This is a genomic window from Winogradskyella echinorum (assembly GCF_014297365.1).
GTDB classification, from domain to species: domain Bacteria; phylum Bacteroidota; class Bacteroidia; order Flavobacteriales; family Flavobacteriaceae; genus Winogradskyella; species Winogradskyella echinorum.
On record NZ_JACOQD010000002.1, the window covers coordinates 807,397 to 922,739 of the forward strand.

At 31.5% G+C, this 115,343-nt stretch carries 120 protein-coding genes and 1 tRNA gene (2 of these 121 only partly in view); 63 read left to right on the top strand and 58 right to left on the bottom strand.

Going from position 1 to position 115,343, the window contains the following annotated elements; translation table 11 throughout:
• From H8K90_RS10740 to H8K90_RS10760, 5 genes are all read left to right on the top strand, one after another.
• A protein-coding gene (locus H8K90_RS10740) for a DUF4129 domain-containing protein (protein WP_186845958.1) crosses the window boundary here: on the top strand, window positions 1–351 show its end. The gene continues 378 nt to the left of window position 1, outside the view; only the last 351 of its 729 coding nucleotides appear in the window; the start codon falls outside the window, past its left edge; its stop codon occupies window positions 349–351.
• A complete protein-coding gene (locus H8K90_RS10745; protein ID WP_186845959.1) occupies window positions 344–1,555 on the top strand; it encodes a DUF4350 domain-containing protein in 1,212 nt (403 codons plus the stop codon). Before H8K90_RS10740 ends, H8K90_RS10745 begins: the two co-directional genes overlap by 8 nt.
• The gene (locus H8K90_RS10750; protein ID WP_186845960.1) at window positions 1,555–2,619 is read left to right on the top strand and encodes an AAA family ATPase; all 1,065 of its coding nucleotides are present in this window, start codon (window positions 1,555–1,557) and stop codon (window positions 2,617–2,619) included. The genes H8K90_RS10745 and H8K90_RS10750 overlap by 1 nt, the downstream gene beginning before the upstream one ends.
• A gap of 53 nt (window positions 2,620–2,672) precedes the next feature.
• On the top strand, window positions 2,673–3,950 hold the full coding sequence (locus H8K90_RS10755; protein ID WP_186845961.1) for a DUF58 domain-containing protein: 1,278 nt from the start codon (window positions 2,673–2,675) through the stop codon (window positions 3,948–3,950).
• A 192-nt stretch (window positions 3,951–4,142) separates the two neighbouring features.
• Complete coding sequence (locus tag H8K90_RS10760) at window positions 4,143–4,565, top strand: DUF2141 domain-containing protein (protein WP_186845962.1); 423 nt, start codon at window positions 4,143–4,145, stop codon at window positions 4,563–4,565.
• A gap of 66 nt (window positions 4,566–4,631) precedes the next feature.
• Here H8K90_RS10760 and H8K90_RS10765 read toward each other — a convergent pair whose 3' ends face one another.
• From H8K90_RS10765 to H8K90_RS10775, 3 genes are all read right to left on the bottom strand, one after another.
• The gene (locus tag H8K90_RS10765; protein ID WP_186845963.1) at window positions 4,632–6,932 is read right to left on the bottom strand and encodes a FecR domain-containing protein; all 2,301 of its coding nucleotides are present in this window, start codon (window positions 6,930–6,932) and stop codon (window positions 4,632–4,634) included.
• A 2-nt stretch (window positions 6,933–6,934) separates the two neighbouring features.
• Window positions 6,935–7,855 (bottom strand): FecR family protein, encoded by a 921-nt coding sequence (locus H8K90_RS10770; protein WP_186845964.1) that lies wholly within the window; start codon window positions 7,853–7,855, stop codon window positions 6,935–6,937.
• 63 nt (window positions 7,856–7,918) lie between these two features.
• The gene (locus H8K90_RS10775) at window positions 7,919–8,431 is read right to left on the bottom strand and encodes an RNA polymerase sigma factor (RefSeq protein ID WP_186845965.1); all 513 of its coding nucleotides are present in this window, start codon (window positions 8,429–8,431) and stop codon (window positions 7,919–7,921) included.
• A 132-nt stretch (window positions 8,432–8,563) separates the two neighbouring features.
• Here H8K90_RS10775 and H8K90_RS10780 point away from each other — a divergent pair, with 132 nt between their 5' ends.
• A complete protein-coding gene (locus H8K90_RS10780; RefSeq protein ID WP_186845966.1) occupies window positions 8,564–9,907 on the top strand; it encodes a hypothetical protein in 1,344 nt (447 codons plus the stop codon).
• Between the two features lie 73 nt (window positions 9,908–9,980).
• Here H8K90_RS10780 and H8K90_RS10785 read toward each other — a convergent pair whose 3' ends face one another.
• Window positions 9,981–10,460, bottom strand: coding sequence for a Dps family protein (locus H8K90_RS10785; protein WP_186845967.1), 480 nt, complete (start codon window positions 10,458–10,460; stop codon window positions 9,981–9,983).
• Between the two features lie 105 nt (window positions 10,461–10,565).
• On the opposite strand from H8K90_RS10785, the gene H8K90_RS10790 reads away from it, so the two are divergent.
• The gene (locus H8K90_RS10790; RefSeq protein ID WP_186845968.1) at window positions 10,566–11,504 is read left to right on the top strand and encodes a LysR substrate-binding domain-containing protein; all 939 of its coding nucleotides are present in this window, start codon (window positions 10,566–10,568) and stop codon (window positions 11,502–11,504) included.
• Window positions 11,505–11,568: 64 nt separating this feature from the next.
• Here H8K90_RS10790 and H8K90_RS10795 read toward each other — a convergent pair whose 3' ends face one another.
• The 4 genes from H8K90_RS10795 to H8K90_RS10810 form a co-directional block, all read right to left on the bottom strand.
• Window positions 11,569–12,600, bottom strand: a complete 1,032-nt coding sequence (locus H8K90_RS10795; protein ID WP_186845969.1) for a transporter — start codon at window positions 12,598–12,600, stop codon at window positions 11,569–11,571.
• 592 nt (window positions 12,601–13,192) lie between these two features.
• Window positions 13,193–13,390 carry a hypothetical protein gene (locus H8K90_RS10800; RefSeq protein ID WP_186845970.1) on the bottom strand — a complete coding sequence of 66 codons (198 nt, stop codon included), beginning with the start codon at window positions 13,388–13,390 and terminating at the stop codon, window positions 13,193–13,195.
• Window positions 13,391–13,620: 230 nt separating this feature from the next.
• Window positions 13,621–14,445, bottom strand: a complete 825-nt coding sequence (locus H8K90_RS10805) for a TIGR00266 family protein (RefSeq protein ID WP_186845971.1) — start codon at window positions 14,443–14,445, stop codon at window positions 13,621–13,623.
• A 207-nt stretch (window positions 14,446–14,652) separates the two neighbouring features.
• The gene (locus H8K90_RS10810) at window positions 14,653–15,108 is read right to left on the bottom strand and encodes a DUF4442 domain-containing protein (protein ID WP_186845972.1); all 456 of its coding nucleotides are present in this window, start codon (window positions 15,106–15,108) and stop codon (window positions 14,653–14,655) included.
• 145 nt (window positions 15,109–15,253) lie between these two features.
• Between H8K90_RS10810 and H8K90_RS10815 the strand changes: the two genes are divergently transcribed.
• From H8K90_RS10815 to H8K90_RS10840, 6 genes are all read left to right on the top strand, one after another.
• The gene (locus H8K90_RS10815) at window positions 15,254–15,700 is read left to right on the top strand and encodes a DUF4870 domain-containing protein (protein WP_186845973.1); all 447 of its coding nucleotides are present in this window, start codon (window positions 15,254–15,256) and stop codon (window positions 15,698–15,700) included.
• Between the two features lie 101 nt (window positions 15,701–15,801).
• Window positions 15,802–16,143, top strand: a complete 342-nt coding sequence (locus H8K90_RS10820; protein ID WP_008270985.1) for a PadR family transcriptional regulator — start codon at window positions 15,802–15,804, stop codon at window positions 16,141–16,143.
• The gene (locus H8K90_RS10825) at window positions 16,140–17,924 is read left to right on the top strand and encodes a PspC domain-containing protein (RefSeq protein WP_186845974.1); all 1,785 of its coding nucleotides are present in this window, start codon (window positions 16,140–16,142) and stop codon (window positions 17,922–17,924) included. Before H8K90_RS10820 ends, H8K90_RS10825 begins: the two co-directional genes overlap by 4 nt.
• A 114-nt stretch (window positions 17,925–18,038) precedes the next feature.
• Window positions 18,039–18,575, top strand: a complete 537-nt coding sequence (locus H8K90_RS10830; protein ID WP_186845975.1) for a DUF4440 domain-containing protein — start codon at window positions 18,039–18,041, stop codon at window positions 18,573–18,575.
• Window positions 18,576–18,638: 63 nt separating this feature from the next.
• Window positions 18,639–19,367: a head GIN domain-containing protein gene (locus H8K90_RS10835; protein WP_186845976.1), complete on the top strand. Its 729-nt coding sequence runs from the start codon at window positions 18,639–18,641 to the stop codon at window positions 19,365–19,367.
• A gap of 183 nt (window positions 19,368–19,550) precedes the next feature.
• Window positions 19,551–20,381: a GIN domain-containing protein gene (locus H8K90_RS10840; protein ID WP_246457647.1), complete on the top strand. Its 831-nt coding sequence runs from the start codon at window positions 19,551–19,553 to the stop codon at window positions 20,379–20,381.
• Between the two features lie 68 nt (window positions 20,382–20,449).
• On the opposite strand, the gene trxB is transcribed toward H8K90_RS10840, so the two are convergent.
• Window positions 20,450–21,433: a thioredoxin-disulfide reductase gene (gene trxB, locus H8K90_RS10845; RefSeq protein ID WP_186845977.1), complete on the bottom strand. Its 984-nt coding sequence runs from the start codon at window positions 21,431–21,433 to the stop codon at window positions 20,450–20,452.
• A 159-nt stretch (window positions 21,434–21,592) separates the two neighbouring features.
• On the opposite strand from trxB, the gene H8K90_RS10850 reads away from it, so the two are divergent.
• Window positions 21,593–22,069, top strand: coding sequence for a hypothetical protein (locus H8K90_RS10850; protein WP_186845978.1), 477 nt, complete (start codon window positions 21,593–21,595; stop codon window positions 22,067–22,069).
• A 144-nt stretch (window positions 22,070–22,213) separates the two neighbouring features.
• Here the strand turns inward: H8K90_RS10850 and H8K90_RS10855 are convergent, their stop codons facing one another.
• The 3 genes from H8K90_RS10855 to H8K90_RS10865 form a co-directional block, all read right to left on the bottom strand.
• Complete coding sequence (locus tag H8K90_RS10855; protein ID WP_186845979.1) at window positions 22,214–22,375, bottom strand: DUF1328 family protein; 162 nt, start codon at window positions 22,373–22,375, stop codon at window positions 22,214–22,216.
• Between the two features lie 189 nt (window positions 22,376–22,564).
• The gene (locus tag H8K90_RS10860; protein WP_186845980.1) at window positions 22,565–23,014 is read right to left on the bottom strand and encodes a ferritin-like domain-containing protein; all 450 of its coding nucleotides are present in this window, start codon (window positions 23,012–23,014) and stop codon (window positions 22,565–22,567) included.
• A gap of 183 nt (window positions 23,015–23,197) precedes the next feature.
• Entirely contained in the window at window positions 23,198–23,632 is a 435-nt protein-coding gene (locus H8K90_RS10865) for a hemerythrin domain-containing protein (protein ID WP_186845981.1), read from the bottom strand.
• Window positions 23,633–23,819: 187 nt separating this feature from the next.
• On the opposite strand from H8K90_RS10865, the gene H8K90_RS10870 reads away from it, so the two are divergent.
• Window positions 23,820–24,848, top strand: coding sequence for a helix-turn-helix domain-containing protein (locus tag H8K90_RS10870; RefSeq protein ID WP_186845982.1), 1,029 nt, complete (start codon window positions 23,820–23,822; stop codon window positions 24,846–24,848).
• A gap of 8 nt (window positions 24,849–24,856) precedes the next feature.
• Here the strand turns inward: H8K90_RS10870 and H8K90_RS10875 are convergent, their stop codons facing one another.
• Genes H8K90_RS10875 through H8K90_RS10885 form a run of 3 tightly spaced genes read right to left on the bottom strand, consistent with a single transcriptional unit; the run spans window position 24,857 to window position 25,748 of the window.
• Complete coding sequence (locus H8K90_RS10875; protein WP_186845983.1) at window positions 24,857–25,063, bottom strand: DUF6327 family protein; 207 nt, start codon at window positions 25,061–25,063, stop codon at window positions 24,857–24,859.
• A 1-nt stretch (window position 25,064) separates the two neighbouring features.
• Entirely contained in the window at window positions 25,065–25,412 is a 348-nt protein-coding gene (locus H8K90_RS10880) for a hypothetical protein (protein ID WP_186845984.1), read from the bottom strand.
• A gap of 3 nt (window positions 25,413–25,415) precedes the next feature.
• Window positions 25,416–25,748: a YtxH domain-containing protein gene (locus H8K90_RS10885; RefSeq protein ID WP_186845985.1), complete on the bottom strand. Its 333-nt coding sequence runs from the start codon at window positions 25,746–25,748 to the stop codon at window positions 25,416–25,418.
• Window positions 25,749–25,947: 199 nt separating this feature from the next.
• Here H8K90_RS10885 and H8K90_RS10890 point away from each other — a divergent pair, with 199 nt between their 5' ends.
• Both H8K90_RS10890 and H8K90_RS10895 read left to right on the top strand, forming a co-directional pair.
• The gene (locus H8K90_RS10890; RefSeq protein WP_186845986.1) at window positions 25,948–27,312 is read left to right on the top strand and encodes an NAD-dependent succinate-semialdehyde dehydrogenase; all 1,365 of its coding nucleotides are present in this window, start codon (window positions 25,948–25,950) and stop codon (window positions 27,310–27,312) included.
• A 12-nt stretch (window positions 27,313–27,324) separates the two neighbouring features.
• Complete coding sequence (locus H8K90_RS10895) at window positions 27,325–27,477, top strand: hypothetical protein (protein WP_186845987.1); 153 nt, start codon at window positions 27,325–27,327, stop codon at window positions 27,475–27,477.
• A gap of 54 nt (window positions 27,478–27,531) precedes the next feature.
• Here the strand turns inward: H8K90_RS10895 and H8K90_RS10900 are convergent.
• Window positions 27,532–27,606: transfer RNA gene (locus H8K90_RS10900), tRNA-Pro, on the bottom strand.
• A 215-nt stretch (window positions 27,607–27,821) separates the two neighbouring features.
• Between H8K90_RS10900 and H8K90_RS10905 the strand changes: the two genes are divergently transcribed.
• The 8 genes from H8K90_RS10905 to scpA are packed head-to-tail and all read left to right on the top strand — an operon-like array spanning window position 27,822 to window position 36,634.
• Window positions 27,822–30,113, top strand: a complete 2,292-nt coding sequence (locus H8K90_RS10905; protein ID WP_186845988.1) for a TonB-dependent receptor family protein — start codon at window positions 27,822–27,824, stop codon at window positions 30,111–30,113.
• A gap of 23 nt (window positions 30,114–30,136) precedes the next feature.
• The gene (locus H8K90_RS10910; protein WP_186845989.1) at window positions 30,137–31,246 is read left to right on the top strand and encodes a PQQ-dependent sugar dehydrogenase; all 1,110 of its coding nucleotides are present in this window, start codon (window positions 30,137–30,139) and stop codon (window positions 31,244–31,246) included.
• Window positions 31,243–31,689, top strand: a complete 447-nt coding sequence (locus tag H8K90_RS10915) for a c-type cytochrome (protein ID WP_186845990.1) — start codon at window positions 31,243–31,245, stop codon at window positions 31,687–31,689. Before H8K90_RS10910 ends, H8K90_RS10915 begins: the two co-directional genes overlap by 4 nt.
• A gap of 57 nt (window positions 31,690–31,746) precedes the next feature.
• Entirely contained in the window at window positions 31,747–32,352 is a 606-nt protein-coding gene (gene udk / locus H8K90_RS10920) for a uridine kinase (protein WP_186845991.1), read from the top strand.
• On the top strand, window positions 32,352–32,678 hold the full coding sequence (locus H8K90_RS10925; protein ID WP_186845992.1) for an FtsB family cell division protein: 327 nt from the start codon (window positions 32,352–32,354) through the stop codon (window positions 32,676–32,678). Before udk ends, H8K90_RS10925 begins: the two co-directional genes overlap by 1 nt.
• Window positions 32,671–34,050 (top strand): methylmalonyl-CoA mutase subunit beta, encoded by a 1,380-nt coding sequence (locus H8K90_RS10930; RefSeq protein ID WP_186845993.1) that lies wholly within the window; start codon window positions 32,671–32,673, stop codon window positions 34,048–34,050. The genes H8K90_RS10925 and H8K90_RS10930 overlap by 8 nt, the downstream gene beginning before the upstream one ends.
• Window positions 34,051–34,059: 9 nt before the next feature.
• The gene (locus H8K90_RS10935; protein ID WP_186845994.1) at window positions 34,060–34,521 is read left to right on the top strand and encodes a hypothetical protein; all 462 of its coding nucleotides are present in this window, start codon (window positions 34,060–34,062) and stop codon (window positions 34,519–34,521) included.
• Window positions 34,514–36,634, top strand: a complete 2,121-nt coding sequence (gene scpA, locus H8K90_RS10940; RefSeq protein WP_186845995.1) for a methylmalonyl-CoA mutase — start codon at window positions 34,514–34,516, stop codon at window positions 36,632–36,634. Before H8K90_RS10935 ends, scpA begins: the two co-directional genes overlap by 8 nt.
• A 27-nt stretch (window positions 36,635–36,661) precedes the next feature.
• Here the strand turns inward: scpA and H8K90_RS10945 are convergent, their stop codons facing one another.
• Entirely contained in the window at window positions 36,662–37,075 is a 414-nt protein-coding gene (locus tag H8K90_RS10945) for a hypothetical protein (RefSeq protein ID WP_186845996.1), read from the bottom strand.
• 329 nt (window positions 37,076–37,404) lie between these two features.
• Here H8K90_RS10945 and H8K90_RS10950 point away from each other — a divergent pair, with 329 nt between their 5' ends.
• The 9 genes from H8K90_RS10950 to H8K90_RS10990 all read left to right on the top strand — a co-directional run bounded on the left by H8K90_RS10950 (window position 37,405) and on the right by H8K90_RS10990 (window position 47,095).
• The gene (locus H8K90_RS10950) at window positions 37,405–38,286 is read left to right on the top strand and encodes an SDR family oxidoreductase (protein WP_186845997.1); all 882 of its coding nucleotides are present in this window, start codon (window positions 37,405–37,407) and stop codon (window positions 38,284–38,286) included.
• Between the two features lie 151 nt (window positions 38,287–38,437).
• On the top strand, window positions 38,438–41,293 hold the full coding sequence (locus H8K90_RS10955) for a M16 family metallopeptidase (RefSeq protein ID WP_186845998.1): 2,856 nt from the start codon (window positions 38,438–38,440) through the stop codon (window positions 41,291–41,293).
• Between the two features lie 211 nt (window positions 41,294–41,504).
• Window positions 41,505–42,272 (top strand): ParA family protein, encoded by a 768-nt coding sequence (locus H8K90_RS10960; protein ID WP_186845999.1) that lies wholly within the window; start codon window positions 41,505–41,507, stop codon window positions 42,270–42,272.
• Window positions 42,272–43,174 (top strand): ParB/RepB/Spo0J family partition protein, encoded by a 903-nt coding sequence (locus H8K90_RS10965; protein ID WP_186846000.1) that lies wholly within the window; start codon window positions 42,272–42,274, stop codon window positions 43,172–43,174. The genes H8K90_RS10960 and H8K90_RS10965 overlap by 1 nt, the downstream gene beginning before the upstream one ends.
• The gene (locus H8K90_RS10970; RefSeq protein ID WP_186846001.1) at window positions 43,164–43,754 is read left to right on the top strand and encodes a DUF5683 domain-containing protein; all 591 of its coding nucleotides are present in this window, start codon (window positions 43,164–43,166) and stop codon (window positions 43,752–43,754) included. Before H8K90_RS10965 ends, H8K90_RS10970 begins: the two co-directional genes overlap by 11 nt.
• Window position 43,755: 1 nt before the next feature.
• On the top strand, window positions 43,756–44,457 hold the full coding sequence (gene dapB, locus H8K90_RS10975; protein ID WP_186846002.1) for a 4-hydroxy-tetrahydrodipicolinate reductase: 702 nt from the start codon (window positions 43,756–43,758) through the stop codon (window positions 44,455–44,457).
• A gap of 62 nt (window positions 44,458–44,519) precedes the next feature.
• Window positions 44,520–46,142: a signal peptidase I gene (gene lepB / locus H8K90_RS10980; RefSeq protein ID WP_186846003.1), complete on the top strand. Its 1,623-nt coding sequence runs from the start codon at window positions 44,520–44,522 to the stop codon at window positions 46,140–46,142.
• Window positions 46,143–46,167: 25 nt separating this feature from the next.
• A complete protein-coding gene (locus H8K90_RS10985; protein WP_186846004.1) occupies window positions 46,168–46,779 on the top strand; it encodes a WbqC family protein in 612 nt (203 codons plus the stop codon).
• Between the two features lies 1 nt (window position 46,780).
• Window positions 46,781–47,095, top strand: a complete 315-nt coding sequence (locus H8K90_RS10990) for a DUF6122 family protein (protein ID WP_186846005.1) — start codon at window positions 46,781–46,783, stop codon at window positions 47,093–47,095.
• On the opposite strand, the gene H8K90_RS10995 is transcribed toward H8K90_RS10990, so the two are convergent.
• From H8K90_RS10995 to H8K90_RS11025, 7 genes are all read right to left on the bottom strand, one after another.
• Complete coding sequence (locus H8K90_RS10995; RefSeq protein ID WP_186846006.1) at window positions 47,092–48,111, bottom strand: endonuclease/exonuclease/phosphatase family protein; 1,020 nt, start codon at window positions 48,109–48,111, stop codon at window positions 47,092–47,094. The genes H8K90_RS10990 and H8K90_RS10995 overlap by 4 nt on opposite strands.
• 9 nt (window positions 48,112–48,120) lie before the next feature.
• Window positions 48,121–48,987: a rhomboid family intramembrane serine protease gene (locus H8K90_RS11000; protein WP_186846007.1), complete on the bottom strand. Its 867-nt coding sequence runs from the start codon at window positions 48,985–48,987 to the stop codon at window positions 48,121–48,123.
• Window positions 48,988–48,989: 2 nt separating this feature from the next.
• Complete coding sequence (locus H8K90_RS11005) at window positions 48,990–49,745, bottom strand: rhomboid family intramembrane serine protease (protein ID WP_186846008.1); 756 nt, start codon at window positions 49,743–49,745, stop codon at window positions 48,990–48,992.
• Window positions 49,746–49,748: 3 nt separating this feature from the next.
• On the bottom strand, window positions 49,749–51,608 hold the full coding sequence (gene mutL, locus H8K90_RS11010; protein ID WP_186846009.1) for a DNA mismatch repair endonuclease MutL: 1,860 nt from the start codon (window positions 51,606–51,608) through the stop codon (window positions 49,749–49,751).
• Window positions 51,608–51,892 carry a riboflavin synthase subunit beta gene (locus tag H8K90_RS11015; RefSeq protein WP_186846010.1) on the bottom strand — a complete coding sequence of 95 codons (285 nt, stop codon included), beginning with the start codon at window positions 51,890–51,892 and terminating at the stop codon, window positions 51,608–51,610. Before H8K90_RS11015 ends, mutL begins: the two co-directional genes overlap by 1 nt.
• A gap of 444 nt (window positions 51,893–52,336) precedes the next feature.
• Complete coding sequence (gene ribH / locus H8K90_RS11020; protein ID WP_186846011.1) at window positions 52,337–52,843, bottom strand: 6,7-dimethyl-8-ribityllumazine synthase; 507 nt, start codon at window positions 52,841–52,843, stop codon at window positions 52,337–52,339.
• A 3-nt stretch (window positions 52,844–52,846) separates the two neighbouring features.
• Window positions 52,847–53,611 (bottom strand): tetratricopeptide repeat protein, encoded by a 765-nt coding sequence (locus H8K90_RS11025; RefSeq protein WP_186846012.1) that lies wholly within the window; start codon window positions 53,609–53,611, stop codon window positions 52,847–52,849.
• 139 nt (window positions 53,612–53,750) lie between these two features.
• On the opposite strand from H8K90_RS11025, the gene recF reads away from it, so the two are divergent.
• The 5 genes from recF (at window position 53,751) to H8K90_RS11050 (ending at window position 58,429) form a co-directional block, all read left to right on the top strand.
• Window positions 53,751–54,830: a DNA replication/repair protein RecF gene (gene recF, locus H8K90_RS11030; RefSeq protein WP_186846013.1), complete on the top strand. Its 1,080-nt coding sequence runs from the start codon at window positions 53,751–53,753 to the stop codon at window positions 54,828–54,830.
• Entirely contained in the window at window positions 54,827–55,246 is a 420-nt protein-coding gene (locus H8K90_RS11035) for a lipocalin family protein (protein WP_186846014.1), read from the top strand. The genes recF and H8K90_RS11035 overlap by 4 nt, the downstream gene beginning before the upstream one ends.
• 32 nt (window positions 55,247–55,278) lie before the next feature.
• Window positions 55,279–55,575 carry a DUF721 domain-containing protein gene (locus tag H8K90_RS11040; protein WP_186846015.1) on the top strand — a complete coding sequence of 99 codons (297 nt, stop codon included), beginning with the start codon at window positions 55,279–55,281 and terminating at the stop codon, window positions 55,573–55,575.
• Window positions 55,576–55,664: 89 nt separating this feature from the next.
• Window positions 55,665–58,076, top strand: coding sequence for a penicillin acylase family protein (locus H8K90_RS11045; RefSeq protein ID WP_186846016.1), 2,412 nt, complete (start codon window positions 55,665–55,667; stop codon window positions 58,074–58,076).
• Window positions 58,076–58,429 carry a hypothetical protein gene (locus H8K90_RS11050; RefSeq protein ID WP_186846017.1) on the top strand — a complete coding sequence of 118 codons (354 nt, stop codon included), beginning with the start codon at window positions 58,076–58,078 and terminating at the stop codon, window positions 58,427–58,429. Before H8K90_RS11045 ends, H8K90_RS11050 begins: the two co-directional genes overlap by 1 nt.
• Window positions 58,430–58,438: 9 nt before the next feature.
• Here H8K90_RS11050 and H8K90_RS11055 read toward each other — a convergent pair whose 3' ends face one another.
• From H8K90_RS11055 to H8K90_RS11065, 3 genes are all read right to left on the bottom strand, one after another.
• The gene (locus tag H8K90_RS11055) at window positions 58,439–58,867 is read right to left on the bottom strand and encodes a hypothetical protein (RefSeq protein WP_186846018.1); all 429 of its coding nucleotides are present in this window, start codon (window positions 58,865–58,867) and stop codon (window positions 58,439–58,441) included.
• Between the two features lie 103 nt (window positions 58,868–58,970).
• The gene (locus H8K90_RS11060) at window positions 58,971–59,666 is read right to left on the bottom strand and encodes a tetratricopeptide repeat protein (RefSeq protein WP_186846019.1); all 696 of its coding nucleotides are present in this window, start codon (window positions 59,664–59,666) and stop codon (window positions 58,971–58,973) included.
• 171 nt (window positions 59,667–59,837) lie between these two features.
• Window positions 59,838–60,770 carry a peptidylprolyl isomerase gene (locus tag H8K90_RS11065; RefSeq protein ID WP_186846020.1) on the bottom strand — a complete coding sequence of 311 codons (933 nt, stop codon included), beginning with the start codon at window positions 60,768–60,770 and terminating at the stop codon, window positions 59,838–59,840.
• Between the two features lie 360 nt (window positions 60,771–61,130).
• Here H8K90_RS11065 and H8K90_RS11070 point away from each other — a divergent pair, with 360 nt between their 5' ends.
• On the top strand, window positions 61,131–61,571 hold the full coding sequence (locus H8K90_RS11070) for a hypothetical protein (protein WP_186846021.1): 441 nt from the start codon (window positions 61,131–61,133) through the stop codon (window positions 61,569–61,571).
• A 14-nt stretch (window positions 61,572–61,585) separates the two neighbouring features.
• On the opposite strand, the gene H8K90_RS11075 is transcribed toward H8K90_RS11070, so the two are convergent.
• On the bottom strand, window positions 61,586–62,086 hold the full coding sequence (locus tag H8K90_RS11075; protein ID WP_186846022.1) for a hypothetical protein: 501 nt from the start codon (window positions 62,084–62,086) through the stop codon (window positions 61,586–61,588).
• A gap of 25 nt (window positions 62,087–62,111) precedes the next feature.
• Window positions 62,112–64,313, bottom strand: coding sequence for a DNA helicase RecQ (gene recQ, locus H8K90_RS11080; protein ID WP_186846023.1), 2,202 nt, complete (start codon window positions 64,311–64,313; stop codon window positions 62,112–62,114).
• An 88-nt stretch (window positions 64,314–64,401) separates the two neighbouring features.
• Here recQ and H8K90_RS11085 point away from each other — a divergent pair, with 88 nt between their 5' ends.
• The 4 genes from H8K90_RS11085 (at window position 64,402) to lptB (ending at window position 67,345) form a co-directional block, all read left to right on the top strand.
• Window positions 64,402–65,367: a KpsF/GutQ family sugar-phosphate isomerase gene (locus H8K90_RS11085; RefSeq protein ID WP_186846024.1), complete on the top strand. Its 966-nt coding sequence runs from the start codon at window positions 64,402–64,404 to the stop codon at window positions 65,365–65,367.
• Window positions 65,367–66,191 (top strand): twin-arginine translocase subunit TatC, encoded by an 825-nt coding sequence (gene tatC / locus H8K90_RS11090; protein ID WP_186846025.1) that lies wholly within the window; start codon window positions 65,367–65,369, stop codon window positions 66,189–66,191. The genes H8K90_RS11085 and tatC overlap by 1 nt, the downstream gene beginning before the upstream one ends.
• Window positions 66,184–66,531: a carboxymuconolactone decarboxylase family protein gene (locus tag H8K90_RS11095; protein WP_186846026.1), complete on the top strand. Its 348-nt coding sequence runs from the start codon at window positions 66,184–66,186 to the stop codon at window positions 66,529–66,531. Before tatC ends, H8K90_RS11095 begins: the two co-directional genes overlap by 8 nt.
• A gap of 73 nt (window positions 66,532–66,604) precedes the next feature.
• Entirely contained in the window at window positions 66,605–67,345 is a 741-nt protein-coding gene (gene lptB / locus H8K90_RS11100) for an LPS export ABC transporter ATP-binding protein (protein ID WP_186846027.1), read from the top strand.
• Window positions 67,346–67,410: 65 nt separating this feature from the next.
• Here lptB and H8K90_RS11105 read toward each other — a convergent pair whose 3' ends face one another.
• Genes H8K90_RS11105 through H8K90_RS11115 form a run of 3 tightly spaced genes read right to left on the bottom strand, consistent with a single transcriptional unit; the run spans window position 67,411 to window position 69,332 of the window.
• The gene (locus tag H8K90_RS11105) at window positions 67,411–67,710 is read right to left on the bottom strand and encodes a hypothetical protein (RefSeq protein ID WP_186846028.1); all 300 of its coding nucleotides are present in this window, start codon (window positions 67,708–67,710) and stop codon (window positions 67,411–67,413) included.
• Window positions 67,707–68,531, bottom strand: a complete 825-nt coding sequence (locus H8K90_RS11110; RefSeq protein WP_186846029.1) for a TerC family protein — start codon at window positions 68,529–68,531, stop codon at window positions 67,707–67,709. Before H8K90_RS11110 ends, H8K90_RS11105 begins: the two co-directional genes overlap by 4 nt.
• A gap of 42 nt (window positions 68,532–68,573) precedes the next feature.
• The gene (locus tag H8K90_RS11115; RefSeq protein ID WP_186846030.1) at window positions 68,574–69,332 is read right to left on the bottom strand and encodes a CDP-alcohol phosphatidyltransferase family protein; all 759 of its coding nucleotides are present in this window, start codon (window positions 69,330–69,332) and stop codon (window positions 68,574–68,576) included.
• A gap of 164 nt (window positions 69,333–69,496) precedes the next feature.
• Here H8K90_RS11115 and H8K90_RS11120 point away from each other — a divergent pair, with 164 nt between their 5' ends.
• Together H8K90_RS11120 and H8K90_RS11125 are read left to right on the top strand one after the other, a co-directional pair.
• Window positions 69,497–70,567, top strand: a complete 1,071-nt coding sequence (locus tag H8K90_RS11120) for a putative type IX sorting system protein PorV2 (RefSeq protein ID WP_186846031.1) — start codon at window positions 69,497–69,499, stop codon at window positions 70,565–70,567.
• An 11-nt stretch (window positions 70,568–70,578) separates the two neighbouring features.
• A complete protein-coding gene (locus H8K90_RS11125) occupies window positions 70,579–71,748 on the top strand; it encodes a lipoprotein N-acyltransferase Lnb domain-containing protein (RefSeq protein ID WP_186846032.1) in 1,170 nt (389 codons plus the stop codon).
• A gap of 3 nt (window positions 71,749–71,751) precedes the next feature.
• On the opposite strand, the gene H8K90_RS11130 is transcribed toward H8K90_RS11125, so the two are convergent.
• The 26 genes from H8K90_RS11130 to H8K90_RS11255 all read right to left on the bottom strand — a co-directional run bounded on the left by H8K90_RS11130 (window position 71,752) and on the right by H8K90_RS11255 (window position 99,006).
• Entirely contained in the window at window positions 71,752–73,146 is a 1,395-nt protein-coding gene (locus H8K90_RS11130) for an exopolysaccharide biosynthesis polyprenyl glycosylphosphotransferase (protein WP_186846033.1), read from the bottom strand.
• Window positions 73,147–73,202: 56 nt separating this feature from the next.
• On the bottom strand, window positions 73,203–74,210 hold the full coding sequence (locus H8K90_RS11135) for a glycosyltransferase family 4 protein (protein ID WP_186846034.1): 1,008 nt from the start codon (window positions 74,208–74,210) through the stop codon (window positions 73,203–73,205).
• Window positions 74,170–75,519, bottom strand: coding sequence for an O-antigen ligase family protein (locus H8K90_RS17055; RefSeq protein WP_186846035.1), 1,350 nt, complete (start codon window positions 75,517–75,519; stop codon window positions 74,170–74,172). The genes H8K90_RS11135 and H8K90_RS17055 overlap by 41 nt, the downstream gene beginning before the upstream one ends.
• A 39-nt stretch (window positions 75,520–75,558) precedes the next feature.
• Window positions 75,559–76,635, bottom strand: coding sequence for a glycosyltransferase (locus H8K90_RS17060; protein ID WP_186846036.1), 1,077 nt, complete (start codon window positions 76,633–76,635; stop codon window positions 75,559–75,561).
• Window positions 76,632–77,765, bottom strand: coding sequence for a glycosyltransferase (locus tag H8K90_RS11150; RefSeq protein ID WP_186846037.1), 1,134 nt, complete (start codon window positions 77,763–77,765; stop codon window positions 76,632–76,634). Before H8K90_RS11150 ends, H8K90_RS17060 begins: the two co-directional genes overlap by 4 nt.
• Complete coding sequence (locus H8K90_RS11155) at window positions 77,766–78,317, bottom strand: serine O-acetyltransferase (RefSeq protein ID WP_186846038.1); 552 nt, start codon at window positions 78,315–78,317, stop codon at window positions 77,766–77,768.
• Window positions 78,318–79,478 carry a glycosyltransferase family 4 protein gene (locus H8K90_RS11160; RefSeq protein ID WP_186846039.1) on the bottom strand — a complete coding sequence of 387 codons (1,161 nt, stop codon included), beginning with the start codon at window positions 79,476–79,478 and terminating at the stop codon, window positions 78,318–78,320.
• On the bottom strand, window positions 79,478–80,866 hold the full coding sequence (locus H8K90_RS11165) for a hypothetical protein (protein ID WP_186846040.1): 1,389 nt from the start codon (window positions 80,864–80,866) through the stop codon (window positions 79,478–79,480). Before H8K90_RS11165 ends, H8K90_RS11160 begins: the two co-directional genes overlap by 1 nt.
• Complete coding sequence (gene neuC, locus H8K90_RS11170; protein WP_186846041.1) at window positions 80,859–81,977, bottom strand: UDP-N-acetylglucosamine 2-epimerase; 1,119 nt, start codon at window positions 81,975–81,977, stop codon at window positions 80,859–80,861. The genes H8K90_RS11165 and neuC overlap by 8 nt, the downstream gene beginning before the upstream one ends.
• A gap of 2 nt (window positions 81,978–81,979) precedes the next feature.
• Window positions 81,980–82,411, bottom strand: coding sequence for a class I SAM-dependent methyltransferase (locus H8K90_RS11175; RefSeq protein ID WP_222611345.1), 432 nt, complete (start codon window positions 82,409–82,411; stop codon window positions 81,980–81,982).
• Window positions 82,411–83,457 (bottom strand): N-acetylneuraminate synthase, encoded by a 1,047-nt coding sequence (neuB, locus tag H8K90_RS11180; protein ID WP_186846042.1) that lies wholly within the window; start codon window positions 83,455–83,457, stop codon window positions 82,411–82,413. The genes H8K90_RS11175 and neuB overlap by 1 nt, the downstream gene beginning before the upstream one ends.
• Window positions 83,447–84,115: an acylneuraminate cytidylyltransferase family protein gene (locus tag H8K90_RS11185; RefSeq protein ID WP_186846043.1), complete on the bottom strand. Its 669-nt coding sequence runs from the start codon at window positions 84,113–84,115 to the stop codon at window positions 83,447–83,449. Before H8K90_RS11185 ends, neuB begins: the two co-directional genes overlap by 11 nt.
• Entirely contained in the window at window positions 84,116–85,111 is a 996-nt protein-coding gene (locus tag H8K90_RS11190) for a glycosyltransferase family A protein (protein ID WP_186846044.1), read from the bottom strand.
• 8 nt (window positions 85,112–85,119) lie between these two features.
• Complete coding sequence (locus tag H8K90_RS17065; protein ID WP_186846045.1) at window positions 85,120–86,292, bottom strand: glycosyltransferase family 4 protein; 1,173 nt, start codon at window positions 86,290–86,292, stop codon at window positions 85,120–85,122.
• Window positions 86,289–87,134, bottom strand: a complete 846-nt coding sequence (locus H8K90_RS11200) for a glycosyltransferase family 2 protein (RefSeq protein ID WP_186846046.1) — start codon at window positions 87,132–87,134, stop codon at window positions 86,289–86,291. The genes H8K90_RS17065 and H8K90_RS11200 overlap by 4 nt, the downstream gene beginning before the upstream one ends.
• A gap of 1 nt (window position 87,135) precedes the next feature.
• Window positions 87,136–87,765 carry a CatB-related O-acetyltransferase gene (locus H8K90_RS17070; RefSeq protein WP_281393460.1) on the bottom strand — a complete coding sequence of 210 codons (630 nt, stop codon included), beginning with the start codon at window positions 87,763–87,765 and terminating at the stop codon, window positions 87,136–87,138.
• Window positions 87,766–87,801: 36 nt separating this feature from the next.
• Window positions 87,802–88,713: a sulfotransferase domain-containing protein gene (locus tag H8K90_RS11210; RefSeq protein WP_186846047.1), complete on the bottom strand. Its 912-nt coding sequence runs from the start codon at window positions 88,711–88,713 to the stop codon at window positions 87,802–87,804.
• Between the two features lie 29 nt (window positions 88,714–88,742).
• Window positions 88,743–89,537 carry a hypothetical protein gene (locus H8K90_RS11215; protein WP_186846048.1) on the bottom strand — a complete coding sequence of 265 codons (795 nt, stop codon included), beginning with the start codon at window positions 89,535–89,537 and terminating at the stop codon, window positions 88,743–88,745.
• A gap of 15 nt (window positions 89,538–89,552) precedes the next feature.
• Window positions 89,553–90,836 carry an ABC transporter ATP-binding protein gene (locus tag H8K90_RS11220; RefSeq protein ID WP_186846049.1) on the bottom strand — a complete coding sequence of 428 codons (1,284 nt, stop codon included), beginning with the start codon at window positions 90,834–90,836 and terminating at the stop codon, window positions 89,553–89,555.
• Window positions 90,836–91,708, bottom strand: a complete 873-nt coding sequence (locus H8K90_RS11225; protein WP_186846050.1) for an ABC transporter permease — start codon at window positions 91,706–91,708, stop codon at window positions 90,836–90,838. The genes H8K90_RS11220 and H8K90_RS11225 overlap by 1 nt, the downstream gene beginning before the upstream one ends.
• 59 nt (window positions 91,709–91,767) lie before the next feature.
• Entirely contained in the window at window positions 91,768–92,709 is a 942-nt protein-coding gene (locus tag H8K90_RS11230; protein WP_186846051.1) for an NAD-dependent epimerase/dehydratase family protein, read from the bottom strand.
• A gap of 111 nt (window positions 92,710–92,820) precedes the next feature.
• On the bottom strand, window positions 92,821–93,798 hold the full coding sequence (locus H8K90_RS11235; RefSeq protein ID WP_186846052.1) for an SDR family oxidoreductase: 978 nt from the start codon (window positions 93,796–93,798) through the stop codon (window positions 92,821–92,823).
• 24 nt (window positions 93,799–93,822) lie between these two features.
• Window positions 93,823–95,118 carry a nucleotide sugar dehydrogenase gene (locus tag H8K90_RS11240; protein ID WP_186846053.1) on the bottom strand — a complete coding sequence of 432 codons (1,296 nt, stop codon included), beginning with the start codon at window positions 95,116–95,118 and terminating at the stop codon, window positions 93,823–93,825.
• Window positions 95,115–95,705 carry a sugar transferase gene (locus H8K90_RS11245; protein ID WP_222611346.1) on the bottom strand — a complete coding sequence of 197 codons (591 nt, stop codon included), beginning with the start codon at window positions 95,703–95,705 and terminating at the stop codon, window positions 95,115–95,117. The genes H8K90_RS11240 and H8K90_RS11245 overlap by 4 nt, the downstream gene beginning before the upstream one ends.
• A 19-nt stretch (window positions 95,706–95,724) precedes the next feature.
• Window positions 95,725–98,202 (bottom strand): polysaccharide biosynthesis tyrosine autokinase, encoded by a 2,478-nt coding sequence (locus tag H8K90_RS11250; protein WP_186846054.1) that lies wholly within the window; start codon window positions 98,200–98,202, stop codon window positions 95,725–95,727.
• A gap of 3 nt (window positions 98,203–98,205) precedes the next feature.
• Window positions 98,206–99,006, bottom strand: coding sequence for a polysaccharide biosynthesis/export family protein (locus tag H8K90_RS11255; RefSeq protein WP_186846055.1), 801 nt, complete (start codon window positions 99,004–99,006; stop codon window positions 98,206–98,208).
• Between the two features lie 101 nt (window positions 99,007–99,107).
• On the opposite strand from H8K90_RS11255, the gene H8K90_RS11260 reads away from it, so the two are divergent.
• The 17 genes from H8K90_RS11260 to H8K90_RS11340 all read left to right on the top strand — a co-directional run.
• Window positions 99,108–100,970, top strand: a complete 1,863-nt coding sequence (locus tag H8K90_RS11260; protein ID WP_186846056.1) for an ABC-F family ATP-binding cassette domain-containing protein — start codon at window positions 99,108–99,110, stop codon at window positions 100,968–100,970.
• A gap of 1 nt (window position 100,971) precedes the next feature.
• Window positions 100,972–101,742, top strand: a complete 771-nt coding sequence (locus H8K90_RS11265; protein WP_186846057.1) for an O-methyltransferase — start codon at window positions 100,972–100,974, stop codon at window positions 101,740–101,742.
• Between the two features lie 81 nt (window positions 101,743–101,823).
• Complete coding sequence (locus H8K90_RS11270; protein ID WP_186846058.1) at window positions 101,824–102,513, top strand: ABC transporter ATP-binding protein; 690 nt, start codon at window positions 101,824–101,826, stop codon at window positions 102,511–102,513.
• A gap of 96 nt (window positions 102,514–102,609) precedes the next feature.
• Complete coding sequence (locus H8K90_RS11275; protein ID WP_186846059.1) at window positions 102,610–103,095, top strand: hypothetical protein; 486 nt, start codon at window positions 102,610–102,612, stop codon at window positions 103,093–103,095.
• 202 nt (window positions 103,096–103,297) lie between these two features.
• Window positions 103,298–103,873 (top strand): cob(I)yrinic acid a,c-diamide adenosyltransferase, encoded by a 576-nt coding sequence (locus H8K90_RS11280; RefSeq protein ID WP_186846060.1) that lies wholly within the window; start codon window positions 103,298–103,300, stop codon window positions 103,871–103,873.
• A gap of 253 nt (window positions 103,874–104,126) precedes the next feature.
• The gene (locus H8K90_RS11285; protein WP_008272287.1) at window positions 104,127–104,348 is read left to right on the top strand and encodes a DUF2795 domain-containing protein; all 222 of its coding nucleotides are present in this window, start codon (window positions 104,127–104,129) and stop codon (window positions 104,346–104,348) included.
• Between the two features lie 191 nt (window positions 104,349–104,539).
• On the top strand, window positions 104,540–107,896 hold the full coding sequence (gene secA, locus H8K90_RS11290; protein WP_186846061.1) for a preprotein translocase subunit SecA: 3,357 nt from the start codon (window positions 104,540–104,542) through the stop codon (window positions 107,894–107,896).
• Window positions 107,897–108,176: 280 nt separating this feature from the next.
• Window positions 108,177–108,848, top strand: a complete 672-nt coding sequence (locus tag H8K90_RS11295; RefSeq protein ID WP_186846062.1) for a hypothetical protein — start codon at window positions 108,177–108,179, stop codon at window positions 108,846–108,848.
• Between the two features lie 181 nt (window positions 108,849–109,029).
• Window positions 109,030–109,767, top strand: a complete 738-nt coding sequence (locus H8K90_RS11300; protein ID WP_186846063.1) for a hypothetical protein — start codon at window positions 109,030–109,032, stop codon at window positions 109,765–109,767.
• Window positions 109,768–109,951: 184 nt separating this feature from the next.
• Window positions 109,952–110,392, top strand: coding sequence for a hypothetical protein (locus tag H8K90_RS11305; RefSeq protein WP_186846064.1), 441 nt, complete (start codon window positions 109,952–109,954; stop codon window positions 110,390–110,392).
• Between the two features lie 149 nt (window positions 110,393–110,541).
• Window positions 110,542–111,570: an HNH endonuclease signature motif containing protein gene (locus H8K90_RS11310; RefSeq protein ID WP_186846065.1), complete on the top strand. Its 1,029-nt coding sequence runs from the start codon at window positions 110,542–110,544 to the stop codon at window positions 111,568–111,570.
• A gap of 377 nt (window positions 111,571–111,947) precedes the next feature.
• Complete coding sequence (locus H8K90_RS11315) at window positions 111,948–112,298, top strand: hypothetical protein (protein WP_186846066.1); 351 nt, start codon at window positions 111,948–111,950, stop codon at window positions 112,296–112,298.
• A 161-nt stretch (window positions 112,299–112,459) separates the two neighbouring features.
• Window positions 112,460–112,870, top strand: coding sequence for a lipocalin family protein (locus H8K90_RS11320; protein ID WP_186846067.1), 411 nt, complete (start codon window positions 112,460–112,462; stop codon window positions 112,868–112,870).
• A 153-nt stretch (window positions 112,871–113,023) separates the two neighbouring features.
• Window positions 113,024–113,551: a hypothetical protein gene (locus tag H8K90_RS11325; protein ID WP_186846068.1), complete on the top strand. Its 528-nt coding sequence runs from the start codon at window positions 113,024–113,026 to the stop codon at window positions 113,549–113,551.
• A 178-nt stretch (window positions 113,552–113,729) separates the two neighbouring features.
• Window positions 113,730–114,209, top strand: coding sequence for a DUF695 domain-containing protein (locus H8K90_RS11330; RefSeq protein WP_186846069.1), 480 nt, complete (start codon window positions 113,730–113,732; stop codon window positions 114,207–114,209).
• 148 nt (window positions 114,210–114,357) lie between these two features.
• On the top strand, window positions 114,358–114,948 hold the full coding sequence (locus tag H8K90_RS11335) for a hypothetical protein (protein ID WP_186846070.1): 591 nt from the start codon (window positions 114,358–114,360) through the stop codon (window positions 114,946–114,948).
• 214 nt (window positions 114,949–115,162) lie between these two features.
• A protein-coding gene (locus tag H8K90_RS11340) for a DUF3089 domain-containing protein (RefSeq protein ID WP_186846071.1) crosses the window boundary here: on the top strand, window positions 115,163–115,343 show its 5' portion. Its footprint extends 1,034 nt past the window's final position; the window shows 181 of its 1,215 coding nt (coding positions 1–181); its start codon is at window positions 115,163–115,165; the stop codon falls past the right edge of the window.

Below are 115,343 nucleotides of genomic sequence, written 5' to 3' on the forward strand. Positions count from 1 at the left end.
ACTAAAGAAATTGAAGGATTTAGCTACGTTGAAGAAAATATAGAACAAATCGATTTCGATAAACTCATTAAAAAAGCCTTAAAAGACAAGAACTATAGATTAGCCACGCGTTTTCTGTATTTAAAATCTTTAAAGTCTTTAGCCAATAAAAAAATTATTGAATGGCATTACGATAAAACCAATTCGGATTATCTCAACGAAATAAAAGATGGTAAATTAAAAGATTTGTTTAGGCACGTCTCTTACATCTATGATTATGTTTGGTATGGAGAATTTCCTATTGACGAAACCAGTTTTAACAAAAACAAAGACGATTTTAATCAACTTATAAATTCAACACAGCATGGATAAGCGTTCTAAAATAGCGCTCTATATTATTGGTGCAGTCATTGTTTTTATAATGATTGCAGAAATCGTGAAGCCACAACCTTTAAACTGGCGCGATTCATTTTCTGCAGCAGACAAAATTCCATTAGGCTGTTATGTGCTTTTTAATGAGCTTGAAACTTTTACTGATGAAGAAGTTATTGCTTCAGAAGAATCTATATATCAATATCTCAAAAAAGTAGACCATACATCTCCAAAAACTTTAATGTTTATTAATAATCGAATTTATTTCGATTCTGAAGAATCTAATGCCCTAATAGACTTTGTAGAACAAGGCAATACAGTTTTTATTAGCAGTATTTATCATTATGGTAATGTTTTAGACTCACTAAATGTGAGTGTAGAACGACAGTATGCCAATATTTATAGAAAAGAGGCTGAAAATAAATTTACAAGTCCAAGTCTAAAAGCTAATAATCGCATATTTAAAGATGTCGTAGAAAACAGTCATTTCGTTTCCGTAGATAGCCTAAACACCACCATATTAGGCACAATAACAACTAAAACTGAAGATGATAATGATAACTTTGAGACCAATCCCAACCTTATTAAAATAGACTATGGAGATAATGATGGGCAATTTATACTACACACCAATCCCTTTGCATTTACCAACTATCACCTATTAAATGATAAGGAAGATTATGCAGCAACCGTTTTATCTTATCTGCCAAAACAGCAAATAATCTGGGACAACAATTATAAAAGTGGACGAAAAGTTATAACAAGTCCACTGCGCTATATTCTAGAAAACCAAGCTTTGAAATGGGCGTTTTACATTAGTATGTTTGGTTTAATTCTGTTTGTAATATTTAGAGGTAAACGTACACAACGTATTATTCCTGTGATTAATAAGCTAGATAATGCTACAGTAGATTTTACCAGAACCATTGGCGAGTTGTATTATCAACATGGAGATTTTACAAACATTATTGAAAAGAAAATTCAATACTTCTTAGAATTTGTGAGAACCAAATATTATTTAGACACCAATCAATTAAATCCAAGTTTTATTGAAAAACTAGCTGTAAAATCTAGTAACACAAAGGAAGACGCTAAGACTTTAGTCGATTACCTTGTCTTTTTAAAATCGAAAAAACAGCATACAGAGCAAGAGCTCATAGAACTGAATAAAAAAATAGAACACTTTACAAAACATAAGTTATAATGGAAGAAGATCAGAACATACCATCATCAGACAACTTAGATGAAACAAATCATAGTGAAGAAAACACAGCGAATGAAGTAACTGAAAACACTACAGAGGATTTTAAAAATAGAATTGACCTAAAACCACTTCAGGATAGTGTTGAACAGATAAAACAAGAAATTGCCAAATTTATAGTTGGGCAAAACGAAATGATTGAACTTTTAATCATTTCTATCCTTACTAACGGTCATTCTTTAATTGAAGGTGTGCCTGGTGTTGCAAAAACTGTGACTGCAAAATTATTGGCTAAAACTTTAGATGTAGATTTCAACCGAATACAGTTTACACCAGATTTAATGCCAAGTGATATTTTAGGAACTTCAATTTTTAACGTAAAAACCAGTGAGTTTGAATATAAAAAAGGTCCTATCTTTTCTAATATTGTCCTAATTGATGAAATTAACAGAGCACCAGCAAAAACGCAAGCTGCCTTATTTGAGGTAATGGCAGAACGCCAAATTACTATGGATGGCACACGCTACGATATGGAATTACCGTTCTTAGTTTTTGCAACTCAAAACCCGATAGAGCAAGAAGGTACGTATCGTTTGCCAGAAGCACAATTAGATCGTTTCTTGTTTAAGATTGAAGTAGATTATCCATCTTTAGAAGATGAAGTACAGATCTTGGTAGACAATCATCATCGTCAAGACACAATGGATTTTAATACTATTTCTTCTGTCTTATCCGCTGATGCCATAAAGACGTATCAAAACTTAATTAAGCAAATAATAGTAGAAGATAATCTTTTAAATTATATCGCTTCAATCGTCAATAACACTAGAGCTAATGCCAACTTATATTTAGGCGCTTCTCCAAGAGCTTCGATTGCTATTTTAAATGCAGCCAAAGCAAACGCGGCCATTAATGGACGAGATTTTGTAACGCCAGATGACATTAAACGTTGTACAAAAGCAGTATTAAAACATAGGTTAGTTTTAACACCAGAACGTGAAATGGAAGCTTTTACAGTAGATAAAGTTGTTGACCAAATCCTTGAAACCATAGAGATTCCGAGATAGTGAAACGCTTTTTTAAACATACCTATTTAACCTTTCGGTTTTTCCTTATAGCAATGGCATTTGTGGCATTGTTTATTTTGGCATATATCTACACAGGTTTGTTAAGTATTGTTTCCGCCTTGTTCTTTGTAGCAATAGGATTAGTCGTAGTCGACCTTATCTTACTATTTAAACAAAAGGGAATTACAGCATCTCGAATACTGCCTGAAAAACTAAGTAATGGAGACGATAATCCTATTGAGTTAACCATACAGAATCACTATAATTTCACAACCGATTTACAATTAATTGACGAGTTACCTTTTCAATATCAAAAACGTGATTTTGAAATCAACACAAAACTCGAAAAGCATCAAGAAAAAAAGATAACTTATACGCTTAGACCATTAGAACGTGGCGAATATTATTTTGGTAATTTAAATATCTATGTTAACTCACCTTTTGGGTTAGTAACTAGACGATTTCAGTTTGCTAAGGATGCTATGGTGCCAAATTACCCATCATTTTTACAACTGCGTAAATACATGCTTTTAGCCTTTTCTAATAAACTGTTTGAATATGGTTTAAAGAAAATAAGACGTATTGGCCATACCATGGAGTTTGAGCAAATAAAGGATTACGTTAATGGAGACGATATAAGAAATATTAACTGGAAAGCGACTGCAAAACGCAATCAGCTTATGGTTAATCAATTTCAAGACGAACGCTCTCAACCTATTTACAGTGTCATCGATAAGGGCAGAGCCATGAAAATGCCGTTTGAAGGCTTAAGTCTTTTAGATTATGCAATTAATGCAACCTTAGTGATTAGTAATGTAGCTCTAAAAAAACAAGACAAAGCTGGTATGTTTACTTTCTCTCGTAAAGTTGAAAATAAAGTTGTTGCAGAGCGAAGACCATCTCAGATGAACAAAATTCTGGAAACATTATATAATGTAAATACAGATTTTTCGGAATCAGATTTTTCTAGACTATATATTGATGTTAAACGCAGTATTACTCAAAGAGCTCTACTTCTACTCTACACCAATTTTGAAACCTTAGATGCTCTACATCGTCAGTTACCATATCTTCAAGCTATGGCCAAAAATCATTTGCTAGTAGTTATCTTTTTTGAAAATACAGAATTAGAAAAGTTGACTAAAGTTGAAGCTACAAGTACATTTGAAATTGTTCAGAAAACAGTAGCCGAAAAATTTATGTATGAGAAAAAGCTGATAGTAAACGAACTTCAAAAGCATGGTATTCAATCTATATTAACTACACCAGAGCATTTAACTATTAACACCATTAATAAGTATTTAGAGATTAAGGCTAGAGGGCTGATATAGTGTGAAACAAATAATCCATTAACAAATAAACGGTTCAACTTCTCAACACCTAACACCTAACACCTAACACCTAACACCTAAAATACAACTCATCCTATTAAAAATACAATTCAGTAACTGCAATTATTTTTACGCAAAGGTTTGTTGGATATTTGAATCATCAAACAAAAACAAACCATTAAATTCTATATTATGAAAAATCTATTTTTAAGTATCGCAATAGTTTTAACTTCAATATTTAGCTACGCTCAAGAAGAAGAAAAAGGAATCACAATTACAGTGACCATAGATAATGTAAAAAGTGACAACGGAAAAGTTTCAATGGCTTTACATACATCTGAAACCTTTATGAAAGGTGCAGGAGTAATGAATGCTGAAACCAAAATAAAAGATGGAAAAATAAGTATCACATTTGAAAATGTTAAGCCTGGTGAGTATGCTATTATGGCCTTACACGATGAAAATGAAAACAATCGTATGGATTTTAGAGAAAACGGAATGCCTTTAGAATCTTATGGTACATCTAACAATGTGATGGCTTTTGGTCCACCACAATATGATGACGCAAAATTTAAAGTGGAAGACAAAGATTTAGAACTTAATATTCGCTTTTAGACATAACTCTTATCAATCAATCAATCAATCAAAAAAAGCCAGCAAATTAGCTGGCTTTTTTTTGTACTACCAATAAAGTCTAAACATAAGATTAGGTGTTATACCAATAGAATATTTTTCTATGAGCTCAATAGGGTCGTCTAAACTATTGTTACCTCTATACTCTCTACTTATTAAGTTTTTTCTGTTGTAAATGTTTCTAATTGACAAGCCTACTTTTCCTTTTAACTTATGACGCCTAGACATTTTAAAATTATAGGTTGATGAAAAATCTAACCGATGATAAATAGGTAATTCGCCTGTATTAATACCATCGTTAAATTCTAAACCATCATCGCCTTGCTCTGCTAAGGTATAAGGCTTCCCAGTTTGCCATTTCCAGCCTATTGCAAACTGCAAATTATCTACCTTATAACTTAAAGCAGTCGAAACAGCATGTGTAACATTAGACTTAGAGTTAAAGGACTTACTATCATTAAGACTATTAAAATGACTTTTAGAGCGATTAAATGAATAACTAAACCATGTATTAAAACCATTAAATCGCTTTTTTACAAAAGCATCTAGTCCTACAACATTTTGTTGTCCAATATTAAATGTGCTATTTTCTGGATTTAAAAAACCAAGAGATAAAGCGGTTATATTTTTTAATTTTTTATAATAGGTATCTACATCAATACTCAATCCTTGTTTTGTATAGATAAAACCAGTAGACACTTGTTGACTATTACTTATAGGAAACTGATTTCCATCTGCTAATCTCCATACTCTATTTTCTAGAGACAAATCACTAATAATAGTTTCATCAATTTCACTAATGATTTGGTTCTTAATTTCACCTGTAGCTTGCCATTTCAAATTATCGGAAATAGATTTGTATAAAACAATTCTTGGCTCTAATCTTACGGCATCTAATTCATTGAAATAAGTGCTTCTTAATCCGAATGAGATATCAAAAAGATTAGAGTTTTTATAATCGTATTGTCCATAGATACTATGAGTTTGTACAATGCGTTCTTCAGAATCTAATATAAATGATAGGTCAGTTGTATTTAAAAAAGCATAGGCTACATCTTTTAGTGCATATTGATATCCAAAAGTATAGTTGTTTTTTTTAGAGGCATTAATTTTAATTTCGGTTGCAACTCCAGAATCATAGATAGTATTTCTTTTTTCAAAATCTGATGTTTGCTCACCATCTTCAGTTGTAATAAAATTATAGTTGAATTTATAATCAGAAAAATAGGCTGTTGTGGTTTGATTTATTTTAGTATTCCAATCTAAGCTCCAACCTATGCCATAGCCAAGGTTTTTAGTGTTAATTCTATCATTAAAATCTTTATTTGTATCAGTTTCGTTAGATGTATAATCTAATTGATTATCAATTGAAATAAAGCTAGTATAAAGACGATTATTGTTGTTAGGTTTATAGTTAATTTTAATATTATAATCTAAAAATGAAAAATCATTATTACCATTCTCAGAGTTATTAATCTTAGTGCTTTCAAATACTTTATACGCCAATTGATTGTAAGTAAACGTTTCTAACACATCCACATAACTTCTTCTTAATGAAGCCTGAATATTCAACTTTTCTTTAATAATTGGTAACTCAATAAGTGCATCTCCATTAATGCCATTTAAGCCCAATTCAGTTCTTAACTTATTGGATATTTTAGAACTAGAAGAGATATCTATGACACTCGATAAACGTTCTCCATACCTTGCATGCGACCCTTTATTTATAAATTTGATATTTGAAGTGACATTTGGGTTTAACGGTGAAATCATTCCGAAAAGATGGCCTTTATGATAAATGTTTATACCATTCCAAATGACTCTGTTTTGGTCTGAGGCTCCACCTCTAACAAAAAAACCTGTAGCCGTTTCATTAGGACTTAATACACCTGGAAGTAATTGTATACTTTCTAAAACATCTGGCTCTGTAAGACCTGGTAATATTCCTAATTTAGAAGGTAATAGCTTATAAGACCCTTCACTATTTTTTTCTATACCTTTTGTTAAGTAACTACTAATTACAACTAAATCTAACGTGTTTAAATTTATAGTTTCGCTTATAAATTGATTGATAACAATATAGCGATTGTTTAATATTTTATAATTGAGATTCGTAGTCGCTTTTATAGCATCTAAAACTTCTAAAAGCGTTCTTTTCTTCCTAATTAATGAAATTCGTTTTTTGTTGATATCATCATTTTTAAAAGAAAATAACGCGTTATAGGTCTCTTCTACTTTGGTAAATGCATCAGAGAGGTTTTCATCATTAAATTCAATGTAAAAAGCCTCTTCTTGAGAAAAGGCTAAAAATGGGAGTAACATTAAGACAAAGACATAGATTAACCTCATCTTTAATATCTAAGTTTAATGTTACGTTTTTCTTTTTCATCGTAGGTTATATCTAAAGCATCAAAGACTGTTTGTAAAGCCACATTGAGGTTATTATGTGGAAAACTGCCCGAGAATATTGTTGAATCGTCTATAGCATCAGTAATAAATTTAATATTGTATTGATCTTCTAACGCCCTAATTACATATTTAATTGGTACACTTTTAAATGTGCTTTCGCCATCAATCCAAGTTGGTTTAATAAACGTGGTAACAGAAGTTTCTGTTGGGTTACCATTAATTTTTCTAACACCATTGTTTGGAAGTAATATATGGTCGGACTCTAATGTCTTAACTCCCACTTTACCTTCGTAGCAAACCACATCAAAAAAATCGTTAGTAGCATTTACATTAAACTGAGTTCCTAAAACTACAACAGAACCATTATCAGTACTTACCGTAAACTTTTCGCCTTTCTTAACTTTAAAATAAGCTTCACCATCTAATGTTAATGTTCTATTATTTTCCCAATTATCTTCGTTGTACGTGATTTTAGATTTAGCATTTAAAACAACTTCAGAGCCATCTAAAAGCGCAATTGTTTTTGTTTCACCAAAACCTGTTTCGAATATTACTTCATCATTTCCTAAAAAAGTAAACAGGCCAAATAGTAATATTATGGAAGCTGCAATACCAATCGACCAATATGTATAGAGTGATTTTACCTTTGGCTTTTTATTATTAATACGTTCTTGTATTTTAGAATAAGACATATCAATAGGTGCTTCTAGTCCTTCATAGACCTCAACACCTTTTCTAATTTTAGAAAAGGCGTTAAAATCATCATTACTAACTAATTCTTTTAACTGCTGGTCAGAGATTTCGCCTGCTAACCATTGTGCTAAAAAAACATCTTTATTACTATCTGTATTCTTTTCTTTCATTGCGTTCTATAGTTAAAACAACTCACAAAATAAAAACCCTACTTACTAAGGCATTTTTTTAGCTTAAACATTTCCTATTTCTTTTCGCATTACTACCAATGCTAAATGCATACGCTTTTCTACAGCTTTTACAGAAATATTGAGCATTTCAGAAATTTCTTTGTATTTCTTTTTTTCAATTCTATTTAATAAAAAGACTTCTTTTTGTTTTTCTGGTAAACTAGCAATAGTTCTTTCTAACTTTTCTATAAATTCTTTTTCGAGCAAGATAAACTCAGGAGATTCATTGGTATCGCTTTTCTTATTCTGCTTTTCAAAGTTCTTAACTACTTTTTCATGCTTCTTTTCATTTATAAATTTATTGTTCGCGATTTTATAGAGATAACTTTTTACCTTATCAGGATCTACGCTTTTGCAGTTTTCCCAAAGTTTTACAAAAGTATCTTGCAGAATATCCTCTGCAATTGCTATATCCTGTGTTTTAAAAAAGAGAAAGCGTCTTATATCTTTGGCGTAAGTATTATAGACAAACTCAAAGGTTTTAGAATTACATATGTTGCGTTTATCTTTAACCATTTAGCTTTTAAATTATTGGTTCAAAACTATGAAAAAAATAATTTGAGAAAAAAGTAGGGTTTTTATTTGGTGAGTTGTATTACTACTGATTAACCTCAACAAAATAGTTTAACAAAAAAATTCTAAACAAAAATGAAAAATTTTAAACTTCTGATTTTTAGTATGGTAATGACACTTCTTGTCTTTACATCTTGTACTAATAATGAGCCTGTTGTTGATAATCAGCAAAACACTGAAGATAGTGAATCAATCACTACGACATTAAACCAATTGAGCCGCCAATTTGACGAATTTGGTAATCTAAATCTAAATAACAATCCAGCAGGTAATGTTGTATTTGATTTTTGTTTTGATTTTGCTTACCCATTAACCCTTTCTTATAATAATGGTACCGTAGTTACAGTAAATAGCTTAGATAATTTAGTAGATATTATGCTAACTTCTACGGAACAACTATATATAAATGGTATTGCTTTTCCTTTTGATGTAGAAGTCTATAACGACAGTACAAACGCTATTGAAGTTGAAACAATTAACAATGAAGAAGAATTTATTAACCTAATAGAAACTTGTAATTTTGAAACTAACCAACCTTGTGAGTGCTTTGAAAATTATACTCCTGTTTGTGTAGAAATTACAGATCCTTCAGGAAACACATTTGTTGTAACTTACCCAAATGCATGTTATGCAGCTTGCGATGGATTTACAGAAGATGATTTTGTAGATGATTGCGAAGGAGACTATAATTCTAATGGTAACGATTGTTATACTTTAGTTTTCCCTTTATCAATTATTACAGACGAAAACACAACAGTAACAGTAAATTCTCAACAAGAATTAGATGCTGCTACTTACAATTCATATTATTTTGACTTTGTATATCCTATAGATATTTCGCAAAACGATGGTAATATAATAACCATTAATACGAGAGAAGAAATTGAAGCTGTTTTAAATGATTGCTATGATGACAATAACCCTAATGAATGTGAAGAATGTGCTAATGAACCAATGGATATTGTATGTGTAAATATTGTACAGCAAGATGGTTCTATTTATACTTATGCTTATGATAATGCCTGTTATGCAATTTGCGATGGTTATACAGAAGCAGACTTTGTATTTTGTAATTCTGGTAACGATCTTTGCCTACCGAGTGCTATCTCTACGGCATTAACAGATCAATCTGGTTGGACTGTTAGTTCTTTCAATAATTCTAATGAATTAAGTGTACATGAAATAACATTTAATACAGATGGAAATTTACAATGGGAATCTGGTGGAACAACGTTTTCCGGAACTTGGTCTGCAGAAGAAAACCCAACATCTGGTAACATGCTTTCATTAAGTTTCTCTGGACCAGATTTACAGCAAGCAAGTGGCCAGTGGAGAATTGTAGAATGTAATCTACCCTGTTCAATAACCCTTCAATCTAATAGTGGAGACGAAATGACTCTTAGCCGCGAATGTGATTAATAGTTTTATATGTTAAAAAGAAATCCCTTCAGTTAATGATACTGAAGGGATTTTGCTTTTTTATTATTTCTGCTTAAACAGTTTCACCTAACCATGCCTTCATCATCCAAACAGTCTTCTCTTGCTCGGTTATAAAATCGCTCATCATAGAATTAGTTCCTTCATCATTGGCGTCGCCTGCACTTTCTAAAATAGAACGTTCCATTTTCAACAATTCACTCAAAGAATCAACGATAAGTTGTACAGCTTTTCCATCATTAGAGATATTCTTGCCAACTGGTACTTTAGCTGCTTTTGTGTAATCTTCAAATGTGTGCAACGGTGTTGCACCAAGCGTTAATATACGTTCAGCAATTTCATCTACTTTTACATTGGCATCAGTATATAATTCTTCAAATTTTTCATGTAAATTAAAAAATGCCTTACCTTTAATATTCCAATGAATCCCTCTTAAGTTTTGGTAATACAATTGAAAATTAGCCAATAAATGATTTAAGTCATTAGCTAAACTTTCTGTTTTTTTGGTATCTAAACCTATGCTATTTAGTGTCATAATTTGTTGTTTTTATTTGTTAATACAAATTTACGCGACATTTAACTCAATTAACTATAGTTTTTATAAATAGTTTTTATATTTTTATAGTCTAAATGAATACTTATGACAATCACACAATTAAAATACGCATTAGCTATAGCAGAACATAAAAACTTTACCAAAGCAGCAGAAAAATGTTTCGTTACACAACCAACACTCAGCACACAAATACAAAAGCTTGAAGACGAGCTAGATATCATTATTTTTGACAGAGGTAAAAAACCCATAGAAGTTACTGACGTGGGTCGTAAAATCATATTTCAGGCACGTAATATAGTTAACGAGGCAGATAGAATACAAGATATAGTAGATCAACAGAAAGGGTTTATTGGTGGCGAATTTAGATTAGGGATAATCCCAACTGTGATGCCTACTCTTTTACCTATGTTTTTAAATAATTTTATTAAAAAATATCCGAAAGTAAAATTAAAAATTGAAGAGTTAACTACAGAAGAAATAATAACCCGTATAAATGAAGGACATTTAGATGCTGCCATAGCTGCAACACCTCTAGAAAGCGATCATATAAAAGAGCGTCCATTATATTACGAACCATTTGTAGCATACGTGCCAACTAATCACAGATTAAGAGATAAAAAAACATTAGAGGTCTCTGATTTAGAGATTGAAGATATGTTATTGCTAGAAGATGGCCATTGCTTTAGAGATGGTGTTATTAATTTATGTAAAGTATTTAAAGGTCAAGAGGATGAACATTTTCAGCTTGAAAGTGGAAGTATAGAAACGTTGATAAAGCTTTCTAACGAAGGTATGGGAATGACGCTTCTACCTTATTTACATACTTTAGATATAAAAGAAAACTTAAATCCAAATCTTAAGCATTTCGCAGAACCTTCACCTGCAAGAGAAGTCAGTATTATTTACCATAAAAGTGAATTAAAAATGCAAATCATAGATGCCATGCACGATGTAATTTCTGGAGTTATACGAGGAGCTATTGCATTTAGTAATGTAGAGATTATAAGCCCTTTGGCTAAATAAGAAAAAACAAGCACTGACCTTTTCAAAGAACAATCAGTGCTTGTTTTAAAATACCTATAATCATTTAAAACGCATACTGTAAACCAACAGTTATTGTCTCTTTAGTTTTTAATTGCACTCCATTAACATCTTGTAATATTGGTGTAGCAAACTCAAAACCAAGTCTTAAATCTCTTAAGGCTCCGTTAGGTGCATAAAGGTTAAATCCTAAGCCTGAGTTTAAATAAGTTCCGCCAGAATTTTGTGTATCTGCAGTTATAACCATGTTTGGGTTTAAATCTGAATTAACACCTTCAATATCACCAACGATTAATCCTTCGAGTCTAGCTGAAAAACTTAACCAGGTTAACGCCTTTACCGCGAACCAACTATTTAACGCATAACGATTACCTAATCGGTAATCATTACTATTATCTCCAAGTCTTAAAAGACCTTTTAGTTGTGTGCCAAATGATAGGTTATTACATTGATATAAATAAGTTAATGCTATTTCTGGATCTAAAGTACCACTACCTATTTGCATTGGATAAGGTAAAATAACATCATTACCACTTGAGGCAGGCGTTACATCTTTATTTTCAATAGTACCAGTAGGAATCGAAACACCTATTTGCCCGTGCATTTGCTGTTTGTTCTTATTAAAAAATCGATAAAGCATAGACACTTTTGTATCCCCAAATCCTTTAGATTCTGTTGTAAATGTGCCTCCCATTCCTGTAAGATGATCCATTTCCATGCGAATATAATTAACCATTGCCATAAGTGTAATTTTATCGCTTGTTGCATACATTGCGCCTAACATATGCATATTCATTGGCATACTTGTAGGAGTTACCATATAATCACCACCATTAGACATTAATACGTTGGCAAACTCTTCATCATCTTTGCCTCTTTTTAAATCTTCCATATTCATATACATATAACGATAGGAAAACATCCAACCTCCTTTCTGATGCATATGATCACCCATTACAGAAATTGGAGCATGTCCATCTGGCCTACTACTTATCCATTTTTCTGTATTTTCTTTAATTTGTTGCGCATAAAGCGCCATTGATACCATAAAAAATATGGTAGATATATAATATTTCATTTCTAAAATTTATTGAATACTCCGTTAGAGTATAGACATAGCAATATGATAACCTATTTGGTTATAAACTGCTCATTTATTAGTATTAATATTTCTTGAATTTTTTAAAATGTAATTTAAACCGTTTGGTTTAACTAAAAACTTAGGATAGTTTTTCTGGTGGTTGAAAACAATTGTATGTGTAGGTACTTTTAAAATTTATTTCCTTTATCCAATCTTTCCTAGAATCAGTAAAACAAATTTTGTTAAACGCCTGATGGAAATCTAATTGAAAAAATAAAGGATAGAATGCTTCATAAACTAAATTGAAACTCTGCTTCTCTTCATTAGAGCTATTATCTACCATTTGAAGCTGTTTTGTTAAATGGCATTTGCCATTACATTTCAGCTCTGGTTTGTCTTTATTAATACAATAAGTCTCAATAATATAATCTATATTCAACTGATAATAAAGTACATTACCTACAAAATATATTGGTCTAAAAGCAAAGACAAAAAGCAATATGCAAACTACTAATTTTTTCAGTGTAATACTTTTTCTACAAAGATAATATTAGGCAATAAAAAAGCGACAGTTAAGTCGCTTTTTTATTTATGTTTTTAAATAAATTAAACATTGATTTAATTCTGGGTTTTGATTGATAAGGGACTGAATAAAAATTCTTAATTCTTCTAGTTCGTGAGGCAGTAAACGCTTTACTGCTTTTTGTACTTCCTTACAGAATAATGTCGCATCAAAACTAACTTTGCTAAGTACAGTTTTGGTGTACTCATACATTGCTCGCGCCATAGGTTATTTTTGGTTTTAGGTTTAACAAAATGTAGATTTTCTCTATAGGCTATTGTTTCAATTCAGTCTCTAAGTTAGAAAAAAAACACGTCAAAATTAAAAATCAGATAAAGTTTAACAGCATATTATGTTAAAAGATAAAATTAATTCGATGAGACCTATAAAATTTCAATGACAATTCCTACACTTCAACCAATTGATTGTCTTGTTGTTACCAATAAAATGTAGTTTTAAAAACGATTATCACCATCCAGAAAATCACCAAGACCTCCAAGAATACTGCCTTCACCTTTAGATTTTCCTCCTCTTGGTACAGATGCCAAAACACGACCTGCCAATCGGCTAAATGGTAAAGATTGTATATAGACTTTTCCAGGTCCTCTTAACTTTGCAAAAAATAATCCTTCTCCTCCAAAAATAGAATTCTTAATACCACCTACAAATTCAATATCGTAGTCTATGCTTTGGGTAAAACCTACAATACAACCAGTGTCTACACGTAAGGTTTCACCTGCCGCCAACGTTTTTACAGCTGTGGTTCCACCAGCATGCACAAACGCCATTCCATCTCCTTCTAATTTTTGCATAATAAAACCTTCTCCACCAAAAAGTCCTCTTCCTAGTTTTTTAGAAAACTCAATACCAACACTTACTCCTTTTGCTGCGCAAAGAAAAGCATCTTTTTGGCAAATAAATTTTCCACCATATTCCATTAGATCTATTGGCATTATTTTTCCAGGATAAGGTGATGCAAAAGATACATTACGTTTGCCTGTGAGGTCATTGTAAAAGGCCGTCATAAACAAACTCTCACCTGTTAAAATACGTTTTCCTGCACCTAATATTTTCCCTAAAAAGCCTTTATCTTTTTCTGAACCATCACCAAAAATGGTATCCATTTTTATACCATCGTCCATCATCATAAAACTTCCAGATTCTGCTATTACTGCTTCTTGTGGATCTAATTCAATTTCTACGTATTGCATTTCTTCTCCATAAATGCGGTAATCTATTTCGTGAGCATTTCTATCGTTATGATCTGGTAATTTTTCCATGATTTTCGTTTTAAGTTGATTTGTTTATATGTTGAGTAAAAGAGAAATTTGTTACAACACCCTATTCTTTTAATTAATGAGATAGGCACGATTTTACTTCGATACTTCAACTGTGCTTACGCTAAAGCTTCAGCGACACGCGTGCGCTCAGTACAGGCAAGCTTGGTCTAATAGCGTGTAATGACATTGGCTTTTTATTTTTCACTTCTAACTTTTCACTTTTAAAGTCCATTCAAAATTAAAAGTAGATACTTCTACTCCATCTTTATTTATGCCAGTAGACTTTAACCAAACGGTTTGGCCTTCACCTGTTTCAATGGCTTTATTAATAGCTTCATCAATTTTTAAACCTTCATCACAACTAAAAGTAATTCTGCCTGTTGCCTTCTTTGTAAATGAAGCCTTATTGCTAGCGACTAACATAGATATTTTTTTTCCACTTTTTCTAATTTTTTGCATCACTAAAGCTCCAGTAGTTAACTCAGCTGCCATACCTTGCACTGCCCAAAACATAGATTTAAATGGATTTTGATTGGCCCAACGATGCTTTACTGATACGATACAAGAGTTTTCATTTAACTCTTTAGTTCTTACTCCTGTAAAGTATGCTGCAGGTAGCTTAAACATTAAGAACTTATTGAGTTTAGAAGGAGAAATATTCATATATATTATTAAAATTTCCACTAAAATAAATGAAAATACTCAACTCTACTAATGTTAAAGAAATGTTAATTTTTAGTACTATGCGTAACATAATACCTTTTTAAAGACATATATTTGTATAAGAAACTATTATATACTTTTAAAAATGTTAGATAATCACCATAAAAATTTAGCCACATTTATACATCTTTCGACCTTTTCGAGATTTATAATTCCGTTCGGAAATTTCATAGGCCCTATTGTATTGTGGGCCGCTAATAAAGAAAAGTCAGAGTTTATTGATCAACACGGTAAACAAGCCATTAATTTTCAGATTAGTGTTTTACTATATGCTATTATTATAGGAACCATTAGTGTTCCGTTTTTCATCTTTAAATTATTTAATGGAATGGATGTTATTAATTTTCATGGGTTTAATAATTTTCATATTAATGTTGGTGAGCCTTCACCTCTATTATATATAGGAGGTGGTTTAGGAGCCTTAGCTATTATAGCTTTTATTGTAGAGTTAGCACTTATAGTTAGAGCTAGCTTATCTGCAAGAGATGGACAAGTTTACAAATATCCATTAACTATAAATTTTTTAAAGTAAATCAAAATATTCATCAATACTCCTACGCTAAGGCATTGGAGCATAACAATCAAAATCAATCAAAAAATGAACAGTTTAATTGAATTAAAGACTCTTATAATATGAAGATAGAAAACACCAAAGCACAAATGCGTAAAGGAGTGTTGGAATATTGCATCTTATCCATCTTAAAAGATGAGGATGCCTATGTTGCAGAGATTCTGGGCACACTAAAAGACGCGAAAATGCTTGTTGTAGAAGGAACCATATATCCACTATTAACAAGGCTAAAAAACGCCGGATTACTGAGCTATCGCTGGGAAGAATCCACATCTGGACCACCAAGAAAATATTATGGTCTTACCGAAACAGGAAAACTGTTTCTAAAGGAATTAAACTCCACATGGAGCGATTTACAAAATGCAGTTAACCTAGTAACACGTACAAAAACAACAAAGAAATGAATAAAACAGTCAATATAAATTTAGCAGGTATATTCTTCCATATAGATGAAGATGCATACCTTAAATTACAACGCTATCTTGAGGCTATAAAACGTTCATTTACAGACTCTCAAGGTCGTTCGGAAATTATTTCGGATATAGAAGCGCGTATCGCAGAATTATTCGCGGAGCGCATACAAAACGAAAAACAAGTCGTTGGTGTAAAATTAGTGGATGAAGTTATTACTATAATGGGTCAACCAGAAGACTATTTAGTAGATGACGAAATCTTTGAAGACGATCCTCAGCCAAGACAAAAACACAGCTCTAAACCGTCTAAAAAATTATATAGAGATACAGACAACTCTTATATAGGTGGTGTTGCTGCTGGTTTAAGTCATTATTTTGGTATAGAATCTATATGGACACGATTAATTTGGTTACTATTAGCCATTGGATCTGGAGGTACATTTATTTTTATCTATTTAATCTTTTGGGCTTTAGTACCAGAAGCAAAAACTACAGCAGAAAAATTGACCATGTCTGGCGATCCAGTAAACATCAGTAACATCGAAAAAAAAATTAAAGATGGTATTGATTCGGTTTCAGAAACTGTAAAAAATGTAGATTTTAAAAAACACGGAGATAAGCTAAAAGAGGGTTTTGATAATGTCTCAGACAACATTTCAGAGACGGTAAAAAACGTTGATTTTCAAAAGCAAGGAAACAAATTAAAATCGAGCTCTCAAACTTTTTTTGATACAATAGGAAGCATTTTAATGTTCTTCTTAAAGGTAATGGCTAAGTTTATTGGTATCATTTTAATTATTGTAGGCATTAGTACGTTAATATCATTATTGGTAGCACTATTTACAGTAGGCTTTACAGATATAATTCATTTTCCATTTATGGATTTGTTATATGTAGCCAATGCAGCTAATATTCCGATTTGGTTAGTATCATTATTGTTGTTTTTTGCTTTTGGTATTCCATTCTTTTTTGTCTTTTATCTAGGACTTAAAATATTAGTAAATAACTTAAAATCTATTGGTAATGTTGCTAAATTCACTTTATTAGGTTTATGGATAATGGCAATTATAGGATTATTTATCACAGGTATAAAACAAGCAACTGAACATGCCATTGATGCTAAAGTTACAACTACAGAGGAATTGAATATTAAATCTGGTGATACCATAAACATTAGTACTAAATATTTAAATCAATACAATAGTGATTACTATTATAGTCATAACCGCAGTTTTAAAATTGTACGAGATGATAGTGGTAAAAGTATAGTGTCTTCAGAAATAAAATATATAGTAAAATCGACTACAGATTCTATTGCGTCTATTTCAATAGAAAGGGAAGCTACAGGTAGTAATTATGATACCGCTAGAGAAAGAGCAGAAAATATAAATTATAACTATGCGCTAAAAGGAAAGAACTTAAATTTAAATGATTTCCTTACAACACATGTCGATAATAAATTTAGCGAGCAAGAGGTATTAGTAATTATACATTTACCAGAAGGAACCATTGTAAATACAGATAGGAATTTCCGTAAATATTATAACCATTTAAGTTATAACAATGATCTTTTACACAAGATTAAAAAAGGCAATCTCTACAAAATATTAAAAGATGATGTAGAATGTTTAGACTGCATTGAGGAAGTTGAAGAAGAAAAAAACGAAATTATTGAAACCAAAATGGAAGAAACGTCGTCTAATGAAGAAAAGCCAGAGGTTAGTCTTAAGGTCGACGAAGATGGTGTAGATTTAAAAGTTAATGACAATTGAAGCATAAAATATAACAGTTCAGAACTATTCAATTTTAATCAATTAAAAAGCTACAGATATTTGTAGTGTAATACACCTACGCATGTAGCTTCGGTGTACAAAGTCAATCAAAAAATGAATCAATCAAAAATAAACCAATCAATCAAATCACTTCTGCTATGCATTACTGGGTTCCTTATGGCATCTGGTATTGCATCAGCGCAAGTGGACAAAAATTCTGAACTTTTTAAAACACTTAAAGCAAAAGATAGCATCTTATTTAAAATAGGCTTTAATAAATGTGAAGTTGAAAAAAGCGCTGCATTAATGTATGACGATTTAGAATTTTATCACGACAAAGGTGGTGTTACCAATTCTAAAGACGAATTTGTAAAAAACATGAAAAATGGATTATGTAGAGAAAATAATCCTGAAAAAGTTTACCGTTTTTTAGTAGAAGAAAGTTTAGATGTTTTTCCGATGTTTAAAAATGGAAAGTTGTATGGAGCACTTCAAAATGGAAAACATTTCTTTTCAACAGACCAATCTATGACCTATAAAAAGAGTGACAATTATGCTCTATTTTCTCATCTGTGGATTATTGAAAATAACGAATGGAAACTTAAACGTGTTATAAGCTACAATCACACAGCCAAAGAAGCTGGCAAATAATTAAATCATCAATCAATTCACCATTGCTAAAGCTATGGCGAACAATTTAAATCAAAAAAAATCATGAGTACATTAGTAAGAATAATTATAACGAGTATCATTAGCATTTTAATGCTATCCTGTAACTTTTCAGTAAATTTAGGAAGAGGTGTAGAAGGCAACAGAAATATTGTATCTGAAGACAGAACAATATCTAACGACTTTGAATCTATTAAAGTTAGCCAAGGCCTAGACCTTTATATTACTCAAAGTAATGATGTATCATTAAGTGTAGAAGCAGACAAAAACCTACACGAGCTTATAATGACGGAAGTAGAAAATGGTGTTTTAAGAATCTATACTAAAGAGAACATTAGAAGAGCAGCATCTAAAAAAATTATGCTAAATATTAATGATGTTTCGGCAATTAAGGCCACAAGTGGTAGTGATGTATACTCAACAAATACAATTGTAGCTGAAACATTAGAATTAAATACTACTAGCGGAGCAGACATGGAAATCGATGTAAAAACACAAACTCTAAATTGTCGTTCTACTAGTGGAAGTGATCTAAAACTAAGCGGAACAACCAACATGTTAATTGCAGAAGCTACTAGTGGTAGCGACATTAAAGCTGCAAACTTAGTAACTGAAAACTCAAAAGTTAAAGCTTCAAGTGGAGCAGATATATCTGTTAACACCTCAAAAGAATTAACTGCAAGAGCAACTAGTGGTGGAGATGTAAGATATTCTGGTAATCCAGTAAAAGTTAATAAATCTGATAGTTCTTCAGGTAGTGTAAGACAACAATAACCCTATAAAAGCACAATAGATCGATATTTTTAATCAATCTATTCACCTAAAAACCAATCAATTATAAGCCGTTTCAAATTCTTTATGGAGTTTGGGACGGTTTTTGTATATCTTTGTTTAACAGCTATAAAAGTGACATTATTATTGAATTGTGTCATATATATAGTGAAATAAACATAATACATGAAAAAAATATTACTCATTCTTGCTTTAATGATAGTTGGTTTACCGACAGTTACAGCACAGGAAAAAATTAAAGGTGATAGAAATGTAACTATTAAGCAGACGTACATAGATGACTTTCATTCTATTGTTGTTGCGGGTGATTTCTCTATAGAAATTGTCTACAACAGTAAACCATCTGTAGAAGTAGAAGCAGATGATAATTTACACGAGGTTATACAGTTTGAAGTAGTAGATGGTGTGCTAACTTTTGTTGAAACTACTAGAATTACTTCTAAAAAGAAATTGAGCATTAAAGTAAATTATGGTGATGCATTGCAGAATATAGAGACCAGAGGTGATGGTGAGATAAGATCATTAACATCTATGGAACTTAATGATGTTACCTTAGTTACATCAGATAATTCTAGAGCTTATTTAAATATTAAAGCTAATTTTTTTGATTACAAAAGTTCAGGAAAATCTAAAACAAGATTAAACCTTACTGCAGACTCAACTAAGATAGAACTTAGTGATAATAGCAAATTAGATGCCTTAATAAATAGTAAATCTGCTCATTTTGATTTGTACCAACGTTCAGATGTATCCATTGAAGGATCAGCTAATAATTCTGTTATTAGACTAATTAACTCTTCAAATTTTAATGGAAGTAAATTTGATGTTAAAACTACAGACGTTAGCTTAGAGGATAGTAGTGACCTAACAATTTCTGTTACAGAAAGTATTACACTTGCGTCTTCTGGTAATAGCGAAACCTATCTTTATGGGAGTCCGGCAATAACCATAACAAAGTTTGAAGACACTTCTAAACTTCAAAAGAAAAAACGCTAATAAAAAACTTATTATAAAAAGAAAGCCGAAGTTAAAACTTCGGCTTTCTTTTTATGTGATCTTTATAATTAATTATAAGTTGACGTAGCGACTTCAAAATCTGCATCTTTTGCAGCTAAATAACGTTCTGCATCTAAAGCAGCCATACAACCTGTACCTGCAGCAGTAATTGCCTGTCTATACACATGATCTGCAGCATCACCACTAACAAATACACCATCTATATTAGTTTTACTTGTACCAGGTTGAGCATTAATAATGTAACCTGTTTCGTCTAAATCTAAAAAGCCTTTAAAAATATCTGTATTAGGCTTATGACCTATAGCAACAAAGAAACCTGTTGCTGGGATTTCGTGCTTTTCTTTGGTTTGGTTATTAAATACTCTAACACCAGTTACCACTTGTCCATCACCTAAAACTTCATCAGTTTCTGTATTAAACAAAATTTCAATATTCTCAGTATTCTGAACTCTGCTAGCCATAATTTTTGAAGCTCTAAACTCATCACGTCTAACTAACATTGTTACTTTCTTACAAAGTTTAGATAAATAGTGTGCTTCTTCACAAGCAGAATCACCCGCACCTACAATAACGACTTCTTGGTTTCTATAAAAGAAACCATCACAAACTGCACATGCAGATACACCTCCTCCAAGCTGTAAATATTTTTGCTCAGATGGCAATCCTAAATATTTGGCGGATGCACCAGTCGATATAATAACGGTTGAAGCATGAATTTCTTTTTCGTCATTAACCCAAACCTTATGCACATCTCCAGAAAAATCAACTTTAGTAATCCAACCGTGTCTTACATCAGTTCCAAATCGTTCAGCTTGCTTTTGCAACTGAATCATCATTTCTGGCCCTGTTATACCATCTGGATAACCAGGAAAGTTTTCAACATCATTTGTAGTGGTTAATTGCCCACCAGGTTGCGCACCTTGATATAACACAGGAAACATATTGGCTCTAGACGCATATATTGCTGCCGTATAGCCAGCAGGACCAGAACCTATTATTAAGCATTTTACTTTTTCAATTGTATCAGACATATCTTGTATTTTATTACACAACAAAAGTAGGATTTTTGCATAAATCCTAACATAGAAGTTATCAACACTTGTTATAGCATCATAAATATTATAAATAGTTGCCTTTTCTAAGTATAATTTCGTAATTTATAGGTGTTTAATAGTTAAATCTAACTCGTCATGAAATCAAAAGTTTTAATTTTAAGTATGGTTTTCTTGTTTGTATTTTCATGCAAAGACAAACCTAAAAGTGATATTGAAGTAACAGACTCAGAAACTGAACTAGAAGTTAATAATGGTCTTAAAGGGACTTGGGAACTCACAGGATTTTATAACTATAAAGATAACGTTGTTGTAGATTCTTTTTCTAACAATACAATCTCTAGGCAAATTAAAATGTATACAGATACTAAAGTAATGTGGTGCAAGCTGCTAAAAACGGATTCAATTGAGTTTTTTGGTTATGGAACTTATAAATATGCAGATGGTAATCTTGCAGAAATTTTAGAGTTTGGTTCTGCTTTTATGAATGAGGTTATAAAGGAAAAACAACAGTTTAATTTTCAACTTAATTTAACCGCAGATAGATTTGAACAAATTGAATTAGATGACGATGGCAATAAAGTATATTCAGAAAATTATAAACGAATAGAATGATACATTAGTTATAGATTAAACAATTCCTATTAATACCTTGTAGAAAACATTATAAACTTTAATCTTAACGCATACAAACTGATAATAAAATAGCCTTGAGAATATTATTTTCTCAAGGCTATTTGTTTCAGCTATTAGTTCTAATTATTTCTTTACCAGCCCTTTTAATAATGATAACACAAATAGTGCTATAAAAACAAAGAAGATGATTTTTGCGATTCCGGCTGCTGCTCCTGCAATGCCTCCAAATCCGAGTACAGCTGCTATGATTGCTATTATAATAAATGTGATTGTCCAACGTAACATATTTAATGGTTTTTAGTTAATATTATGAAATTAGCGCTTCTAATTCCTTGATATAAAGATAACTACAACAACCTTAGTTCTTTAGCCCAATCCCTAGGAAAAATAACCCATATACAATAAGCTTATATAAAAAAAAGTGTCATATTTTCATATGACACTTTTTCAATCTAACCTAACTATAACTCACTATTAATGTAAGTCTTCTAAAGAATTAATTCTGGCTAACCCGTTATTAATTGTGGATTTCTGCGATTGCAATATTGATTTTGTACTCATCGGCAAACTCGTTTCGTTTAAAACTTCCTCATACTCTTCAATAGCTGCTTTTTCACCTCTTATTGCTTCATTTAGCATAGATTCTTCAGCATCTGACGATAATAAACTCTTAACATCCATCCAAGCTCTATGAGCTGAACCAGTTAAACTTCCACCTTTGTCGACGTCTTGATTAAAACTTCTAATTTCTTGCTTTAATTCGTGCCCAAAGTTATAACGCTCTTGTGCTTTATTCTTAAAATATGATTTTAAAGGTGCATGATCTATATTTTCTGCTGCCTTCTTAAAGCCTTTTTCGGCATCATATGTTTTTTCTAATAAATTGTTTAATTTTTTTCCTACTTCTTCAGTGTATGTACTCATATTTTTAATTTTTAAATTTATGGTACTTTATTTTTGAGATGTGTACCAATTGACATCTTAGTTTTATATCTTTTTATAAGCTGTTACAAAGTTAATTGTACCCCAACGTATTTATTAATGCAAAAGATTTCTGTTTTAACTCAAATAAAAATTTGTTCTTTTATAATGATATAACAATAGCGCTTACCTGTGTGTTTCCATATAATCATTGTATTTAACACCCAATTCATTCTTTTGTTTTTCGGTTAATACCTTTCCCGATAATTGAAAAAAGGTACGCTCTTCATCTTCTAGATGATGCTCAACTTTTTCTTTTAAATTTTTCGCAATTTTTAACCAAGCAGAAGAATCCATTTCAGTTTTTTCAAGTTGTTCAATAAGCTCATCTATCTCATGATGTTCGGCAATTCCATGACGAGCATGTTCTTGCATCATATCAGTCGGTATTAAGGGTTTGTAAAAATGTCTTTCTTCTGCATTAGCATGTAAATCGAGCTCTTTTTTTAATTTGTAAAATATTTCATTTCTTTTGTCTGAATCACCAGATGTTTCAACTAGTTTTTTTAATAAATCTCTTTGAATATCATGGTCGTTTCTAATGGCTTCGTATATTTTCATGTTTTAAATTTTATTGATTACTCAAAAATAACCTCATATAATGCATCAGCTTTGCTCAATAGATTTAAAAATTAACTGTAAAGCGTAAAAAAAGTATTAATCCTATTGTATTTAGATTTATCTTTACTTCAAAACGAATTGCGCTATTAAAACAATTAATTCAACATTATTGTTAAACGAGTAAATTATGATTGAAATAGAAATAAGTGCTGAGAATACAAAAGATATTATAGAACAACTTCAAAATAATATTGGCGGTGAAATTTTAGAACGTTGGGGAGAATCTACATTGGTAGTAGATAATGACAAGGCGAAAGGGACCGTTAAAGTTATTCCGTTTGATTGGGGCGTAAATCTTATGATTTATAATATTGAATTTTTAAGTGAAGTTGTAATGAAGATTGAAGCTACCGATTTTAATCCTATTCGTTTTATTTACAATCTTCAAGGTGAGTTTTTACATCGATTTGGTATTCAAAGTAAAGAAGTACTAATTGAACAATTTCAAACTCTCATTTTCACAAATAAAACGGATGGTATCAATTGTTTGCATTTTAAGGAAGGTATTAAAATTGAAACTAATATCATTCAAATTGTTCGAAAAGATTTTTTAAAGAAAAGAACAACCAAAGTGTCCACTTTAAATAAGAAATTGCAAGAAGTATTTGTTGATACTGATCACGATAATCGATTCTCACACCATGGTACATTAAATTTAAAAATGGCCGATCATGTAAAAAAATTACACAACATCAAAACCAAAGGCATGTTGCGAATTTTAAAAATGGAAGCTAAAGTTTACGAAATTCTATCATTACATATTCAGCAATATAATATACAATCGCAAGGTGTTGAATTACCAACTTCATTGGTTAAAAGTGAATTAAAACGTGTTAGAAAAATAGGTCAGCAGATATTAAAAAACCCTTCTAAACAATATAATTTAGAGGATTTATCCATAGAATCTGGTTTATCGCAAGCCAAGCTACAGGACGGTTTTAAGTTTTTATATACAAGAACTGTCACCGAATTTATTAGACATGTAAGATTAGAGTTGGCTCGAGACTTGTTAAAAACTAGTGACTTAAATATTTCTCAAGTAGTTTATTCTATAGGCTTTACAAGCAGAAGCTACTTTTCAAAAATATTTAAAGATAAATATGGTGTTTCGCCGAATGAATTTAGCAAACAAATACCTTCTAAGGTATTAGTTTAAAAAATTAATTATTTTTTAAAAAACAATTTTCTAATAATAGCAATAAAACTATACTTGCCAGTTAATTTTAATGCTGTACTTACCCAATTTAGAGGTTGTAAGTCTTCTTTATATTTGCTTTTAATGAGTTTTAATTCTTCCCATGCAATATCGCGCTCTAAGCTATAACGCTTTAGATCATTTTGTATATCTTTAAATGACGTATATCTTTCCATATTAATTGAAATAATTTTGTCCAACTTTCTTAATTATAATAGTATTGAATTTGGCGCGTAGTTTATAAATTATAACCGAAATTATAACATAAAAGAGCCCAACTAACAAAAATCCTAGTGAGTGACTATCTAACAACCTACTCATTTCCATCGCTGCAGCTACTGATAAAAAAGCCAAACCAACTAATAAAAGACTGCCAACGGCCAAAACTTTAGCCACTAAACTTAGTGATAAGGTTAGCTGTTGAAAAATCTTTAGTTTAAAATATTGATGAGACGATTTTATATATCGCTCACCAATATTAGAAGCCTTCTCTGTAGTATCGTTTATGTCTTCAAATACACTCATTAATTAAGCTTTTTTCTGTAAGTTCTTATTCCTAGCTTTTAAATCTTTTAGTTTTGCCTCTAGTGTTGTAATAACATCTTCTGCCTTGTAACTCGCGTTAGAAACAATTGATTCTACCTGATGATCTAAATTTTCTTTTTGAGAAGATATAGAATCACCTAATGTATCTCTTATCTCTGAGGCTTTAGTTGCTATTATATCTCTTTTAGCAGCTGCTTCATCCGCAATTTTTTGTCTGGTCACGCTTCCTTTATCTGGCGCAAATAAAATTCCTAAAACTGCTCCAACTGCTGTTCCTGCTAATATTCCTAATACTGTATTTCCGTTATTACTCATGTTAATTTTATTTTTTAGATTCATATTAATATTCAGCTCTTTGCCGTTATACAAAGATATGAGCATGCTAGAGCCTAACTTAACTCTTTAGATAGCAATATTAGCTCTAATGCTATTTAGTGTTAGCGTCAATTATTTTAGCAAAAGCATTAATACAACTTATCTAAGTCATTTAGTTTTGTATAAGAATTTAAATATTATGAAAAAAGAAATAAAAACATACAATCCTTATAATGGAGAGCATCTTAGAACTTATGAAATTGATTCTAAAAAAGCTTTAAATAAAAAGTTGCAACTAGCAGAAAGCACTTTTAATAATTGGAAGCATCTATCAATAGCTCAAAGAATAGAGCTTTTACAAAATTTAGCTAATGAAGTTGACAGTAATATAGATGAACTTAGTGAGCTCATCTCATTAGAAATGGGTAAACCAATTTTAGAAAGTAAATCCGAAATTGAAAAATGCATTCTATTAATTAACTTTTACATTATAAATGCAGATCAATTTCTGCAAGATGATTTAATAGATACCGAAGCACATGAAAGTTTTATCAGTTACGACCCATTGGGATGTATTTTAGCTATTATGCCATGGAATTACCCGTTTTGGCAAGTGTTTCGTTTTGCAATTCCAACACTAACTGCGGGAAATGTAGCATTATTAAAGCATGCTTCTAACGTTACAGGTTGTGCTATTGCAATTGAAAAATTATTTTTAGATGCAGGCTTTCCTATTGGCTGTTTTCAAACCCTTCTTACCGACCATGACGGTATAGAGGAATTACTAGAAGACGATATCATAAAAGCCGTTTCCTTAACTGGAAGTGAAAAAGCTGGGAAGAAAATCGCCGAAATTGCTGGAAAAAATCTAAAACCATCATTACTAGAGTTAGGTGGTAACAACGCTTGTATTATTTTAAAAGATGCTGATTTAGACAAATACCTTGACACTATCGTTAAAGCAAGAATGCAAAACTCTGGACAAAGTTGTATTGCCGCCAAACGGTTTATAGTCGTAGAAGAGATTTATGATGAATTCTTAGATAGGTTTAAGGCAAAGGTTGAAAACTTAAAGTATGGTAACCCACTTAAAGAAGATACTACAATATCTTGCCTTGCTCGAAAGGATTTAGCTAAGATTTTAAAGGATCAAATAAAAGCATCGATTGATTTGGGCGCAGAAGTTTTAACAGGAAATAAAAGTAATGGCGCATACTACCAACCCACTATATTAACTAATGTGTCATCAAAAATGCCGGTTTTTAAAGAAGAAACCTTTGGACCTGTAGCTGCTATCATTAAAGCCAAATCTGAAGAAGACGCATATGAAATTGCTTCAAACTCTAAGTATGGATTAGGTACAATGGTATTTACATCTAATTATGACGCAGCTGCCAAGCGTATTTCAAATGTTGAAGATGGAGCATTCTTTATTAATGAAATGGTAAAATCAGACCCACGATTACCTTTTGGTGGTACAAAAAATTCAGGTTATGGAAGAGAGTTGTCTAAAGAGGGAATGCTCGCCTTTGTAAATAAAAAGACAATATATATTAACAAATAAAAACTTAAAATTATGAAATTTATAAAAGAAGAAGACGAAAAAAGAAGAGACTATATTTTTAAAAAAGATAATAAAACAATATTTGGAGCACGTTTTATAATTATTGTTCTTGTTATACTCGTAGGAGCAGTTGTCGCTTCAGGTATTCACTTTGAATGGTTCTAATAAGACATAAAACAAAAAAAACTCAGCAAAGGCTGAGTTTTTTTTGTTTAAAAGTCGGGGTGGCAGGATTCGAACCTGCGGCCTCCACGTCCCAAACGTGGCGCGATAACCGGGCTACGCTACACCCCGAATTTATTGTTCTAAACATTTTAAAATTATGTGACTTTTAAAAACTAGCGCAATTCAACTAAAATGTTCTAAAAACGGATGCAAATATAATTGAATTCTTTATCGTACAAGGTTTAATCCTTAAAAATTTTTACTTTTTTTTAGATACCAATATAGTTCTAGGAAAAGATTAATTTCGCCTCATCTAAATTGATTTTACTACATCTTTATTTTTGATGCTTAAAACTGTACAACTCATATTGTTTTTACTATTATTACCTCTATTAGTAGGTGCACAAAATTTTAATGGTAAAATTATAAACAGCAATAATGGGCTTCCGATTCATAATGCTATAATAGTTAATCTTAAATCTAATGATACCGTTTTTTCTAATGATAGTGGTTTTTTTAAAATCAATAGAACTGGTGAGTATAAAATAACAAAGACTGGTTATTTAAACGAAATCATCAGCATAGATATATCGAAATTTACTGTAGTTAAATTAATTACTAATTCGTCTCAGTTAGATGAAGTTATAATAAACTCTAATCACCTTCCAAAATCTTTAAAAAAAGCCACTTCTTCTATTGATATAATTAGTCAATCACAAATACAACGCTTCAACAACACCGATTTCTCACCTATTTTAAACAATACACCTGGTGTTTTTATGCAAAGTGGTGCACTAAACACAAATCGTATTACAATTAGAGGTATTGGATCTAGAAATCTTTTTGGTACATCAAAAATTAGAGCCTATTTCAAAAATATTCCTTTAACAAATGGAAGTGGTGAAACCACAATTGAAGATTTTGAACTAGGAAGTATATCTAAAATGGAAATCATTAAAGGGGCAACATCTAGCAGCTATGGTGCTGGTCTTGGTGGAACTATTATACTACATCCAAAAAACAGCAAAAATAATAACACTCAAGTCTCTAATGAATTTTCTATGGGTTCTTTTGGACTCATAAAAAACATTTCAACACTCAATCTCAATTTAAAAAACAGCTCAATAAACACTGTATTTAGCACCACAAATTACGATGGCTATAGAGATAACAACAATTACAATAGGCAAACATTTACTATTACTGGTAACCACTTTATAAACAGCAACAATGATATTTCTATTTTAGCCAGCTTTGTAAATTTAAAAGCTTTTATTCCTAGTTCATTAAATGAAACTGATTTTATAAATAACCCAGAACAAGCCGCCTTTACATGGCAACAAGCAAGAGGTTTCGAAGATGCTATTCGTGGAATAATTGGTTTATCTTGGAATCATAATTATAGTGATAATCTAAAACAAAGCACAAGCATATTTACATCGTTTAGAGATGCGTATGAACCTCGACCTTTTAATATTTTGAGCGAAAACAGCTTCGCCTTTGGTGTACGTTCAAGACTAATTGGAAATCTTATGGTCTTCCAAAAAAATATGAAGTTCACAATAGGAGGAGAACTATTTAGAGATCGTTATAATTCAGAAACTTTTGAAAATCTATATGAAGACTTCCCAGAAGAAACAGGAAGTGTTAAAGGTGATAAACTATCTAATTTTGAAGAAAACAGAACATATTATAACCTGTTTTTTGAAAGTGATTTTGAACTTTCTAACCTAACAACACTAACATTTGGACTAAATTTAAACAAAACAGCATACAAGCTTAAAGATAGATTTGAAGCATCAGAAAGTAATCCTGATCAGTCTGGAGATTTTAAGTTTGAGCCAATTATTTCTCCTAAACTCGGAGTTTCTCATCTTATTTCTAATAACATCAGTTTATTCTCAAGCATAAGTCAAGGCTTCTCTCCTATTTCTCTAAATGAAACACTCTTGCCAGACGGACAAATAAACACAAATTTAAAACCAGAAACTGGCTGGAATTTTGAAATTGGTAGTAGAGGATCATTTTCTAAAGGCAAACTACAATATACCATTTCCATTTATAGGTTAAATATTAAAAACCTTGTTGTTTCACGTCGAACGGCACAAGATGCGTTTATTGGCATAAATGCGGGTAAAACAAGACATGATGGACTAGAACTAAAATTAAATTATCAGGCTTTAAAAACCAAGATAGTAAGATTAAATCCTTTTATAAATTATACACTCAACAAATTTAAGTTTAAAGAATTTATAGATGTTGATTCTAATTTTTCAGGAAATGATCTTACAGGTGTGCCAAGCCAAGTGCTCAACTTAGGAGCAGATTATCATTTTAATTTTGGTTTATATGGTAATATTTTTCACCAGTACGTAGGAGAAATACCAATAACAGATAGTAACACACTTTACAGTGATTCTTATAACTTAACCCACCTTAAAATTGGTTACAGAACTAACCCTAATAAAAAGTTTGGTATAAATATCTTCTTAGGTATTAACAACCTCTTTAACAAACACTATGCTTCACAAATTCTAATCAACGCAAGCGGTTTTGGTGGAACACCACCAAGATATTACTACCCAGGTAATCCTATAAATTATTATTCGGGAGTTCGATTAAATTATGTTTTTTAAGTATCTTGTCCTAAAACAAAACTATGAACAATTTTTATACAAAAAGCTTTGCGATTGTAATCGCTTTTTTGAGCTTAACGGCATGTGCCCAAGATAAAAATCCTGTAAACAAACAGAACAGTCACGAGGTTGTTGTGCCAAAACTTAATATTCCATGGGGATTTACATTTTTACCCGATGGCGCGATGCTAATTACTGAAAAATCTGGGGAGCTTATTCACTATAAAGATGAAAAGAAAACTACTATTTCTGGATTGCCAGAAATTTACGTTCGTGGTCAAGGTGGCTTAATGGATGTAGTACTTCACCCTAATTTTAAAGAGAATAATTACATCTATTTTTCGTACGCTTCGTCAGAAGGCGAAGGTGACGGAGGAAATACAGCTATTGCACGAGCAAAACTCAATAACTACAATTTAACTGACGTAGAAGTACTATATAAAGCAGGTCCTAATACAAAAAGAGGGCAACACTTTGGCTCTAGAATTGTTTTTGATGAAAACGGGTATTTATTTTTTACCATTGGCGAACGTGGTGATAGAGATACCAACCCACAAGATTTAACAAGAGATTGTGGTAAGGTTTATCGTCTCAATGATGATGGTTCTATTCCTATTGATAATCCGTTTGTAGATATACCAAATGCAAAAAAGGCTATTTATTCTTATGGACATAGAAACCCTCAAGGTATGATAATGCATCCTAAAACAAAGGAAATTTGGACGCACGAGCATGGTCCAAGAGGTGGAGACGAGATTAACATTATTAAACCTGGTAAAAACTATGGCTGGCCAGTAATTAGTTACGGTATTAACTATAGTGGCACATCCTTTACTGATATAACAGAAAAAGAAGGTATGGAACAACCATTACATTATTGGGATCCATCTATTGCACCTAGCGGAATGGCATTTATAGATAGCGACAAATATGGTGATTGGAATGGCAATCTTTTAGTTGGCTCGCTAAAATTTCAATATTTAGATTTATGCACTATAACAGATAATAAAGTGATTAAAGAAGAACGTTTATTAGACGGTTTAGGTAGAGTAAGGTGCGTAGAGCAAGGGCCTGATGGTTACATATACGTAGGTATCGAAAATTTAGGAATTGTAAAACTGATAAGAAAATGATAAAACTAACTAGAATACTATTTGCTTTAATAATTCTGACAGCTTGTAATTCAAAAGAAAAGAAAAAAAATACGGTTGATTATCCAGACAAAACATCTTTAGCACAAGTTAAACCAGGATTAAAAGAGAGTATAGCTCGTGGAAAACTGGTATATAATGACATGTGTACAACTTGCCATTTAACAGACGGAAAAGGTGTCCCTAGAGCATTTCCTCCATTAGTAAATTCTGACTATTTAAGAGAAAACCAAGACAAAAGCATAAAAGGAATTAAAAATGGAATGTCGGGAGAAATAATAGTAAACGGTATAACCTATAATGGTGTCATGGCACCTTTAGGGCTTTCGGACGAAGAAGTTGCTGATGTTATGAATTACATAAATAATAGTTGGGGAAATAAAATTGATAACTTTATAACTCCAGAAAAAGTTTCTAAATTATAAGAATTCCATAGGCTTAAATAACTAAATTTGTAGACGCAACTAAATCAAAAATTGAACATGCTTATTATAGGAATTGCAGGTGGAACAGGATGTGGTAAAACTACCGTGGTTAATACCATTTTAAATGAATTGCCAGAAGGAGAAGTTGGTGTTATTTCACAAGATTCTTACTACAAGGATACATCACATTTAAGCTATGATGAGCGTATAAAAATTAATTTCGATCATCCTCGTTCAATTGATTTCGAATTATTAGAAACGCACCTCAAGGAACTCAAAAAAGGAAATGCAATAGATCAGCCAGTGTATTCCTTTGTTAAGCATAATAGAACTGGAGATACCATTTCAACCAAACCTAGAAAGGTAATGATCGTAGAAGGTATTTTAATTCTGTCGCATGCAGAAATTAGAGATCTTTTTGATATTAAAATATTTGTCCATGCAGATTCTGACGAACGTTTAATTCGTCGTCTTAAACGTGATATATCGGAGCGAGGAAGAGACATTGATGAGGTATTAACTCGATACCAAACTACTCTAAAACCAATGCATCAACAATTCATTGAACCAATGAAAGAGTATGCTGATATTATAATTCCAAATAATAAATACAACACAGTTGCTGTTGACATCGTTAAAACTATAATTAACGAACGTTTATAATGGCACTATTTAATAATAAATATTTAAAGCCTTTTAAGAACATTTATCTACTTGTTCTCATAGTCTTTGTAGTATGGATGTTGTTTTTTGATGCACATTCTTGGTTATTTCACCATGAGTTAAATGGAGATATAAAAGAACTCGAATATCAAAAAAAGCACTACAAAAGTGAAATGGCTAAAGACGATAAAGCCATAAAAGAATTAAGTACAGATGAAGGTTTAGAGCGCACGGCTCGCGAAACCTACTACATGAAAAAACCAGACGAAGATATTTTTATTATTGAATACCAAGACAGCACAGACAAACAGAAAAAAGATGAGTAAACCATTATTTAATGAGTTTGAAAGCGTTTCTTCAAAAGCTTGGAAACAAAAAATACAGGTCGATCTAAAAGGTGCAGATTACAACGAGGCATTAATATGGAAAACCAATGAAGGCATTGATGTAAAACCTTTTTATCATGCCGATGAATTTGAATCGCTTCCTAATACATCTAACAGCAAAGCTACTGAATGGAAAATATGCCAGCTAATTAATGTTACTGATGATGCTAAAGAAGCTAACTTAAAAGCTATAGACGCTATAAACAGAGGTGCAGAAAGCCTTTTGTTTCATATGCAGTCGGAGAATATTTCAATTTACGATTTATTTCAAGATATTGATTTAACTAAAATACCAATTGAAATAAAATGCGATTTCCTTTCGGAAAGCATAATAAAAAAGGTAAATACTGTTGCATCAAGCATAAGTAAAAAGCCTCAAATTAACATACAGACTGATATCATAGGCCACTTAGCGAAAACAGGAAACTGGTACAACAATATTAAAGAGGATCATCTTAAGTTTGAAACTATTGTTAAAAACACCAACCAAATAAGTATAGACTTAGGATTATACCAAAATGCTGGAGCAACTATAATACAGCAACTAGCATATGGCTTAGCACACGTCAATGAATACCTAAACCATTTTGAAAATAAAGGCTTATCACTGAGCGAAATCGAAGTGACATTTAATACAACCGTAGGTTCAAACTACTTTTTCGAAATTTCCAAATTAAGAGCTATTAGACAAATATGGGCGGCACTAGCCTCTGAATATAATATAAATACAAATTGTAAAATTATAGCAACACCAAGCAAACGCAACAAAACGATTTACGATTATAATGTAAACATGCTTCGTACAACAACAGAATGTATGAGCGCAATTCTTGGAGGTGCAAACACAATTTGCAATTTAGCTTATGATGCATTGTATCATAAATCTAATGAATTTGGTGACCGAATTTCTAGAAATCAACTTTTAGTTTTAAAACACGAAAGCTATTTTGATAAGGTAAATAATCCAGCGGATGGAGCCTATTATATTGAAAGTTTAACCGAACAATTAGCCGAAAAAGCATTAAATCTTTTTAAAAATATTGAATTAAACGGAGGGTTTTTAAAGCAACTAAAAGAAGGTACAATTCAAAGAAAAATTAAAGAAAGTGCAGCGAAAGAACAGGCAGATTTTAATGCTGAAAAACTTGTACTTTTAGGTACAAATAAACATCCAAATCTTGCTGATAAAATGAAAAATGAGCTTGAAATCAGTCCATTTTTAAAAATTGAAAAAAGAAAAACGTTAATTGAACCAATACTAGAGAAAAGATTATCTGAAAAATTGGAAATCAATAGATTAAATAAAGAGTAAAATATGGTATTGAGAAAATCTATAGTAGCTTTTTTATGTCTTTTTTGCTCCAATTTACTGCTTTCAAATGTTTATGCTCAAAAGCAATACCTAGAAATAACAAATCTAAAAAATAACAGAACCAAAAAGATAAAAGAGAAAAAGAAAATTACGGTTTATACTAATGACTTAAAAAAAGTATATGGCCCACTAAAAATTTTAGACAACGAAACTATTTTAATAAAAGAAACAGAAATAAAATTGAGTGATGTTTTAATGATTAAAAACAAATCAATCTTAGTTAAAATATTTTCATATGTCGTTCTTCCAGTAACTATGATGCTAACTATTGGAATATTAGCTGTTTCTGGAGCAGGAGATTCTGTTACCGCCAATATTGGTGTTATTGGCATATCTGCAATATTAGCGACTTCGCAAATAAAAAAGAAATACAAAACGGAACGCTATAAATTCAAAATAGCTTATGACTAGAAAAAGCATTCAACATATTGAATTAAAATCGTCATCAAACAAAACGTCTGAAGATATTAAGGTTTTTAAAACTGCTGAGGATATTGATGTAAAGTCAACATACTCAAAAGAAGACATTAAAAATGCTGAACACTTAAACTTCGTAGCTGGTATTGCACCCAATCTTCGCGGTCCTTACTCAACCATGTATGTTCGTAGACCTTGGACGATTAGACAATACGCAGGCTTTTCAACTGCCGAAGAAAGCAATGCTTTCTACAGACGAAATCTTGCAGCGGGACAAAAAGGATTGTCCGTTGCTTTCGATTTAGCAACACACAGAGGTTACGATTCAGACCACGAGCGCGTGGTTGGTGATGTTGGTAAAGCTGGAGTTGCCATTGATTCTGTTGAGGATATGAAAATTCTCTTCGACCAAATTCCACTTGATAAAATGTCGGTTTCTATGACCATGAACGGAGCCGTTTTACCAATTATGGCATTTTATATTGTTGCGGCTGAAGAACAAGGCGTAGCACCAGAACTATTGGCAGGCACGATTCAAAATGATATTCTAAAAGAGTTTATGGTGCGTAATACATACATCTATCCACCTACTCCGTCTATGAAAATTATTTCAGATATTTTTCAATATACAAGTAAAAACATGCCAAAATTCAATAGCATTAGTATTTCTGGTTATCATATGCAAGAAGCTGGTGCTACTTGCGATATCGAACTCGCTTATACCTTAGCAGATGGATTAGAATATATAAGAAAAGGATTAGAAGCTGGTATGGACATAGACACCTTTGCTCCTCGCCTATCTTTCTTTTGGGCCATTGGCATGAATCACTTTATGGAAATCGCCAAAATGCGTGCAGCACGTATGTTGTGGGCAAAATTAGTAAAGCAATTCAATCCAAAAAACCAAAAATCATTAGCATTAAGAACACATTGCCAAACCTCTGGTTGGAGTTTAACGGAGCAAGATCCTTTTAATAACGTAGCCAGAACGTGCATTGAAGCATCTGCAGCTGCTTTTGGTGGCACTCAAAGTTTACACACTAATGCATTAGATGAAGCTATTGCATTACCAACAGATTTTTCTGCTCGTATAGCAAGAAATACTCAAATATATTTACAACAAGAAACGCATATTACTAAAACCGTCGACCCTTGGGCTGGCAGTTATTATGTTGAAAAACTAACAGATGATATTGCTCATAAAGCATGGCAACTAATTGAAGAGGTTGAAGCATTAGGAGGCATGACAAAAGCCATTGAAGCCGGAATTCCTAAATTACGTATTGAAGAAGCTGCTGCTCGAAAGCAAGCACGAATCGATTCTAGCCAAGACATAATTGTTGGTGTAAATAAATATCGCTTAGACGAAGAAGATCCAATTGCAACGCTCGAAGTAGATAACCAAACCGTTAGAAATCAACAAATAGAGCGTTTAAACCATATAAAAGCAATTCGAGATACTAATGCCGTTAACCAAGCATTATCTAAATTAACCGAAGCCGCAAAGACAAGTGAAGATAATTTATTAGCTTTAGCAGTAGATGCAGCTAGAAAACGTGCAACGCTAGGAGAAATAAGTGATGCTTTAGAAGCTGAATTTGGACGACATAAAGCACAAATAAAATCATTTTCAGGAGTGTATAGTAAAGAAATAAAAGACGATAAGAGTTTTGAGAAAGCAAGAGCACTTGCCGATAAGTTTGCTGAGCAAGATGGTCGCAGGCCTCGTATTATGATTGCCAAAATGGGACAAGATGGTCACGATAGAGGTGCAAAAGTTGTTGCAACAGGTTATGCAGATGTTGGCTTTGATGTAGATATTGGACCATTATTTCAAACACCTAAAGAAGCTGCTAAACAAGCTGTAGAAAACGATGTGCATATACTTGGAGTATCCTCTTTAGCTGCAGGACACAAAACTTTAGTACCTCAAGTTATCAAAGAACTTAAAGCCTATGGCAGAGACGATATTATGGTGATTGTTGGTGGAGTTATCCCTAAACAGGATTACCAATACTTGTTTGATGCTGGTGCAGTAGCCGTTTTTGGACCAGGTACCAAGATTAGTGATGCTGCTATTCAGATTTTAGAAATATTGATTGATTAGTTAATTAACAACCAATTCTAAAATAATCTAAAAGGAGAACACAAAAGAAACACCAGAAAAACTAAATTTATTACCCAAACCAACAGCACCATTTTCTAATTGAATTTTGGCCTTTTTATTATGTTTTCCACTCGCTATAAATAATGGGACACTAACCAACGTAACAGCACCACCTAGATACGACAGCCATAGTCCCTTTTTATTATTTGTTGAGTCATTATCAATTATTCCTCCACTCATGTTAATCCCATACCCTCCAACAATCATGGCTACTCCACCACTTAAAACTATCCATGCTGAAGTATTGTTTGCTTTCTTTTTAATTATATGAAATTCATATAAATCTTGAGCATTCTGATTCTTTTTATCTGCTAATACTTGTCCAAAAGCATCATTTATAAACCCAAAACAAAGTAACAGAACAATTAATTTTACTTTCATTTTTAGTTGCATTTATATTTAACAAATCTTTGATTTAATCAATTATACTTATATGAGTGAATAATTGGCAAATACCAATTATAATTTTCACCAAAACCAATGAAATTTACAAAAAAAATTTAAAAAATACTTACCTATATGGCTAAATATCAAGTTTTTAATAAAATTAAAAGTCTCAATAAGAATATAAAACGATAATAAATACACATGACAAATTGAAAAATTAATTATAATATCAAATAATCATCAATAAATAATGCAGATTTAATTCTTAATCGTTTTCTTTTACTAATTTTAATTAATAAATAACGATACAAATCACTAAACCTATGAATCACACAAATAAAATGCTAAGAGACGATGCACTTAAAGGAAAAACAATAGTAGTAACAGGTGGAGGAAGCGGTTTAGGTAAAGCCATGACGAGATACTTCTTAGAACTTGGCGCTAATGTTGCAATTTCGTCTCGTGATTTAGATAAACTCAAAAATACAGCTAAGGAATTAGAAGATGAGACTGGCGGCACGTGTTTACCTTTGCAATGCGATGTACGAGAATATCACCAAGTTGAAGCTATGCGTAAAGCAGTTGTTGAAAAATTTGGTAAAGTAGACATTTTACTAAATAATGCAGCTGGGAATTTTATCTCACCAACAGAACGCTTGTCTCCAAGAGCTTTTGATGTCATTATAGATATCGTATTAAAAGGCACAAAAAACTGTATGCTCGCTTTTGGCAAACATTGGATAGACACTAAACAAACCAATACCAATGTTCTAAGTATTGTAACAACATATGCCTGGACAGGTTCTGGTTATGTAGTGCCTAGCGCAGCAGCTAAAGCAGGCGTATTAGCTATGACCCGAAGTTTAGCTGTAGAATGGGCAAAATATGGTATGCGCTTCAATGCTATTGCTCCAGGCCCTTTTCCAACAAAAGGTGCTTGGGATCGTTTAATGCCAGGTAATCTTCAGGAAAAGTTTGATATGGCTAAAAAAGTACCCTTAAAACGCGTAGGAGAACATCAAGAATTGGCAAATTTAGCAGCTTATTTAGTGTCCGATTTCTCAGCTTATGTAAATGGTGAAGTAATAACTATCGATGGTGGCGAATGGTTAATGGGAGCAGGAGAATTTAATATGTTATCAGAAATTAGTGAAAATCAATGGGATGACTTAGAAAAAATGATAAGAGCCAAAAAGAATAAGTAAGTTCGTTTTAGCCGTAAAAAAAGACACTTATGCACGCAATATTTCAACTAATTAATTAGTTAAAAAAATGTTATTCCTTTTTATACCAACATTTTATCTTTAAATTAGAGGAATTTTCTTATACATTTTTAATCTAAAAAACCATCAATCTATGACTACAAAGCTTTCCCAAGTGTTTAGAACACTATTTCTATGCTGTATACTTGTAACTTTTACAATTAATGCACAGACTAAAACACCAGAAAAAAAAGTTAACGGTTCTGTACCCTCAGAAGTATTACCAATTACACCAGATGTAAAAATTGGTAAACTTTCAAACGGGCTCACCTATTATATTCAGAATAATGGTAAGCCAGAGGACAAAGTAGAATTACGATTAGCATTAAAAGCAGGTTCTATTGTAGAAACTGAAGACCAAGTAGGTTTAGCTCATTTTATGGAGCACATGAATTTTAATGGCACAAAACATTTTAAGAAAAATGAATTGGTCGATTATCTTCAAAGTATTGGTGTAGAATTTGGTGCAGATCTAAATGCTTACACAGGCTTCGACCAAACAGTTTACATCCTTCCAATTCCAAGTGACGATCCAGAAAAACTAGACAAAGGGTTTCAAATTTTACAAGATTGGGCTGGTAACGCTTTATTAACAGACCAAGATATTGACGATGAACGTGGTGTTGTAATTGAAGAATATAGAACTCGACTTGGCGCTGCAACAAGAATGCAGTCTAAGTACTTAGATAAAATTGCATACAAATCTAAATATGCAGATCGACTACCTATTGGCACAAAAGAAAATTTAGAAACTTTTGATTACGAAAGTGTAAGAAATTTTCAAAAAGATTGGTATCGTCCAAACTTAATGGCAGTAATTGCTGTAGGTGATTTAGATGTAGAAACGCTAGAAAAGAAAATAAAAGAAAACTTCAGTGGGCTTAAAAATCCTGAAAATCCTAAACCAAGAGAAGAATATGGTTCAGAAAACCATGAAGGTACTTTTGTTGCTATTGAGTGGGACGAAGAAGCAACAAGCTCCCAAGTTCAAATTTATTACAAAGATAAAGGCAAGCCTAAAAAGACAAAAACAGTTAGTGATTATAGAGATAACATGGTTGAAGGGCTTTTTGACCAAATGATTAACAACAGACTTGCCGAATATAGCAATAAACCTAACCCACCTTTTATATTCGGATTCTCTTATAAAGGAGGAATTATTGGTAATAAAGATGCCTATCAGTCTTTTGCACAAACCAATGAAACTGGGCAATTAGATGCTTTAAAAACACTTTTAGAAGAGAACGAACGCGTAAAACGTTATGGCTTTAAATCTTCAGAATTAGAACGTGCTAAGAAAGATTATTTATCAAGATTAGAACGAGCTTATAAGAATAAAGGCAAAGAAGAATCTAATAGAATTGTTAATAGCTACATTCAGAATTTCTTACAAGAAAGCCCAATTCCAGGCATAGAATGGAGTTATAACTTTGCAAAATCAGAGTTTCCTAATATAAAATTAGAAGAAGTCAATGCTTTAATTTCTCAATTCTTACATGATGATAACAGATTAGTGATTTTAACAGGACCTAAAAAAGAGGGGCTTAAAAAAGTCACAGAGCAAGAGGTTATTGATTTACTAGATAGTGTAAAGAAATCTGACATTAAAGACTATGAAGATGAAGCTGTACGCGAAGAACTTATGCCTATTAAACCTGCAAAAGGAAGTATAGCTAATAAAGAATTAGTAAACGAGGGCAAAATCAATGAAACTACAATACTTACATTAAGTAATGGTGCAAAGATCGTCTATAAGAAAACTGATTTTAAAAATGATGAAATCTTATTTGAAGCCTACAGTTATGGAGGTACATCATTATACTCTGATGATGTTTTAAAAGAAACGGCTAGTGCTAATCGTGGCTTATTTGAAGCTGGTATTGATGGACTTACTAAAAATGATATGACCAAATTAATGTCTGGAAAAATTGCAAGAGTAAGTCCTTTTATTGGAAGTTTAAGTGAAGGGCTTAGAGGATCTGCCTCTCCGAAAGACCTCGAAACTATGTTTCAAATGATTCATTTATACTTTACTAAATTAGATAAAGACCCAGAGGCTTTTGCTTCATATATCAGTAAACAGAAAGCCTTTTTAGGAAATATTCTATCTAATCCAAACATATCTTTCTCAATTGCTTTAGGTAAGTTTTCAAATGAAGGTAACCCAAGATATACTGGCTTACCTACTGAAGAGGATTTAGATAAAGCTAATTACGATTTAGCTTACGAAAAATACAAAGAACGTTTTGCCAATGCAGGAGATTTTAATTTTTATTTCGTTGGAAATGTCGATGCAGATAAAATAGCAGAATATGCTGAAACTTACATTGCATCGCTTCCAGGTAATTCTGAAAGAGAAATGTACAAAGTAACTTCTTTTAGACCCAAATCTGGAGCTCATGAATTCATATATCGCAAAGGAACTGAGCCAAAAAGTCAGGTTAATCTTCTCTACAGAGGCGAAGCGAAATATGATGCTAAAGAAGCAAGAGCTATGAATGCTTTGGGCGAAATTCTTAGTATTAAATTAATAGAAAAATTAAGAGAAGAAGAAGGTGGTGTTTATGGTGCTGGTGCAAGAGGTTCTATTCGCAAAATACCATATGGCAGTTTTAACTTTAGCATTTCATTTCCTTGTGCACCAGAAAATGCCGAAAAACTATCTGATGCTGCCATTGCAGAACTTAAAAAAATTATAAAAGATGGACCTACAGAAGTTGATTTAGAAAAAGTAAAGAAAGCATTATTATTAACAAGAAAAGACCAGCTAGAACAAAATAGTTTTTGGTTATCTACTATAAAAAATGCAGATTACAATCAAAGCGATATTGATAATGTTTTAAACTATGAAGCTAATGTCAATGCATTAACAACAAAAGATGTTCATAATGTAGCTAAGAAATATTTAAGTGGTGGCTTCATAAAAGCAGTATTATTGCCAGAAGAATAAGAACACGCTGCTATAAAGGTAGGATTAAATAGGCTATCTAAAAAGATAAAATTGTCATTCTGAACTTGTTTCAGAATCTAATCTAGATTCAGAATGACAAAAAACAACCTTTAGATAGCCTATTTTTTTTATGAAACAACTGTTAACAACTTCGATTTTCAAAACCCATAATAAATCGTATTTTTAAACCCTTAATAAACCAAATCATTTAATGGGTAAAATCATTGCTATTGCTAATCAAAAAGGAGGTGTTGGTAAAACGACAACCTCTGTAAATCTAGCTGCATCTTTAGGTGCACTAGAGAAGAAAGTCCTACTTATAGATGCCGATCCTCAAGCTAATGCTAGCTCAGGTTTAGGTATTGATGTTGATGCTGTTGAACTTGGCTCTTACCAAGTATTAGAACACACCAAATCTGCAAAAGAAGCTATTGTCGCTTCTAATGCGCCAAATGTAGATGTTATTCCTGCACATATAGACCTTGTTGCTATCGAAATTGAACTCGTGGACAAGGACGAACGAGAATACATGCTCAAAAAAGCCATTGTAGATTTAAAATCGGAATACGACTATATATTAATTGACTGTGCACCTTCATTAGGTTTACTTACTTTAAACGCATTAACAGCTTCAGATTCAGTAATTATTCCAATACAATGCGAATATTTTGCACTCGAAGGACTAGGCAAACTGTTAAATACTATTAAAAGTGTACAGAAAATACATAATGAAGCGTTAGATATTGAGGGCTTACTTTTAACTATGTTCGATTCGCGTTTACGCTTATCAAATCAAGTTGTAGAAGAAGTTCAGAAACACTTTACAGATATGGTTTTTGATACTATTATTCAGCGTAATGTACGTTTAGGTGAAGCACCAAGTTATGGTGAAAGTATTATTAACTATGATGTAAGCAGTAAAGGTGCGGCTAATTATTTGAGCTTAGCGAAAGAACTGATTAAGAAAAATGAATTATAATGGCGAAGGCAACAAAAAAACAAGCATTAGGACGCGGACTTTCGGCTTTACTGAAAGATCCTGAAAATGATATTAAATCTGCTGAAGATAAAAATGCAGATAAGGTTGTTGGTAATATTGTTGAGCTCGATATTGAAAGTATTGAGGTTAACCCTTTTCAGCCAAGAACAAACTTTAATGAAGAATCGTTAAGAGAATTAGCATCTTCAATCCGAGAACTTGGTGTTATTCAACCTATAACGGTTAGAAAATTAGCCTTCAATAAATACCAATTAGTTTCGGGTGAACGTCGTTTTAGAGCTTCAAAATTAATTGGCCTAGAGGCTATACCTGCTTATATAAGAATTGCTAACGACCAAGAATCGTTAGAAATGGCATTAGTTGAAAACATTCAACGCCAAGATTTAGATCCTATAGAAATTGCATTATCCTACCAACGTTTAATTGATGAAATAAATCTTACGCAAGAACAAATGAGTGAGCGTGTTGGTAAAAAGCGTTCTACTATCGCTAATTATTTGCGATTGCTAAAATTAGATCCGATTATTCAAACCGGAATGCGAGACGGATTTATTAGTATGGGTCATGGAAGAGCTATGGTTAATATAGACAGCCAAATTGACCAACTAGAGGTTTACGAAAAGATTATTACTAACAAACTATCTGTTAGAGCAACAGAACAACTGGTTAAGAATTTAAATTCTGAAGCACCTACTCCAACGGAGACAGTTTCTAATGAAGTTCCAAAACATATTAAAAAAGGAATTAAAGAATTTTCGGAATACTTTGGACATAAAATAGACGTTAAAGTTGCAAGAAATGGAAGCGGTAAGATTACGATACCTTTTCATTCTGAGGAAGATTTTAACCGAATTAAAAAATTAGTGCAACGTGCTAAATAAACGTTTCTATATTCTCTTGTTGTGTTTATCCTCAGCGCTATTCTCCTTTTCCCAAAAAGACAAAGACAGCACAAATATTGAATTAGATAAAGAACTTATTCTAATTGATAAAGAAGTACTTACAAGAAAAGAGATAGACCCTCTTAGACCATCTAAAGCGGCATTCTATTCGGCAATTTTACCAGGATTAGGACAAGCTTACAATAAAAAATATTGGAAAATCCCATTAGTTTGGGGAGGTATTGGCGCAGGTGTTTATTTCTATGTTAGAAACGATAAACAATTTGACCGTTATAGAGATGCCTATAAAAGACGTTTAGCAGGTTTTAAAGATGATGAGTTTTACAATGTTGTTTCAGATGATGGTCTTATAAGAGCGCAAGAGCAATTTAGAAGAAATAAAGAAGTATCGTTGTTAGTAACCATCGGTTTATATGCTTTAAACATAATCGATGCAAATGTAGATGCACATTTACTTCAATTTAATGTCGATGAAAACTTGAGTTTACGACCGCATTATCAATACAATCAAATGGAAAATACTTCGGATTTAGGAGTTACAGTAAATTTTAAATTTTAATATGAATATAGCTTTACTAGGTTACGGTAGAATGGGTAAAAGTATTGAAGCTATTGCTTTAAAGCGCAACCATAAGATTTCATTAAAAATATCTGATTCGGATTCTATTTTTGATTTTTCAAATACAGATGTTGCTATAGACTTTAGTATTCCTTCAGTTGCCGTTTCTAATATAAAAAAAGCACTAGATGCTAATATCCCAGTAATATCTGGTACTACAGGTTGGTTAGCCCAATATGATGAAATCTTAGACTATTGTAAAGCAAAGAATGGCACGTTTTTATATGCTTCAAATTTTAGTTTAGGTGTTAATATTTTCTTTGAAATTAATAATAGATTGAGTCAACTTATGTCTAATCTACCTGAATACTCAACTGAGATTGAAGAAATTCATCATACAAAAAAACTTGATGCACCAAGCGGTACAGCAATTACTTTGGCGGAACAAATTATAGAAAACACCAATTATAAAAATTGGACGTTAGAACCGGCAAAATCTGACGAAATTCATATAGAAGCTAAGCGTATTGAGGATGTTCCTGGTACACATGAAATCACCTATAATTCTGAAATTGATTCCATAAATATTAAACATACAGCACATAGCAGACAAGGATTTGCAATGGGAGCTGTAATTGCGGCAGAGTGGATTAAGGATAAAAAAGGCATTTTCTCAATGCGAGATGTGTTAAACATTGGTTAACTTGCTCAAATCTTGAAACAAATTAGAATAATTTTCAACCTACATAGACAAAACTTATCGATATGACTTGGACAGAGTGGTTTATCTTTTTACTCATTATACAAATTATACATGGCCTTGGTACATGGAAACTTTATGTTAAGGCTGGTAGAAAAGCTTGGGAAGCCTTTGTACCTGTATACAATGCCGTGATATTGATGAAAATCATTTCTCGTCCTTGGTGGTGGGTTATTTTAATGTTTTTACCAATTGTAAATCTTATTATGATTCCTGCAGCTTGGGTAGAAACCGCAAGAGCTTTTGGTAAAGATTCTAAATTAGATGCATTATTATGTATAGTTACACTTGGCTTTTACCTCTATTACTTAAATTATGCTACAGATGTAAGCTACATTGAAAACAGAAGGTTAGCCCCAAAAACTTCAACAGGAGAATGGATTACTTCTATCCTATTTGCTATTGTTGCGGCAACTATTGTACATACGTACTTTTTTCAACCGTTTGTAATTCCTTCTTCGTCTTTAGAAAAATCTTTATTGGTAGGTGATTTTCTTATCGTAAGTAAAATACACTATGGTGCAAGGACACCAATGACAACTATTGGAGCACCAATGGTGCATGATACTATTCCTAAATTAGGAATGAAATCGTATTTATATAACGATAACTTTGAAGAACGTGAAACGTCTTGGAAAAACAAATTGCAGTTACCATATTTTAGGCTACCTGGTTTTGAAAAGATTGAGCGGAACGATATAATCGTATTCAATCAACCAGCAGATACTTTGCTGAACATGAATGATTTTCATCCAAATCGAAATTATTATAAGCCTATAGACAAAAAAACTAATTTGGTGAAGCGTTGTGTAGGAATACCAGGTGATACATTAGAAGTAAGAAATGGCATAGTATATATCAATGGTATCCAAAACAAATTACCCGATAGAACTAAACTTCAATTTTCACATGATATTGTTTTTAAAAATGTTCGTGCTAATACATTTGATGAACTTAATCAAATGGCAAAATTATATTTAAAAAAATATGATATCACTGACAATCTAGGCTATAATAATGTTACAAAAAATTATACAATACAAGCAACTCCTGAAGCCGCTAAAAAAGCAGTTGTACATCCTAATATTGAATCTATAACTTATGTACCCACAGAGAAAGGTTTAAGAGATAATAGTGTGTTTCCACATGATTACAATTATAATTGGAATGCAAATTATTTTGGACCAATTTGGATACCAAAAGCTGGAGCTACTGTAGAACTTAATACCGAAAATATAGCACTATATAAACGTGCTATTTCTGAGTACGAAGGTCATAAAGTTGTAACAAGAGGTAATCAGGTTTTTATAGACGATCAACCTGCTACAGCCTATACATTTGGCCAGGATTATTACTGGGCAATGGGAGACAACAGACACAATTCTATAGATAGTAGATTTTGGGGATTTGTACCTTACAATCATATATTCGGTAAACCTGTGTTTATTTGGATGAGTATTGATGGCATTAATTCTGGTTTAAAAAATTGGAGACCTCGTTGGGATAGAATTTTTACCACAGTTAGTGGAAGTGGCGAACGTACATCGTACTTAATCCCTTTTATAGTTCTTATTTTCGGAATCACTTTCTTTAATAAATGGAGAAAGAAAAAGAAGGCTAAAGCTTAAAAAATCCTCTTTAAATAAAGACACTATGAATTGTCTTATACATCCTACTTATTTTCCAAACGTAGCACATGTTACTATAATGGTTAAATCTGATGTGGTATATTTTGAAGTTTGCGATAATTACCAAAAGCAAAGCCATAGAAACAGAACAGAAATTTATGGAGCTAATGGTAAATTAGCTTTAACCGTACCAGTGAGCTACACACAAAAGAACAGACAATTATACAAGGATGTAAAAATTGCAAACGAAGATAATTGGCAACAACAACATATAAAGTCCTTACAATCGGCTTATAGTATGTCGCCGTTTTTTGAATTCTACATTGATGATTTAATGCCTTTATTTGAAAACCGATTCGATTATATTTTAGATTTCAATTTGCATTGTTTTGAGGTCTTACTACATATGCTTCAATTAAATATTATCTCTAAACCAACTTTATGTTTTGAAAAAGAACCGATAGACAAAATAGATTATAGACAATTAGTTAAACGTAATTTTGAAGTAAACACCCTTCAACCTTACACACAAGTATTTACAGAGAAACATGGGTTTATATCTAATCTTAGTATTTTAGATTTGATTTTTAACGAAGGTCCAAATACTGAATTGTATTTAAAAAAACAGACCTTATAGTATGCTACAAATAATCATACATTACGGCATACACTTTGGGTTACCGTTAATAATTGCTTTAGTGTTTTTTAAAAATCATTGGCTAAAAGCATACGGCATAATGATTTTAGGCATGTTGATTGATTTGGACCATTTATTGGCTAATCCTATTTTTGCACCAAATCGTTGTAGTATTAATTTTCATCCACTGCACTCCTACTATGCAATTACAGTTTATTTACTATTACTTATTCCAAGAAAAACTCGGCTTATTGGATTAGGATTGGTAATCCATATTTTGGCAGATAGTGTAGATTGTATGCTAATGCAGGTTTAAAGTTTAAGAATTGCTTTTATAGGATAATGGTCAGATAGCAACACATCATAGGTTTTAAAGCCATTTACAGTAAAGTCCTTATCCGCTAGAATAAAATCGATTCGCAAAGGAAAGAACTTAAAATCATAGGTTTTTCCGAATCCATTACCTGCTTTTTCAAATGTATCTATTAAATCATCACCTTTAATCTCCTTATAAATATAAGAATAAGCAGTATTATTAAAATCACCTGTAACAATGGTCTTATACTTACATTTAGATTTATGCTTTAAAAACAACTCAACTTGTTCTTGTTGCAACTTAAATGTTGAACCCACTTGATTAAATAAATGATTAGAAGTTTCATTTTTCAGGGCTTCAACATCCGTTTTTATACCAGAAGATTGAAGGTGTAAATTATAAATACGAACTGTATCTTTCTGTTTAACTATATCAACGAAAATGCCATTATTAAATGTATTAGGAAATTCTAAAGAGCCAGAATTTAATATTGGAAACTTTGAAAAAATAACTTGGCCTCGCTTTACAGAATCATTATGTGTGGCATTATAGTTATAATAACCATCTAATGTTATAGGGTCATCTTTTCTGTATTCTTGTAAACAAAGTATGTCTGGTTTTTCTTTGTAAATAAAATCTACAATGTCATTTTTTACTGTCTTACTTGGTATCCACGAATAAAGATTAAATAACCTAACGTTATAGGACATTACAGAAATATTATCAGAATCTTCAATATGTTTTGAAGACGAAAACTTATACATAGAACTGATATAATTCCACCCTAAAAGCAATACAACCAATGAAAGTAATAATTGCTTCTTTACTCTAAGCAACCAGTATATAAAGAAAATAACATTGAGAAGAATTAGTAAAGGCACACTAAGACTTAGTACAGATAGCGTTGCAAAATTTTTAGGCGATATGTAAGGCAAAATGTAAGAAACAAGCAATAAAAATGCTACCAAAGAATTGATAACAAATATTACTTTACTTCCAAATTTTAAACCTTTCACAATTCAATTTTATTTACCAGCTTTAAAAAGAAACGCTTTTTCTTCAGCCGTTAAGCTTTCGTAACCACTTTTACTGATTTTATCTAGTATTAAATCTATCTTTTTCTGATTATTAAACGAATTAAATTCTTCCTTAGTCTTGCCTGCATACTCACCTTTACCTTTTTTACGATGAACCGTTTTTAGATTAGATTTTGGCTGAAACCAACTTACCACACTATCCATTAACTTCTCAAAAGCCGATCCAATATCCTTGCCTTGTTGCAATCTTGTTGCATACAAATAACCCAATAATGCGCCACCTAAGTGCGCTACATTTCCGCCTTGATTCCAAGTAAATAAACCAAGTACGTCCATTGCCACTAAAATTAAAGCTATGTATTTTAATTTTACGTTTACTACTAAAACTCTTACTTCGGTTTCTGCCAAATAGACACCAAGAAAAATAATGAGAGCCCTAATACCTGCAGATGCACCAACCAAACCACTCGTTGGTTTTAAAAATTGACTTGGCACAACATTATACACAAAAAGAAAAGCTAATGCTCCAGTAATAATACCAAGAAAATAAATATTAAGTGCCATTTTTGGTCTAAAGAGATTCAATAATACTCTTGATATATAATAGAGAACTAATAAATTAAAAAGAATATGAAAAAAGTCATAATGCACAAAACCATAGGTAATGAACGTCCATGGTTTTAATATAAAATCGAAAAAATCTACTGGTAATTTTAAAAATGATAACGAATCATCAGTTCTACCAAAAACACCAATTAACGCACCAATAATAAAAATGATAATATTGATGACAATGATCTTTTCAAAAGCATTGAAATTATTAAACTTATATTTAAAATCCTTTATAGCACTCATTATTAGTTCCAACGGTATTTATCCTTTTCATTTTTCTTCCAGAAATACATTAATAAAAATCCAGTGAGAGCTCCGCCAATATGAGCCATATATGCAGTATTACTTGGACTTAAAATTGAATGACCAGAAAATTCAGAAAATATATTTATTGCAATTAATCCTGGAATAAAATACTTAGCCTTTATTGGAATTGGCAGAAATATAAGCATCACTTCAGAATTAGGATACAACATCCCAAATCCAACTAAAACACCAAAAAGCGCACCAGAAGCACCTACCATACTAGAATTGAATATATAATACATTTCCTGTAATTGCGCCACCTGGGCCTGTGTAGTTCCATCTAGTATTTCTCTAGTAGTTAGCATATGGTTAATTTCCGCTTGACTAAAACCCGAAGCAATTATATCTGCTTCTAAAGGTGAATATTGAAAATAATAGTACGCAAGCATTATTATCGCTGCACCTAAACCAGATAGCAAATAAAATATTAAAAATTTCTTCGCACCAAAAATCTTCTCTACAGCAGAACCAAACATCCATAAACCAATCATATTAAATAAGATATGTGCAGGACCACCATGCATAAACATATGAGTCACTATTTGCCAAGGTCTAAATAAGCCTTCATTTTTTGGAAAATATAACGCAAACCACTGATAAAAAGCTTCACCATTTCCAATTGCCAAAGTTCCAATAAACATAACCACGTTAATGATTATTAAATGTTTAACCGTATCAGTTATTCCTAATCTCATAAATTACATAAATTTCTTTTCAATATCATCAACTGCCATAGTAATAAATGTTGGTCTATTGGTTGGTGATACATTAGGTTCCTTACAGGCAAACAAACTATTTACCATATGTTCTTGTTCTGTACTATTTAACGATTGCCCATTTTTAATTGCCAAACTCTTTGCCATAGATTTTGCCAATAAATCTGCTGCACTAAAATTAGCATCTGGCACTTCATTTTCTACATCGCTAATTAATTGCTCTAAAATAATAGACACTTCACTTTCTGGCACTCCAACTGGTACTCCAGTTATTGTAATTTCTTTTTCGTTTAATTCTGAAAACACAAACCCTGTATGCTCTAAATCAAATTTTAAATCGTCTATAATTTTAGTTTCGTTTGGTGTAAAATGTAATTGCAATGGAAACAACAATTGCTGACTTGTAGCTTCCTTAATCGTTATATGTCTCAATAGGTTTTCGTATAAAATACGTTGATGTGCTCTATTTTGATCAATAACCAACATGCCCGATTTTAAAGTACTTACAATATATTTTTGTTGAAGCTGAAAGGTTGTTTTAGTGGTTTCAATTGACGAATCCTTAAAAATAGATTCATTTTTAGCTTCACTTTCAAAAGTTATTTGACTAAAATCACTTTCAGAATTATTGCTTTTAGACTCTAAACCAACATATAAACTTTCCCAAGATTTTGCAGGCTTTTGTTTAAAACTAGTGCGTTGACCTACATTTTGTTTTATATTATCAGTACTTTCAGAAAAAGGATTAAAGCCTCTATCTACCTCAATAGCTGGCACTGAGGCCGTTTTATCTTTATAGTTATATGGTGTATTAAAATTGCTTTGCTGTTCAAAATCTAATACTGGAGCAATATTAAATTGTCCCAAACTGTGCTTTACCGCAGAACGTAAAATAGCATATAACGTATGCTCATCATCAAACTTAATTTCAGTTTTTGTCGGATGAATATTTATATCTATTGTTTTAGGGTCCACAGTAAGATTAAGAAAATAACTAGGATGATAACCGTCTTTTAATAAACCCTCAAAAGCAGATTTAAGTGCATGATTTAAATAAGGGCTTTTTATAAAACGTTGGTTGACAAAAAAGAACTGTTCGGACTTCGTTTTTTTAGAAAATTCGGGTTTACCAACAAATCCTGAAATTTTCAACACTTCAGTTTCCTCTTCTACAGGTACTAATTTTTCATTTGTTTTTGTACCAAAAATATGTACTACACGTTGTCTATAGTTTTCACTTGGCACGTTAAAAAGATCACTCCCATTATGATAAAACACAAATGCAATATTAGGATGTGCTAAAGCCACACGATGAAACTCGTCTGTGATATGTCGTAATTCTACAGTATCAGATTTTAAGAAATTTCGTCTAGCCGGAATATTAAAAAATAAGTTTTTTACCGCAACCGAAGTTCCGTTTGGAGTTACAGATACCTCTTGAGATTTTACAGTACTACCTTCTATCTCTATAGCTGTACCTAATTCGTCTTCTGGTCGTTTTGTTTTTAATTCTACATGTGCAATAGCAGCAATACTTGCCAAAGCTTCTCCTCTAAATCCTTTGGTATTTAGTTGAAATAGATCTTCAGCTGATTTAATTTTTGAAGTTGCATGACGCTCAAAACTTAAGCGCGCATCAGTAACACTCATACCCTTACCATTATCAATAACTTGCACAAGGGTTTTACCTGCATCTTTTATGATAAGCTTTATTTCAGTAGCGCCAGCATCAATAGCATTTTCTAATAGCTCCTTAACCACAGAAGCTGGACGTTGCACCACTTCACCTGCTGCAATTTGATTGGCAACATGGTCTGGTAAAAGTTGAATAATATCTGTCATTAGCTATTTGGAAGGAAAATTGACAAATCAAAACCTATAATCAATAGAAATAAAAAAATCAAAACACCAACTATAATTAAAACACGTTTATTTACATTATCGTCATGATTATTTTTATAATCATCTAATGCTGCATTTAATTTTCCCTTTATTCCCTTAGCCGGATTTATGGTTGTTCTATGCTCGTCAAATTTATGTTTAAGTTCGTAAGGACTACCCTCACCTTTATAATAACGAGGCTTATAGTTATACTTTCGATTCTTTTTTAATTTCATTAATCCCATAATACCATTATTTTATATATCCATTTAGAATATATATTAAAACAAAAAGCGAAACTAACATTATAATTAAAGCTGGTAACGACGTTAAAACACTTCCACGTCGTTTATTTCCCCCTTTAATTTCATCCCATTTAGTCTCGAAGTCGTCTTTCGACTTTTGTTCTTCGGAATCCTGAAAACGAGGCTTATAACTAAACCGTTTATTTTTTCTTTGATTAAACAAATTGACTTATAATTAATCTCGATGTAGCTCAAAAGTACTGAAAATACAAGTAAATACTACTTAAGGAATCCTTAAAATTATCAACAAAAAGGATGCCAGAGTTAGTATGCAGTATGCAGTATGCAGTATGCAAAATTAATTTTTCAAACTTTCACTTATAATAATAAGTAAAATTATTTTAATGTTACTTGATTGCTAACTGGAGACTGAGGACTGTAGACTTATTTAGTCTGAACTCTAAGATCCGCCATTTTTATTGCAGCGATTGCAGCTTCAGTACCTTTATTACCATGTTTACCACCAGAGCGATCAATAGATTGCTGCATGGTATTATCTGTAAGTACACAGAAAATTACTGGAATATCTCCTGTAAGATTAAGGTCTTTAATACCTTGAGTTACTCCTTCGCAAACAAAATCGAAGTGTTTAGTTTCACCTTGAATTACACAACCTATAACAATGATAGCATCTAACATACCAGAGTCTGCATATATACTTTTAGACATTCTGGCAGCTCCGTAGGTTAACTCAAAAGTACCTGGCACATTCCAACGTACAATGTTTTCCTTTTTTGCTCCACAATCTATAAGTGCATCAAAAGCCCCTTGCCATAAGCCTTCGGTTATGGTATCGTTCCATTCTGAAACAACAATCCCAAACCGAAAGTCTTTCGCGTTTGGGATTGTTGTTTTATCGTAATTAGATAAATTATGATTTGCCGTAGCCATATCTTATAAGCTTGCTTCTACTTGTCCGATTAAAGCATCTACCTGAGAAAACTCAGTAGATGAAGGAAATTCAACTTTTATACGATTTAAAAACCCTAAAGCTTTATCGTTTTGCTCTAAATCAATTGCAACACGCGCTGCTTTCATTAAGAACAATGGTGTAGTAAAATCATTTACATTAGCCTTAAATGCTTTTTCATAATACTCTAAGCCTTCTTCTAATTGATCTAATTGTACAAATGCATCACCAATACCACCTTTAGCAATTGGTCCTAACATTTTATCATCACTAGAGAAATTACTTAAATACTCAATTGCATTTTGGTAGTCCTTTAAGTTTAAATATGCCATACCTGCATAGTAATTTGCTAGGTTAGCAGCTGGCGAACCACTATATTCATTAGCAATATCTACCATACCATATTTACCTTCACCACCTTCTAAGGCCATTCTGTAAAGAGAATCTGAAGATGTACCATTAACAGCATCATCAAAATATTTTTTAGCTGTGTACATTTCATTCATTGCTTCTTTTTCCTGTGGCTCAGCAATAAATTTATTGTAACCTAAAAATGCTAAAACAATTAAAGCTGCGGCTCCAATAATACCTATAATATATTTTTGGTTTTTTACAACCCATTCCTCTGTTCTAGAAGCTCCTTCATCTAAGGTATTAAATACCTCAGCTGTAGTTGAGTTTTCTTCAACAACTTCTTCTTTCTCTTTCTTCGTTTTAGGTTTGTAGCCTCTTTTCTTATATGTAGCCATATCTTGTCTATTTGTGCGTGCGCAAAAATAAAATTTTTTATGGGAATTAAAAGCCTATTTATTTGTTATTTTTGAATAATCTTTGAAGAACAATAATGCTTTGCCATGGCTCTAAAATTAGGCAATCCGTTAAACTTTTATGAATCTAAACACTCTATCTTTAGTTAATTACAAAAATTTTGAAAGTCAGGTTTTCGATTTCGACGCCAAAATCAATTGTTTTGTTGGCGCAAATGGCATAGGAAAAACAAATGCTTTAGACGCAATTTACCATTTAGCTTTTGGCAAAAGTTACTTTAATCCTATTGCATTACAAAATATAAATCATAATGCAGAATTTTTTGTAGTTGATGGTCATTTTACTAAAAACGATCGTTCCGAAAAAATTATAGTATCACTTAAGCGTGGACAAAAAAAAGTTATTAAACGCAATGGTAAGGCTTACGATAAGTTTAGCGAGCATATAGGGTTTATACCTCTTGTAATTATTTCGCCAACAGATCGTGATTTAATTATCGAAGGTAGTGATACACGACGAAAATTTATAGATAGCGTTATTTCTCAAAGCGATAAAAGTTATTTAGCAGAATTAATTAGTTATAATAAAGTACTAACGCAGCGAAATGCACTTTTAAAATACTTTGCATTGAATAACACATTTAATGCAGATACGCTTTCTATATATAATGAACAACTGCATACTTATGGAACCGAGATTTTTAAAAAACGTGACGCTTTTTTAAAGATTTTTATACCCATTTTTAAAGCACGGTATGAAGCTATTAGTCAGAGTAAAGAGACGATAGATTTAAAATATAAAAGTGATTTATTTGATGGTGAGTTAAATGATTTATTAAACAAAAACATTAATAAAGATAAAGCTCTACAATACTCTAGTGTGGGCACTCACAAAGATGATTTAGTATTTTTAATTGATGATTACCCAATTAAAAAATTTGGTAGTCAAGGTCAGCAAAAATCATTTTTAATAGCGTTAAAATTAGCTCAATTCGATTTTATAAAACAACAAAGTGGCGTTTCACCAATTCTGCTTTTAGATGATATTTTTGATAAATTAGATGAAAATAGGGTTGCACAAATTATAAGTTTGGTAGATGACGAACATTTTGGGCAGATCTTTATAAGCGATACACATGCAGAACGCACAGAAAATGTAATAAAACAAACGCATCAATCGTATAAAATTTTCAAATTATGAAAAAGTATTTATGGATAATCTGTCTACTAATATTGAGTTGCTCAAAAAATCCTGAAACCTACATAAAGCATATTGAAGGTTATTGGGAAATCACTGAAGTAACACTTCCAGATGGCAGTAAAAAAGAATACAAATTCAATGAGATCATAGATTACATTAGTATTAATGATAGTTTAAAAGGATTCAGGAAAAAATTAAAACCTGGTATCAATGATACTTATTACACTTCTGGAGATGCAGAATCCTTAGAAATAAAAATTGAAAATGACAGTTTAAATATATATTATGCTACACCTTACAGTATTTGGAAAGAAACCGTTTTAGAAGCGACACCAGAATATTTACGTGTAGAAAATGAAAACAAAGCTGTATATTTATATAAACGTTATACATCTATTAAATTAGATCTAGAATAATTAAAAGATTACCGCTTTTGCGGCAACTAGAGATGGCAAAACGAAATAACGATAATCAACCTATAGAAGACATTCTAAAAGAGTTTGTAAAAACTAATAATTTACAATCTGGTTTAGACAAAGTAAATGTGCGCGAGGCTTGGGCGAATCTTATGGGAAATGGTGTTAACAATTACACCACTGCTATTGAGCTTAAGCATGAAACGCTCTACGTTCAACTTAGTTCTAGTGTACTTCGTGAAGAATTAAGCTATGGTAATGAGAAAATTGTAAAAATGCTCAATGAATCTATTGGTAAAGACATTGTAAAAAAACTAGTACTTAGATAAGCTACTTTTTAAAGAGCAAAGCTTTGTGAAAATTAGTTTCTAAGTTATTGTAATATTTGGTATTTTTAAATTCTACAATAATTCACTTCATGAAGTATTTTAAACTTATTCTATCCCTTGTATTAACCATAGGTATATTTTTTGCGCTTAACACCAAATTTGGGTCTATTCCTCCAATAGGTAAGTTTCTAAATCCTTACTCAGGTGTTTGGCAAAATGAAACAGACGAATCAATTTCTGGTGACATTTCTTTACCAGAATTAATAGATAAGGTCACTGTACATTACGATGCACAACTTATTCCGCATGTATTTGCTCAGAATGAAACCGATTTATATAGAGCACAGGGCTATTTAACTGCAAAACACAGATTATGGCAAATGGAATTTCAGACCTATGCTGCTGCAGGACGTTTATCTGAAATTATAGGAGAAGGAGCTTTAAATTACGATCGCCAAGAGCGAAGACGAGGTATGATGTATGGAGCAGAGCAAGCCCTCTTGAAAATGGAAGAAGATGAACAAACTACAACTTATATAAAAGCATATTCTGAAGGAGTTAATAGTTATATTAATCAGTTAAAAGAAGAAAATCTTCCAGTAGAATATAAACTCTTAGACTACAAACCCGAAGAATGGACACCAAAAAAAACAGCTTTATTATTAATGTACATGACTAAAATGTTGGCTGGTGGAGATGAAGATATTGAAAACACCAATGCGCTTCGCCTTTTTGGTAAAGAACGTTTCGATTTGTTATTTCCAGATTTCTTTGATATTACAGATCCTATAATACCTAAAGAAACCGATTGGAGTTTTATCGACGTACCACAAACACCAAATCCTAATAGCGAGCCTATTTTAGATTCTATTGCTGAAACTATAGATAAACCAGATCCTAATTATGGTAGTAATAATTGGGCTGTTTCACCTCAAAAATCATCTACCGGAAACGCTATTTTAGCTAACGATCCACATTTAGGTCTTAATTTACCTTCAATTTGGTTTGTGATGCAATTAAGTACGCCAAACCATAATGCTTTTGGTGCTACACTTCCTGGCGCTTTGGCAGTTATCTCGGGTTTTAACCAGCATATTGCTTGGGGAGAAACCAATGCAACCAGAGATGTTATTGATTGGTATAAAATTGAATTTAACGAAGATGGCACCAAGTACAAGTTTGACGACACATGGAAAGACGTAACATACCGAATAGAAGAAATTAAAATAAAAGGAAAAGAAACTTATAAAGATTCTATTCGTTTTACACATCATGGTCCAGTGGTATTTGATAAAAACTTTAAATCTGATAATGAAAAAACAGGTTATGCCATGAAATGGATAGGACACATTGGTGGTAATAACCAAAAAACATTTTTAGATTTAAACAAAGGGAAAAACTACAATGATTATGTAGAAGCTATAAGCAACTATACAGCACCTGCTCAAAATTTTGTCTTCGCTTCTACAGAAGGTGATATTGCACTTTGGATACAAGGAAAACTGCCAAACAAATGGGAAGGCCAAGGTAAATTTATAATGGACGGAAGTAAATCTGAAAACGATTGGCAAAGTTTTATTCCGCAAAAATTTAATGCACATACTAAAAACCCAGAACGTGGTTTTGTAAGTTCTGCCAATCAACATCCTGTGGACGAAGCTTATCCGTACTTTGTGTTTAATGATGGTTACGAAACCTACAGAAATCGTGTAATTAATGATTTCTTTAACTCAAAGGATAAATTTGGTATTCAAGATTTTAAAGACTTACATAATAACAACTATAATCTTAAAGCTTCTGAGCTGATGCCATACATGTTAAAAACAATGGATATCTCTAACTTAACTGCTGAAGAAAAAGAACTATATGATATTGCAAAAGCATGGCAATATAATAATGATATGAACGAAATTGGGCCAAGTATTTGGAGAGCTTGGTACGGTATTTTATATAATATGGTTTGGGATGAGTTTGATGTTGAAGACACAGCTATTGATGCACCTTTTACCTACCAAACTATTTACCTTTTAAAGACTAAAGGAGATGATGCCTTTATGGATATAATTGACACACCAGAAAAAGAAACTGCTAAAGATTTATTCAAATTGAGTTTTAGTGAAGCTGTTGTAAAACTTAATGATTTTAAGGCTAAAAATGGAAGCCTGGAATGGGTAAATTACAAAGCCACTTACGTTGGACATTTACTACAAGCCTTACCCGCTTTTTCTCGATTTGATGTTCCAATTGGAGGAGGTCGTAATATTGTTAATGCTACATCCGAAAATTGGGGGCCATCATGGCGTATGATTGTAGAAATGACGTCACCTCCTACCGCCTTAGGTATTTATCCTGGAGGACAATCTGGTAATCCTGGTAGTAAATATTATGACAATTTTATAGACGATTGGGCAGCAGGCAAATACCACAGTCTTAACTTTTTGCAAAACGATACAGCGACAGATGCTATTATTGGTACGCAAACCTTAACACCTAGCAAGTAATGAGCAAAAATATTATCAATTTTATAACTACACTTATTTTAGCATACCTACTCTCTTTGTTTATGCCATGGTGGTCTGTAATGACTGCTGCATTTACAACGGCTTTATTCTTTCCGCTTAAAAAATCTGCAGTGTTCTTTATACCTTTTTTAGCTATTCTACTTTTTTGGTTTATTCTAAGTTATATAATGAGTAGTGGCAATGATTTTACGTTGGCAAAACGTATTGCAGTACTTTTACCATTAGGTGGCAATCCGTATGTTTTAATGTTAGTTACAGGTATTGTTGGTGGCTTAGCTGCTGGTATAGCTAGTGTATTTGGAAAACAATTAAGTTTAGTCTTAAAAAAGTAAGTAACGAAATCAGTTATCAACCTCTACTAAATCAAAGCTTTTCACCCATTGAATTGCTTGATTTAAATCACTAAAACGTCTAATTTTTTTATTAAAAAATAAGTTTTCTATTACTGTATTTACAAAACTAATGTTCTGATAACCAATAACGCCATAACCTTTTAAACTAAAACTATTTTTAAAGAATTTAAGCCAATCTTGTGGAACAAGAGAATATGAGTGTATTCTGTGAGATAGATATATTAAATCACTACCATTACATTTAGTAATCTCTGTAACATCTTCAATTACCCTTTTTGCATGTTCATCCCAAGAAAAGCTTACTCCTTCCTTAATTTCAGAAATTACAAAACCATCAAAAACAAAGACATCTCCAAATTTGTAGTTCAATTCTTTAACGACTTCCTTATATAAACTAGTATGTTTTACACTTAACATATATTAAAATTAGGAATTTCCTTTCTAATAAAAAAAGAAAAACATTCAATATCAGGCTATTAATTGAAATAATAGAGTTTTCAAAAATAAACATTTAGCTAGCTTATAATGATTTACTTTCATAAACTTTTATATAATTCTGTGCTCTTTTGTTTTCAGAATTAATCTCTAATGTTTTTATATAATTATCATAGGCTTCTAAACTATCACCATTTCTAAGGTAAGCCTCACCTAGACTATCATAAACATTGGCGCTATTAGGATGTAAAGCTGCATTAATTTTTAATACATCTATTGCTTTTTGAAAGTCCTTTTTCCTCATATACTGATAGCCTTTACTATTAAAATCCCACTCATTAATATAAGAACTTGTAGAATCTTGCTTCTTTATTTCTAAATATCCAGCTAAGGCTTTTTCGTAATTACCCTCTTTTAAATAAAGACTTGGAGTTTTATAAGTGTCTGCTACTTTTAAATAATTATAAGCGATGCTGTCTTTGTTATCCTCTTGTATTTTAGATAGATAACGCTCTTTAGTTTCTGGATGCTGAACGAAGTGTAACTTGGTATACATATCTGCTACAAAAAACTCATTTTCATCTGTAACTACTGGTTTTATTTTACCTCCTTTCCAGTTTAGGTAAAGTGTATTACCTACATAAGAAACCTTAATAAGTTCTTCTAAATTATAGAGGTAATTACCTGCTGTTTCTTTTTTAAATTGTTCAGAAAATTCAATTGAGTTTGAGCAACTCACTAAAAAAATAAATAAGAATAAAATTAAAGCTTTTGATTTCATTTCGATCGGTTTTTGATTGGTAAACAAATGAGCAAAAAAAAGTCTCACTTATTAGTGAGACGATTCTTTTTAAATTTTGTTACGATTTAATCCATGAGATACCGAAACAAGTTCGGCATAAACGATATTCACAATTTTTAATATGTAAGCTTTTAAAATTTGGAATCTTGCTTATTTTACATCCATCAATTCTACATCAAATACTAATGTAGCATTTGGAGGAATTACACCACCTGCACCAGCAGATCCATAACCTAAATCGCTAGGAATTACTAAACGGGCTTTATCACCAACATTTAATAAACAAATACCTTCATCCCATCCAGGAATTACCTGTCCTACACCAACTTGAAAATCTAAAGGCGAATTTCTTTTATAAGACGAATCGAACACTGTTCCATCTGCCAACTGTCCTTTATAATGTACAGAAACCATGTTTCCTTTTTCTGCTTTTTGGCCATTACCCTTTTGAATAATTTGGTAACGTAAACCAGAAGCTGTTTCATCAAAACCAGAAGCTAACTTATCTAATTCAGCTCTAGCAGCCTCACGTTCTGCGGCGATACGCTTTTCGCGAGATCCTTCAAATGTTCTAAATGCCTCAATAGCGTTAAAATTTTCAGCATCAGCACCTTGTCTTACAATTTCTAAACTTTCAATAGTATCTCCTTGAGCTATTGTATCTACAATATCTTGTCCTTCAACTACATTACCAAAAACCGTATGCTTACCATCTAACCAATCTGTTGCGATATGTGTAATGTAAAACTGACTTCCATTTGTACCAGGACCAGCATTTGCCATAGCTAATACACCAGGACCACTGTGTTTTAAATCTGGATGAAATTCATCATCAAACTTATAACCCGGATTACCTGTACCTGTACCTTGAGGACAACCACCTTGAATCATAAAATCTGGAATAACTCTGTGAAACTTTAATCCATTATAATAAGGAGTTCCTTGTGGTTTAGCCGAATTCTCTAGATTACCTTCTGCTAATGCCACAAAATTACCTACTGTACCTGGAGTTTTTTCGAACTCTAAATTTACTAATATCTCACCTTTTGAGGTGTTAAATTTTGCGTATAAACCGTCTTGCATTTTGTTTTCTTTTGTTTAAGGCTGCAAAGATAGGAAAGTTAGTTGGAAGTATGAAGTTGGAAGTTGGGAGTTTGAAGCATGAAGCATGAAGTATGAAGTGTGAAGTTTGAAGTTTGAAGTTTGAAGTTTGAAGTTTGAAGTTTGAAGTTTGAAGTTTGAAGTTAAAAAACATACTCTAAAAAATCAATGAGGCAAAAAGAAATGAGTTATACTATAAACAAATTTCTGTTTACTAATTACTGCTTACTTTTTACTGAATACTTTTTACTGAATACTGATTACAACGTACTAAAGTAGGATTTTAGATTGAAAATTTGAGAATTGACTTATTAAAGTTAGTTTTGTTGAAATTAAAAAATTATGGCATTTTTATCCAAACTCTTTGGCAATAATACATCTAAAAAAACATCTAATGACAATGTCGAAGCCATTATACATGATGTAGAAAACAGACCTTATGGAGTATCTGAAAACAATGTGCTTTTTGCTGGTCTTAATGAATTAGGCGGTTACTTCTTTTTTCAAACTGTTATTGTTGGTCAGCTAAACATAAAATCTAAAGTTGGAGCTACTCTATTATTTAAAGGTGAAAATTTTGAATTAAAGCTCAACTCAGATATGCCTGAGTTTGAATCTGAAGGATCTGACATAAAAGGGAGAAATGTAACAAAGATTGATTTTCAAATTGAAGAAAGTGACATTAAGCAATTAGAAAATGCGAAACTTAATAGTGTGCAACTAAATGTTAAGAAACAGACTATTCTATTTACTAAATATATTGTTTCGGATGAGGAGGAATAATAACACTATAACAACTAAACTTTAAATTGGTCATTAACATATTTTGATTTGAGGTAACTTAATCTTCCAGTTATTGATTCTCTCTCTCTTCTTGTTAACGGATCTACCATTACTTTAATATTCCACTGCTTATAAAAAACTAATACTAAATAAGTAAACCCACCTCCTGCGCCATCAGCACTGCTACTTTCATCATATTCTATATAAACACGTTGCAAATTTTTGGTTTTTCGAGTTCTAACAAATGGTAGACAGCCATAACTTACTTTTATATATTTTTCTGAAAATTGAATCTTGGTTTTAGTATGTAGTACTATTGCAAATAGAATTACTATTACCAGAATAGTACCAATGGAAATAATACTTTCAAGCTCTTTTGCCTTAAGCAATAGTAAGCAAATAATTGAAATTGAACCGCCAAATAATAGGATTCTCAAAAAGGAAATCAAATTCCATCTAAACCTATATCCAGAAACTAACACAAAATTATCTTTAGATGATTCAGTTATCTGCACGTAAAGATTTTAATAGATTAACTTTCTAATTAGCAACTTCACTCATAAACTTTATACGATATAAACGTAATTCTTCATCGTCATAGTCGCCATCAAACTCTTCTATAGCATCGTCAATTTTGTCACTTTCAGATTCCATAAAATAATCGTGGATTTCTTCTTGTTGGTCTTCATCTAAGATTTCATCAATCCAATAATTGATGTTTAACTTAGTACCAGAAAAAACGATAGATTCCATTTCTTTAATAAACTTAGGCATTTCCATACCCTTTGAAGAAGCAATATCCGTTAATGGTAATTTTCTATCTACATTCTGAATGATATATAATTTTATAGCAGAATTTGAACCTGTTGATTTTACAATCATGTCATCTGGTCGCATAATGTCATTTGTTTCAACATAATCTGCAATTAGATTTACAAAATCTTTACCATATTTTTTAGCCTTACTCTCACCAACACCATGCACATTAGACAACTCCTCTATATTAATAGGATACTTCAAAGCCATATCCTCTAATGAAGGATCTTGAAAAATAACAAATGGAGGAACTCCTAAACTCTTTGCATTTCGTTTACGTAAATCTTTGAGCATTGTCATTAATTTCTCATCTGCTGCAGCACCACCTCCTTTAGCATTTGTAACAATACCATCGTCAGAATCTTCGTCGAAAACATGATCTTCGGCCATTAAAAATGATTCTGGGTTGCTTATAAAGTTTCTACCAGCATCACTTAATCTTAAAACACCGTATGTTTCTATATCTTTCTTTAAAAAACCTGCCACTAAAACTTGACGTATTAATGCCATCCAATAACGAGCATCTTTGTCTTTACCTATACCAAAAAATGGCTGTGTATCTGTTTTATGTGAGGAAATTAAAGCATTTGCTTTACCAACAAGTACTTGTACTAAATCTTTAGATTTATACTTTTCGTTAGTTTTTTCTACAGTGTCTAAAAGTGTTTTAACTTCATCTTTAGCTTCAACCTGTTTTTTAGGATTACGAACATTATCATCCATATCACCTCCTTCACCAGTAGCATTATCAAATTCTTCACCAAAATAATGAAGTATAAATTTTCGTCTAGAGACAGAAGTTTCGGCAAAAGCAACTACTTCTTGTAATAGTGCATGTCCAATTTCTTGCTCTGCAACTGGTTTTCCTGACATAAATTTTTCAAGCTTCTCAATATCTTTGTAAGCGTAATATGCTAAACAATGACCTTCTCCTCCATCTCGACCTGCTCTACCTGTTTCTTGATAATAACTTTCTATACTCTTAGGAATATCGTGATGTATTACAAAACGCACATCTGGTTTGTCAATTCCCATCCCAAATGCAATAGTTGCCACTACAACATCAGTATCTTCCATTAAAAACATATCTTGATGCTTAACTCTTGTTTTTGCATCGAGACCTGCGTGATATGGTACTGCTTTAATACCATTAACTTGTAGAACTTGTGCTAATTCCTCAACACGTTTTCTACTTAAGCAATAAACAATACCAGATTTACCTTCGTTCTGTTTTACAAACCGAATAATATCTGCATCTACATTTTTAGTTTTTGGACGTACTTCGTAGTATAAATTTGGTCTATTAAAAGAGGCCTTAAATGTTACAGCATTAGGCATTCCTAAACTCTTTAAAATATCTTCTTGTACTTTTGGAGTTGCCGTAGCTGTTAGACCAACAATAGGAATATCGTCTCCAATACGTTTTATAATAGTTTTTAAGTTTCTGTACTCTGGTCTAAAATCGTGTCCCCATTCGCTAATACAATGTGCTTCATCAACAGCCATAAACGAAATTTTGACTGTTCTTAAAAACTCAACATACTCTTCTTTAGTTAACGATTCTGGTGCTACATAGAGTAGTTTTGTAATACCATTTGTAATATCATCTTTTACACGTTTTACTTCAGTTTTATTTAAAGACGAATTTAAAACATGTGCTACACCTTCATGTTCAGACACTACTCTAATAGCATCCACCTGATTCTTCATCAAAGCAATAAGAGGAGATACAACAATAGCTGTTCCTTCTTTTATTAAAGCTGGTAACTGATAACATAATGATTTTCCTCCACCAGTTGGCATAATAACAAACGTGTTATTTCCTGCAACAACATTTTTTATAACTTCTTCTTGAAGGCCTTTAAATCCTGAAAATCCAAAATATTTTTTTAGTGAAGCGTGTAAGTCAATTTCTGCAATACCCATTAATCCCTATTAGTATTTTATATACATTTGCAATAAGTTTAAAGATAACAAATTCTTTAAATTTAGAAAACACTATAAACAATAAATTTTGAACACTAAGCAATCCATTTTAAGCACTGCTAAAAGTACCATAAAATTAGAGAGCAAAGCTATAGAAAATTTGTCGGAATTACTTACAAATGATTTCGCCAAAGCAGTAGAATTAATTTATAATTCTAAGGGGCGAGTTATTATAACTGGTATTGGTAAAAGTGCCATTATTGCTAGTAAAATTGTAGCTACCTTAAATTCTACAGGCACTCCAGCCATTTTTATGCATGCTGCTGATGCTATACATGGCGATCTTGGATTAATTCTTAAAGATGACGTCGTAATTTGTATTTCTAAAAGTGGAAACACCCCTGAAATTAAAGTTTTAGTGCCACTTATAAAAAATGCAAATAATAAAATGATTGCCATAACTGGTAATATTGAGTCTTTTTTAGGACAACAAGCTGATTTTGTTTTAAATACTTTTGTTGAACAAGAAGCCTGCCCTAATAATTTGGCACCAACAACAAGCACAACTGCTCAATTAGTAATAGGAGATGCTTTAGCGGTTTGTTTATTAGAATTACGAGGTTTTTCTAGCAAAGATTTTGCTAAATACCATCCAGGTGGTGCCTTAGGAAAACGTTTGTATTTGCGCGTTAGTGATTTATCTTCTCAAAATTTAAAGCCTCAGGTGAGTTTAGAAACCAGTTTAAAAGAAGTGATTGTTGAGATTACAGAAAAAATGCTTGGTGTTACCGCAGTTGTTGATAATGATAAAATTGTCGGTATCATTACTGATGGAGACTTAAGAAGGATGTTAAGTAAAAGTGACGATATTGTAGGTTTAAAAGCCAAGGATATTATGAGTAAAAGCCCAAGACGAATCCAAGAAGATGCAATGGCTGTTGATGCAAAAGAAGTGATGGAAGAATTTGGAATTTCACAATTATTAGTAGAAGATAATGGTAAATATGTTGGTGTTGTACATCTTCATGATTTAATAAAAGAAGGCATTATATAATGGCAAAAAAAACTATTGATGAGATGTCCTTTTTAGACCATCTCGAAGATTTAAGATGGCATTTAATACGGGCAACTTTAGGTATTGTTATTGCAGCAACATTAGCAGGAATTTTTTACAAGTTTATTTTTGATGTTATAATTTTTGGACCTACTAGAATGGATTTTGCAACCTATAATGGTCTATGCCAAATTTCAAAATTTTTAGGTATTACAGATACTACGTTTTGTGCTGAAGAATTTCCGTTTATTATTCAAAACAGAACAGTTGCTGGCCAGTTTTCTGCCCATATTTGGACATCCATTTATGCTGGTTTTATAATTTCATTTCCATACGTACTATATCAATTATGGAGTTTTATAAGCCCAGGATTAAAATCTAATGAACGAAAAAGTTCTAGAGGATTTCTATTTATTGCATCAATGTTATTTTTTATCGGTGTGCTTTTTGGTTATTATATTGTTACACCATTATCCATTAATTTCTTGGCTAACTACAAAATAAGTGAGCAAATTTCTAACGAGTTTGATATTAGTTCAGTTATTGCTATAGTTAGATCTTCTGCTATTGCTTCTGGCTTTGTATTTGAATTACCTATCGTAATTTATTTTTTAACTAAAATAGGATTAGTGACTCCTCAATTTTTAAGAAAATATAGGAAGTATGCCTTAGTGATAGTATTGATTTTATCTGCAGTTATTACACCACCAGACATTGCTAGTCAGGTAATTGTAGCTGTTCCTATATTAATCCTTTACCAAATAAGTATTTATATTTCTGCCGTTGTGGTAAGAAAACAAAAAAGAAAAGAAAAATATGTCTAATACTGTCAAAGAATTTAATGATTATCGTTCTAAAATGAATGATAAAATATTAGCTGATAACAATAAAGTTATAAAACGAATTTTTAATTTAGATACAAATGCATTTCAAGCAGGAGCCTTAGATAAAAAAACTAAAGAGCTGCTGGGATTAGTAGCTTCTACCGTATTGCGATGTGATGATTGTATTAAATATCATTTAGAGTCTTCTTATAATGAAGGCTTATCTAAAGAAGAAGTTAGTGAGGCGCTCAGTATAGCTACTCTTGTTGGTGGAACAATTGTTATACCACATTTAAGACGTGCACACGAGTATTGGGAAGCCTTAGAAAATCTAGGTTAAACTTTTTATAAATGATAGCTAAAGCCAACAGATCTTATATGATTTTGTTATTTTTAGCGTTCATAGTAAGCATATGAAGTTAAGAGCAGAACATTTAATGAAGTCCTATAATGGACGAAAAGTAGTAAAGGATGTTTCTTTGGAAGTTAACCAAGGAGAAATCGTTGGTCTGCTTGGTCCAAATGGTGCAGGTAAAACGACTTCGTTTTATATGATTGTTGGTATTATAAAACCTAATGGTGGTAATATTTACTTAGATAATACAGCCATTACTAAATATCCAATGTACAAACGTGCTCAAAATGGTATCGGTTACTTAGCACAAGAAGCTTCAGTATTTAGAAAATTGAGTATTGAAGATAATATTCTCAGTGTACTACAACTTACTAAGTTGAGTAAAAAAGAACAACATCTTAAAATGGAATCTTTAATTGAAGAGTTTGGATTAGGACATATTAGAACCAATAGAGGCGATTTGCTCTCTGGTGGTGAAAGACGTCGTACAGAAATTGCAAGAGCGTTGGCGACAGATCCAAATTTTATTTTATTAGATGAACCCTTTGCTGGTGTTGACCCAGTTGCCGTAGAAGATATTCAGCGTATAATTGCAAAATTAACTAAAAAGAATATCGGTATCCTTATTACCGATCATAACGTACAAGAAACCCTTGCTATTACTGACAGAACATATCTTATGTTTGAAGGTGGTATCCTTAAAGCAGGTAAACCAGAAGAATTAGCTAGTGATGAAATGGTACGTAAAGTTTATTTAGGTCAGAACTTTGAGCTTCGTAAAAAGAAATTAGAGTTTTAAATTACAGCTATATTCTAGTACTTTGCCATAAAAAAAATAAGAAAAGTTAGATACCAATCGTTCTTTTAGTAAGTCTTCTTTATTCTTTTATAAACCCTGATAATTCCATATACAATTGTAGTTTGTATTATAAGATTCATTATCCAGAATAAAATAGCTGCAGTATATCCTTCATTAGTGTAAAAAGGTAGATCTCTACTTATTAAACTAATTGGCAAACTAAAAATAAGCATCAGTTTTGATGTAATCGTTGTAAAACCAGAATTAGCTTGCGATAGCAAAACGTCTGCTAATGCTGTTAAAAATTCAATAAACGCTAGTATAAAGAATATTTTTAAAAACAATTTTATTTTTAACTTTTTCATTTTTGCGAATTCATATTATGTGAGTCTGAAATTTTTTCTTTAATCAATTTTTTTTGATAACGTCCTTGTACAATATCTACAATTACTAAAACTACTATTACAAAATAGAATGTAGTTTTGCTCATTGGCACAATTTCATTTCCAAATATTTTTAAGTGTGCTAAATGACCTCCTTCGGTTACTAACATAATTCCGACAATAAATAAAATAAACAAACCTAGTACTTCGTACATTCTATTTTTTGCTAAGAATACTGATATTTTATCCGCCATAAGTAACATTAGTAAACCACTCGCAACAATTGCTATTGCCATTACAATAAAAGCTGTTGTAGAGTTTTCAATTTCACTAGTTAATCCAATAGCAGCTAAAATAGAATCGAACGAAAACACTAAATTCATTATAACAATGCTGGTAATAACAGCGTTTGAAGATTTATTACGTTTATCACCACCTTCAACATCGTGATTTAAATCTGGTACAGAAATCATGTGCCAAATTTCCTTTATGGCAGTATATATAATGAAACCACCACCGACTAAAACAATAATACTGTGCCCATTAAATGCAAATTTAAATACATTTTCAATTTCACCCGTTAGCCATGAAAATGGTTCTTGAAAAAAATCTATAATTGAAACTAATACAAATAATAATACGATTCTTAATACAATAGCTATTAATATACCTACTTTTCTAACTCGCTTCTGGTCAGATTTTGGTGCTTTTTTAGATTCTAAGGAAATGTAAAGTAAGTTATCAAATCCTAAAACCGCTTGTAACATTACAAGCATTAATAGAGTAAAAATAATTTCAGCCATAATTTATTTTAAAGTTTGTATTTAGTTAGATCTTAAATAAAATTAATGAATATTTTTTCTATCTAGCAACGATAGTATTATGTACAATGCTATTATTAAGGGTATCGCTGCAAATTGAAGCAGAACAATTAATGTTACACTTAATAATAAAAATATATATCGTGTTGCATTAGCTTTAAAACTCCAATCTTTAAATTTTAACGCAAATAATTTAATGCTAGAATTTAATAAATAACAGCTTAAAAGTGTTAAACCTATTAAAAACCATTTATTAATAATAATTGAGTTCATTACATCATTATTCTGATATTCTAAAATTAATGGTAAGGATAAAATAACAAGTGTATTGGCTGGTACTGGTAATCCTTTAAAGTAAGTTTGTTGATCTTCATCTAGATTAAATTTTGCTAAACGATAAGCAGATGCTAATGGAATGAATAAACCTATTAATGGTAATACTGACAGTTTAAATCCTTGCCAATGAAAAACAGAGTTCCAACTATCACTATAGGTAGAATAATCTGGTGCATCAACAGTTAATGAAATAAGCTTAAATATTATAATACCTGGCACTACTCCACTAGTCACTAAATCTGCTAAAGAGTCTAATTGAATACCTAACGGACTCTGTACATTAAGTTTTCGAGCCAAAAGACCATCAAAAAAGTCAAAAAATATGCCTAAAAAAACAAAAATAGCAGCAGCAATAAAATTGCCATATACTGCAAAAATTACAGCAATACAACCAGAAAACAAGTTGAGAAGGGTTACAATATTAGGAATGTGTCGTTTTAAACTCATAAACTTTATTTATGTAAAAATATAAAAGTATTTTAGTCTAAGTCTTATTATTTTTCAAATTGCAAAAAAAGAAAACAATAAGAACACGCTTTTACAGTTAAATAGACAGAAGTTGTTTTAAACAATTTCCGAAAAATATTGTGCATCTTTGTAAAAAATTGCTGTTGAAAAATTACTTCGTAATTCTCTTAACACTTGCTACGCTATTAGCCTCAGCTCAGTCCACCAGAAAATATTCTAATGAATTTATGAATATTGGTGTTGATGCTGCCGCTCTTGGCATGAGTAATGCTGTTGTGTCGCAGACTGCTGACGTAAATTCTGGATATTGGAATCCGGCAGGACTTGTACACCTAGAAGACAACCAACTTGCATTAATGCACAGTAGTTATTTTGCCAATATTGCTAACTACAATTATATTGCTTATGCCATGCCATTAGATGACAGAAGTGCTGTAGGTATTTCTCTTATTAGATTTGGTGTTGATGACATTTTAGACACTACACAATTAATTGACGATCAAGGTAACATTAACTACGATAGAATAAGTACCTTTTCTACAGCAGATTACGGTCTAACATTTTCTTATGCTAGAAAACTTCCTTTAGATGGTTTAAATTTTGGAGTAAATGCCAAAATTATTAGAAGAATTATTGGGGATTTTGCCTCCTCTTGGGGTTTTGGTCTGGATGCTGGAATTCAATTTGAAAGTAAAAACGATTGGAAATTTGGATTAATGGCTAGAGATATAACAACTACATTTAATGCTTGGTCAATTGATGAAGATAAATTTGAAGACATCAGTGGTGCTGTTGACGGAGAAAACCAAGAATTACCTGAAACTACAGAAATAACCATACCTAAACTACAATTAGGATTATCTAAAAAATGGGTTTTCAATTATGATTATTCACTTTTGGCAGCAGCCAATCTTAACGTTCGTTTTGCTGAAAATAATGATATTATTTCAACTTCATTTGCTAGTATTAATCCGGCTTTGGGCTTTGAGTTTGGTTATACTGATTTGGTGTTTTTACGAGGTGGTGTAGGGAATTTTCAGAATGAAATTCAGATTGATGGTTCTGAACAAACTTCATTTCAGCCTAATTTTGGGGTTGGATTTAAATATAAAGGTATTCAGATAGATTATGCTTTCACAGATATAGGAGACCAAAGTGCTGCTTTATACTCTAATGTCTTTTCATTAAAAATAGATTTTAGTATTTTTAGATAGTAGTATTGCTTATGAAATTAAAACTACTCTTTCTTATCCTATTAATTACGGTTACTTCGACTTTTGCTCAACAAATAAAATTATCGCAAGAAGCTAAAGTATCTGTTTTAACCATTGGCCCTGGAGAATCTCTTAATGATGCCTTTGGACATAATGCTTTTAGAATAAAAGATATTGCACAAGGAATTGACGTAACCTACGGTTATGGTGGTTATGATTTTGACGCTCCTAACTTCTATTTAAAATTTGCGCAAGGAAAACTAAACTACCTTATTAGTAGAGAAAAATTTTCTGATTTCTACAACCATTATGTAAGATACAATCGCACCATTGAGGAACAGGTTTTAAATCTTTTAAATGATGAAAAACAAAAGCTATTCGATTACTTAGAAAACAACTATAAACTTGAAAATAGACGCTATTTATATGATTTTTTCTATGATAATTGTGCAACTCGTATTAGAGACGTTACAGTAGTTGCAACTGGTAATAATATTAAGTTTAATGCTCCAGATAATTTTGAACCAAAAACATTTAGAACACTTATACACGAACATGTTGGATTAAACACTTGGGGAAGTTTTGGAATTGATATCGCCTTAGGGTCAGTTATTGATAAAAATGCTAGTGCAAATGAATATATGTTTTTACCAAAATATATTCATGCCTTTTTTAATAATGCTAAAATTAATGCTTCTAAAAATCTGGTTAAAAACTCATCTGTGATTTTTAAAAAGAGAGAAACTGAACCAGCTTCAAATTTTCTTTTTAGTCCATTGATGATTATGATAATTTTAGCCTTCTTAATTCTATTTATTACTTATAAAGATTACATAAAACATACAAGAAATAAATGGCTAGACATTGCACTATTTGGACTTACAGGTATCATTGGTGTTGTAATATTATTGCTTTGGTTTGCAACAGACCACTCTGCTACAGCACAAAATTATAATGTTTTATGGGCTTTTCCTTTAAATATTATTGTAATTGCACAATTATTTAAAAAGCAGATTAAAAAATGGTTTAGAAGCTATATTAAGTTTCTTATAATTATGCTGTGTCTAATGACCTTGCATTGGCTCATAGGAGTACAAGTATTTGCCATAGGTTTAATACCACTTATTATTTCTTTATTTATACGGTATTTGTATCTTTTAAAATATTATAGTAAACATTAGAGTTTACTGTCCTCTATAAAACAAAATTGTACTCATAGTTTTAATAAAGATATTAAAATCGAGAAATACACTTCTATGCTTAATATAGAATAAATCGTATTGAAGTTTCGTTAAACTATCATCAATGGAAGATCCATACCTAGTCTTTACCTGAGCCCAGCCTGTAAGTCCTGGTTTAATAATATGACGAGTTTCATAAAATGGAATAATGCGTGATAGCTCATTTACAAAAAATGGTCGTTCTGGCCTAGGCCCAATTATACTCATATCACCTTTAAGCACATTGTAAAATTGTGGGATTTCATCTATACGCGAGCGTCTTAAAAATTTACCAAAAGCTGTAATTCTTTTATCATCTTTCTTTGCCCATTTTACTCCATCAACCTCGGCATTTACAATCATAGTTCTCAATTTTACAATCTTAAACGGCTTACTGTTTTTACCTACACGTTCTTGATAATAAAACAGAGGTCCTTTATTACCAATTATATTTCCTAAAACAATAATTGGTAAAATTAATATACCTATTAGCAATCCTAAAGTTGCAAATAGGACATCGAATGTACGCTGAAAAAATATGTATAATTTATTTTCATTACTGCGACTAAAAGGGAAATACTTATAAAAATCTTTACCAACAAATTGAATAGGCACCTTATGAAGTAATTCTTCGTAAACTTGAGAGTAATCTCTAATTTTAAATCCACGTTCTAACAACAGCATTAAATTATGATAAACATCTACCATTATGGCTTCACTATTAAAACTAGCCACTAAAACTTCTGATATTTGTTCTTTTTCTATTGTTGTTAAAAAATCTTTAGGATCAAATTCTTTGAGGCCTTTAAACTTTACAGATTCTTCATTAGTAGGTTCGCTGTTAATAAAACCTACTATTTTGTAATTAGAATCAAAATTAATTAAAGGTTTAATTAGACCTTCAATATTAGACGTTTCTCCTACTAAAAGTACACGTTTATAGAAACGAGGTGATTCTATCAGATTAATATATACAATACGCCATAATAGAATGCAAACAATTATAGCGATATAGAAATATACTATCTGAATACGTTCTAACGGAAGGTAAGGTGTTAAAACTGGTGTTAGTAAATAGAATAACACAACTGTTGAAGCTGTTAAAACTACATTTCTAAAAGTAGTGTCTATTTTACTGGCTTTTTGTAAATCGTAAATTTCAAATATAGTTCCGAAAACAGTAACGTAGATTCCTAAAACCGCTAATTCAATAATACTATCTTTACTAACGTCTATATATTCAAAGTTGAACAAAAGACTTAAACAATAAACTCCAACATAGACTAACAATAAGTCAACAATTCTAAGTAGAATTTTGCGTTCAGAAACTTCAAAATGTATACCTTTATTTTTAGTCATTTCGAGGGTAAGCTATACTGTAAATATAATAAGTACAAATTGATTTTAGTTATAAACTAGGATAAAACAAATTCCCATTTTGATTTCACTTTATTCCAACTAAAATTTTCCACTTTAGTACGAGCATTTCTAATTAATTTTATTCTAAGCTCATTGTCTAATTTTAATTTTATAATCGCATTAACCATGGAGCTAACATCTTTAGGAGGAACCAGAAGTCCATCTGTATTATGAGTAATTAAAAAAGGCATCCCACCAACATTTGTAGAAACAACTGGTAAACCTAAAGCCATTGCTTCGATAACACTAACAGGTGTGTTATCGAAATTAGTGGTATTGATAAACACATTAAAATCTTCTGAAAGTTCGATCCATTCAAGTATAGATAGTTTACCTGTAAAATTCACATTAAGTTTCTTGTCTTTTGCTAATTCTTTAACTTTTAATAAAGAACCATCAACATCTGGTCCGACCATTGTTAATGATGCATTATAATTCAATTGTAGTAATTTTTCTAAAACTAAAATGGCTTGTTCTGGATTATAAAGGGATGAGAACGATCTTACCCAAAATAATTTAATATCACTAATTTCTCTTTCTTTGAATTTATAATCTTCTATTTCTATACTGTTAGGGATATGTAAAACCTCATTATAACCATAAGTCTCGTAAGTAGATTTTAAAAAATTAGAAGGTGCTACTAATTTATAAGCATTCTTAAAAATTAAGCCACTCAATTTAGGGTTTTTCTTCAGCCTTTTTTCTAGATTTCCTCCATGAAGTATATTGATATAATTTAATTTAAATAATCTACATAATTGACTAATTATTAGTGCAAAATAAAAATTTGACGTACTGTACGTATCTATTAAAACATAATCTGTATTGGATTTGTTTGCCACTACCAATTTCATCATATCTAATAGTCTCCATATTTTATTAGATTTAGTTGATGCAATTTTAACCTTGTAGTTTTTTTTTAAGTGTCTACTTAATGTATCTATTACAGTAGTTGCTTTTCCTTTATTGGACAAGGCGTTTCCTATATATAGAAGGTTTTTCATATTTTAAATTTAAAAGTGCTAAACCATATATAAAACCAGGAGCCGCAATTCTCATTGCCGAATGATTTATAGTCGCAAACCAAAAAACTAATAATGCATAGAAAAAATAATTTCTTTGATTTTGTGAACGCATATCTAATGGCTTAAAAATTAATATAAGCAACATTACTATTCCTAATATGCCATGTTCTGACAATAATCTACTTAGTTCATTATGTGTTGCAACTACTTTACCTAAAGTTTCAATTCTATGTTCTTTCATTCCACTAGCACCAACCCCAAAAAAAGGTTTATCAACAAAACCTTCCAATTCCCCAAAAAATAAATCTAATCTACCAGCAGAAACATCTTCCTTTTCTCTTCCTGTTTTATCCTGATTGGAGTAACGCTTATCAATTAAACCACTTGTTTGATTAGAACTCACTGTCCAAATCACAACAGAAGTAATTAATAGCAAAAAAAATGAGGTTACAATAATATTTTTTTGTCTATTACTTGATCTAAAATAAACATAAATTAGAAATGAAAAAATCATTAATATTGCAGTTATAACACCTCCTCTACTAAATGTTACAATACCACGAAATGAAATTAGTGCAAACAAAATTATATTCACGATTTTAATGAGTAATGATTTAGAATTAATAAAAAAATTAACACAAAACACAAACATTCCAAGACCTAATACTGTAGATACTTGATTAGGTCCAAATCCTCCGGAAGCAGCAAAATTTGATTGCGTACCAGAAAGTACATCTTTAATACTTGGTGTATAAAGAAAAAGATAGGTTGTTAGTGTGACTATTGGCAAGGCTAAATACAATAAAATATCTAACATTTGCCTTCTATTTATTTTCTTGTCATAGCAGTAAATAGCTGAAATACCGAGACATACAGGGCCACTCAACACAAATGCAACATTCTTTCTTAGACTAGAGTCAATATCAATATTAATAGAAGCTACGACTATTGATGGCACCATAAATATGAGAAACATAAAGTATGGATAAGCTTTATTTGATACACCATTATAAAATACACCAAACAAAATAAAAAATATTATAAAATATTTTGAAGATTCATAGAAAAGACCTGCATCAGTCATCCTGAAAATAACTTCTGCGCCAACTAAATACGCACAAGCTTTTAAAACCATGGTTGTCTTTTCTTTTTTTGCTGCAAACACGATTTGAATTAAAAAATATAGAAGTACACCAAAGAAAAATAACTTAGGGAAAAAATTGACATAAAAAATTAAGCCTCCTAATATAATATGAAAGATAATTTGTGAAAGATACTTTTTATCCACACTAGATACGGTTAGTTAAAATTTTCATCATGAACTATACTATATAGTTTTATATATTTCTAAACAACTATCTAAAATACGAGCACTAGAATATTCGTTTACAATTTTCTTATTAAAATTAATTGCTGCAGACTCTCTATAATTTACATTTTTTATATAATCAGTAATTGCATTTGCTATTAACATTTTATCATCACTCTCTAATAATATGCCATACGACTGATCTGACACAAGCTTTCCGCAATAACCAACATCTGTTGAAATAACTGGCAATTGAGCTAAACCATACTCCAATAATGCTAAAGGTAACCCTTCAGACTTAGAAACCAACACACCGATATTAGATTGACACATTATATTTAAAATATCTGATCTACTATCATAAAAGTAAGCATGTCGTTCTAAGTTTAACTCTTTTATTTTAGAAAAAAACAATTCTGAATATTCATCTTTAAAATCCTTTCCGACACAATGTAGTGTCCAATCTGGAAATTCCTTATTTACAACTTCAAAAGCCTCTAAAAGTCTTATATGATTTTTTTGTTTACGTAAATTCGCTAAACATAGTATACGCTTTTCTTTGTTACCTTTTAACATAGTCTCCTCAATTACCGACTTTTTTAAAACCGGAAAGTTCTTTATATATCTTACATTTTTACATAATAAATTCTTTTTTGACCATTCTTCTAATTGAGAATTTACACTGAAAATATAAGAAAAAAACTTTGAAGAAAACCGCAAAACAGTTTTAGGTCTTTTATCTAAAAACTCACTATTACCATAGTGATCATGCCAAACTATTTTTACTTTTGGGTATAGCATTTTAACTAATAAAGCAATAAAAAATGAAGAAGAATGAGCCTGCATAATGTCAATTCCGTTTTTAGAAACATATTGTTTTAGTTTTAAAATTGCATTGACATCTAATGTAGAGTTTTTATTCAAAAACAAGTACCCAACCTCTGGATTTATATCATCTTTCAAAGGTCCTTCCTCTCTTGTTACGCAAATATGAGATTTCTCTATAATATTTGTAAGCCCATTAGCATAGTTTACAGCTACTCTTTCTGCACCACCAGCATTTAAAGAATCTATAATTTGTATAACTCTAATCACCCTTTTGTAATTTTCTCAATCTCCTTTTCTAATCTGTTTACAGTATACTGCTGCGACCAGACTTGCGCATTTTTAGATAATGTATTTAAATATGTTTTTCCTTTATTTATTTCGGATAAAATAGTTTCTACTGCGTTTTCTAAATCAGATTCAATTAATATTCCACGGTCTCCATAACCTAAAATCCAAGGAAGGCAAGAAATTTTAGTTGAAATAGGTATAGCACCAAAAAACATACCTTCTGCAATTGCCTTTGGCCAACCTTCACTTTTAGATGGCAAAATGGAAAAATGAGCATCTAAAAGACATTTTTTAACAGCTTCTTTCGGTTGATTACCATAAATAAAAATAGAATTATTCAGGTTATTAGATTCAACATATGCTTTTACATCATTAATTAAATCCCCATCACCAAACATATGTAGCTCAGCAGAAACACCTTTTGTAATCAATGATTCTATAATTTTAACCGTTAACAATGGTCGTTTTCCAATTACCATTGCACCAATAAATACAAACTTTAAATTTTTGTCAAAATTTCTCTCTTTAAAATCCAATTTTTCAGACTCACTATATGTAGCTGACATAAATGGAATTATATTTTTTGTCTCGTTAGGCCATTCTCCGTAAACAAGTACTTTTATATTTTTTGATAATTTTGTACTTCTAAATATCGCTTGCTGTAATCTATAACTAATAGGTTGAATACTATTAGGATCCCAATTACCTGCATATTTAACGCTTTTAGTTTTTGAAGGGAAAAATATTTGCACAATGCTACCCAAAAGAGTAACATTTCCGGGACTTCTAAAATGAATATGACTAGCCCATTTCATAGCTTTATACAACTGAAAAATAATATATGGTAAAACCAACAAACTTTTTAAAGCTATTCCTAAACGGTTAAACGCTATAAAAGGAATATGATAATATCTTATACTTTTAGATTTAAATGGTTTAGATAGGAAATCAGTAGGATAGGTATTTGGTGATAAAATTCTATATTCATCAGCGTACCTAAACCATACATCCATCTCATCTACATAAGGTGAGTAGGAATAATAGTCATTGTCTTTTTTTATAGTTGGTGTGTAAGTAACCACCAAAAATTTAACCTTTTTTTTACTCATCTATATATAATCTGCTGAAGTATTCTCACTGATTTTTTTCGCTGGCACACCTAAAACGGAACAATTAGATTCAACATCTCTATTTACAAAGGAATTAGCGCCAATAACAACATTATCACCAACCTTAATTCTACCTGCAATAACGGCATTAGCACCAATATAAACATTATTACCAATCATTGGCACACCTCTATTTTCTGATTTACCACTTACTCCTATTGTAACTCCTTGTGAAATATTACAATTATCACCAATAATAGTAGAAGTATTTATTATTATATTTCCAAAATGCCCAATATAAAATTCACTACCAATAGTTGCTGCATAAGGTATTGAAATTCCAGTAACAATCTCAATCCATTTTTGCCATAGAACAGCAAAAAATAAGAATACTCTTTTTACAAGTCTAGGTAAGTTAGAATTATATATTGAATTAGAAATTCTATAAACAAATAATGCCCAAAGACCTTGAGTAGTTAATAGTAATATTATAGCTGGTTTGTTTCCGCTATAGCGTTTATATTTTTTTATATCTCCTTTAAATATGGGCATTTAATTAGGTGTATTCAAAATCGTATTATAAAAATCTATGTTTTTTTGCGTTATAGTTTCAATTTCAAAGTTACTCAAAACATACTCCATTCCGTTTTTTGCAATGACTTTGCATTCTTTTTCATGGTTTAAAGCCCAAATAATTTGGTTAGATATATCATCAATATCATAAGGATTACAAAGTAAACCTGTTTTTTTATGTACTATAATTTCGGGACCTGGACCGCATTCTGAAAAAATGACCAGTTTATTCATAGCCATAGCCTCTGGTGCAACTAATCCAAGTGTTTCCATTAAAGATGGAAAGATACATATTTCTGAAGCCGCATATTTGTTTGCAAGGTCTATAAATGATATAGCACCCATAAAATGTACATGATTAGCCGATTCACCTAATATAGGTAATACATCCTTTTTTAAATACTCTATATAGGATCTTCCGTCTGAAAAAAACCAATCGCGCCCATAAATATATAATTGAATATTCTCGTTATGTTCTAGAACTTTAGGCATTGCTTTGAGCAATTGTTCAACTCCTTTCTTTTCGCAAACAGTACCCGCAAACAGCAACGAGTTTTTTTTTACTTTAGTAGTTAATTGTGGTTTAAAAACATTTAAGTTAATTGGAAATTTTATAATCTCTAAGGGTTTGTTGTGATAGCTCAAATACTTTGCAGTATGTGATTTAACATATTGAGATGCTGCGGAAAATGCGTCGGCTCGTTTAAACGATCTTTTTTCTTGAAAGCCTTTCCACCACGACACTTTTCTGTGTTCGGCTTCTGCAAAAAAGTGATGACCTCCATGTAAGCGAATCATATATTTAATAGGCTTTATCTTCTTTATAAATGCCAATCCTAGCTCAGACGTTTCAACAATATCAATTGGAGATTGGTTATGAATCTCAGTTAACTTTTTATTTATTAATTGATTATTAAAATACCATGTTAAACCCTTTACAATTTTAGGTCTTAACCTGTGAACAAATACGTCTCCGTCTTGCTCCTTCTCATCAGTAAAGGTATATGAATTAATTCCAATTACTGATACTCTATGACCTTTCTCTACTAATTTATGGCTAATAGTATGAATAAAAGTACCTATTCCTCCATGTGGGAAATCTAACTTTGGATACTCATTAGTAATAAAACAAATATGCATTACAGTAACACTTTTGCAATTTTAGCTGAATTTTCATCAATTGGGTGAAGCACAATCTTCTGCATCCAAGCTTTTCTATCAGTAGCTATTTCATTTGGTGATTCGAATGTTCTTAAAACCGCTTTTAATAACTCAGACTTATCATTAACCCGAGCTACAGCATTTAACCCTTTCATGCTTCTAAAATGTTGAAAATTATAAATAATTTCTGTACTCCAACTACTATCGTCTGATGGATTATAATTAAGATATAAACATGGCTTATTAAATGTTGCGAAATCTATTGCCATTGTAGAGCCAAGGTTCATTACTAAATCACAATGATAAGCTAAGTTAATTTGCATATTTATATCATCGTATTTTGGAAAAAAGCCAACCCATCCTGTTTCTGATTCTACATTCCAAATAGGATCAATTGACACTATAAAACCATTATACTCTTTTAAAGAGTCATCATATCTATCTGAAAAATCTACAGGACATCTTCTAAATATAATTTGAATATTATCTTTTTCAGAATATAAGGCTTTTGCAATATCTCTCAAAAACAAATGATCATATGGTGAGGTTGTTATATCATCGCCACTAAAACAAATCCATTTTTTATTGCTGTCTAAACCGTACTGTTTTGCAAATTCTAAACGTGTTTCTATTCTATTATCATCTAAATAGAATTCGAACTGAGGTGTTCCAACGAGAAGAACTCTGTTTTCTGAAATTTCTGGATAATAAGCATTCATCTCTTCCTTCATCCATTGAGACCATACTAAATAATAATCTGTATTTACTGCTAATCTTGCTTTTGGAAGATTATCCCATGAAAATATTGTCGTTGTAGTTTTTATTTTAAGCTTATTTGCGGCTATACATATTGGCATTAAACCAGCAACTCTTTGATGTGTAATAAATATTGCAGATGGTTTAATCTCTTCTAAATCTTTGACATAAGCATTAATAAAATTTTCAGGTATTTTTTCAATACTCTTCTTTTCGTACTTTAAAATTCTACTATATTTTTTTGACAAATATTTGCCTAAAACCTCTGCACATCGATACAGTAATTTTGCTTTATAACTATAATTTGGCCGTCTCCAATTAGTTAATATTGTACGGTTATTTTGTAACTTACTATTAACTATTAATCTGGCATAAGTTGCTGCTTCTCTGTATATTCTACTATAGCTATTTTCTGGCTTAAGTATAATCTGCTGATAGTCAAAGTCTATTTTATGTATTCTTTTTACATCATCAAAGGCTTCTATAGGAAGTGGTGACCAAATGGTGATTTTGGCATCATTTTTTAAATGACTAATTACATTAGAATATAGATAATTCTTTATACCCACACCATCGGGTACCAAAAACAAAATATGCTTCTTTTTAAGCATCTTTAAATTGCTTTTGATGATTTATAGACCAAACTTTTGAAGATTCAATACTTTCTAAGAATAATTGAGCACTATCTCCTTTACCAAAAGTATCGTTTAATTCTTCTTTAACAGTTTGTAATTCTTTAAAAGCTTTTAATATGGCCAATTTTTCGCAAGGGACATTAATTATTTTTGATGAACTCGCTCTATTAAGTTGTCTATTTCCAATATTAATTGTTGAAATTCCATAATATGGAGCTTCTCTTACTCCTGCACTACTATTACCAATTATTAAATCTGATTTTTTTAATAATGTTAAAAAATACTCGAATCTAATAGATGGGAAAATTTTAAACCTATTATTTTCTTTAAGCCTCTCATAAGCTCCTAATATGTACTTACTTCCAAGGTCGTTATTTGGATAAATAACAACATAATTTTTACCACTTTCAATTAAAGCATCAACAAATTGATTGGCCTTGTCTTTTATAGTATCGATTTCTGTTGTTACAGGATGAAACATAGCTACACCATACTTCATAAATTCTATTTGGTAATAGGCTTTTACCTCATCTATTGTGGGTAAATTATTAGAGAACATAATATCTACATCTGGCGAACCAATGGTAAAAATAGATTGCTCTAACTCACCCATTTGAATTAATCTATTTTTAGCCTCATCATTAGATGTATAATGTATATGGCTTAATTTTGATACGGAATGTCTTATTAATTCATCTATAGTACCCGAAAGTTCTCCACCTTCAATATGAGCCACCAAAACATTGTTTAAACTACCTACAATAGCACCAGCTAGTGCTTCTACTCTATCTCCATGTATAACGATTAAATCTGGTTCTATTTCCTTTATATATGCAGAGAAACCATTGATGGTTTTTGCCAAGGTTAAATCCATTGTGGCTTCATCTGTATGATTATGAAACTTGGATATATTTTTAAAACCACATCGCTCAACTTCAATGACAGTATAACCATATTCGTGTATTAGGTGCATTCCTGTTACAAATATATAGGGTTCAAAATCTTTGTGACTTTCAACACTTTGTATCAGTGCTTTAATCTTACCAAAATCTGCTCTTGTACCTGTAAGAAAGACAATTTTACGCATAGTTATTTTACAATATATGATATGGCCTTTAAATAAGGTAACTTTCTAACCTGAACTTTATCATCAACAGCTTTATTGGTACCTGCAAAAGCACCATAATCGTCTAAAATGGTAATACCTCCTTTAGTTTCTTCTACAAAGGAGTCTCTTTTTAGTTTATCCTCTTCATAATTGGCTTCAGGAAAATCTCCAAAAATATCGAAACATATTATTTTACGGCTACTTGTTTGTTCTAACAAATCTCTAAATTTAATCCATCTAAAAAATGAATTCCCATTAAAAACACCGAATTCAACAATCTCACCTCTAACTTCTGAAGTACGTTTAAAAAACTCTAAATGAGATATAAACTTGCTAAATCTCGATGGATCTGCCGTAGCATAAAATCCATTTTCGTATTCAAAACGCTTTTCTATATCATATAAATAAGTCATTATTTAAAATCTTTATAATCTAAGTGTTCTCCTTCTTCAATGTCTCGAAGTGCAGTTTTACCTAAAACGTTATTATAATCTTCGGCTAAAATTTTCCCTGTTCCTGGGCGTTTTACCCAAATGTTCTTTTCGGTAAGCTTCTCCCCTTTTTTTACATTGGTAATTGTACAAACAGTTGCAAAAGCAAAATCAATAGTAACCTTTTCTTCTTTTGCAGGCTCCTTTGTTCCTCCACGCATAGACCAAATTTCCTTACTTCCTTTAATAAGGTTTGCGCATTCTTGTTCGTCCATACTACACACAATATCTGGTCCTTGTCTTTGCATATGGTCTGTAAAATGACGTTCTAGTATTGATGCACCTAGTGCAACAGCACCTAGACACGCATTATTGTTTAAAGTATGGTCACTTAATCCAAATACATTGTCTGAAAATGCTTCGTGCAATTCCATCATGGCACCAAACCGAACTAAATGCGATGGTGTAGGATATAAGTTAGTAGTATGTAATAAGGCTAATGGAGTATTATGGGCTTTAAAGATTTCTACAGCTTTGCAAACACTTTCTATAGTGTTCATTCCTGTACTTAAAATTACTGGTTTACCAAATTTAGCAATGTGTTCTAACAAAGGGTAATTGTTACATTCGCCAGAGCCAATCTTATATGCAGGAATATCAAAGCGTTTTAAGCGTTCTGCTGCTGCTCTAGAAAAAGGTGTAGATATAAAAATCATGCCCTTACTTTCTACATACTTTTTTAGTTCTAACTCCTCAACTTCATTTAAAGCACAACGCTCCATAATTTCGTAAATAGAGACATCTGAATTGCCAGGAATAACCTTTTTGGCAGCTTTGCTCATTTCATCTTCTACAATATGCGTTTGGTGTTTTACCACTTCTGCTCCTGCTCTATGAGCTGCATCTACCATTTCTTTAGCAACTGCAAGTGAACCTTCGTGATTGATACCAATTTCTGCTATGATTAAAGGTGGAAAATCTTGTCCCACTTTTCTACCTGATATTTCTATATATGGATTATTCTTCATTATAATTTTTTAAAACATATTCCGCATAGTCAAAATCGTCTTGAGTGTCTATGTCAACTTCGACATATTTATGATTTACTACAAATGGAATCGACTTATCGTTAAATATTATTTCTTCTTGTATCAATGCCGCTTTTGTTATATATAGCAATCCGTTTTCAAAATATAAAGGTTCTAAATCTTGACTTCTTTGTCCGATGCTATAATTAAACGGCACAAACTGATCATCAACTATTTTCCCCAATTTTTTATGGTTGCTACTAACGGTAAATAGACTATCCGCATTTTCTTCTATATAAACCTTAAACGCTTCATTTAGCAATGTTTTTGGTCTAAAAGGATTTGTAGGTTGTAATAGAATTATATTACTTACATTTTCTACAACTTCTATAGAATGCTTTATCGCTGTTACAGTAGGTTCTAAATCACCACTCAATTCAATTGGTCTATCTATTACCCTTGCTCCATATTGAATTGCAATACGTTTAATGTCCTCATCGTCTGTTGAGACATAAACGGCATCAATGATATTAGAATTATCAATTGCGTAATTAATGGAGTATGCTAGTAAAGGTAAGTTTCCAAGTAACTTAGTATTTTTACTAGGTAACCTTTTAGATCCTCCTCTTGCTGGTATAATTGCGATAGTTTTACCCACTTATTTATTCTTATAAAACACATTAAATAATTTATGTACGACACGTTTTTTAAATTTATACCACGTCATATTTTGACTTTTAGGTTTAAACACAGGTAGCTCGTTAATAACCAAAGGGGTGATTTTATTTTTTAAGTTTAAAATATTTTTTTTTTGTACCTCAAGCATCCAATTCTCTACAGTATTACCCATATGGAACGCATAGTTATTATATGTTGTTAAACGCATTCCTCCAGAAAAATTAATAGGTTGATCACAATACAAATACTCAGAATTATTACCCACTAGAGTTAACGATGGTTCTTTTGGCACTGTAGAAAAAAACAATTCTCTCCGCATACTTAAAATTTGATGACCACTACCAACTATGGCATTAACACCATTAGAGTCTATAACCGGCCATTTTACATTTTCGTTTGTTTCTAGTTCCCAATGAAAACTCTCTAAATATTTATTTTGTGCAATGTGGTTCTCTGGAATAGGTTTGTATTTAAATTTTACCTTGCCCAATAAAATTTTTCCCAAGGTAGAAGATGTTTCATAATTTTTAAAGTTTCTACATGGAATAGGAGATACTGATGCAACTCCCTTAATATTTGTAAATATGTTCTCTGTTTCTTCTTGCCAACCTTGCTGAAAAAGTATATCCACATCAGAAATTGTTATAATTGGTTCTCTACTAGCTCTAGCAGCACCAATAAGCGCATCAATTTTACCGATATTTTCTTTGTAATGAATTACTGTATCTATTTTATCTTCCTCTAACTTAACATCTAAGTACCGTGCAACTTCTTTACAAGATGCATTATTTACTACAGTTATAGCACAATTAGAATTTGTTGTGGTGATTGCGGAATCTAAACACAATTTAAAAACCTCTAAAACATTCCTATAATAGCCTTCTAACGAAGGAATAAAAACAACAATTATGAGTCTATGCTGACATTTAAGACGAATTTTTTTTGATTGTTTTTGAGGATTCATTCCTACTCTCATACCCTATATTATGATGTTTGGTTTAGAAGTTTAAAAATAACATTTTTATATTGACTTTGTATAAGCTCTATCTTATACTTTTCTAGGTATCTTGTTCTGTTATATTTAGAAATAGATTTTATTTCCTCCTGCTTTAATTCTTTAATTTTATTGATTACTAAAGATAAATCTTTTACATTATTTTCGAAAAAAAAATTATTATCTGGTAGTCTGTCTGGCATTGCTCCAGTTTTAGCAGAAGCTATTATCAATCCACTTGCCATAGCTTCGATACCAGTTAATGGTCCTGTTTCATTATGATAATGTGACACTATAAAACAATCATATTGTTCAAAATAATAATTCAATTGGTCATTAGGTATAAAACCCAAAAAAATAATGTTTGGTGACTTCTTTGCTCTTATTTTTAACTCTTCTAAAATTTCACCTTCACCAATTATAATTAAGTTTAAATTTGCATTTTCTCGTAGCTTAAATACATCAATTAGGATATCTATATTTTTTTGGGGTACTATTCGAGATACAGTTAAAAAGGTTTTTGCACTCTTCTTAACTTTAATTTTTAAATACTCTTCTTCGTTAAAAGCGCACTGATCAATTATTACGTAGTTATGTTTATCTAAATAATTTAGTCGTTTTGCATTAGATTCAGAATGATGAATAAACAAATCTACTTTATCTAACCAATTTGAATTTAAAAAATCAATACCATCAATAAGATTTGTAGTTCTAAAAACAATCTTTTTATTATTGCTTCTAGCAAAATCAATAACTTCTTTTATATAATTACTAGAAACTTGTGCACATATAAAAATTATATCACTAGTAATTACAATTTCTTTCAAAGCCCTAATAATACACTTACGAATATTTAATTTTTTACTTATGCTATTATTAACATACTGAAACTTGGATTTTTTTCTTCCACTTTTAAGGTAACTTAGATATGCTAAACCTCTATAAAATAAGGATTTATTGTAAATAATATTAGGAATATGGTAAACTTGATTTTTTTTTACAAAATCAAATACTTGAGAGCTTTTAGGACAAAAAGATGTTGATAAAATTTTAACATCTGCTATATTAGACAAGGTATTAGCAATAAATCCTGCTTCAAGTTCCCTACCACCAAAATCGCCTATAGGTCCAAGTATTAATATTTTTTTTTGACTATAATTCACTTCTTAAAATAATTAGAGATGTGAAGAAACATTAAATCAATTCTCAGCATAAATGTTGCTACTTTTCTAAAAAACGGATTTTTGTCTATTTGAATTAAATATTTAAACCTTTTAGATGTTTCTTTAAAGTGACTGAAAATATATTTATCATTTTCATTATTAAAAATCGTAGGCAGATAATTTTGTAATACAATTAATTTCTCTTCTTTAACTAAATTAAGATTTTGTTCTTTAGATGAAATTCCATCAGTATTAAAAACAGTAATATCACTATTTATTTTCTTATATGTTTCTCCATTTAAACCAACGCATTTCAAGAAAAATTCCCAATCTGACACTATTCTTAAATTTTCATTATACAATCCATAAATATCAAACATTGATTTTTTAATAAATGTAGATGGGTGTGATATAGTTTTAGATATTAGGTATGAAAATGTAATGATATTTGGATGTTCTCTAAGTATTAAATTGTTTGGATTTTCATAATACATATTACCACATAAAAATGATATTTCAGATTTAAAGTTATCCTGTACTTTAGATAAAGTATTTTTATTATATAAATAATCTCCACTATTAAGAAACAAAAGATACTCGCCCTTAGCCATTTTAATGCCTTTATTCATAGCATTATAAATTCCTGTATCAGACTCGCATATGTAACTTAAATTATTATAATTAAAAGACTTTATAACCTCTAAACTATTATCTGAAGAATTACCATCTATTATTATATGCTCAAATGCATTCCATGTTTGCCGTTCAACACTTGCCATGGTTTTTTTTAAGCCTTGGGCATTGTTGTAATTTATGGTTATTATAGATAACACGTGAGACATATTATTTTTCATCATCATATTTATCTAAAAAATCATCTATATTAAAGAACATTTTATTTACATCTTCTAGTCCTTTATCATCAAATTCCCACCATTTAAGTTTTTGCAGTTTTAAAATCTGATTTTTATTAAATCTATACCTTTTTATCTCAATTGGTACACCATATGCAATTGCATAATCTGGAATATCTTTAGATACGACAGCACCAGCTCCAATTACAGCGCCATCACCTATTTTAACACCATCTAAAATTGTGACATTTGCTCCTATAAAAACATCATTACCTATAATTATATTTTTTCTATCTTCTATTAAATTATTCTGAGATAACGTATAACCATTTTGTTTTTTATTACTATAAAAATAAGGGCTCGTAGAAATACACTCTAAGGGATGTAAACCCCATCCACATAAAAGATTGGGACCTATTGAGCAAAATTTACCAATTGACGTATAAGATATTATTGAGTTTTTTGAAATATATGTTCCTTTTCCCAAAACTACATTAGATAATCGGTATGGTGGATACACCTTGACCATTTCTCCAATTTGTGTATTAATTTGCCTACTTTCTAAACCAACTTCCTTTAGTTCTTGTAAAAACAATTTTTTAATAATTTTTTTTAGCATTTCAAAAATTTTGAGTTAACTGAATGAGTTAAAATATCACTTTGTGGTACTCAACCAATCATCATTTGTGTAAAATAATCTCCAAACTGACTCAGTCTCTTTTTTAATATATGAAATTTCATCTTCGGTTAATTTTTTTTGCCATTTCGTAATATTGTTTATAGAATTTCTTTCTAGCAAACTATCATTATTTGAAGTAGTAGTTTTTAAAATATATGACTTCACTTGTGAGTCAAAATTAAGGTTAAGAAAATTAAACATTTCTTCAAACTCATGTAAAGGTTTTCTTGACAAATCTTCATGCTTTAAAAAGTGCCATTTATCAGAATATTTACGTTGGTAGTTATACACTTGAGTATAAATACAATTCCATATTAGTACTGCTTGTTCAATAAGCGAATTTTCCGTAGAACACATATTCTGAATAGTATCCTTAAATTCCTTCAACGGCCCATCCAATATTAATGGCTGCTTAGCAAGGTTTTCAAAATTAAAAGTCCAATCTTTTTCTTTTATACTTAAATAAAATGCAGCTGGATGCCTAATTAAGATTACAACATCACAATTATATTGATTAAATATCCATTCGGCTGAAAAGAGGGCAATTGGATCCTTTAGCAAACTTCTCTTATTTAACCTCTCAAAACTGTCTCTTACTAGATATTTAAGTTTTTGTATGGAATTCATTCTTTGCAATCTATTTAAAATGAAGTCTCTATTTAAGTAAATTCGTTTATCTAAATACCTTTTTATAACATCTTGTTCTTGTTGTTCAGAATTTGAAGACACATATTTATACCACTCATCAAACGGAGGCACATAATCTTTCATAGCAACATTGAAAGGTTCTGAAACATATTTCACATTTTTGGATTTAGCAACAACTTTTCCTACCCATGTTGAACCAGACCTGTGAATTCCACTAATTAATATTGGTTTTTTACCCATTTAGTAGTTTTATGATAGTATTAAAAAATTTATTTTAAAAGTTCATCAAGTTTCTTTTTATTAAATACATCAAAATCTGAGAATGGATCGTAATTAAAAATTCTAATATTTGAATTTTCTGCCTCTAATTTTAACTTTTCATATTGTTGATATAACTCATACTCTCTGTATAAACGCTCCTTTGGAAAAGGCTGCTTTTGTTTCTCATAACTAATTTCAATACCTTCTTTATGCAGATAATATTCCAATGAAGGTTTGTCATGATCATAAAAGTGAGTATATGGCTTAATGCATTGCCAATCATGATTAACACCTACAATACCAATAGTAGGTATTTTACAATAAATAGCCAATTGGAGCGCTATAATAGTTACACTCCAAGGTGACATAACTGGCTTTGTAAAATCTACTGGTAAAGAGCCTCCATACGAATAATAATAAACTTTTCTATCTTTAAATGCTATATCAGCAATCTTTTTATCACGTTTTTCTACAAGTAAAACTGTACTATCAGGCAGAGTTTGATTACATCTCATCCACCAATTAGTATAAACCTCATCCGTTATTGGAGGATGTGACGCTGCAAAAATATGCACATTAGGCTTTATTTCTTCAATTTGCGGATGCTCATAAAAATTACCAACAGTAATTACAAACTCTTTTGAAAACATAGTAACATCTAGCTTATTTATAGAAGATGAAGATCCAAGAATTACCGCTTGCTTGTGATGAGAAAATAGAGATTTTAATTCATTATTTCTTTTATACAGTTTGTATGGATTATTAAAAAGTAAATTTAATCGTCTTTTAATTCTTTTAATCATTAAACAATCTTTTTATTAATTTGCTCCAAATATACCATCTATCAATGCAACATTAGTTGCTCTATTATTTTTACTTGAAACCCAATAATCTCCGGAGAATACTTTAATATTTAAGACATGATGAATTACATCTATTTGTTGCACGACCCGTATTGCAGTTTGAACTGCAATCGCAATGTAATAATCTCCTCCTCTAAGCATTAGTTTATTTAACTCTAAATCTACATAAGAATCTATATTATCAAATACAATTCCCATTTCATCTGAGTAAAAATCTGCGATTTTATTTTCGTTGTTATCATAAATAACTAAGCCAAAAATTAAATCTTTATAATTTACGTCTCGGTTAAAAACCATATGGAGTCTAAACTTAGCATATTCACCAGAAATGATTTCTGTAACAGCATTACCATCTTGGTTTAATAACTCTACTTTAGAAAATCTAATTTCACCTGTTCCTTTTCTATCAGTACGAGTTAATAAATTTTCTGTGTTCTTAGAACTTTGTAAATTTAAATAAAAGTTCACCGCTTGGTCGGAAGTGCCGTCAAAAATAGACTCACCATTATCTAACACAACCGCTCTAGAACAAAGATTTTTTACAGCTGCCATATTATGACTAACAAACAAAACCGTTCTACCATCACTATGAGAGATGTCTTGCATCTTCCCAATGGCCTTTTTCTGAAACTCTGCATCACCTACAGCCAAAACCTCATCAACCACCAAAATATCTGGCTCTAAATGTGCTGCCACAGCAAAAGCCAAGCGCACTTTCATTCCAGAGCTGTATCGTTTTACTGGAGTATCTACATACCTTAAACAACCAGAAAAATCTATAATTTCATCAATCTTAGAATTTATTTCTGCTTTGGTCATTCCTAAAATAGCACCATTGAGGTAAATATTCTCTCTTCCAGTCATTTCTGGATGAAAGCCTGTACCTACTTCTAAAAGTGAAGCAATTCTACCTTTCGTTTTTATTTGTCCAGTTGTTGGACCTGTAACTCTAGATAATATTTTGAGTAAGGTAGATTTACCAGCACCATTTTTACCAATAATACCAAGAACTTCTCCTCGTTTAACTTCAAAATTTATATTTTTTATTGCCCAAACGTAATCCGAATTTCCTTTTTCGCTTCTGTTATTTGATTCACCAACCTTTAAATATGGGTCTTCTTTACCTCTTATACTATTCCACCAGCGATTAAGGTCATGACTAATAGTACCTGTACCTACAAGCCCTAATCGGTATTGTTTACCTACATTTTCAACTTTTAAAATTACATCTGAACTCATTATATCGTATCGATAAAGCTTTTTTCAGTTTTATTAAAAATAACTAATCCTATTAAAAAAACGATTACACTAATTATTGTAGTATAAACTAACTTGTTAACATCTAAGGAACCAACACCAAAAGCCATAGTTCTAAAGGACTCCACAATTATAGCAATGGGATTCCATTCTATTAGCCAATAATAATCCGGTAACTTTTTTTGAAAATAGGCCATTGGATACATTACTGCGGACCCATACATTAATAATTGTACACCAAACTGAACTAAAAAGGAAAGGTCTCTATATTTTGTTGTCATAGAGGATATAATCATTCCTAATCCCAACCCTAATAAAGCCATTAGAAACACTAAAAAAGGAAAAAGTAATATATTTAATTGCGGAGCAATATTATAACTAGGTTCTGCAAACCAAACATAGTAAATATAGAGTATTGCTAATACAAGAAGCTGTATCCCAAACTTTAATAAATTTGAAACCACAACGGACATTGGCATAATCACTCTAGGAAAATAGACTTTTCCGAAGATATTCTCATTTTTCTTAAATGTATCACTAGTACCTACTAAACATTCCTTAAAATAATTCCAAGATGTAATACCAGCTAGGTTGAATAAGAAATTTGGCACACCTTCACCTGTAGGAATATCAGCCAAATTATTAAAAATTAAAGTAAAAATTAAAGAGGTAAATAAGGGTTGAATTAAATACCAAAGTGGACCAAGAACCGTTTGTTTATACAACGTAATTATATCACGCTTAACAAACAAAAACAATAAATCTCTATATCTCCATATTTCTTTAAAATTGAAATCTATTAATTTCTTTTTTGAAGAAATAGTATATAACCAATGCTCTTCAGCAGTTTTCAATTGTAGTTTTATTTTATACTGCTAATATAATAAATGAAATAGAGGAACTAAATTTAATTCTAGCCTTTTTGAAGTGTATAAGTATTATAAAAATTCATCATATTGTTAAGACCTTCTTCTAAGGAAATTAAATCTCTACCCAACAAGGTCTTCATTTTAGTAATGTCTGGGCATCTCCTTAACATATCACCTTCTTTTAATGATGGGAGAAAAACAATCTCTGATTTTGAGTCTGTAATTTCAATAACTTTCTTCGCCAATTCTAAAATACTTATTTCGTTATCGTTACCAACATTAAGTACATCATTAATATAAGCCTCATTATATAGCGCATTAAGACATGTATCAACATTATCTTCAATATAGCAAAACGAGCGTGTTTGATCACCTTCACCATAAATTGGAATAGGTTGATTTTTCATAGCAAGCTTCATAAATCTAGGTATTACGAAATCATTACTCTGTAAAGGTCCATAAGTATTAAAAAAACGGAAAATAGTATAGTTTAAATCATATTCGCGTTGATAAGCTCTAAAAAAAGCTTCACCAACATTTTTTACTATAGCATATGGCAATCTCGAATTTAATGGAGTGGTATTTTCATTTTGCGGAATTTCAAACGGTTCTCCATACACTTCAGATGAACTTGAATAAAACACGCGTTTTACACCAGAGTTTTTTGATAAAGACAGAATATTCTTTATACCATCAATGTCATTTAAAACATTTATTGGATTTTCTAATGTACGCTCAACTCCTACGACTGCTGCAAAATGAAAGACATAGTGAAATTTAAACGTAGCAAATATTGATATAATATCATTATAATTATTAACGTCTGCTTTTATAAACTTAATATTATCTTTTACCGAAACTTTAGATATATCTCCTGTAGATAGGTTATCGACAATTACAACAATAACATTATCTTTTAGAGCTAATTTTGAAGCTATTGAACTTCCAAGTTGACCAGCACCTCCCGTAACTAAAACATTTATCATTAAAATTTAATGTTTTATTAAAGTTTATATATTGGGGCTTATACTAGACTTTTATTTAATCAAATAAAGATATTATTTTAAGATTAACTATCGGTTAACTAAATATTTACTTTAGTTAAAGTAATCCCATGTAATCTTTAAACCTTCTCTAACAGTATATCTTGGTTTATACCCTAATAGTTTTTCAGCTTTAGAAATATTAGCTAAAGAATCTCTTACATCACCTTGTCTTGGCGGTCCATAAATAGCTTTTAATTCAGATTTTGCTGCAATACGTAATGACTCCCATAAATAGTTTATAGTAATACGTTCGCCACATGCTACATTAAAAACTTCATTCTTAGCATCCTCAGAGGCAAAGAAACCTTTTACGTTAGCCTGCACTACGTTGTCTATAAATGTAAAATCTCTTGTTTGTTCACCATCACCATTTATCTTACATGGCTCATTATCATTTAGTGCCTGCATAAATAAAGGAATTACCGCAGCATATGCACCATCAGGACTTTGTTTAGGTCCAAATACATTAAAATATCTTAAACCAATAACATCTGTATTATAGGTTGTACCAAATACATCTGCATACAACTCATTAACATATTTCGTTACAGCATATGGTGATAAAGGTTTTCCAATAGTATCTTCAACTTTGGGCAATGATTCACTATCACCATAAGTAGAGCTAGATGCAGCATAGACCATACGTTTTACTGTTGGGCTATCTTTTAAAGCAATCATCATATTTAAAAACCCAGAAATATTAACTTCGTTAGTCGTTGCCGGATCATTAATAGAACGAGGTACAGAACCTAAAGCTGCTTGGTGAGATACATAATCTATACCATCCATAGCTTTTTTACACGTTTCTAAATCTCGTATATCACCTTCTATTAATTCAAAGGCAGGATTATCATAAAATTCAGTTAAATTCTTGCGATGACCATTAGAAAAATTATCTAAAACTCTAACTTTTTTAGCATTATACTTCAATAAGTATTCAACAAGGTTAGAGCCTATAAAGCCTCCACCTCCTGTTATTAAAAAACTTAATTTAGTTAAATCTTCTGTATGATGTGGATTTGAGTACATAATAAGTAGTATGTATGATTTGGTTTATAAACGTGCGTCCACAGTATCTTGTGGTAATAAAGACTTAACGTCAAAAATCACACTTTTATCTGATTTCAATTTATCTAATGATAATTCTAAAAATTCGTTATGAGATACTGCTAAAATTATAGCGTCGTAATCTGATTTTAATTCAGACATAGACGACTTTAAATCTATATCATACTCATGTTTAACTTCTTCTTTTGACGCCCATGGATCATAAACATCTACATTAACATGATAAGATTGGAATTCTTCAATAATATCTATAACTCTAGAGTTTCTAATATCCGGACAGTTCTCCTTAAAAGTAATTCCTAACACTAATGCATTAGATCCTTTTATAGTAGCACCTTTATTAATCATCATTTTTACAGTTTCGGTAGCTACATAACTTCCCATACTGTCATTCATTTTTCGGCCAGCTAATATAATTTCAGGATTGTAACCAGACTCTATAGCTTTTTGAGCTAAGTAATAAGGATCTACGCCAATACAGTGTCCACCTACTAAACCTGGTGAGAATTTCAAGAAATTCCATTTTGTACCTGCAGCTTCTAATACAGCTTTAGTATCAATTTCTAACAATCTAAAAATCTTAGAAAGTTCATTTACAAAAGCAATATTAATATCTCTTTGAGAGTTCTCAATAACTTTTGCAGCTTCAGCTACTTTTATAGATGGTGCTAAATGCGTACCTGCTGTAATAACTTTTAAATACAGGTCATTTACTTTTTTTGCAATTTCTGGAGTAGAACCAGAAGTCACTTTTAAAATCTTTGTTACAGTATGATGCTTGTCTCCTGGATTAATTCGCTCTGGTGAATAACCTGCAAAAAAGTCCTTATTATATGTTAGACCAGAAACTTCAGCTAAAATAGGTACACAAATATCTTCTGTTGCACCTGGATATACTGTTGATTCGTAAATAACAATATCGTTTTTAGACATAGCCTTACCTACTGTTTCACTCGCTTTTATTAATGGAGTAAATACAGGCTTGTTTAAAGCATCGGTAGGTGTTGGCACTGTAATTATATAAATGTTTGTAGCTTTTAATGCCTCAACATCATCTGTAATGTATAATCCTTTACTGGCATTTAGGTCTGTAGTTAAAACTGATTTAAGATTATCATTATCAACTTCTAAAGTTTTATCTAAGCCCGAATTTAATTCGCTGATTCGTTGTTTATTAATATCGAAACCAACTACAAAGAATTGCTTTGCAAATTCTACGGCAAGGGGCAAACCGACATAACCTAATCCTATGATTGCAATTTTATCTTCTGAATGTGTCATTTGTTTAAAGTAGATTTTAAAATGAATGCCAAATCTAAGTAAAAACTGTAATTCTGAACATACTTTTTATTGATTTTCACTTTATCTACCCAAATAATCGTTCTATTGTAATGTTCTGGGTCGTTTTGTCGTCCTAATACACGTTCTTCATCTTTATATTTCAATGTTGCTGGACCTGTAATTCCTGGTTTTACAATTAATATTATTCTATCCTCCCCTTTTAACTCATCTGCAAATCCCTGTAAATCAGGTCTAGGACCAACAAAACTCATATCACCAATTAGGACATTAAAGAGTTGTGGCAATTCGTCTAATTTATGACGTCTCAAAAATTTTCCAATAGTAGTAGCACTTTTTTCTAAGTGCCCTAATTTGTGTATACCTTCTCTTAAAGTTCTAATTTTATAGATTTTGAAAAGCTTTCCATGTTGACCAACACGAAGCTGTGAAAATACTCCATATTTATTTGTATCAATTGTAGCGATTACAATTAGCAGAATAATTGGAACAATAAATACAGGTAAAATCGCTAAAGCTAAAATAACATCGAATGTTCGTTTAAGCTTAAGTTGCGTTTTAGTTATCAAAGTAAATAGTTAAAGCTTGTTATATTCTTCTAAGGAAAATCTTAATTTTTTCTAACAAAGTGATATTGTCTCTTTCGTGGTAAGCATTACCATAAACTCCGTAACCATATCCGTAGCCATAACCATATCCGTAGCCATAGCCATAATTATGATTGCTCTTATGCCTGTAAAAATTAAGTACAAAACTTATATTTTTTAATTCGCCAGTACGGTATTTTGCATTAACTAGCTGCAACATACCTTTTTTAGTGTAATCTAACCTCACCATAAAAATTGTTGCATCTGCATACTGAACAAGCTCTAAAGCATCAGTCACCAATCCTAAAGGTGGTGTATCTAAGATAATAATATCGTACTCTTTCTTAAGCAATTCTATTAATTCCTTAATCTCCTTTCCCATTAATAATTCTGAAGGGTTAGGAGGTATTGGACCAGAGGTTATTAAATCTAAATTTTCAATATGTGTGCTTACCGCAATCTCATCTAACGTACTATCACCAATAAGGTAATTTACCACACCTTTATCATTAGTCGTACCAAAATCATCAAAGATTTTAGGTTTACGTAAATCTAAACCTAATAAAATCGTCTTTTTTCCTGAGAGCGCATAAACTGTAGCAATATTTATAGACGTGAATGTTTTACCCTCTCCACTCACCGAAGATGTTACCATTAATGTATTGGCTCTCGAGTCTTTAGACTTATTCTTAAAAATAAACTGCAAACTAGATCTAATAGCTCTAAAGGATTCAGCAACAGCAGATTTTGGTTTTTCATAAGCCACCAAATTGTTCTTGTAACGATATTTACCTATTAATCCTAAAATAGGAATTTTAGACATTTTCTCCACTTCATCCGAGCCATGAATTGTATTATCTAAAAGATAAATAACAAAAATTAAAAACATTGGTGAGAAAAAGCCAATCATTAAGGCCATCATATAATTTAAGGACTTATTTGGCCCTATAGGTGCGTCATCAATATCTTTTGCTTCATCAATAATCGTAATATCTGAGACATTTGCTGCTTTTATAATGGCTGCTTCACCTCGTTTAGCTTGGTAGATATCATAAGCTTCTCTACTTAGATCCATTTTTCGTTGAATCTTAAGATACTTTTGTTGGTCCTCTGGAAGGCTAGAGAGTTTAGCCTCTAAATTTGCAATTTTTCTACTTATAGTATTAAGTTGAACACCAATGGTTTGCTTAGTAACATTGATTGTTTCCAGTAAAACATTCTTTTCCGTATCTATTTTACGATCTAAATCTTCGAATAGAATTGAACCCTCTTTTGTAGAATATTCTAAATTACGTCGTTGCACAGAAAGCGCAATAATATTTGATACTCCGTTTAATATATTAACTTCTTCTATACCTACTGATGTAGGTGCTGCAATCTTAGTGTAATCTGTTTTGTTATTTAAATAAGTTTCTAATGTTTTTAGGTAATTAAGTTTAGACTCCTCTACCAATTTTTCTTGCTCATATTCTTTTAACTGCTCAGATATCTGATTCATATCTGCTTCAACATTAAAAACCTTATTGGTTTTTCTAAAGTCGTTCATTTCTTCAGTAACAGACTTTAAATTAGTATCAACCGCACCTAGACTACTATCAATAAACTTAATTGTATTAGTGGCATAAAGATTTTTTCTTTCTAACTCTGTTCTACTAAGAATGGCGGATGTAGCATTTAGAAAATCAACAATCTTAGTTTTATTTTTACCAACAAGAGATAATTTTAATACAGAAGATGATTCTCTAGAATTAGCCTCAATGTTAATACTATTTTTATACTGATTTACAACACTATCAAAATTTAAATATCTAACAAAATAAGTATCACCCTCTTCAACTAATGCATCAGACTTTAAAATAACTGCTCCATTAAAAAAAGGTGTATTAATAAGCTCACCAAATTTAAAGACTTTAGAAAACAATCCTGTATTAACATTAATACCAATTTTTTTCTTTGTATCGAATAGTTGACCTGATGCTTTTGAAGATGTAAACTCGCAAAACAATTCAAATGAAGTTCTATCAATTAGTTTAATTCCAACAGGCTTGCCTAACATTTGAGGTTTAGACTTTTCTGTTTCCACCACAAAAGGTGCCCCTTTGTAAACATCAACTAAGTGATATTTACCCTGTTTTAGGTATTGCTTATAAAACTCTAACGAATCAACAACAAGCTCATTATGAGTTCTGGTTTTTATCTCAGTTAAAACACTACCAACTTGCTCCGAAACTCCTCCCCAATTAAATGAAATACTAGTACTAGAACTCATAAAGGGACTTTGATCATTATCAATGGTGATTAATGAATCTAACCTATAAATATTTTCTTTTCTAACATTAATAAAATAAGCTACAAGCAGAGCCACACCAATGCAAAACAAAACAAGTTTCCATAAATTAAGTGCTTTAAATAAATAACCTTTAAAATCGAAGCCTACGCGTTGCGAATCTAGTTCTTCTATCTCATCGTAATCCCTCATAAATTATAATCTTGAAAAAATTAAAATTGAAGATGTTATTAAAGAAACTACCGTCGCTATTGTAGTTAAACTTGAAACTGCTGTTTCTCCTGTTCCTAAGGATTTTTGCTTTAACGGTTTTACGTAAATAATATCATTAGGTTGTATATAATAGTATGGAGACTTCATTACATTAATATCTGTTAAATCCAAATGATGTATTTTTTGACCTTGCGGATATTGCCTAATAATTAAAACATCTTTTTTATCACCTGTTACAGGTATTTCACCAACATTAGCAATAGCTTCAAATATGTTTACGCGCTCAGTAAACAAAACATTACTACCAGGTGATCCAACTTCTCCATTTGCTGTATATCGTAATCCAGCGAGTTTAACAGTAACAAAAATATTTGCTGTTTCTTTAAATTGCTCATCGAGCAGCTTTTTCTCTATTATTTTTTCAATCTCTTCGGTAGTAAACCCCAAAACATTAACATAACCTAAAGTAGGTATTCTAATATTACCATGAACATCTACTGTAAAACCATCAAAATAAGCACGTTCCGAACTACTTGCATTTAAATTTGAATCACCTGAAGGATTCAATATTTCCACTGTTTTTTGATCTATAGCTTTTACCTTTACATTAAGAATATCATTGATTTGAACTCTATATGGTTTTTGAACCTCAATAAGATTATTTGGAATAGTATCGTTAATTGAATTCTCTTTATTCTGAAGATAAATAGTGTCTTTGTGAGGGATACAAGAGGAAACAATAACACAACTCAAAAAAATAATTAAAAGCTTAATACGCTTCATATGCACAATGGATCTTTACAGACAAATATAATGTATCAATATCAATATCAAAACTATTAGGTTTCTTTTTGGTTTATTTAGTTCTTTGTAAAAAAAACAGTTTGAATTATCTCAACGTAGAAAATATATCTAAGTCTTATGGAGAACTCGTTCTTTTTAAAGATTTGTCCTTTAGTATCCATAAAGACCAAAAAATAGCCTTTGTAGCCAAAAACGGAAGTGGAAAAACATCTATTCTTAATATTTTATCGGGAAAAGATGCACCAGATGATGGGCAAATAGTTATTAGAAAAGGGTTACGATTAGCATTTTTAGACCAAGAGCCAAACTTAGATGCAAAGTTGACGATCGAAGAAACGATTTTCGATTCGGATATCCCTATTCTAAAAACAATTGAAGCTTACGAAAATGCTTTAAAAAATCCTGAAGACTCAGAGGCTTATCAAAAAGCTTTTGAAGCTATGGATAGAAATAATGCTTGGGAGTTCGAAACACAATACCAACAAACATTATCTCAACTAAAATTAGATAACTTGTCAATGAAAGTTAGCACGCTTTCTGGTGGACAAAAAAAACGACTTGCACTAGCACAAGCCTTATTGAGTAAACCAGATATTTTAATTCTCGATGAGCCAACAAACCATCTCGATTTAGAAATGATAGAGTGGTTAGAAGACTACTTCGCTAAAACACAACAAACGCTTTTTATGGTTACACACGATCGTTATTTTTTAGAACGCGTTTGTAACGAAATTATAGAATTAGATCATGGTCAACTATATACATACAAGGGTAACTACTCATACTATCTAGAAAAGAAAGAAGCCCGAATTGAAAATGAAGCCACAGAAGTTGGTAAAGCCAAGCAACTCTTTAAAAAAGAGCTCGATTGGATGCGTCGCCAACCAAAAGCACGTACCACAAAATCTAAAAGTAGAATTGACGATTTCTTCGAAATAAAGTCTAAAGCACATAAGCGTCGTAACGACCACCAAGTGCAATTAGAAATTAACATGGAACGCTTAGGAAGTAAAATAATAGAGTTTCATAATGTTTCTAAAGCCTTTAAAGACAAGACTATTTTAAAAGGCTTTGAATACACCTTTAAAAAAGGAGAACGCATCGGTATTATTGGTAAAAACGGAACTGGCAAATCTACATTTCTAAATTTATTAACCCAAAGTATACAGCCAGATAGTGGTAAAATTGTCGTTGGTGAAACTGTTAAAATTGGTTATTATACTCAAGGAGGAATTAAAGCCAAGCCAAATCAAAAAGTTATTGATGTTATAAAAGAATTTGGAGAGTATATTCCCTTGGCAAAAGGAAGACAAATTAGTGCACAGCAATTATTAGAACGCTTTTTATTTAATAGAAAAAAACAATGGGATTTTGTAGAAAAGCTTAGTGGTGGAGAACAAAAACGATTATATCTGTGTACAGTTTTAATTCAGAATCCAAATGTTTTAATTCTCGATGAGCCAACTAACGATTTAGATATTGTAACTCTAAATGTACTTGAAGATTTTTTAATGGATTTTCCTGGCGTGCTACTAGTCGTTTCTCACGATCGTTATTTTATGGATAAAATTGTGGATCATATGTTTGTTTTTAGGGGAGAAGGTGTTGTAGATGATTTTCCAGGCAACTACTCAGATTTTAGAGCTTATGATAGCAGTCAACCAAAACAAATAGAACAAGTAGAAAAAATAGATAATACTAAAGCCGTAAAACAAAACGAAGCCAACAAATTATCTTACAACGAGCAAAAAGAGTATAAAAATCTAGAATCTAAAATTCGTTCTTTAGAGCTCGATAAAAAAGCTTTAGAGGCTAAATTCAACAATCCAGAGTTATCACAAAACGATATTGCAAAACTTTCTGAAGAGCTTCAAGATATTATTGATACAATAGAAGAAAAAGAAATGCGTTGGTTTGAGCTATCTGAGAAATTAGAAAGTTAAAATGTATCAAGTAATAGCATACATAAAGTTTTTATTTAGTTCAACCAATCAACATGGTGTCCACTCTCCTTTTGTATATCAATTTGTAACCAAATGTCTCTATGACAAAAAAAAATATCAGGACTATTCAAAACTTGTAGCCTATAGAAATGCTTTAATAAAAAACAATGATATAATAGAATTTACTGACTTTGGTTCAGGTTCAAAAGTTTTCAAATCTAATACAAGAACTACTAGTGCAATTACCAAAAACGCTGGCACTCCAATAAAACGAGCAAAATTATTTTATCGGCTAGCTCAATATTTCAAGCCAAAAAACATTTTAGAGTTAGGTACGTCGCTTGGGTTAGCGACTCATGCTATGGCTTTAGGTTATTCTAAAAACCAAATTACTACCATAGAAGGTTGCCCAAAAACAGCATTGTATGCACAACAACAACTTAAGCGTTTTAAAGTTGAAAATGTAATTGTAGAAACTGGCGAGTTTAAACATAAACTACCGAATTTAAGCCATAACAATTACGATCTCATTTTCTTTGATGGGCATCATAATAAAACAGCCACAATTCAATATTTCGAGTCTCTTTTACCTACTGCAAACAATGAAACTATTTTTGTTTTCGACGACATTTATTGGTCTAAAGGCATGACAGAAGCTTGGGATTATATTAAAAACCACAAATCTGTAACTGTAACCGTAGATTGTTTTAATTTAGGCTTTGTGTTTTTTAGAAAAGAACAAGCCAAAGAACATTTTAAAATAAGAGTGTAACAACCTAACTACTTTAACGTCTTATTAACTGTAAAATCCTGTATCTTGCAGGAAAATTTAAGCAACCAAGACTATTTGATTATGAGTGACAACGTCATTGAGATTAGAGGTATCATTAGAGATTTTAAATTAGGACAAGAAATTGTTCATGTTTTAAAGGGTATAGATTTAGATATAAAACGTGGCGAATATGTTGCTATAATGGGACCTTCTGGTTCTGGTAAATCTACCTTAATGAATTTGCTAGGTTGTTTAGATACACCAACTGACGGCAGCTATAATTTAAATGGAAAAGATGTAAGTAAAATGTCTGATGATGAGTTAGCTGATATTAGAAATACCGAAATTGGATTTGTATTTCAAACCTTTAACTTACTGCCGAGAACGACTGCTTTAGATAATGTAGCATTGCCAATGGTATATGCAGGCGCCTCTAAAAAACAGCGTGTAGAAAGAGCCACTGAAGTACTTACAGATGTAGGTTTAGCAGACCGAATGGATCATAAACCCAACCAACTTTCTGGAGGTCAACGTCAGCGAGTAGCAGTAGGTAGAGCTTTAGTAAATAAGCCTTCTATTATCTTAGCAGATGAACCTACAGGAAACTTAGACTCTAAAACAGGAACTGAAATCATGGCACTATTCGATCAAATTCATGCTTCAGGAAACACTGTAATTATGGTAACCCACGAAGAAGATATCGCTGCACATGCCAAACGTGTTATACGTTTGCGAGATGGTGTCATTGAAAGTGATACTTTTAATGATTAGTGATTAGTGATTAGTGATTAGTGATTAGAAAGTATAAAAACCATTACTAAACTATTCTTAAAACTACTTTCAACTTGCTATCTTAGATATAACTATATGACTTTAGATATTTTAGATGATTATTTTAGTTCTAAGAATAAATATTCTAATTTTTGGAGATGGTCTATTTTTTCACTTTGTATAATTAATCTTTTAAGTATTTTTCAATTAGTAGAATTGCCAAATTCTATTAAAACCTTATTATTTGGTCTAATTTGTCTTTTTCTTCTGGGAAATTCATTTAGCCACAAGATTTTTAAAAGAGTAGGTAAACTTGAATGTATAGACAATAAGTTCATTATTAAACTTCACGATAAATCCGAATATATAGAATTAACTGATGTTAAACACATAAAAATCTCAAACATACAACCAAATGATTACATGTTAACTTTTGATTCTGGGAAAGATGTAAGAGTTGAAATCAAATCAGAAAAACTCGATAACTTTAAATCATTTTGCGAGAAAAATAACATTGAAATCATTAAAGATAGTTTAATAAGAAATTTGAAATCATTTTTTAGTAAAGAAAAATCTTATTAAAATTCATATCTCATTTCATATGTTCTTCTTGGGTAATATAATCGAAGAATGCAGATTTAAGATTATTATAGTCAATTTATTAAAAAACCCAATCAACATATCCTCTATTACAGTTTTAAATCTTTGCGTCTCTACGACTTTACGAGAAAAACTTCAAACTTCTAGCTACTAACTTCAAACCATATTCATTAACTTTGTTAGCATGAAAGTCTACACAAAAACAGGAGATAAAGGTACTACTGCCCTATTTGGTGGCACACGTGTACCAAAGCATCATATTCGCATAGAAAGCTACGGAACCATTGATGAGCTTAACTCGCATATTGGTTTAATAAGAGATCAAGATATAGACCAACTGTATAAGAACACACTAATGCACATACAAGATCGGCTATTTACTGTTGGTGCTATCTTGGCAACAGACCCAGAAAAAGCAACATTAAAAAATGGCAAAGACCGATTAAACATTCCTAAAATTTCTAATGAGGATATTGAGCGTTTAGAAAAGGAAATGGATAACATGGAAGACAGTTTACCACCGATGACGCACTTTGTTTTACCAGGAGGTCATCAAACGGTGTCATTCTGTCACATCGCACGTACTGTTTGCCGGAGAGCCGAGCGTTTGGCGTCGCATCTCAACGACCTAGAACCATTTCAGCCCGAAACTTTAATGTACATCAATAGACTTTCTGACTACCTTTTTGTATTGGCACGGAAGTTGTCACATGATTTACAAGCTGAAGAAATAAAATGGATTCCTAATAAAGAATCATAAGACATTTTTTTTACTCAGATTTGGATTATAATTGCAATACTTAGTCCGAAGCAAAAGTTGACGATTACACGTTCTTTCAATTAATGACATAACATTTATAAGGGAGCTTTGATTGATTCAAAACACTCAGATATAAATGTTTAGCAAGACCGATAAATTAAAATATTTATTAAACAAGCTAATTAATTTGATTTTTTCTTGAATTATTCAACTAAAAAATTATTTTTGCAAAAATTAAATTACACACGCAAATATGTATTGGACATTAGAATTAGCATCTTATTTAAGTGATGCGCCTTGGCCAGCAACCAAAGATGAGCTTATTGACTACGCAATTAGAACAGGAGCACCATTAGAAGTTGTTGAAAATTTACAAGCGATAGAAGATGAAGGAGATTCTTACGACTCTATTGAAGAAATTTGGCCAGACTATCCAACCGACGAAGATTACCTCTGGAATGAGGATGAATATTAACATATAAAATTATCACAAAAAAGTCTCTTGCGTTACCTTAACTAAGAGACTTTTTTTATTTTCGGATGCTTTTTACAAGCATACAACATCTGTTGTATTGTACATAGTTATTGTACTACGCTCAATTCGACAGATTAGAATCATTAAACAAAACACAGGTTACCTTAACCAACCTGACCAAAATATATAACATGGGAATATTAGATAAAGTACTTAAAGTTTTTGTTGGAGATAAATCCAAACAAGATGTAAGTGCTATTACACCAATTGTAAATAAAATTAAAACTTTTGAAGCCGCACTCGAGGCTTTATCTCACGACGAACTTAGAGCTAAAACAATTGAGTTTAAAGCAAAAATTGCTGAAGCCAGAAAACCACTTCAAGATAAAAAAGAAGATCTTTTAACCAAAGCAGAAGTTACTGAAGATATCGATGAGCGCGAAGATATCTATGTAGAGATCGATAAAATTGAAGATGAAATTTACGATGTTACTGAAGATGTTTTAAATGATATTTTACCCGAAGCTTTTGCCGTAGTTAAAGAAACTGCAAAACGTTTTGTACACAACACACAGATTTCAGTAACCGCAAATGCTTTTGACCGTGAGATATCGGGCGAACACGACTATGTAACTCTAGAAGGTGACCAAGCTATTTGGGCAAACTCTTGGGATGCTGCCGGTAAGCCAATTACTTGGGACATGATTCACTACGATGTACAGTTAATTGGTGGTGTAGCAATGCACCAAGGTAAAATTGCTGAGATGCAAACTGGTGAAGGTAAAACGTTGGTGGCAACACTACCTGTATATCTTAATGCTTTAGCTGGTAAAGGAGTACACCTTGTTACGGTAAACGATTATCTTGCCAAACGAGATAGCGCATGGATGGCTCCAATATTTGAATTCCATGGACTTAGTGTAGATTGTATAGATTACCACACACCAAACTCAGATGCACGTCGTAAGGCTTATAACGCAGATATCACTTACGGAACCAATAACGAATTTGGTTTCGATTATCTACGTGATAATATGGCACATTCGCCAGAAGATTTAGTGCAACGTCCACACCACTACGCTATAGTAGATGAGGTGGATTCTGTATTAGTTGATGATGCACGTACACCGTTAATTATATCTGGTCCAGTTCCAAAAGGAGACGAACACGAGTTTGATGCCTTAAAACCAAAAGTGCAACAAATTGAAGAAGTACAACGTAAATATTTAGTAGGTGTTTTAGCAGAAGCTAAAAAACTAATTGCTGCAGGAGATACAAAAGAAGGTGGTTTTCAATTATTAAGAGCCTACAGAGGTATTCCTAAAAATAAAGCATTAATTAAGTTTTTATCTGAAGAAGGAATTAAGCAATTGCTTCAAAAAACGGAAAACTTCTACATGCAGGACAACAATAGAGAAATGCCTAAAGTAGATGCAGAACTCTATTATGTTATTGACGAAAAAAACAATCAGGTAGAATTATCTGATAAAGGTATAGAATTCCTTTCTGGAGAAGACGATCCAAACTTCTTCGTTATGCCAGAAATGGGAACCGAAATCGCAAAAATTGAAGCGATGGGCTTATCCTCTGAAGAAGAAGCAAATCTTAAAGAAGATTTATTTAGAGACTTCGGAATTAAATCGGAACGTATCCATACCCTCAATCAATTATTAAAAGCATACGCCTTATTCGAAAAAGACAATCAGTATGTTGTTATGGACAACAAAGTAATGATTGTAGATGAGCAAACGGGTCGTATTATGGATGGTCGTCGTTACTCGGACGGATTGCACCAAGCGATTGAAGCAAAAGAAAATGTGAAAATTGAAGCGGCTACTCAAACATTCGCAACAGTAACACTTCAAAATTATTTTAGAATGTACCGTAAATTATCTGGTATGACAGGTACTGCGGTTACAGAAGCAGGCGAATTCTGGGAAATCTACAAGTTAGATGTTGTTGAAATTCCTACCAACAGACCTATTGCAAGAGACGATAGAGACGATTTAGTTTACAAAACTAAACGCGAAAAATATAATGCCGTAATTGATGAAGTTGTAACTCTTTCTAATGCTGGTCGTCCTGTACTTATTGGTACAACCAACGTAGAAATTTCTGAGCTTTTAGGTAAAATGTTGAGCATACGTAAAATAGATCATAATGTTTTAAATGCAAAACAACATAAAAAAGAAGCTGAAATTGTTGCACAAGCTGGTAATGCAGGCCAAGTAACCATTGCTACGAACATGGCTGGTCGTGGTACAGATATTAAATTGAGTGATGAAGTAAAAGCCGCAGGTGGTTTAGCCATTGTAGGTACAGAGCGTCACGATTCGCGTCGTGTAGACAGACAGTTACGTGGTAGAGCTGGTCGTCAAGGAGATCCAGGAAGTTCACAATTTTATGTGTCTTTAGAAGATAACTTAATGCGCCTATTCGGTTCGGAGCGTATTGCAAAGATGATGGATAGAATGGGACTTAAAGAAGGTGAAGTGATACAACACAGTATGATTTCTAAATCTATTGAGCGTGCACAGAAAAAAGTAGAAGAAAATAACTTTGGTGTGCGTAAGCGTTTACTAGAATATGATGATGTAATGAATGCACAACGTGAGGTTGTTTACAAACGTCGTCGTAATGCTTTACATGGAGAACGTCTAAGAGTAGATTTAGCCAACATGATTTACGATACCTCAGAAGGTATTGCAAACAACAATAAGGACGCCAACGACTATAAAAACTTTGAGTTTGAATTAATCCGTTATTTCTCAATGTCCTCTCCTATAACTGAAGCAGAATTCAGCAAAATGGGAGCACAAGAAATTGCAGGTGTTATTTATAAAGCTGCTTTTAAGCACTACAGAGAAAAAATGCAACGCGCTGCAGATTTAGCATTTCCTGTTATTGAAAATGTATACAATACACAACGAGATAAATTTAAACGAATCGTTGTTCCATTTACAGATGGTGTAAAGAATCTTCAAGTTGTAACGGACTTAGAAAAAGCTTACGAAACCAAAGGAACACAGTTAATTAATGATTTTGAAAAGAACATTACTTTGGCTATTGTTGATGATGCTTGGAAAGTACATTTACGTAAAATGGATGAGTTAAAGCAATCGGTTCAGTTAGCGGTTCACGAGCAAAAAGACCCATTGTTAATCTATAAGTTTGAGTCTTTTGAGCTATTTAAAGCTATGATAGACCAAGTAAATAAAGATGTTATTTCATTCTTATTTAAAGGTGAAATTCCGCAAGAAACTGCAAACACTATACAAGAAGCTAGAGCACGTAAAAAAGAGAAATTAGAAACTCAAAAAGACGAAATTCCTAATATGGATGAACGTGCTGCACAAAGCAGACAAGCTGGTGAAGGTGCTTCTCGTCAACAACAAGTAGTAGAAACAATTGTTAGAGAGCAACCAAAAATTGGACGTAACGATAAAGTAACTATTAAACATGTAATGAGCGGAGAAAACAAAACCGTAAAATATAAACAAGCCATTCCTTTAATTGATAAAGGAGAATGGGTTTTGGTTAACGATTAGCAAAACCATTGATTTTGTCATCCTAAACTTGTTTAAGGATTTCAGAATAAGACCCAAAAACATAAATTTGTTATTCTGAAATTGTTTCAGAAACTAAAAACTAAAAATCCTGATGCAACCCATCAGGATTTTTTTTATGTGTCATACAATGCAGAACCATTTGTTAATTATGTATTGTAATCAATTTAAGTGCGTCATTTTTAGTAACTTTAAAATCAAATAGTTATACAAAGCATAGACTTATACAAACTCACATTACACAAAACACTAAGAAAATAACATGAAAAATTATATCATCACAGCACTTGCCTTTGCCGGTATTTTAATGTCTTGTAACTCATCGGACAAAACAACCACCACCATTGAAGAAACCTCAGAAGCGGACACTACAATAAACCAAATCGATAAAAATTTAAAACCTATAGATTCTAACGACGCATTAATTGCAACTGCTTTAATGGCTGCTCCAGAAGCAAGTAGAGCAAACTGTAAAGTTATTGGGTATAATTTGGCAGGTGAATTTGTAACCTTAAAAGAAGGAAATAACGAATTTATTGTACTTGCCGACGACCCTAATAAAGAAGGTTTTAGTGCCGCATGTTATCATAAAGATCTAGAACCATTTATGGCTAGAGGGAGAACTTTAAAAGCAGAAGGAAAGAAACACCAAGAAATTTTTGATATCCGAGAAGCAGAGGTAAAAGCGGGTAAGCTTAATATACCAACTGGTGCCACCTTGCACATCTACTACGGTAAAAACGTATTGTATAATCCTAAAACCTCTAAAGTAGATGGAGCCAAACTCCGTTATGTGGTTTATATGCCTTATGCAACATCTGCTTCTACAGGTTTACCAGAAGCACCAGCAGCCTCTAATCATCCATGGATTATGAATCCTGGAACACATAGAGCACATATTATGATTTCGCCATTAGCAGATGATGGTATGTAGTATATAAGATGCTATTAATTCTCAATTCTACTAGAAACAAAAATTTCTGAAATTTGGTTATAAACAATACTTAATTTTAGTAATTTTAAAATACGATAAACGTGAACATATATTCACCATATCCAGAACATAAAACCGGATAAGAGGAACATATGTCCTTATATAACGAGTTGTACCACATATGACCAAACCATCTCAAATACTGATTTTAATAATGGTTTCTTTCACTCTAATTAATTGTGTGCAGAAAACCGAACTAACTGAATTGGAATTTGAACAAAAGGTGTTCTACGAATTATTTCCTGAACTTTCGGACAAAATGTATAATGACATTCGACTAATTCCAACGCCACCACCACCTTCACCAAATTATCTGACCGAAAAAGGGTTTGATGCTGAAAATGACTATAATAAAGCACTTGAAAATTGGGAAAAGTCAGATGATTATCGAAATAGATTAAATGACTGGAAAAAAAGAAGAGATTCGATAATTAATGACACTACTCTCATTTACATATCTTTTCCTGATTCAATAAACCAATTTGAAAGAGAAGATATGCATGAGCTAATTAATCATTTCAATGACCAAAAACTTGTAGTTGACTCTAAAGACTTTGAATTGAATAGCGGATTTAAAGTGGACTTTGACAATCTAAAGTCGGATAATAAAAAATTAAGATTTAAACCATTATCTGAATTTCCAGAAAGACGTGAATTTTGGACAACTAAATATGATTTTAATTTTCGAGGTTCAATGTCAATTACTCGAATTTTATTTGACAAAACAAAATCTTTCGGAGTGCTGAATACAGGTTTCGTAAAAGGTCGTCTGAATGGAAGTGGTTGTCGAGTTTTTATTCGAAAAGACGAAAATGGAAATTGGGTAATTGATAAAATAAAAGGAACTTGGATTTCTTAAAAAATACGTGGTACAACAACGTGTATAATTAATTGCTTTGGCAAGTGTTTATTTGGAAAATTCCTTCGGAATTTTCTCGCGTTCGTTTTTGTTTACTAAATTAGTTGCTTAAACACGCAACTAACCATACACAAAACCGTTGTGCACTATTTGAGGAAACCATTAAGCTTAATTGAAAACAGGAATGAAATTAACTAATGAACAGTTTACAGAAGTTGCTTTTATTTTCGAAAAGGAGAACGGAAATACTCACTCGGATTTTGAAAAAGGAATAATTGCAGAATCGAAATTTAAAAACTTTGAATCGTCTGAATTAGAACAGATAATTGTTAACGGACTTAACTCTGGAATTTATAAAAACGAAGATGAACGAGTTAGCGGATATTGGGCTTTATCAAAAATTTGCAATCAAAATTTGATTGCGGAATATAAGAAATGGTTGCGTAAGGAATTAGAAAACGAAAATGGAATTGCGGTTTTTCAAATATTAATCGGACTAGACCGACTTGACGAACCAGCATTTAATAAAAATCGATCTGGACGTGGTGCGGACGAAATGGAATTGAATTTTAGAGATGCTAAACAGTATTTGATAAATAAAAACAGTGCACAACAACGTGTATAATTAATTGCTTGGTTCACTGCCGACTTACGAAAATTCCGCTGGAATTTTCTATCTGTGATTTGTTTGCTAACTTAGTTGCTGAAACACGCAACTAACCATACACATCGCCGTTGTGCCTAATTTGACAACCAAGACCTAAAGGGAAAAATTTGGACAATATTTTAAACATATATGAATCTGAAAGAACCTGCGAATATCGTGGCGAAACTTATCATGTAAGAGACAATGGTTCTATTTTTAGACTACAAAAACCTAACAAAAGAAAAAGACCTTTAGACGAAAAATGGACTTTTGGAAATCCATGTAATCAGAAAGGTTACATGAACTTTTCATCAGAAACAGTACATAGGATTGTTGCAACAGCTTTTCATGGAAAACAACCTTCTGAAAAACATATTGTTGACCATATTGACACTAACAAAAAAAATAATAGACCTGAAAACTTAAGATGGATAACTAGATTGGAAAACATCTTACTAAATCCAATCACTTTATCTAGAATAATTTTTAAGTATGGAAGTATTGATAACTTCCTTACAAATCCCTCTAATCCAATAGATGGTGAACTTGAACAAAATTTCGATTGGATGAGAACGGTTACAAAAGAAGAATCTGATAATACTAGAAACAACTTATTAAATTGGGCTAAAGAAGGTAAAATTCCATCTGGAGGACAATTAGGAGAATGGATATTTAATCAGGAAATTACTAAAACCCAATCTACTACTCAACCCAATTACATAATATCTAAAACACCTAATGCAGCGCAACGCATTGTTTTTCATAATGATAAACCAAACGAATTTCCATGTACACCACAAATTATTAAAGGAAATCCATTGGCAACATACTTTGAGAATTTAAAAGTGGGAATGCCTTTTTTTAGAAATCATAATGGAGATTATGTAATAGTTAAAAGTGGATTTTCAAAAGATAGGCAATCTATTTATGTGCTGACAAGGTCTGATTATGTTTATAGAGAAATAGAAGATGGAGAATACACTGCTGTGCCAATTAATGAACTTAATGAGCAAGTCTCTATTAAGGATTTGCCACATTCGCTTTCTGAAGTAACTTATGTAGATAATTTGTTTTTGCATTCAAGGGTAGAAACAGGTTTTCATCCGAGGGAAGAGCTAGAAGACATATTTGCTGAATATACACAAGAGTTAGAATAAAAGTGTTAGAATTTCATTTGTGATATTTATAAAATAAAAACTAGGCACAACACCGTGTATAATTAATTGCTTGGTTCAGATCTACTTACGAAAATTCCTGAGGAATTTTCTCTGGCTCGTAAATGTTTGCTAAATTAGTTGCTGAAACACGCAACTAACCATACACAAACACGTTACCCAACATTTGACCAAAAATGCACGCTAAACTGAAAAACATAATTCTGACTTTAACTCTAATTGGAATTGGATTAGGGATTTTTAGTTACAGTAAAATGTACGAGTTTTTCTATCAAGAATTTTACTTTCCAGCAATATTGGCGGTTTTATTAATCACATTTATTTTTCTACCAAAGAATTTAAAGATAAAAAGCAAATTCTTGAATTTAACAGCACTCGGAATTGGAATTGTATTTGTGACTCTAACAACTCAACTGACTTTGGACTATTTTGGAATGAAAAGGACTGAAAAAATATTGACTGAATATCACGAATTGGATTGCGAAAAAATAACTGACCGATTTACGACTGATTTAGTAAATAATGAACTTAAATATTTTTCGAGCGGATTAGTCGGCTCGGGAAATTTATCGGAAAACATAAAAGAATACAGAATAGAAAATTTTGACCTTGGATGTATGGTTTATGACAATCTGAATTGCTACAATAAACTCGTTAGCAATTATCTAAAAAACAAAAAGAATATTACAATTAATGAACTGTATGAATAATAAAAACGTTGGGTAACAACGTGTATAAAAAATTGCTATTTTAGTGCTTAACCAAAGGCAGTTGCAATTTTGTTACGTCTGATTTTCCTGCGGAAAATCCTCGGTCACAAAACCGCAACTTTCCATACACAAACCGTTGTACGCAAGCTAAAAAAAGCATTATGAAAAATAAAATCTTGTTACTGACTTTGACAATTCTATTTGGTTTCCAATTGAGTTTTGGACAAGAAAATGAATTAACTGAATTTAATGCTAATGATTTGATTGGAGAATGGTATCCAAAATATAATCGAGGCAAACTTGAATTGACTTTTGAAAAGAAAGTAACAACTGAACACAAATACGGATTAAGTATTGAAATATTGAAAAACGGAGAATTTCGAAATAGATATTCAGCACCTTGTGGAAATGACACTATGCTTCGGACTCATAATTACAGTGGAAAATGGAGTCTGAATAAAGGTGAGTGGATAATAACCACAACTGAACCAATTAATCGACAAGGAACGGTTTATAAAATAGTGGAATTAAAACTTGACAAGTTAGTTCTTGCCGAAATTAAAACGGAATAAAGCCAGCGTACAACACCGTGTATAATTAATTGCTTTGGCAAGTGCTTATTTGGAAAATTCCTTCGGAATTTTCTCGGGTTCGTATTTGTTTACTAAATTAGTTGCTTAACCACGCAACTAACCATACACATCAACGTTACCACACATTTGAGAATGACGCAAAAACAACGTAAAATATTCTACCCAGTAATTTTCTTTCTAGGAGCAATTTTAATTATTTGGGAAATTAATATTTACAGAGAAACAATTATCAATTTGATGATTCCAATCGGAATTATAATGGTTGTTGGAATAATTGCATTTATTCTCGATTTTAAGAATTATAAGAGCACTTATGAATATAATGGAATTGGACTTTACCTCTATTCCGCAATGCATTATGTAATCGGATTTGGATTTATTGCTTGCTCAATCTTTATGTTATCGAATTATTATTTCGCTGACCAAAATACAAGAACTGAATCGTATGAGATTATTCGGACTTCCTCACTAGCTTCTGGAGGAAAATATAGAATTGACGTCCGAACACCAACGTTTAGGATTAATTATAATGGAAAAATAAAAGAATTAGTCTTTTCATCTGAATTTTATGAAAAAAGGAACTTCTACAATAATGTGGAATTGGAAATTCGACAAGGACTTTTTGGATTTGACATTTTAGAAAATAAAAAACTGAATTAAAATAGTAACCGAATAAAAAACGTGTGGTAACACCGTGTATATTTAATTGCTTCATTCTAGCCTACTTGCGAATATTCCTTCGGAATATTCACAGGTTCGTAAAAGTTTGCTAATTTAGTTGCTTAACCACGCAACTAACCATACACAAACACGTTAGCACACATTTAACCCAAACAAGATGTTTAAGAAATTATTTTCAAAAAAAGAACCCAAAACTTACGGACCGACAGAACCGATTTATCCTGGCGAATTGTTTGAGGTTGCTGAAATAAGTGATGATAATGGATTCTTTGGATTTTCTAATATCAATAAATCTTACGACAATTATCCTAATAAAAAATACTTCCCTTGGTGGATTCAAGTGACTTTGGAACTTGTGGACATTGACGACAGAAAAATGCCAACTGAAAGTGAAGCACAAATACTAAATGAATTGGAAGATGAAATTGAAAAATTTATTTCGGAAAAACATAAAACTCATTTTATCGGACGTGTAACTCAAAATGGATTTCGAGATATAATTTTTTACGTTCAAGAACCAAAATTTGACCAAGAAAAAACGAATATATTTTTTGACCAAGTTCAGAAAAAAAGACGAGTAAATTTTACAATGGAAAAAGACCTTGAATGGAAAAATGTTTCTGGACTGATAAAATAAAAAACGTGTGCTAACAACGTATAAAATTAATTGCTTGGTACGAGCCTACTTACGAAAATCCTAACGGATTTTCTATTCGGTTTGTATTTACTAAATTCGTTGCTAAACCACGCAACTAATCTTATACAAAACCGTTAGCTTTAATTTTATGAAAATCAAAACTCTATTATTATTTCTGAATTTATCTCTTCTTGCAAGTGCTCAAGAACTAGCGACTTTTTGTGAGAACGAATATGGAGGGAAAATTCTGAAAGAAACAAAATCAATTATCGATAGTTTGAAGAATAATGGAGCTCAAAATTTTATCTCACTCACTCATTATTCTGCTGGAACTGAAGCAGGATATGCTAAGATTCTTTGGAAGCAAGAGAATGAGATTAGCGGGATAGAAATTAAGATTAATAAAACCGATAATGAACTTTACGAAACGACTAAATCTTCATTAATTACGGACCAAAATTTCAAAACGATTGAATTCTTGAATGGTAAAAAGTTGAATACAAATAAAGAATTAAATGATATGTGTGAAGGTTGGATTTCACACCAACCATATTTTTTGCTTTACTACAATAATAGCGAAAATGAAGAATGTCTGAGTATTCCACAATCCAACACAGAATGTAATATTGGAGATTATCGAATAAAAATAATAGAAGAACTAAGTTTAGGTGCTTTGGAATTTCTTAAATTGAGAATTACAGAAGAAGAGTTTCAAAAACTTGAAATTAGAAAAAACTAAAGCTAACAACGGCTATAGTTCATTACGGCTGAAATTCCTAATCGGAATTTCAAGCCTTTTTGCTAAATTTATGGTTACGGCGGAATGATACTCGCGTACCATTCCGTAACGAAACCATAGCCAAAACCGTTGTGCATAAGCTGAACAAACAGAGTCAAATTAAACTTTATATCTTAAAAAAAGTCTTACAGTTACTCTAAAATACTGTTGTTTTATGAAGTATAGAAATATCATATTACTGTTTTGTTTTATAATCCTGGCAAATTGTTCAAAGGATAGTGATGATAGTATTTCTCAAAGTGAACAGAGAATTGAAATTCCATTATCCACTGTAGACTATAGCTCAATGGACAACTGGGTATTTCACCCAAATAAACCTACCTTTCTCACTAATT

Bases quoted from the DNA above. Each gene is read 5' to 3' on its own strand.
- H8K90_RS10745 (WP_186845959.1), top strand. From the start codon at position 344: ATGGATAAGCGTTCTAAAATAGCGCTCTATATTATTGGTGCAGTCATT.
- H8K90_RS10750 (WP_186845960.1), top strand. From the start codon at position 1,555: ATGGAAGAAGATCAGAACATACCATCATCAGACAACTTAGATGAAACA.
- H8K90_RS10755 (WP_186845961.1), top strand. From the start codon at position 2,673: ATGGCATTTGTGGCATTGTTTATTTTGGCATATATCTACACAGGTTTG.
- H8K90_RS10760 (WP_186845962.1), top strand. From the start codon at position 4,143: ATGAAAAATCTATTTTTAAGTATCGCAATAGTTTTAACTTCAATATTT.
- H8K90_RS10765 (WP_186845963.1), bottom strand. From the start codon at position 6,932: ATGAGGTTAATCTATGTCTTTGTCTTAATGTTACTCCCATTTTTAGCC.
- H8K90_RS10770 (WP_186845964.1), bottom strand. From the start codon at position 7,855: ATGAAAGAAAAGAATACAGATAGTAATAAAGATGTTTTTTTAGCACAA.
- H8K90_RS10775 (WP_186845965.1), bottom strand. From the start codon at position 8,431: ATGGTTAAAGATAAACGCAACATATGTAATTCTAAAACCTTTGAGTTT.
- H8K90_RS10780 (WP_186845966.1), top strand. From the start codon at position 8,564: ATGAAAAATTTTAAACTTCTGATTTTTAGTATGGTAATGACACTTCTT.
- H8K90_RS10785 (WP_186845967.1), bottom strand. From the start codon at position 10,460: ATGACACTAAATAGCATAGGTTTAGATACCAAAAAAACAGAAAGTTTA.
- H8K90_RS10790 (WP_186845968.1), top strand. From the start codon at position 10,566: ATGACAATCACACAATTAAAATACGCATTAGCTATAGCAGAACATAAA.
- H8K90_RS10795 (WP_186845969.1), bottom strand. From the start codon at position 12,600: ATGAAATATTATATATCTACCATATTTTTTATGGTATCAATGGCGCTT.
- H8K90_RS10800 (WP_186845970.1), bottom strand. From the start codon at position 13,390: ATGGCGCGAGCAATGTATGAGTACACCAAAACTGTACTTAGCAAAGTT.
- H8K90_RS10805 (WP_186845971.1), bottom strand. From the start codon at position 14,445: ATGGAAAAATTACCAGATCATAACGATAGAAATGCTCACGAAATAGAT.
- H8K90_RS10810 (WP_186845972.1), bottom strand. From the start codon at position 15,108: ATGAATATTTCTCCTTCTAAACTCAATAAGTTCTTAATGTTTAAGCTA.
- H8K90_RS10815 (WP_186845973.1), top strand. From the start codon at position 15,254: ATGTTAGATAATCACCATAAAAATTTAGCCACATTTATACATCTTTCG.
- H8K90_RS10820 (WP_008270985.1), top strand. From the start codon at position 15,802: ATGAAGATAGAAAACACCAAAGCACAAATGCGTAAAGGAGTGTTGGAA.
- H8K90_RS10825 (WP_186845974.1), top strand. From the start codon at position 16,140: ATGAATAAAACAGTCAATATAAATTTAGCAGGTATATTCTTCCATATA.
- H8K90_RS10830 (WP_186845975.1), top strand. From the start codon at position 18,039: ATGAATCAATCAAAAATAAACCAATCAATCAAATCACTTCTGCTATGC.
- H8K90_RS10835 (WP_186845976.1), top strand. From the start codon at position 18,639: ATGAGTACATTAGTAAGAATAATTATAACGAGTATCATTAGCATTTTA.
- H8K90_RS10840 (WP_246457647.1), top strand. From the start codon at position 19,551: ATGAAAAAAATATTACTCATTCTTGCTTTAATGATAGTTGGTTTACCG.
- trxB (WP_186845977.1), bottom strand. From the start codon at position 21,433: ATGTCTGATACAATTGAAAAAGTAAAATGCTTAATAATAGGTTCTGGT.
- H8K90_RS10850 (WP_186845978.1), top strand. From the start codon at position 21,593: ATGAAATCAAAAGTTTTAATTTTAAGTATGGTTTTCTTGTTTGTATTT.
- H8K90_RS10855 (WP_186845979.1), bottom strand. From the start codon at position 22,375: ATGTTACGTTGGACAATCACATTTATTATAATAGCAATCATAGCAGCT.
- H8K90_RS10860 (WP_186845980.1), bottom strand. From the start codon at position 23,014: ATGAGTACATACACTGAAGAAGTAGGAAAAAAATTAAACAATTTATTA.
- H8K90_RS10865 (WP_186845981.1), bottom strand. From the start codon at position 23,632: ATGAAAATATACGAAGCCATTAGAAACGACCATGATATTCAAAGAGAT.
- H8K90_RS10870 (WP_186845982.1), top strand. From the start codon at position 23,820: ATGATTGAAATAGAAATAAGTGCTGAGAATACAAAAGATATTATAGAA.
- H8K90_RS10875 (WP_186845983.1), bottom strand. From the start codon at position 25,063: ATGGAAAGATATACGTCATTTAAAGATATACAAAATGATCTAAAGCGT.
- H8K90_RS10880 (WP_186845984.1), bottom strand. From the start codon at position 25,412: ATGAGTGTATTTGAAGACATAAACGATACTACAGAGAAGGCTTCTAAT.
- H8K90_RS10885 (WP_186845985.1), bottom strand. From the start codon at position 25,748: ATGAGTAATAACGGAAATACAGTATTAGGAATATTAGCAGGAACAGCA.
- H8K90_RS10890 (WP_186845986.1), top strand. From the start codon at position 25,948: ATGAAAAAAGAAATAAAAACATACAATCCTTATAATGGAGAGCATCTT.
- H8K90_RS10895 (WP_186845987.1), top strand. From the start codon at position 27,325: ATGAAATTTATAAAAGAAGAAGACGAAAAAAGAAGAGACTATATTTTT.
- H8K90_RS10905 (WP_186845988.1), top strand. From the start codon at position 27,822: ATGCTTAAAACTGTACAACTCATATTGTTTTTACTATTATTACCTCTA.
- H8K90_RS10910 (WP_186845989.1), top strand. From the start codon at position 30,137: ATGAACAATTTTTATACAAAAAGCTTTGCGATTGTAATCGCTTTTTTG.
- H8K90_RS10915 (WP_186845990.1), top strand. From the start codon at position 31,243: ATGATAAAACTAACTAGAATACTATTTGCTTTAATAATTCTGACAGCT.
- udk (WP_186845991.1), top strand. From the start codon at position 31,747: ATGCTTATTATAGGAATTGCAGGTGGAACAGGATGTGGTAAAACTACC.
- H8K90_RS10925 (WP_186845992.1), top strand. From the start codon at position 32,352: ATGGCACTATTTAATAATAAATATTTAAAGCCTTTTAAGAACATTTAT.
- H8K90_RS10930 (WP_186845993.1), top strand. From the start codon at position 32,671: ATGAGTAAACCATTATTTAATGAGTTTGAAAGCGTTTCTTCAAAAGCT.
- scpA (WP_186845995.1), top strand. From the start codon at position 34,514: ATGACTAGAAAAAGCATTCAACATATTGAATTAAAATCGTCATCAAAC.
- H8K90_RS10945 (WP_186845996.1), bottom strand. From the start codon at position 37,075: ATGAAAGTAAAATTAATTGTTCTGTTACTTTGTTTTGGGTTTATAAAT.
- H8K90_RS10950 (WP_186845997.1), top strand. From the start codon at position 37,405: ATGAATCACACAAATAAAATGCTAAGAGACGATGCACTTAAAGGAAAA.
- H8K90_RS10955 (WP_186845998.1), top strand. From the start codon at position 38,438: ATGACTACAAAGCTTTCCCAAGTGTTTAGAACACTATTTCTATGCTGT.
- H8K90_RS10960 (WP_186845999.1), top strand. From the start codon at position 41,505: ATGGGTAAAATCATTGCTATTGCTAATCAAAAAGGAGGTGTTGGTAAA.
- H8K90_RS10965 (WP_186846000.1), top strand. From the start codon at position 42,272: ATGGCGAAGGCAACAAAAAAACAAGCATTAGGACGCGGACTTTCGGCT.
- dapB (WP_186846002.1), top strand. From the start codon at position 43,756: ATGAATATAGCTTTACTAGGTTACGGTAGAATGGGTAAAAGTATTGAA.
- lepB (WP_186846003.1), top strand. From the start codon at position 44,520: ATGACTTGGACAGAGTGGTTTATCTTTTTACTCATTATACAAATTATA.
- H8K90_RS10985 (WP_186846004.1), top strand. From the start codon at position 46,168: ATGAATTGTCTTATACATCCTACTTATTTTCCAAACGTAGCACATGTT.
- H8K90_RS10990 (WP_186846005.1), top strand. From the start codon at position 46,781: ATGCTACAAATAATCATACATTACGGCATACACTTTGGGTTACCGTTA.
- H8K90_RS11000 (WP_186846007.1), bottom strand. From the start codon at position 48,987: ATGAGTGCTATAAAGGATTTTAAATATAAGTTTAATAATTTCAATGCT.
- H8K90_RS11005 (WP_186846008.1), bottom strand. From the start codon at position 49,745: ATGAGATTAGGAATAACTGATACGGTTAAACATTTAATAATCATTAAC.
- mutL (WP_186846009.1), bottom strand. From the start codon at position 51,608: ATGACAGATATTATTCAACTTTTACCAGACCATGTTGCCAATCAAATT.
- H8K90_RS11015 (WP_186846010.1), bottom strand. From the start codon at position 51,892: ATGGGATTAATGAAATTAAAAAAGAATCGAAAGTATAACTATAAGCCT.
- ribH (WP_186846011.1), bottom strand. From the start codon at position 52,843: ATGGCTACGGCAAATCATAATTTATCTAATTACGATAAAACAACAATC.
- H8K90_RS11025 (WP_186846012.1), bottom strand. From the start codon at position 53,611: ATGGCTACATATAAGAAAAGAGGCTACAAACCTAAAACGAAGAAAGAG.
- recF (WP_186846013.1), top strand. From the start codon at position 53,751: ATGAATCTAAACACTCTATCTTTAGTTAATTACAAAAATTTTGAAAGT.
- H8K90_RS11035 (WP_186846014.1), top strand. From the start codon at position 54,827: ATGAAAAAGTATTTATGGATAATCTGTCTACTAATATTGAGTTGCTCA.
- H8K90_RS11040 (WP_186846015.1), top strand. From the start codon at position 55,279: ATGGCAAAACGAAATAACGATAATCAACCTATAGAAGACATTCTAAAA.
- H8K90_RS11045 (WP_186846016.1), top strand. From the start codon at position 55,665: ATGAAGTATTTTAAACTTATTCTATCCCTTGTATTAACCATAGGTATA.
- H8K90_RS11050 (WP_186846017.1), top strand. From the start codon at position 58,076: ATGAGCAAAAATATTATCAATTTTATAACTACACTTATTTTAGCATAC.
- H8K90_RS11055 (WP_186846018.1), bottom strand. From the start codon at position 58,867: ATGTTAAGTGTAAAACATACTAGTTTATATAAGGAAGTCGTTAAAGAA.
- H8K90_RS11060 (WP_186846019.1), bottom strand. From the start codon at position 59,666: ATGAAATCAAAAGCTTTAATTTTATTCTTATTTATTTTTTTAGTGAGT.
- H8K90_RS11065 (WP_186846020.1), bottom strand. From the start codon at position 60,770: ATGCAAGACGGTTTATACGCAAAATTTAACACCTCAAAAGGTGAGATA.
- H8K90_RS11070 (WP_186846021.1), top strand. From the start codon at position 61,131: ATGGCATTTTTATCCAAACTCTTTGGCAATAATACATCTAAAAAAACA.
- recQ (WP_186846023.1), bottom strand. From the start codon at position 64,313: ATGGGTATTGCAGAAATTGACTTACACGCTTCACTAAAAAAATATTTT.
- tatC (WP_186846025.1), top strand. From the start codon at position 65,367: ATGGCAAAAAAAACTATTGATGAGATGTCCTTTTTAGACCATCTCGAA.
- H8K90_RS11095 (WP_186846026.1), top strand. From the start codon at position 66,184: ATGTCTAATACTGTCAAAGAATTTAATGATTATCGTTCTAAAATGAAT.
- lptB (WP_186846027.1), top strand. From the start codon at position 66,605: ATGAAGTTAAGAGCAGAACATTTAATGAAGTCCTATAATGGACGAAAA.
- H8K90_RS11105 (WP_186846028.1), bottom strand. From the start codon at position 67,710: ATGAAAAAGTTAAAAATAAAATTGTTTTTAAAAATATTCTTTATACTA.
- H8K90_RS11110 (WP_186846029.1), bottom strand. From the start codon at position 68,531: ATGGCTGAAATTATTTTTACTCTATTAATGCTTGTAATGTTACAAGCG.
- H8K90_RS11115 (WP_186846030.1), bottom strand. From the start codon at position 69,332: ATGAGTTTAAAACGACACATTCCTAATATTGTAACCCTTCTCAACTTG.
- H8K90_RS11125 (WP_186846032.1), top strand. From the start codon at position 70,579: ATGAAATTAAAACTACTCTTTCTTATCCTATTAATTACGGTTACTTCG.
- H8K90_RS11130 (WP_186846033.1), bottom strand. From the start codon at position 73,146: ATGACTAAAAATAAAGGTATACATTTTGAAGTTTCTGAACGCAAAATT.
- H8K90_RS11135 (WP_186846034.1), bottom strand. From the start codon at position 74,210: ATGAAAAACCTTCTATATATAGGAAACGCCTTGTCCAATAAAGGAAAA.
- H8K90_RS11150 (WP_186846037.1), bottom strand. From the start codon at position 77,765: ATGAGTAAAAAAAAGGTTAAATTTTTGGTGGTTACTTACACACCAACT.
- H8K90_RS11155 (WP_186846038.1), bottom strand. From the start codon at position 78,317: ATGCCCATATTTAAAGGAGATATAAAAAAATATAAACGCTATAGCGGA.
- H8K90_RS11160 (WP_186846039.1), bottom strand. From the start codon at position 79,478: ATGCATATTTGTTTTATTACTAATGAGTATCCAAAGTTAGATTTCCCA.
- H8K90_RS11165 (WP_186846040.1), bottom strand. From the start codon at position 80,866: ATGCTTAAAAAGAAGCATATTTTGTTTTTGGTACCCGATGGTGTGGGT.
- neuC (WP_186846041.1), bottom strand. From the start codon at position 81,977: ATGCGTAAAATTGTCTTTCTTACAGGTACAAGAGCAGATTTTGGTAAG.
- H8K90_RS11175 (WP_222611345.1), bottom strand. From the start codon at position 82,411: ATGACTTATTTATATGATATAGAAAAGCGTTTTGAATACGAAAATGGA.
- neuB (WP_186846042.1), bottom strand. From the start codon at position 83,457: ATGAAGAATAATCCATATATAGAAATATCAGGTAGAAAAGTGGGACAA.
- H8K90_RS11190 (WP_186846044.1), bottom strand. From the start codon at position 85,111: ATGAGAGTAGGAATGAATCCTCAAAAACAATCAAAAAAAATTCGTCTT.
- H8K90_RS11200 (WP_186846046.1), bottom strand. From the start codon at position 87,134: ATGTCTCACGTGTTATCTATAATAACCATAAATTACAACAATGCCCAA.
- H8K90_RS17070 (WP_281393460.1), bottom strand. From the start codon at position 87,765: ATGCTAAAAAAAATTATTAAAAAATTGTTTTTACAAGAACTAAAGGAA.
- H8K90_RS11210 (WP_186846047.1), bottom strand. From the start codon at position 88,713: ATGGGTAAAAAACCAATATTAATTAGTGGAATTCACAGGTCTGGTTCA.
- H8K90_RS11215 (WP_186846048.1), bottom strand. From the start codon at position 89,537: ATGATTAAAAGAATTAAAAGACGATTAAATTTACTTTTTAATAATCCA.
- H8K90_RS11220 (WP_186846049.1), bottom strand. From the start codon at position 90,836: ATGAGTTCAGATGTAATTTTAAAAGTTGAAAATGTAGGTAAACAATAC.
- H8K90_RS11230 (WP_186846051.1), bottom strand. From the start codon at position 92,709: ATGATAAATGTTTTAGTTACGGGAGGTGCTGGTCAACTTGGAAGTTCA.
- H8K90_RS11235 (WP_186846052.1), bottom strand. From the start codon at position 93,798: ATGTACTCAAATCCACATCATACAGAAGATTTAACTAAATTAAGTTTT.
- H8K90_RS11240 (WP_186846053.1), bottom strand. From the start codon at position 95,118: ATGACACATTCAGAAGATAAAATTGCAATCATAGGATTAGGTTATGTC.
- H8K90_RS11250 (WP_186846054.1), bottom strand. From the start codon at position 98,202: ATGAGGGATTACGATGAGATAGAAGAACTAGATTCGCAACGCGTAGGC.
- H8K90_RS11255 (WP_186846055.1), bottom strand. From the start codon at position 99,006: ATGAAGCGTATTAAGCTTTTAATTATTTTTTTGAGTTGTGTTATTGTT.
- H8K90_RS11265 (WP_186846057.1), top strand. From the start codon at position 100,972: ATGTATCAAGTAATAGCATACATAAAGTTTTTATTTAGTTCAACCAAT.
- H8K90_RS11270 (WP_186846058.1), top strand. From the start codon at position 101,824: ATGAGTGACAACGTCATTGAGATTAGAGGTATCATTAGAGATTTTAAA.
- H8K90_RS11275 (WP_186846059.1), top strand. From the start codon at position 102,610: ATGACTTTAGATATTTTAGATGATTATTTTAGTTCTAAGAATAAATAT.
- H8K90_RS11280 (WP_186846060.1), top strand. From the start codon at position 103,298: ATGAAAGTCTACACAAAAACAGGAGATAAAGGTACTACTGCCCTATTT.
- H8K90_RS11285 (WP_008272287.1), top strand. From the start codon at position 104,127: ATGTATTGGACATTAGAATTAGCATCTTATTTAAGTGATGCGCCTTGG.
- secA (WP_186846061.1), top strand. From the start codon at position 104,540: ATGGGAATATTAGATAAAGTACTTAAAGTTTTTGTTGGAGATAAATCC.
- H8K90_RS11295 (WP_186846062.1), top strand. From the start codon at position 108,177: ATGAAAAATTATATCATCACAGCACTTGCCTTTGCCGGTATTTTAATG.
- H8K90_RS11300 (WP_186846063.1), top strand. From the start codon at position 109,030: ATGACCAAACCATCTCAAATACTGATTTTAATAATGGTTTCTTTCACT.
- H8K90_RS11305 (WP_186846064.1), top strand. From the start codon at position 109,952: ATGAAATTAACTAATGAACAGTTTACAGAAGTTGCTTTTATTTTCGAA.
- H8K90_RS11320 (WP_186846067.1), top strand. From the start codon at position 112,460: ATGAAAAATAAAATCTTGTTACTGACTTTGACAATTCTATTTGGTTTC.
- H8K90_RS11325 (WP_186846068.1), top strand. From the start codon at position 113,024: ATGACGCAAAAACAACGTAAAATATTCTACCCAGTAATTTTCTTTCTA.
- H8K90_RS11330 (WP_186846069.1), top strand. From the start codon at position 113,730: ATGTTTAAGAAATTATTTTCAAAAAAAGAACCCAAAACTTACGGACCG.
- H8K90_RS11335 (WP_186846070.1), top strand. From the start codon at position 114,358: ATGAAAATCAAAACTCTATTATTATTTCTGAATTTATCTCTTCTTGCA.